Here is a 115,343-nt window from a genome sequence, read left to right as displayed (position 1 = left end):
GTCTGGTGAGTGTGGACGGCGAGTTGTTCGCGGCCAACCTGGCGGAAGCCGAGGACGAGGGCAAGTTGCCGGAATTCGCGGGGCCGCCGGGCAGCGAGAAGGATGTGACGGCGCGGTACTACGACTTCGTGAAGTGGTTTGCGCCGCTGAACATGAAACCCGAAGCCGTCACGCTGTCGAATCGCTACGCCTGGGGCGTGCGGCTCGCAGGGGGCGTGCAACTGGCGCTGGGACGGGAGCGGACCCCCGAGACCCTCGCCACACGCAGCCGACGTTTCGTACAGGCGTATCCGCAGGTAGCGGCACGCTGGGGAAATCAGATCGAGTACGCCGATCTGCGGTACCCGAACGGTTTTGCCGTACGTGCCGCGGGCATGCGTTTCTTGAGCGAAGAACAGGCCAAGAAGCTTGCCGCGACACCCGTGCAAAAGCGGGATTCGCAGAAGCCGGCAGCGAAACCTGCCGCGCCGGTAAAGCGAAGCCAGTGAGACTTCAGGACTTACACACGCTATGAGCAAAGATTACAAGGATCTGTTGGTCGCCCTCGATATCGGCACGTCGAAAGTCGTGGCGGTGGTGGCCGAACTGCGCCCTGAAGGCCGCTATGAAGTCATCGGCCTCGGCCAGAGTGAATCGCGCGGCCTGAAAAAGGGCGTGGTGGTGAACATTGAGGCCACCGTGCAGTCCATTCAGCGTGCGCTCGAAGAAGCGGAGCTGATGGCCGACTGCAAGATCACCAACGTGTTCACCGGCATCGCCGGCAGTCACATCCGCAGCTTCAATTCGAGCGGCATGGTGGCGATCAAGGACAAGGAAGTGACGCAGGCCGACGTGGCGCGCGTCATCGAAACGGCCAAGGCGATCAACATCCCGACCGATCAGCAGGTGCTGCATATCCTCACGCAGGAATTCATCATCGACGGTCAGGAAGATGTGCGCGAGCCGATCGGCATGAGCGGCATCCGTCTCGAAGTGAAGGTGCATATCGTGACCGGCGCGGTGTCGGCGGCACAGAACATCGTGAAGTGCGTGCGCCGTTGCGGCCTCGAGGTGAACGACCTGATTCTGCAACCGCTGGCGTCGAGCATCTCGGTGCTCACGGAAGACGAGAAGGAACTCGGCGTGGTGCTGATCGACATCGGCGGCGGCACGACCGACATCGCGATCTTCAGCGAAGGCGCGATCCGTCACACGGCCGTGATTCCGATTGCAGGCGATCAGATCACGAGCGATATCGCGATGGCCGTTCGCACGCCGACGCCGGATGCGGAAGACATCAAGATTCAGCACGGCATCGCCAAGCAATCGCTGGCCGATCCGGACGAAATGATCGAAGTGCCGGGGCTGGGCGAGCGCGGTCCGCGCACGCTCTCGCGTCAGGCGCTGGCCGCGGTGATCGAGCCGCGTGTCGAAGAGCTGTTCTCGCTGGTGCAGCAGGTCGTGCGCGAGTCGGGTTACGAAGAACTGCTGTCCTCGGGCATCGTGCTCACCGGCGGCGCGGCAATGATGCCGGGCATGGTCGAGCTGGGCGAGGACATCTTCCTCAAGCCGGTGCGCATCGGCGTGCCGGAATACGCAGGCGGTCTCGCTGACGTGGTGCGCAGCCCGCGCTACGCCACTGCGATGGGCCTGCTGCTCGAAGGTCGTTCCCAACGCATGCGCGGGCGCAAGGTCGCCGTGCAGTCGGGGCAGGCGAATCAGGTCTGGACGCGGATGCGCGACTGGTTCTTCAGCAATTTTTAAGTTGTCTTTTTAAAGAGTTTTTGAGGGGTGTGGATTCGGTGTTGAAAACACGTGCGGCTTACCCGAGCGGCACGTGACCCGCAGTACCGGATCTGCTTTTAATTCACTGGAGGCGCTATGAACTTCGAAATGTTGGAAACGGAAACCAACGGCACCATCATCAAGGTGGTGGGTGTTGGTGGCGCTGGCGGCAATGCCGTCCAGCACATGATCAACCGTGGTGTGCAAGGCGTGGAATTCATCGCCATGAACACCGACGCTCAGGCACTGGGCCGCTCGCAGGCCAGCGTGAACATTCAGCTCGGCAAGACCGGTCTGGGTGCAGGCGCGAAGCCGGAAATGGGCCGCTCCGCTGCTGAAGAAGCGCGCGAGCGCGTGGCCGACGCCCTGCGCGGTGCGCACATGGTGTTCATCACCGCGGGTATGGGGGGCGGTACGGGCACGGGTGCCGCGCCGGTGGTGGCGCAGATCGCCAAGGAAATGGGCATTCTGACCGTCGGCGTGGTGTCCAAGCCGTTCGAGTTCGAAGGCGGCAAACGTATGCGCGTGGCCGAGACGGGCGCGCAGGAACTGGAAGACAACGTCGACTCGCTGATCGTCGTGCTCAATGACAAGCTGTTCGAAGTCATGGGCGACGATGCCGAGATGGACAAGTGCTTCCAGTGCGCCGACGATGTGCTGCACAACGCCGTGGCCGGCATCGCCGAAATCATCAACGTCGACGGTCTGGTGAACGTCGACTTTGAAGACGTGAAGACGGTGATGGGCGAGCAAGGCAAGGCGATGATGGGTACGGCGACGGTTGCCGGTGTCGATCGTGCGCGTCTGGCTGCCGAGCAAGCCGTGGCAAGCCCGCTGCTCGAAGGCGTGGATCTGTCGGGTGCGCGTGGCGTCCTGGTCAACATCACGGCATCGCGTTCGCTGCGTTTGTCGGAAACGCGTGAAGTGATGAACACCATCAAGAGCTACGCCGCCGAAGACGCGACCGTGATTTTCGGTACCGTCTACGACGACAAGATGGGCGATGCCCTGCGCGTGACCGTCGTGGCAACCGGCCTGGGCCGTGCTGTTGCGAAGAAGGCCGCTGCGCCGATGACGCTGCTCAAGACCGGTACCGACAACATGCCGATCGCGACCGGCCACGTGCCGAACGTCGGTCAGGCTGCCGGTACGGACTACGGCGCGCTCGATACGCCGGCCGTGTGGCGCAGCACGCGCGAGACCGCAGCTTCGCACGTCGCTGCGTTGCAGGAAAAGGGTGTCGACACGTACGACATCCCGGCCTTCCTGCGCAAGCAAGCCGACTGACAAGGTTGCGCGCGGGCCAGGTGCCAGTGCCTGGCGCCGCCGCACCTTGGGAATCGCGAGACCTACGCAGGTCGTCGTGAGGATTCGCCGTCGCTCCAACTACCATGCCCTGTGGCGTGGGGAAGGCGCGCCTGGGTACGGGTCCGAAGGACGATACGGCAAGGTTGTGATGTGCGCAGATGCCTTGTGGTTGCGACGACCAGAGTCGCAAAAGGTATCGACGCGTCACAGATGACGAACGTTACGGGTAAGCGTTCGTGATCCCTGACCCGGTCTCGCGGATCTGTCCCCCCGACCGCTGCGGCTTGCCTCCGTCGCAGTGGCCGGGGTGCCCCGAAAAATTGATGGGCGCGCAGGTCTATGGCCTGACGTCTAAGATGGAAAAAGCCGTTTTTCGCCAATACGTCATTTCGTGTCGCGATATAGGCAAGGGACATCCGATGGGGCAACATCCGGAATGTTTGGTAACGAAGCGTTGTGTTTGTGGCACAGCGATGAAGGCGCCGATCTGATATAATTCGATCTATGATCCATAGCGTCTGATAGTTTTAATAAATAGCATGCTTAAGCAGCGCACTCTCAAATCCATCGCCAAGACAGTCGGCATCGGCTTGCACTCCGGTCGCAAGGTCGAGCTGTCGCTGCGTCCGGCGCCGCCCGATACGGGCATTGTCTTCTGCCGTACCGATCTGAATCCTCCTGTAGAGATTCCGGCGTCGGCGATGGCGATTGGCGACACGCGTCTTGCGTCGGTGTTGCAGAAGGATGGTGCGCGGGTGTCCACCGTGGAACACCTGATGTCGGCATGCGCAGGGCTGGGCATCGACAACCTTTATGTCGACGTCACCGCCGAAGAGATTCCGATCATGGACGGCAGCGCTGCGACGTTCGTCTTCCTGATCCAGTCGGCGGGCATCGAAGAGCAGGCCGCTGCGAAGAAATTCATCCGCGTGACGAAGCCGGTCGAGATTCGCGAAGGCGACAAGCTTGCCCGTCTCGATCCCTATGACGGCTTCAAACTCAAGTTCACCATCGACTTCCGTCACCCGGCCGTGGATCGCACGGGCCAAGCGCTCGAAGTCGATTTCGCCGATACGTCCTACGCGAAGGAAATCGCGCGCGCGCGCACGTTCGGTTTCGCGCATGAAGTCGAAATGTTGCGTGAGCTGGGTCTCGCGCGCGGCGGCAGCATGGACAACGCGATCGTGCTCGACGAGTACCGCATTCTGAATAACGACGGGCTGCGCTACGACGACGAGTTCGTGAAGCACAAGATGCTCGACGCGATTGGCGACCTGTACGTGATCGGCCACCCGCTGCTGGCGTCGTACACGGCTTACAAGTCGGGCCACGGTCTGAACAACCAGTTGCTGCGCGAGCTTCTCGCACAGGAAGCGTACGAAATCGTCACCTTCGAGCGCGCAGAAGACGCCCCGCGCGGCTTCCAGTTCGAACCGCAGACACAGTTCGCGTAAGCCACGCAAACCGTCGTGCTGCACGGCGGGGATGTAACAAAAAGAAAGCGCCGACGATTCGGCGCTTTTTTATTTGACGCGCGAGCAAAATCGGCGTCGGCAATTGCGCGAGACGTTCAGGGCTTGCGCGTCCCGCCGTAAGAGTGACGTGCGACGAGCCGCGCGAGCGCGTCGCGCAGCGGGGACGGCTCCAGCGCGTCGCGCAGATCGCGCAGGCTCACGAGCCCCTGCCGCGACAGCCGGGCCTCTTTGGGGGGCTTTTGCGGCTCCGGCGTGGCGATGCTCACACGGATCTTGATCGAGCGGATGAGCCACCCGCGCGTTGCCAGTCCGTCGATCAGCGACGGCGTTTGCTGGCGCAGACGCGCCGCCAGCGCGTTATTGCTTACCAGGAAGACGAGCGCCCCCTCACGCGGCGGCGCGAGCCTCACGCTGCCGCTAAGTGCGGCGGGCAACAGCGCGTGAACGTCGCGCTCCAGACGGCCGAGTTGTTCGGCGGCGACCAGCAGCGATCCGGCACCGTCGGATGCGGATAACAGGTCGGTCAGAGGGCGGGCAACGCGGGGTGCTTTGGGTCGTTTCATATGGTGAGACAGAAGTCGCCGCATATTTTACCCCGCCATCGGGCGTCGCCTCGTCCCGCCCCCTGAAAGCCCCGGTTTGTTGACGTTGGGTGCCGTCGGGACGTGCCACGTCAGCATGCTAGAATCCATTTTTCAGTACAGGTATCGAACCGGTGTGCGGCTAACGTGCCAAATACCGGTGACCCGCAGCGCGCAGACGCTCGGGCGGATCGTTACTCATGGGGCACAACTCCGGGGTAAGGTTTTCCGTCCGACGACAGACTCCGCGATTGCGCACGACATTTGCCGCCCTAACCAGTGATCCGATGATTCCCGGTCTTCTTAAAAAAGTATTTGGCAGCCGCAACCAGCGGCTCATCAAGCAGTACCAGAAAACCGTCACGGCGATTAACGCCCTCGAGCCGCAAATCGCCCAACTGAGCGATGAGCAACTGCGCGGCAAGACTGAGGAATTCAAGCAACGTATCGCCCAGGGGGCGAGCGTGGATTCGTTGCTCGTCGAAGCCTTTGCCGTGTGCCGTGAGGCGGGCAAGCGCGTCCTCAAGATGCGTCACTTCGACGTTCAGTTGATCGGCGGCATGGTGCTGCACTACGGTAAGATCGCCGAAATGCGCACGGGTGAGGGCAAGACGCTCGTCGCCACGCTGCCCGCCTACCTGAATGCGCTCTCCGGCAAGGGCGTGCACGTTGTGACCGTCAACGACTACCTGGCACAGCGCGACGCCGAGTGGATGGCGCGTCTGTACAACTTCCTGGGTCTGTCGGTGGGTATCAACCTCTCGCAGATGCCGCACGACCAGAAGCAGGGCGCCTACGCGGCCGATATCACGTACGGCACGAACAACGAGTTCGGCTTCGACTACCTGCGCGACAACATGGTCTACGAGACCGAGCAGCGAGTGCAGCGCACGCTCAACTACGCGATCGTCGACGAAGTGGACTCGATCCTGATCGACGAAGCGCGTACGCCGCTGATCATCTCCGGCCAGGCTGAAGACCACACGGAACTGTACGTGAAGATGGATCGCCTGCCGGCGATGCTCGAACGTCAGATCGGCGAAGAGAAGTCCGACGGCACGGGCGTCGAAGTGCCGGGCGACTACACGCTCGACGAGAAGGGCCGTCAGGTGTTCCTGACCGAGCGTGGCCACGAGAAGGCAGAGCAACTGCTTGCCGAGTGGGGCATGATCGCCGAGGGCGACAGCCTGTACGCGCCGCAAAACATCACGCTCATGCACCACGTGTACGCCGCACTGCGCGCGCACACGCTGTTCCACAAGGATCAGCACTACGTGGTGCAGAACGACGAAATCGTCATCGTCGACGAATTCACGGGCCGTCTGATGGCTGGCCGTCGCTGGTCCGAAGGCCTGCATCAGGCCGTGGAAGCGAAGGAACGCGTCAAGATCCAGCACGAGAACCAGACGCTCGCCTCGATCACGTTCCAGAACTACTTCCGCATGTACGCCAAGCTCTCGGGCATGACGGGTACGGCGGATACCGAAGCATTCGAATTCAACGAAATCTACCGGCTTGAGACGGTGGTGATCCCGACGAACCGTCAGCCGAAGCGGATCGACCGTCAGGATCAGATCTACAAGACGTCGAAGGAAAAGTACGACGCCGTCATCAAGGACATTCGCGATTGCGTCGAACGTGGCCAGCCTGTACTGGTGGGCACGACGTCGATCGAAACGTCCGAATACCTCTCGCAACTGCTCACGCGCGAAAAGCTGCCGCATCAGGTGCTCAACGCGAAGCAGCACCAGCGTGAAGCCGAGATCGTGGCGCAGGCGGGCCGTCCGGGCGTGATCACCATCGCGACCAACATGGCCGGTCGCGGTACCGACATCGTGTTGGGCGGTAACGTCGAGAAGCAGTCCGGTTTCATCGAAGCGGACGAAAGCCTGTCGGACGCCGACAAGGCAGCCCGTATCCAGCAGTTGCAAGACGAATGGCAAGGGCTGCACGAGCAAGTGAAGACCGCAGGCGGTCTGCACATCATCGGCACCGAGCGTCACGAATCGCGCCGTATCGACAACCAGTTGCGCGGCCGTTCGGGCCGTCAGGGCGATCCGGGTTCGTCGCGCTTCTATCTGTCGCTGGAAGATCCGCTGCTGCGCATTTTCGCGGGCGACCGCGTGCGCGCGATCATGGATCGTCTGAAGATGCCGGAAGGCGAGGCCATCGAAGCGGGCATCGTCACGCGTTCGATCGAGTCGGCACAGCGCAAGGTCGAAGCCCGTAACTTCGACGTGCGTAAGCAGCTTCTGGAGTATGACGACGTTGCGAACGATCAGCGTAAGGTGATCTATCAGCAGCGCAACGAACTGCTCGAAGCGCAGGATGTGTCTGAAACGATCGCGGGCATGCGTCAGAGCGTGTTCGAGGATCTGGTGCGCAACTACGTGCCGGGCGGCACCGTGGAAGAGCAGTGGGACCTGAAGGGGCTGGAGACGACGTTGCGCGAAGAGTGGCAGCTCGATCTGCCGCTGCAATCGCGTATCGAAGGCGCGCAGGAGATCGACGACGAAGACATCCTCAAGGAAGTCATGGAGGCGGCCGAAGCGTCGTATGCCGCGAAGGTCGACCTCGTGGGCCGCGAGTCGTTCTCGGGCTTCGAGCGTTCGGTCATGCTGCAAAGCGTGGATTCGAACTGGCGCGAGCATCTGGCGGCGCTGGATCATCTGCGTCAGGGTATCCATCTGCGCGGTTACGCGCAGAAGAATCCGAAGCAGGAATACAAGCGCGAAGCGTTCGAACTGTTCGCGCAATTGCTCGAGACCATCAAGCTGGAAGTCACGCGCGTCATCATGAACGTGCGCATCCAGTCGCAGGAAGAGCTTGAGCAAGCCACGGAGTCGCTCGACGACAATGCAGGCGGTCTGGTGAACATCGAGTTCAAGCATGACGAACTCGAAACCGTGGGCGGCGAAGGTGAAGTGGACGAAGACGCCGGTCGCCCGGTGGTCGCGGCGCTCGCTCAGGCCGCCGGTGCTGCGGGCGTTGCCGGTGCGGCCGCTGGCGGCGACATGCTGCCGAAGGTCGGTCGCAACGACCTGTGCCCGTGCGGCAGCGGCAAGAAATTCAAGCACTGCCACGGCAAACTGTCTTAAGATGTGAACGATCGACGCGGCGCCGACACTTTATCGGCGCCGCGTCGTTTGTAGCGCCGGTTTTCGAAGGTTCGCAAGGCTTCGAAACTGGCCGCACCGATCAACCGCCGCCCCGGCGGGCTGTCGTGCCGACATCGCCAGGGCGGGTGCTTGAACCCTTACCTCTCGCGGGCGAACCCCCATGGCCGTCAATTTCCCCTCGATCGAAGCCTCCCATCTGCACGCCGTTCCGGGCGTCGAACTGGGCTGGGCCGAAGCCAATATCCGCAAACCGAACCGCAAGGACGTGCTGGTCATGCGACTGGCCGCCGGCAGCACGGTATCGGGCGTTTTCACGACCAATCGCTTCTGCGCCGCGCCGGTGACGGTGTGCAAGGAACATCTGGCCGCCCATGCGGGCATCCGCGCGCTCGTCGTCAATACGGGTAACGCCAATGCGGGCACCGGCGAGCCGGGCATGCTGGCCACGCGTGCGACCTGCGACGCGCTTGCCAAGCTGCTGTCGGTGTCGAGTAACCAGATCCTGCCGTTCTCGACGGGCGTGATTCTCGAGCCGCTGCCGGTCGACCGTCTGGTCGCCGGTCTGCCGCAGGCCATCGCCAATCTGGCGCCGGCGCACTGGTTCGAAGCCGCGCAATCGATCATGACGACCGACACGCTGCCGAAGGCCGCCTCGCGTCAGATCGTGATCGACGGCCAGACGATCGTAATGACGGGCGTGAGCAAGGGCGCGGGCATGATCAAGCCGAACATGGCGACCATGCTCGGTTTCGTGGGTACGAACGCCCGCGTGGCACAACCGGTGCTCGACGCGCTGGTGAAGTACGTGGCCGACCGCTCGTTCAACGCCATTACCATCGACGGCGATACGTCCACCAACGATTCGTTCATCGTGGCCGCCACGGGCCAGACCGAACTGCCGGAAATCGCCAGCGCGGACACCCCGGCGTTCGCCGCCTTGCGCGACGCACTGCTGTCGATCTCGCAAGAGCTGGCGCAACTGATCGTGCGCGATGGCGAAGGCGCGACCAAGTTCATCACCGTGACGGTGGAAGGCGGCCGCGACGTGGCCGAGTGCCGCCAGATCGCGTATGCCATCGGCCATTCGCCGCTGGTGAAGACCGCATTCTTCGCATCCGATCCGAATCTGGGCCGTATTCTGGCTGCCATCGGCTATGCGGGCGTGAACGACCTCGACGTCAGCAAGATCGACCTGTATCTCGACGATGTGCTGGTCGCACGCGCCGGTGGCCGTAACGCCGACTATCGTGAAGAAGACGGTCAGCGCGTGATGAAGCAAAGCGAAATTACGGTACGCATAGTGCTGGGTCGCGGCGACGCGGCCGCTACGCTGTGGACGTGCGATCTCTCGCACGACTACGTCAGCATCAACGCGGATTACCGCTCCTGAGACCCGACGCGACGGCCCTGAAGATTTAGGCCTCCCACAGGAGGCGAGGGCCGTCGGCGCATGGCACCGATGCCTGACCGGCGTCGGCCATGCGCCGGTGGAAGTGAATGAGCGAAATGAGCGAAGCGCGCAAGTCCATCGGAAACAACGTTTGGACTGCCGGACGGGTGGCAAAAGCACCGCGGCGCACAGCGAAGGGAAACGACAACACCTCGAAGCATCGACATGAGCGCCCATGAGCGGCGCGGGGATATCGAAGCATGGACAAACTGGAACAGTTCCTGACGCGCGCGGAAGGCGTGCTGGCTCGTCTGGAGGCAATGCTGCCCCCGGCGACCCCAGAGATCGACTGGAGCGTCGCAACGGCGTTTCGCTGGCGCAAGAAGCAGGGCCGCGGGTTTCTGCAGCCCGTCGCGCACGTCTCCTCCATTACGCTAAGCGACCTGCAGAACATAGAACGCCAGAAGGCGCTGATCGAGCAGAACACGCGTCAGTTTGTGCGTGGCGAGCCGGCCAACAACGTGCTGCTGACCGGTGCACGCGGCACGGGCAAGTCGTCGCTGATCAAGGCCTGTCTGAATCAGTACGCGTCGGAAGGGCTGCGTCTGATCGAAGTCGACAAGGACGATCTGACCGATCTGGGTGACATCGTCGACCTGATCTCGCAACGTCCGGAACGCTTTGTCGTGTTCTGCGACGACCTGTCGTTCGAAGATGGCGAATCGGGCTACAAGGCGCTCAAAGTGGCGCTGGACGGCTCCGTGGCCGCACAGTCGGACAACGTGCTGATTTACGCGACGTCCAACCGCCGTCACCTGTTGCCCGAGTACATGAAGGACAACGAGAGTTATCGTCACACCGACGACGGCGAGATTCATCCGGGCGAAGTGATCGAAGAGAAGATCTCGCTGTCCGAGCGCTTCGGTCTGTGGGTGAGCTTCTACCCGTTCAAGCAGGACGACTACCTGACGATCGTCGGCCACTGGCTGCAACACTTCGGCGTGCCGGCGGACCAGACGGAAAGCGCGCGTCAGGAAGCGCTGATCTGGGCATTGGAGCGCGGTTCTCGCTCGGGCCGTGTGGCGTTCCAGTTTGCACGCGATTGGGCGGGCAAGCAGCGTGGCGCGGCACAGGCATCGTAACGATTGGGTGGATGGCGTCGTCCGGGGATGACCCGGACCGCCTTTTTGCCCGATCCCGAAATTCAGTAATGCGTAGCGATATGACAGATTCGAAACGAACGGCGCCCGACGGGCGTCCGATCACGGAAGTGGCTGTTGGCGTCATGGTGCGCCCGGATGGCGCGGTGCTGCTTGGGCAGCGTCCCGAGGGCAAGCCATACGCCGGTTACTGGGAGTTCCCGGGCGGCAAGCTCGAAGCGGGCGAGTCGGTCGCGGCGGCGCTCGCGCGCGAGCTGCACGAAGAACTTGGGGTCACGGTCGAGCGTTGCGCGCCGTGGCGTGTCCTCGAACACGACTACCCGCATGCGTATGTGCGTCTGCACTTCTGCAAGGTGACGGCATGGCAGGGCGAGCCGCATGGCAAGGAAGGACAGGCCCTCGCGTGGGAGCATCCGCCGGTGAGCGTGGCGCCGCTGCTACCCGCTGCGTTGCCGCCGCTGACGTGGCTCGCCGAGGAACTGGCGCAGCGCTCCTGACGCTCGCATGACGCCTCCTGGGCGGCGAGGCGAATGTAGTCAGATCCATTGAGCCCGCAAAAACAAAAAAGCCGTTTCGATCGATGTCGAAGCGGCTTTTTTATGGCGCTCGGTGTGTGGCCGTCGGCACTTAGCGTTGCGTCGGGTCGAGCGGCGATTCCTGCGAAGGATCTTCCGGCGATTGGGACGGGATGGTGTACTTCTCCGCCGCCCATGCACCCATATCGATCTGCTTGCAGCGTTCCGAGCAGAACGGACGGAATTTGGCTTGCGGACCCCAGACGACTTTCTTGCCGCAGGTCGGGCAGTTCACGACGCTCGTCATCGGCTTACAAATTGCAGAGGGTGAGCAGGAACGGCACGTCGCTGTCGACCGGACGCGGCTTCAGATCGCCGTCCTGCGTCGTGAAGCGCACCCACAGCATGTACTTGTTGGCGCTGGCTTCCGGAATGACGCGAAGGTCGGCGGCGACACGCACCTGCATCAGTTGATAGACGCGGCCGGTGAGCATCTGCTGATAGCTGCCCTGCTGCGCCATCGCCTTGCTGGCATGGCCGGACTCGCGCGCCAGCCCCAGCACGATGCTGATCGCGTCGCGAATCGGGAACAGCGGGCCGATCCACTTATCGATGTCGTGACGGCGTTGCTCGGCATCGTTGTGACGCCAGGCGTAATACGACGGCAGATCGAAGCGGCAGGTGCCGCCCGGAATGACCGAACGGCTGCGAATGCTGGCAAGCCACTCGTTGTCGTTCAGGTGCTGACCGGGTTTACCGGGAATCTGGTTGAGGTTCGCGATGGCCAGCTCGACTTCGCCGATGAATTGTTCGAGCGCGTCGGAGGCGATATCGGGATTGCCGCGATAGGTCTGCAGCGTCTGACGTTGCCGGTCGAGTTCCTTGACCAGCTCGTTTTTCAGATCGGTGCGACCGGCGATGTCGGCAATCTCGAACATCGTGATCAGGGCCGCATGATGATCGAGCGGCTGATCCTGTCCGACGAAAAAGGCAAAGCGCCCGAACAGCTCTTCTAGCCGAAGCAGCGTGCGAATGCGTTCGTTGAGCGGATATTCGTACAGGATCAAGCGCGTTGGCCCAAAAGTTGGCGCTTTTCAGCGTAATGGCGACATTCTAATGCGGGAATCTGTCGGGTTGCAACGCGAGTGGGCGCTCAATTGGGCACCGAACGCAAGACACCTGCGCGAAATGCCTCCCGACATACCTCCCGACATCGGTATTCCGACGTGCTGCGACCAGAAATCACTCGCCGCCGGTCTGCCTGGCGAACTGAAGATAGGCCGCGTGCAAACGGTCGACTTGCGCGGCGAGCGGTGCCTGCTGCGTGTCGTTGTCGATGATGTCGTCCGCCACCGCGAGCCGCTGCGCCCGTGACGCCTGACGTGCCATGATGGCCTGCACCTGCTCGCGCGTGAATCGATTGCGCGACATGACGCGAGCAATCTGCGTCTCCTCGGTGCAGTCGACAACGAGGATGCGCTGCACCCGCTCACGCCATGTGCCGGACTCCACTAACAACGGTACGACGAAAATCAGATAAGGCCCTTCGGCTTCGGCCGCCACACGCTCGCACTCCGTGCGTATCAGCGGATGGGTGATTGCCTCCAAACGCGCTTTTGCGGCGTTGTCCGAGAACACCGCTTCACGCATGCGCGCCCGGTCGAGTGAGCCATCCGGTGCGACGAAGGCATCGCCGAAGTCCCGGCGGATCGCGGGCATCGCCGCGCCGCCCGGGGCAGTGATGCTGTGCGCGATGGCGTCGGTATCGATGATGGCGATGCCATGCGCGGCAAACAGATTGGCGACGGTCGTTTTGCCGCTGCCGATGCCGCCGGTCAGGCCGATGGCGTAAGTCATGGAGTTCCTCCGATCCAAAGCATGAGGCTGTCGCCACCGAAGAGCGTGACAATACCTGCGGCGGCAAGAAACGCGCCGAAAGGAAACATCTGATCGCCGCGCAAGCGTCCCATCAGCCACGCGCTGCCCGCAATGACAACGGCGAGCACGCAGGCGACGAGCAGAATTTGCGGTAACGCCGTCCAGCCGAACCATGCGCCGAGCGCCGCGAAAAGTTTGAAGTCGCCGAATCCCATCCCTTCGCGACGCCGTATCCACCAGTACGCCCAATACATTGCCCAGAGACTCATGTAGCCCGCCGCCGCGCCGATGACGGCCGACGGCAGGCTGGCAAACCAATGACCGAGGTTACAGAGCAACCCAGCCCAAAGCAGCGGGAGCGTGAGGATGTCAGGCAGTAGTTGCGTGTCGTGGTCGATGTAGGCAAGGGCGATCAGCGTCCAGACAAGTCCGAGCGCACCAACGCTCTGCCATGTCGGCCCGAAACGCCAGGAGATGGCCACACTCAGCACGCCGCTGAGCAGCGCGAGCCGCCACCGACGCGACGGTGCGGGGTCTGAGAGTGCGATGGGCAGGTTGACCGCGCCGACGCCCGACATCTCGCTGGTCGAGGCGAGCGCCAGCGGCGAGACCTGAGGTGATGAGGCGGGCAGCGCGTGGGTGTCCGAGCTTTCGGCAGCCTGCAATTCTTCGAGCCACGCGCGCTCGATGGCGGCAGGCACCCGTCGCACGACGACATCGAGGAGCAGTCCGCCGATCACGCCGAAAGCCGCAAACAACGCGAGGCGCCAGTGGGGAGAGAGTTGCGCGAGCCAGTCGACGAGAAGCAGCTCGGCGTAGCCATTCATGGCGTTCATGCGACACCGTATCCGAGTTGGAACATCGGCAGGTACATGGCGAGGACCATGCCGCCGATCAGCAGGCCGAGCAACGTAATCATCATGGGTTCGAGCGTTGCGCAGGTACTGACCAGCGCATGCGACGCTTCCTCGTCGAGCAGGCCGGCGGCCTGATTGAGCATGCGCCCGAGTGTACCCGATTCCTCTCCGATGACGACCAGTTGCGCCACGGCCAGCGGCCAGTGCTCATCGCCTTCCAAAGCCGTCGCCAGACGCTCGCCCCGCGCCACTTTGCGATGCACGTCGTGTGCCGATCGCTGCATCACGAGATTGCCGCACGCGCTGGCGGCGGCGTCCATGGCGTCGGGCAGCGCGACACCGGCGTCGAGGAGCGTTCCGAGGGTTCTGGCCCATCGTGCTGCGCTCATCATCCGAAGCATCTTGCCCACGCGGGGCAGATGCAGCAGTAGCCAGTCGCGATGACGTCTCAGAGGCTGACTTCGCCGTAGACCCGCAGCGACGACCAGTCCGGCCGCACCCATGCTCGCCAGCACCCAGTGACCGTTGTCGAGCGACGCGCGCGAGACGTCGATGAGCCAGCGAGTCAACGGCGGCAACGGCACGCCACCGCCGGCAGCACTCGCGAATAGCCGCTCGAACTCCGGGATCACCCATTGCAGGAGCGCGATGACGACTGCGACGGCCACCGCCAATACGGTCAGCGGATAGGAGAGTGCGCGTTGCAGTTTGTCGCGAACGCTTTGCACGTGATCGTACTGTGCGCTCAGTCGTGCCAGCGTCGGGCCGAGTTGGCCGCTCAGCTCTCCCGCCGCGATCAACTGACAATCGACGCTACTGAAGCGACGGCTGGCATGCGCCATCGCCTGCGCGAGCGGATGCCCGAGGGCGACATCCTCGGCGACCGTGGCGGCCAGCCGCTTCAGGCCGCGCGCGTGTGCGCCTTTGGCAAGCACGTCGAGGGCGGCGCTCAGCGGCACGCCCGCGCCGAGCAACGTCGCAAGACGCCGCACGAGGTCGGTCGCATCTGCCGGGCGTGTGCGTGCGGCAGATGTGTGGCGGTGCTGCGGACGCAGTTGCGTGACGGTGATCTGCGGATGCCGATGTCGCAACGCCAGTCGGGCGGCTGCCTCGCCTTGAGCAATCACGTCTCCCTGAAGACGCTGTCCGCCGACGTCGCGACCTTGCCATCGCCATCGCTGTAAATGCGTCGACGTCGTCATGCGGCACCTACGACCGACGTGATCCGTGGTCGCCATTGTCGGGTCGGTCGCGCATGCCCTGCGTCGACGTCTGCACCGGCGCGTTGAACATCCTCTGCCCGGTTCATCGACGGTATTTTCACTGTGTCGTATGTTTGCATCTCAGCGGCATCAAGCGGGCAGCGTCGCATCGACATCCTCCTGATCGACAGCGCCTGTATCGACGTGCCACAACCCGGCTTCTCGCAGCGTCATGACGCCTTCGCTGTGCGCCTGCGCCGCCAGATCGTGCGGGCTGCGGGCCTGCGCAATGTTGATGGCCTGTGTGGGGCTGATCGGCATCACCTGAAACGCGCCGATGCGTCCGGCAAAACCGGAGCCGTGACAGCGCATGCAGGTGTGCGCGCGGTCCGTTGCAGTCGTCGTGCCGCAAGGCTCGCATCCGGCGGGACATCGTCGCCTGAGCAGGCGCTGTGCGCTGACCAGCAGCAGCGTCGACGACAGATTGAACGGGGCGACGCCGAGATCGAAGAGCCGCGCGAGCGTGCTTGGCGCGTCGTTGGCGTGAACGGTGGCAAATACAAGGTGGCCGGTCTGCGCTGCCTGTATGGCGATCTCGGCGGTCTGCGCATCGCGGATTTCGCCCACGACGAGAACGTCTGGATCCTGACGGAGAAACGCGCGCAACGCAGTGGCAAAGTCGAGACCGGCGCGTTCGTTGAGATTGACCTGCGTGACACCGGCCAGGCGAATTTCCACCGGATCTTCGATAGTGACGATGTTGCGTGACGTGTCGTTCAGGCGTCGCAGGCAACTATAGAGCGAGACGGTCTTGCCGCTGCCGGTCGGGCCCGTCAGCAAGATCAGCCCGTGCGGGCGGGCAATCGCTTGCGTGAGGGCGAGGTATTGCTTCGGCGAATACCCGAGACCTTCGAGCGAGAGCGGGACTTTCGCGCCATCGAGCAGGCGTACCACCAGTTTCTCGCCGTGCAGGCTGGGGAGCGCACTCACGCGACACTCGACCGGTTCGCCAGCTTCGCGCCACACCATGCGTCCGTCCTGAGGCAAGCGCTTTTGTGCGATGTCGAGATTGGCGAGCACCTTCAGACGCGAGACCAACATGTCACGCGCTGTCAGCGGAACGTCGCCATGGTCCTGCAAGCGACCGTCGATACGCAGACGGACCCGAAAGCGCTGCGCCATCGGCTCGAAATGGATATCGGAAGCGCCCGCACGAATCGCTTCGCTCAGTATTCGCTCAAGGCGTTGCAGCGGGGTGATGGGCCCGGGCGACGTGTGCGGTATTCCGGTGCTCGGAACAGACGCCCGGGTCGCGGTGGACGGCAGAGCGCCGTCGGAGACGATGGTTTGACGCGGCATGACAGGGTTCGGCGAGAGCTGGGTGAAGCTTCAGTCTCGTCAAATCCCTGCGCAGGCTCAATCGGAATAACCTGAAAATTGACCGTACGTGACGGGCAGTGACCGAATGCGACGTGATCGCTTCGTGTCGTTCACGCAAGTTCAGTCGTGATGCGTGGCCCGCGACGTCGGTTTGAACAGGCGTACCGTTTTGATCGCCTGGTTGTCGATTTGCACGATTTCCATACGCACGCCGTCAATCTCCAGGCTGACCGAGGCTTCGGGAATCTCACGCAGCACTTCGAGAATCAGGCCGTTGAGTGTCTTCGGACCGTCGGTCGGCAGATGCAGTCCCAGTCGCCGATTCAGATCGCGAAGGCCCACGCCGCCGCCGACCAGGCAATCGTCGTCCGTCGTCCAGCCCGAGCGGCTGCCGCCCGCGCCCGGCACGCTCGTCGTGAACTCGCCGATGAGTTCTTCGATGATGTCCTCGGTCGTGACCAGCCCTTCGACTTCGCCGTATTCGTTGACCACGAGCCCCACGCGTCGATGGTTTTCCTGGAAGTACTGCAACTGTCGCAGGGCAGGGGTATCGCTTGGGATGAAATAGGGTTCGACGAGCAACGCGCGCAGGGTATCGACGGTGATGTCGTCCGGGTGACGCAACGCGGAGAGCGTACGACGCACCGGCAGAATGCCGACGATGCGATCGATATCTCCGTCATAGACGGGCAGCTTGTTGTGATAACAGGTTTCGAGTTGCGAGAGGATCGTGTCGAGCGGCGCCGAGATATCGAGCGCTTCGATGCGCGCGCGCGGCACCATCACGTCGTCGACGGCGATGTTCTCGAGATCGAGCAGATTGAGCAGCACACTGCGCGGCTTGGTCGGCATGTAGTTGCCGGCTTCGAGCACGATGGTGCGCAGCTCTTCCGTGGTCAGTCGGGTCTCGCTCGCCGCAGTGCGCGTGTCGATGCGCAGCACGCGCAGCATGCCGCGTACGAACGTGTTGAGGACCCACACCAACGGCGTTGCCGCGGCCACGATCGGTTTGAGCGGCGTGCTGACGGAAAGGGCGATGCGGTCGGGGTATGTCGCGCCGACGATCTTCGGTCCGATCTCGGCGAAGATGATGATGAGCAGTGCGATCATCGCCGTCGCGATCGACAGCGTGATGGCGTCGTTGCCGAAGTAGCGCACCGCGATGGACGTGGTGAGCACCGGCACGACCGTGTTGATGACGTTATTGCCGACGAGAATGGTCGAGAGCAGATCTTCCGTGCGAGATAGCAATCCCTGTGTCGAGCGCGCGCCGTGTACGTTCATGCGTACCAGGTGCTTCAGTCGATGGCGGTTCAGGGCCATCATGCTCGTCTCGGAAATGGAAAAGAATCCCGAGCAGATGATCAGGAAGGCGACGGCGCAGATCTGCGCCCATAAGGGCAAGGCGTCCAAGCGTTTGGGGGCGGCTAAGCGCGGGCGGTGGCAATGAGTCGCCACTATATCAGAGGGGATTGGCGCGTTTGCTGCGCACCCGACGGAGGGCGTCTCATCGGCGGCATATGACGGACTGCCGACTTTTCGATGTGGCGAGCGAGCTAAACGTATCCGACAGTAGAAATAAAAAAACCGACGGACAAGTCCGTCGGTTTTTTTGCTTTGCTGAGAGCAAAGTAAATCCTGGTCGGGGTGAGAGGATTCGAACCTCCGGCCTCTACGTCCCGAACGTAGCGCTCTACCAGGCTAAGCTACACCCCGCTTCGATACTGCTACTTCGCTAAGTGCGTCGCGCTATCGAGTAAGAACATAATTCTAGCAGGCTATTTTTATAATGGGAAGAGGGGAGCGTAGAAATAATTCGTGCGGCAGCATCGGCCTCTTCCTGCGCGCGTGCGAGCGTGTAATCGAGCGCACCCGTGCGCCTGATTGCGGCGAGGATCGGTTCGAACTTGTCGGTGCCGCCGTTCTCGATGGCTTCGCGTACGAGCGCGCGCTCTTCTTCCGTGCCGTGTTGCAGAACGTGAATCAGCGGCAGCGTCGGTTTGCCTTCGCGCAGATCGTCGCCGGCATTCTTGCCCATCGCATCGGTGTCGCCGGCGTAGTCGAGCCAGTCGTCCATCAATTGGAAGGCAGTGCCCAGACGGCCGCCGTATTCGCAGACTGCGGCTTCGGTCTGCGCATCGGCGTTGGCGAGTACGGCCGCCAGTTGCGTCGCCGCTTCGAACAGCGTGGCTGTCTTGTACTTGATGACCTGGAGATAGCGCGCTTCGTCTACATCGGGGTCGTGCATGTTCAGTAACTGAAGCACTTCCCCTTCGGCGATGACGTTGGTCGCACGCGCGAGGATCTGCATCACGCGCATGTTGTCCACGCTCACCATCATCTCGAACGAGCGCGAATACAGGAAGTCGCCGACCAGCACCGACGCCGCATTGCCGAACAGCGCATTAGCTGTCTGCTTGCCACGGCGCAGGTCGGATTCGTCGACGACGTCGTCGTGCAGCAGCGTCGAGGTATGGATGAATTCGATGACGGCAGCCAACTCGTAGCGAGCGGGCGATGTTACACCCAGCGCGCCGGAGACCAGCAGCAGCAATGCCGGGCGCAGCCGCTTGCCGCCCGAATTGATGATGTATTCCGAGATCTGATTGATCAGGACCACCTCGGAGGCCAGCCGATGGCGGATAAGCGTATCGACGGCTTTCATGTCGTCGGTGATGGCGGCCAGTACGTTCTGGGCAGAAGTCGAAGCAGTCAAGACAAGGCTCGGGTGAGGAAAAATTCGCCCCAAATTATATAGTGGGCGCGGCAACTTTCGGGCACCAGGGCCGCGGAATGACTGGAGTTACGGAAGTCTTTGACGCAAAAGGAGAAAGTCTGTATAATCCCCCGTTTTCGTGCGCGCATTCATTGCGCCGCGTCCGAAAATACTTCGGAAGGCGGGCTGCAGCGGAGGCTTTCGACCGGTAAGTGGAGTCCTTTCGGGACCCTCGGTCTGCACGGAAATTCTCTTGTTTATGAGTGAGGTTCAACAATGTACGCGGTCATAAAAACCGGCGGTAAGCAATATAAGGTTGCTGCTGGCGAAAAGCTCAAAGTAGAACAGATACCGGCTGACATTGGCGCTGAAATCACCATTGACCAGGTTCTCGCCGTTGGCGAGGGCGAATCGATTAAGTTCGGTGCGCCGTTGGTCACTGGGGCTTCCGTCAAGGCTACCGTTGTCGCCCAGGGTCGTCACCCCAAGGTGAAGATTTTCAAGATGCGCCGTCGCAAGCACTACCAAAAGCGTCAAGGCCATCGCCAAAACTACACCGAGCTGCGCATCGACAGCATCAACGGCTAATCGATCGAGCTAGGTAAGGAGTTAAGTCATGGCACACAAAAAAGCAGGCGGATCGTCCCGTAACGGCCGCGATTCCGAGTCGAAGCGCCTCGGCGTGAAGGTGTACGGCGGTCAGGCAATCCTGGCTGGCGGCATCATCGTTCGCCAACGCGGTACTCGTATGCATGCCGGCGAAAACGTCGGTATCGGTAAGGACCACACGCTGTTTGCACTGGCCGACGGCCACGTGCAATTCGCCGTCAAGGGCGCAGCGAAGAAGCAAGTGGTTAGCGTGGTAGCGGCAGCGTAAGCTAAGCCTTTTGCCACCAAAAGGCTCCGCTTCCATGCGGAGCCTTTTTTGTTTCTCCCGCCCGCGCGCACTGTGATGCAGCGTTCGGCGTGGATCATCGAACAGTATTCTGGATCGTCTGCGGACGGTCGTTAAGCGGGACGGACCCACATGAAATTCATTGACGCAGCGCGAATCGAGGTGATCGCCGGAGACGGCGGCAACGGCTCGGCATCGATGCGCCGTGAGAAATTCGTGCCGTTCGGCGGACCTGACGGCGGCGACGGCGGTCGTGGCGGCAGCGTGCTCGCCGTGGCGGATCGCAACATCAACACCCTGATCGACTACCGTTATTCGAAGAAGCATCTCGCGAAGGACGGCGAGCGCGGTCGCGGATCGGACTGCTATGGCAAGGGCGGCGACGATATTACGCTGCGTATGCCGGTGGGCACCATCATCACTGACATGGACACGGGCGAGACCATCGCCGATCTGACCGAGCACGGTCAGGAAGTGGTCCTCGCGCAGGGCGGTGCGGGCGGTCTGGGTAACATCCATTTCAAATCGAGCACGAACCGCGCCCCGCGTCAGACGACGCCCGGCAAGCCCGGTGAGCGCCGCATGCTCCAGCTTGAACTGAAAGTGCTCGCGGACGTCGGCCTGCTCGGCATGCCCAATGCGGGCAAGTCGACGTTTATCTCGTCGGTGTCGAACGCGCGTCCGAAGGTCGCGGACTATCCGTTCACGACGTTGCACCCTAATCTGGGTGTCGTGCGCACGGCTCCGGGTCGTAGCTTCGTGATCGCCGATATTCCGGGGCTGATCGAAGGCGCTGCCGAAGGTGCAGGGCTTGGCCACCAGTTCCTGCGTCACTTGCAGCGAACGGGCCTGTTGCTGCACATCGTGGATATCGCACCGTTCGACGAAGGTGTCGATCCGGTGGCGGACGCGAAAGCCATCGTCCTCGAATTGCAGAAGTACGACGAAGCGTTGTTCCAGAAGCCGCGTTGGCTGGTGCTCAACAAGGTCGACATGCTGCCTGAGGCGGAGCGTGAAGCACGCGTCGCCGACTTCAAGGCGCGCTACGGCTGGAACGGCCCGACCTTCGAGATCTCCGCGCTGACGGGCGAAGGTTGCGAGAAGCTGTGTCTCGCGGTGCAGGAGTACCTGTACCAGCAGCGTGGCGCGGTCGAAGAAGCGATCGAAGACGCTGCTGCCGATCCGCGCTTTCGTACCAGTGGCACCGGTAGCGCCGCACCGGCCGCCGACGCCGCACCACAAATCCCAACGGACGACACGCCAAAGGCGTAAACTCCACATCACCCAAACGCTGGCGCTGACGTTGTAAGGTTTCGAACGTCATCAGGTCCCGAACCTTGCGCCAACGCCAGCGATCCGGCTGCTGTGGCCCAATGAGAGACGATCCGCACGCGCGGCATCGTCCCGGGGCACGGTGGCTCGTCTTCCCAATACATCCGCAGGAGAATCCAGGTCCATGCGTTCGGTCATCGCCGATGCCAAGCGGCTCGTGGTGAAAGTGGGCTCCAGTCTCGTGACCAACGACGGTCGCGGGCTGGATGATGTCGCCATTGCGCGTTGGGCGCAGCAGATCGCCGCGTTGCGGCACGGGGGCGACGGGCGTCCGCCAAAGCAGGTCGTGCTCGTGAGTTCGGGCGCGATTGCGGAAGGGATGCAGCGTCTGGGCTGGGCCAAGCGCCCGAAAGCCATCGACGAATTGCAGGCGGCCGCCGCCGTCGGACAGATGGGCCTCGCGCAAGTCTACGAGACGCGTTTCGCCGAGCATGGCGTGCGTACGGCGCAGATTCTTCTCACGCACGCCGATCTGGCCGACCGTGAACGCTATCTGAATGCGCGCACGACGCTGCTCACGCTGCTGCGTCTGGGCGTGGTGCCGATCATCAACGAGAACGACACGGTCGTGACCGACGAAATCAAGTTCGGCGACAACGACACACTCGGCGCGCTGGTCACGAACCTGATCGACGGCGATGCGCTCGTCATCCTGACCGACCAGTCGGGCCTCTACACAGCCGATCCCCGCAAGGACCCCGACGCCGAGTTCGTGCACGAAGCGGAAGCAGGGGACGAACGTCTGGAGGCGATGGCGGGCGGTGCGGGCACGAACATCGGTCGCGGCGGCATGCTCACGAAGATTCTGGCGGCCAAACGCGCAGCGACGAGCGGGGCACATACCGTGATCGCATCGGGTCGCGAAGCGGACGTACTGGTGCGTCTGGCGGGTGGTGAAGCCATCGGCACGCAACTGGTGGCGCGCACGGCAGTCCTGACGGCCCGCAAGCAATGGATGGCCGATCACCTTCAGGTGCGTGGTCGTGTGGTGATCGATGCGGGCGCGTGCAAGAAGCTGGTGGAAGAGGGCAAGAGCCTGCTGCCGATCGGCGTGATCGACGTGGAAGGGACGTTTGCGCGTGGCGAAGTCATCTCATGCGTCGACGAGGCGGGCCATGAGGTCGCGCGTGGCCTGTCCAACTACAGTGCTTCGGAGACGCGCCTCATTCGTCGTCACCCCAGCAGCGACATCGAGCAGGTGCTGGGCTTTGCGAACGAACCCGAACTGATTCACCGCGACAACCTGATCCTGCGCTGATCCGCATCCGCGCAGAGCGACAGGCACAAAAAACGCCGGCACGTGATACGTGACCGGCGTTTTTTTGCGTCGTGACGCCGTCGATGTGACGGCGTCGGTACGGCACAGACTTAGCGATAGGCGGCGGGCGTCGTCGGATAGCGCAGGTTCTGGACGATATCCTTCGCAGAGCCGTACGGCGTCTTGTCCTGACAGAGGAAGTCGCGGTACAGAATGCCTTGATATGCGGTCGAACCGTACGGCTTGATCGGACGCCATTCGCTGTTACGCGCCGCTGCCCACGTGCCATCCGGACGGCCAGTCGCGTACAAACGCGATTCGAACGTCGAGCAATGGATGCCCTCGTACGACACGTTGCGCGCGCCGCTCTTGCTGCGGATCACGGCGATGTAACGCACCACGCCGTCTTCCCGGGTGACTTCGATGGACTTCGCGTCGACGGCGTAGTCGAGCGTGGCGTTCGGCAGGGTCGAGAAGCTGATCAGATCGGCGTCTTGCGGCGCGGCGGTCGGCATCTTGTATTCCGCCTCCTTCCACTTGCCCTTGGCGGCTTCCTGCTGCGCCATGTATTCGTCAAAGTCCTGAACGGGCTGGGACACGCTGCTGCAGGCGGCGATCAGCGCCAGAGCGGCCAGAGAGACAAGCGTGGCCAGGCGCGGGGCGCGGCGGGCAATCGAAGGACGCATGGGAATGTGGTCGAGAGATCAAAAAAAGCCGACGCGGGCAACAGTGCCCGCGGTCGGTGTTGAGACAGGACGTCGGCCGCCCGGTTCAGTGCTCCCGGCGGTGCTGAAGGTCGGCATTGTCGGCGTTGGCGGCGTTGGCGGCAGGATCGGCGGTGTTGCTGCCGTCACCGCACTCGCCGCCGCCGCCGTAGCTGTCCTCCTGCTCGTGCGACGCATCCGTCGCCCCCGGCGGCATCTCGCCGACCCGGGCCCCGGCGCGCGGAAACCGACGCCGGTCCTGCTGGGCGCGCGCAGCCGAGCGTCGCAGATAACGCGAGAGTTCGTTCAGGGCGAGCTGATACACATCGCGCTTGAATTCGATCACAGCGTCGAGCGGCACCCAGTATTCGTTCCAACGCCAGGCGTCGAACTCGGGATGATCGGTTGCGCGCAAGCAGATATCGCAGTCGCGCCCGACCATGCGCAGCAGGAACCAGATCTGCTTCTGGCCCCGGTAATGTCCGCGCACTTCGCGTTTGATGAACTTGTCCGGCACCTCGTAACGCAGCCAGTCGCGTGTGCGACCGATGACTTTGACGTGTTCTGGCTTTAGCCCGGTTTCCTCGTGCAATTCTCGGAACATGGCCTGTTCAGGCGTTTCGCCGTACTTGATGCCGCCTTGCGGGAACTGCCAGGAGTGCTCGCCCAGCCGCTTGCCCCAGAACACTTCATTGCGTGCGTTTAAGAGGATGATGCCGACGTTCGGGCGAAAGCCTTCACGGTCCAGCATACAACCACCCCTGAATCCTTTAAAATTGCTTCGATTATAAACAGATAATCACCGGCGCGGCGGCCGGCGGCGGCTCGGGTAACCGGGGCGGCGCGTACGGCCGGCGGGTGTCTCAGGGGATGCGACGATGGCGCACGGCGTCAATCCGTCGTCGATCCGCATCCCCCCGGCCCTGCTTTCCTGCATCAGACCGAACCGTCGCGTGCGCCGTTGACCCTATTTTTCCCGGAAATCTGCATGAAAGCCTCTCGTTTCTTCATCGGCACCCTCAAGGAAGCTCCCGCCGACGCCGAAATCGTCAGCCACAAGCTGATGATGCGCGCCGGCATGATTCGTCGCGTTGCCGGCGGCATCTACGATTACCTTCCGATCGGCCTGCGCTCGATCCGCAAGGTCGAAGCCATCGTCCGTGAAGAAATGAACCGCGCCGGTGCGCTGGAACTGCTCATGCCAGCCGTGCAACCGGCCGAACTCTGGCAGGAGTCGGGGCGCTGGGAGAAGTACGGCCCGGAACTGCTCCGTCTGAAAGATCGTCACGACCGCGATTTCGTCGTCGGCCCGACCCATGAGGAAGTGGTGACGGACATCGCTCGCCGCGAGATCAAGAGCTATCGTCAACTCCCGGTGAACTTCTATCAGGTGCAGGCGAAGTTCCGCGACGAAATTCGTCCGCGTTTCGGCGTGATGCGTGGTCGCGAATTCATCATGAAGGACGCCTATTCCTTCGATAAGGACCGCGCGGGCCTGCAAGTGTCGTATCAGAAGATGTTCGACGCCTACGTGCGCATCTTCACGCGCCTGGGTCTGGAGTTCCGCGCCGTGGTGGCCGATAACGGCTCCATCGGTGGCTCGGGCTCGCACGAATTCCACGTGATCGCCGAGACCGGTGAAGACGCCATCGCTTACTGCCCGACGTCGGACTATGCAGCCAACGTCGAGATGGCCGAAGCGCTGCCGCCGCAAGGCGAGCGCCCGGCCGCTGCCGAAGCCATGACCAAGACCGCGACGCCGGGCAAGGCCAAGTGCGAAGCCGTGGCCGAGCTGCTCTCGATCCCGCTGACGCGCACCGTCAAGTCGATCGTGCTGGCCACCGACAGCGAAGACACCGGCACGCAGGTGTGGCTGCTGTTGCTGCGTGGCGACCATGAGCTCAACGAGATCAAGGCGAGCAAGGTGCCGGGTCTGGGCGAACTGCGCTTCGCGAGCGAAGCCGAGATCGTCGAATGGTTCGGCACGCCCCCGGGCTATCTGGGTCCCATCGGCACGAAGAAGCCGGTCAAGCTCGTGGTCGATCGCAGCGTGGCGCACATGAGCGACTTCGTGGTGGGTGCGAACGAGAAGGACTTCCACATTACCGGTGTGAACTGGGGCCGCGATCTGCCGGAACCGGAAATCGTCGCCGATCTGCGCAACATCGTGGCGGGCGACGCCTCGCCGGACGGCAAGGGCGAGATCGCACTGTGCCGTGGCATCGAAGTCGGTCACGTGTTCCAGTTGGGGACGAAGTATTCGGACGCGATGAATGCCACGTTCCTCGATGAGAACGGCAAGCCGGCGCCGATGGAAATGGGCTGCTACGGCATTGGCATCACGCGTATTCTCGGTGCGGCCATCGAGCAGAATTTCGACGACCGCGGCATCATCTGGCCGGAATCGATTGCGCCGTTCGAAGTGGTGCTGTGCCCGATGGGTTACGACCGCAGCGATGCCGTGCGGGCGGCCGCCGACAAGCTGTACGAAGACCTGGTGGCTGCGGGCATCGACGTGATTCTGGACGATCGTGGCGAGCGTCCGGGCGTGATGTTCGCGGACTGGGAACTGATCGGCGTGCCGCATCGCGTGGTGATCGGCGACCGTGGCCTGAAGGAAGGCAAGATCGAGTATCAGGGCCGTCGCGACACGCAGGCTCAGTTGCTCGACGCTGCCTCGGTGGCGGAAGTCGTCATCGGCCGCGTACGCCCCGCCAAGGCGGTCTGATCGAGTGACGTCCGACGCGTTGCCGGTGGTCGCCGGTGGCGCGCTGCACGATGCTCAGGTCTCACACGCTTCGTATCGGCACAAACGCATTACCTGACGGCAGTCGCCCCGGCGGCTGCCGTTGTCATATCTGAAGGCGTCGTCTGTAAGGAATACACGTTCGCGTCGGCCACCGTGCTGTTGCTGCTGATTACCGATCCGTTCGGCAACATCCCCATTTTCGTGAATGCACTGAAGAACGTGCCAGCGAGCCGACGGCCGCGCGTGATCGTTCGCGAGGTGCTGATCGCGTTCGCGATCCTGCTGCTGTTCATGCTGGTGGGCGAGCGGTTCCTGCGCATGATGAGTCTCACCGACTTGTCGTTGCAGCTCGCTGGCGGCATCGTGCTGTTCCTGATCGCGCTGCGGATGATCTTTCCGCGTCCGGACCACGGCTCGCTGCCGGATGCCGGTGAGCCGCTGATCGTTCCGCTGGCGATTCCGGCGCTGGCCGGGCCGTCGGCGCTCGCGACCGTCATGCTGCTGGTCTCCCAACAACCGGGCCGCATGCTCGAATGGATTACCGCGCTCAGCGTCACGATGGCCGTGTGCGCGGTGGTGCTGTTGCTCGCCGACCGTATCGAACGCTGGTTGGGCTCGCGGGTTGTGGCGGCGTTCGAGCGGCTGATGGGGCTGATTCTGGTGGCGATCTCGGTCGAGATGATCCTGAAGGGCGTGAAAGTTTTCGTCCACCAGTTCTGATACCGATTCAAGCGACGGGCGCTGCCGAAAGACGCAAAAGAAAAGGGACCTTGTGCGAACAGGTCCCTTTCCTATTTGTCGCGGGACGAACCCGGCGACGGTGTGGCGTGCTTATCAGCGCGGCGTCGTCAGCGCGCGAATCGCGGGCAGGTTGCGCCAGTATCCCTTGGCGTCCATGCCACAACCGAAGACGTAGCGATCCGGCACGGTGAAGCCGCAGAAATCCGGATGCGACGGCTTTTCCTTCGTCAGGATCTTCTCGCACAGCACGGCGCTGTAGAACTTCGACGCGCCCATCTCGAGAATGCGGTCGCGAATCGCGGCCATCGTCGCACCTTCGTCGAGAATGTCGTCGAGCACGAGCACCACGCGGTCGCGCACCGAGTCGCGCGGCGCGACGCGCCACTGCATGGCACCGCCCGTAGTGGTGTTGTTGTAGCGCGAGAGGTGGATGTAGTCGAACTCGAGCGGGAAGTCGAGACGCGGCAACAGCATGCCGGTGAAGACGGCCGCACCTCCCATGACCGACAGCACCATCGGGAAGTCGTCGCCGACGGCGGCCTTGATGGCCTTGGCCATGGTGTCGACGGACCGGTTGACCTCGTCTGCGGAGACGATTTCTTCGGAATTACGGAATACTTCGAGCGCTTCTTCGCGGTTCATATGGGGCGACCCTGTGGAACGGTGTTGCGGGGGTTTCGCTATGTGCGGCCCGGAGTATATACGGAAAGCCCGTAGTTCAGACCGGACCGCGACCGGATGAGTCTCAATCAGCGCATGCCGGGCATCATGCCCTTCATGCTGCGCATCATCTTCATCATGCCACCGCCTTTGAGTTTCTTCATCATCGTGCGCATCTGATCGTACTGATTCAGCATGCGGTTGACTTCCTGCACCTGAACGCCCGCACCGGCGGCGATACGGCGCTTGCGGCTCGCCTTGATCAGTTCCGGCTTGGCGCGCTCGGCGGGCGTCATCGAGTTGATGATGCCCTCCATGCGGCGCACCTGCTTCTCGGCCTGATCCATGTTGGTCTGGCTGGCGGCGGCCTGGAACTGGGCCGGCAGCTTGTCCATGAGCGACGACAGGCCGCCCATCTTCTTCATCTGGCCGATCTGCGCCTTGAAGTCGTTCAGATCGAAGTCGCCGCCCTTCTTGACCTTGTCGGCGAGCTTTTGCGCGGCCTGAACGTCGACGCCGCGCTGCGCTTCCTCGACGAGGGCAAGGATGTCGCCCATGCCGAGAATCCGGTTCGCCATGCGATCCGGGTAAAAGACTTCGAGGCCGTCGAGCTTTTCACCGACACCGACGAACTTGATCGGCTTGCCCGTGACGTGACGCACCGACAGCGCGGCACCGCCGCGCGAGTCGCCGTCGAGCTTGGTGAGCACCACGCCGGTGAGCGGCAGCGCGTCGTTGAAGGCGCGGGCGGTGTTCACGGCGTCCTGCCCCAGCATGGCGTCGACGACGAACAGCGTTTCGATCGGTTTCAGCTCAGCGTGCAGGGCACTAATTTCCTGCATCATCGCTTCGTCAATACCAAGACGGCCGGCCGTATCGACGAGCAGCACTTCATGGTGATGACGTCGCGCCCAGTCGACTGCCGCGCGGGCGATATCGATCGGCTTCTGGTCGGGTTGCGACGGGAAGAAGTCGGCGTCGACCTGCTTCGTGACCGTCTCCAGCTGGGCGATAGCGGCAGGGCGGTAGACGTCGGTGGACACCGTGAGGACTTTCTTCTTCTGGGCGCGCAGCAGCTTGGCGAGCTTGCCGACGGTCGTCGTCTTACCCGCACCCTGCAAACCGGCCATCAGGATGATGGCGGGCGGGGTCGTGGCGAGATTGAGTTCGGCGGCACGGCCTTCGTAGTCGCCGCCCATGAGCGCGGTCAGTTCGCGCTGCACCACGCCAACGAGGGCCTGGCCGGGCGACAGACTGGAAATGACTTCCTCACCCAGGGCCTTTTCCTTCACCTTGGCGATGAAATCGCGCACCACCGGCAGGGCGACGTCGGCCTCGAGCAGGGCGAGGCGCACTTCGCGCAGCATTTCCTGCGTGTTGGCCTCGGTCAGTCGGGCTTCGCCGCGCAGGGTTTTGACGACTTTGGCAAGGCGCGTAGTGAGATTGTCGAGCATGAAACGTATCCTGTAAGACCTTCAGCGGCCTCGGTTGCCCGCCCCCCCCGGGCCGTAGACGGCGGTGGCAAGCACGGCAGCGCGCCCCTCATGGGCTGGTGTAAACTTCAAACATGACTATTTTACTGTATGCGCTGACCGCCATCCTCTACGCCGGGTTGGCGGTTTGTTCGTGGCAAGGATACCGGCGCGACGCCGCGCTCGCACTCGCGGGCGGACAAGTCGCGCCTGCGCCTGTCACGGGCACGCCCTCGCGCTGGCCGATGCAGCTTTCGCTGTTCGCCGTGCTCGTGCTGCACGGGGTGTTGCTGCATCAGACGATCTTCCGCACTGAGAGCATGCACTTCGGTTTCGCGTACATGCTCTCGGCCATGTTGTGGCTCTCGGTCGGCATCTATTGGATCGAGAGTTTCTTTTTCCCGCTCGAGAGCCTGCGACTGATGGTCACACCCGTGGCGGCCGTCGCTTGTCTGTTGCCGATGATCTTCCCGGACGTGCGCATTTTGGGCTTTGCCGCCAATCCGGTGTTCAAGGCGCACTTCATCATCGCCAACATGGCCTACGGGCTGTTCGCGCTCGCGGCGCTGCACGCGTTGCTGATGATCTATGCCGAGCGGCAACTGCATCCGTCGCGCAGCAACGAGGCGACGGGCTGGCTCTCGCGCTGGCTCGAGACGCTGCCGCCGCTCCTCACGATGGAGAAGCTGCTGTTTCGTCTGATCGGCGCGGGGTTCGTGCTGCTCACGCTGACGCTGATCTCCGGCGTGATGTTCTCCGAGGCGCTCTTCGGGCGCGCGGTGCGCGTCGATCACAAGACGGTGTTCGCGGTGGTGTCGTGGCTGATGTTCGGCGCGGTGCTGCTGGGGCGGCATTTTTACGGGTGGCGCGGCAAGGTCGCGCTGCGTTGGGTTCTGGCGTCGTTCGTGACGCTGTTGCTGGCGTATGTCGGTTCTCGCTTCGTGCTTGAGGTGGTGCTGCATCGCATGACGGAGACTTGAAGCGCGATGCGCAATATCCTGCTGTTACTGTTGCTCCTTATCGCCGGGACGTGGTGGATGCGCCACAACGAGCGTAAGCGCAATTCCGAAGGCCCTCAACGAAATGAGCGCATGCGCACGCCGCAGGGCAACGGTGGCCGGACCACGGCCCAGCAAACGTTGCCGCCCGCCGAACGTATGGTGCGTTGCAGCGAGTGCGATACCTATCTTCCCGAGAGCGAATCGTTGTCGGGCGCCGGTGGCAAACACTTTTGCAGCACGGCGCATCGCGACGCCTATCTCGCGCGCGAACACCGCGTCTGAGGTCCGCTGCGCGGCCCGTCCGCGCAGCGATCGCGCATCCCTGCACATCTCGGCTCATCCCGCCCGTTGCCCTGTTTTCCTGCGAACGCCGTGCATCGCCGCTCATGGCGTGCGTCGGCTTGCGCATGCCTGTCGCATGCACTAAAACACAGTAACCGACCCCATTCGTCGAATCGCGTCGAAACGATAGGACAGGCGGGCGGGGCGACGACAGGAGGGCGCAATATGCTAATGCGCAGACGGATGTATTTCCTTCTTCCCGATCTGGCCAGTGCCCAGCGCACGATGAGCGATCTGTTGCTCGCCCGGATCGAGGAGCGCCACATCCACTTTATGGCACGTGACGAAATGGACCTGGAGGGACTGCACGAGGCTAACCTGCTACAGACTTCCGATATCGTGCACGGCGCCGAAGCCGGGCTCGTGATCGGCGGCTTCTGTGGTCTGGCAGTCGGTGCAGTCGCGGCGTTTTTCCCCATCGTGGGCACACATCCGCAATGGGAATTGATGATTGTGACGGCCCCGCTCGGCGCGTTGTTCGGCGCATGGGTGTCGAGCATGATCGGCGTCTCGGTGCCCAACTCGCGACTCAAGGCGTTTCGTGAACCGCTGGAGCGCGGCATGATCCTGCTGATGGTGGATGTGCGCGAGCGCCGCGTCGAGGAGATTCGCGAGATGCTCAAGGAGCATCATCCCGAAGCCCATATGGAGGGCATCGAAGCCGCGATTCCCGCGTTCCCCTGAAATCGATCGGACGAAGATCAGGGACAGTGACGATATTGAGAGTGCCAACGCGTTTTACCGGCCGGCAACGGCCATTAGCGTCGCACCTGTGAGCGGCGCGGGATGGTGTCCGTGGTATATGACACAAGCGCGGTGCCATCCCCGGGCGTGGATACGCCCACGGAAGCCTCTCGGCCAAGTCAGGCGAGGGGCTTCTTCTTTGGGAATTTCCTTTTTATTTTTCGACTTGTTTCGGACGAAGTCCCGCATGACACTGGGACTTCACTTGCCTCCCGGCGGACTTTCGGACCGGGCCGGTCACCGGCGACGTCACGCCAAGTGGGCTACAATGCCACCCCTCGCTCTACGGGAGTTCGTTGTGCCCGTCATGCTCCAGTCATCTGCGTCCCCTGACGTTTCGCTCCGGTCGTTTGCCCTGCTGACTCCGCTGCTCTGTGCGCGCTCATCTCCGTCGACGAGTCGATTCGGACGGTGCCGCGGTGTCGACGCCGCGGCGGGTTCGCGAGGTGACGCATGAACGCACCGGACAAACTGCCGACGCTCACGCTCGACGCCGAAGGATGGGTGCGAGAGGCGCAGCGTCTGCCGTCGCCGAACTTCGACGTGCGTCCGCAAGGCATGCCCATCGGCTTGCTCGTGGTCCACAACATCTCGCTGCCGCCGGGGCAATTCGGTGGCGACGAGATTCCGGCGTTCTTCCAGAATCGGCTCGACCACGACGCGCATCCGTTCTTCGACGAGATTCGCGGCGTGCACGTGTCGTCGCATTTTCTGGTGCGTCGTGATGGTGCGTTGCAACAGTTCGTCTCCTGCGATGCGCGGGCGTGGCATGCGGGGGCGTCGTCGTTCGAGGGGCGCACGCGCTGCAACGATTTCTCGATCGGCGTCGAATTGGAAGGGACGGACGACGTACCGTTCACGGCGGCGCAGTACGCGACATTGGCGGCGCTCACGCGCGTTTTGCGTGAGCATTATCCGATTCAAGCCGTGGCCGGACATGCCGATATAGCACCTGGCCGGAAGACGGACCCGGGGCCGCATTTCGAGTGGCAACGGTTGCGTCGGATGGCTGCACTGGAACCGCAGGCGCTGCCTTTCCAGGCGGCAGATTAACCCTCACTGGGGGGCAGGTTTTGCTTGACACGAAGACCGGACGGGCCTTCCCGGGAATGAAATTTTTGAGTTTGCGGAGTGCGTCATCTCCACTATACTTAGTGCCAATCCGGCCTCCAACCACTACATATAGTGGTCAGTGACCGGGAAGCAAGATCCATCAATACCGTGCTTGTCCTGCGGCGTTTTGTGGGGCGGCACAGCAGCAAAGCCGTGCAGCGGACACCTCGAACCCTTGGCCGTCCGTCGGTCGTGCGGTGTTCAGCACTTCGCTCCATCGGCGCCCCCAGGGCGCATTTTTGCCGACTTCAGTACTCAGTATTGCTGGTGGAAGTGCGCTAACAGCACCATCTCATTGGAACGGGAGTTTTTACATGCAGACTAACGAAAACCTCACCCGCCCGAACCCGACGCCCGCCGCGAACGCCGGCAGTGGCGCGGGTGCGTCGGCGCCCCAGACGACGGGCGCATTCGAGCCGGCGACCAACGCCGACTTCAAAGTGATCCGACGCAACGGCACGGTGGTGGGTTTCGAGCCGTCGAAGATCGCTATCGCCGTGACCAAGGCGTTCCTGGCAGTGAACGGCGGTCAGGGTGCGGCTTCGGCGCGCGTACGCGAGCTCGTGGAACAGTTGACGGAAAACGTCGTGCGCGCATTGGTGCGCAGCCGCCCGAACGGCGGTACTTTCCACATCGAAGACATTCAGGATCAGGTCGAACTCGCGCTGATGCGCGAAGGCGAGCACAACGTCGCCCGCGCCTATGTGCTGTACCGCGAGAAGCGTGCGCAAGAGCGCGCTCACGCCGGTGAGGCCACGCAAGAGGCGGCAACGCCCGACACCCCGGTGCTGCATGTCACCGACAACGGTGTGTCGCGCCCGCTCGACATGGCGGCACTGCGCGGCGTGGTGAGCGCAGCCTGCGAGAATCTCGGCAGTGAAGTCACCGCCGAGCCGATTCTGGCCGAGACCATCAAGAACCTGTACGACGGCGTGCCGCTGTCGCAGGTCTACGATTCGGCGATCCTCGCCTCGCGTACCCTCATCGAGAAGGAACCGGCGTACAGCCAGGTCACCGCACGTATCCTGATGCACACGATCCGCCGCGAAATCCTCGGCGAAGAAGTGCCGCAGGGCGAGATGGCTGCGCGTTACATCGAATACTTCCCGCGTTTCATCAAGCAAGGCGTTGAGGCCGAACTGCTCGACGAGCAACTGCTCTCGTTCGATCTGGCCAAGCTGGCCGCTGCGCTCGATGCGTCGCGCGACCTGCAATTCAACTACCTCGGCCTGCAAACGCTGTACGACCGCTACTTCCTGCATATCGACAGCCATCGCATCGAAATGCCGCAGGCGTTCTACATGCGCGTGGCCATGGGTCTGGCGCTGAACGAAGTCGAGCGCGAAGCGCGTGCGATCGAGTTCTATCAGATCCTGTCGAGCTTCGACTTCATGAGCTCCACGCCGACGCTGTTCAACTCGGGCACGCGTCGCTCGCAGCTCTCGTCGTGCTACCTGACGACCGTCTCGGACGATCTGGAAGGTATCTACGAAGCGCTCAAGGAAAACGCACTGCTGTCGAAGTTCGCCGGTGGTCTGGGCAACGACTGGACGCAGGTTCGCGCACTCGGCTCGCACATCAAGGGCACGAACGGCAAGAGCCAGGGTGTGGTGCCGTTCCTTAAGGTGGTCAACGACACGGCGGTGGCCGTGAACCAGGGCGGCAAGCGCAAGGGCGCCGTTTGCGCCTACCTGGAAACGTGGCACCTGGACATCGAAGAATTCCTGGAACTGCGCAAGAACACGGGTGACGATCGTCGCCGTACGCACGACATGAACACGGCGAACTGGATTCCCGATCTGTTCATGAAGCGCGTGATGGAAGGCGCGGAGTGGACGCTGTTCTCGCCGTCGACCTGCCCGGATCTGCACGACAAGTACGGCCGCGCGTTCGAACAGGCTTATACGGCTTACGAAGAGAAAGCCGCGCGCGGCGAGATCAAGCTGTTCAAGAAGGTGCCGGCGCAAGCGCTGTGGCGCAAGATGCTGGGCATGCTGTTCGAAACCGGCCATCCGTGGATTACGTTCAAGGATCCGTGCAACATCCGCTCGCCGCAGCAACACGTGGGCGTGGTGCACTCGTCGAACCTGTGCACGGAAATCACGCTCAACACGAGCGAGACGGAAATCGCCGTGTGTAACCTCGGCTCGGTGAACCTCGTGGCTCACCTGAAGCAGACGGCCAACGGTTACGAGCTGGATCACGAGAAGCTGCAACGCACCATTCGCGTGGCGATGCGCATGCTCGACAACGTCATCGACATCAACTACTACGCGGTGGCGAAGGCGCGCAATTCGAACCTGCATCACCGTCCGGTGGGCATGGGCATCATGGGCTTCCAGGACTGCCTGCACCTGCTGCGCACGCCGTACGCGTCGAACGCCGCCGTGGAGTTCGCCGACCGTTCGATGGAAGCGGTTTGCTACTACGCCTACTGGGCGTCGACCGAACTGGCCAAGGAACGCGGTCAGTACTCGTCGTACAAGGGCTCGCTGTGGGATCGTGGCATTCTGCCGCAGGACTCGCTCAAGCTGCTGGCCGAAGAGCGTGGCGGTTACGTCGACGTCGACCTGTCGAGTACGCTCGAGTGGGACAGCCTGCGCAAGCACATTGCCGCGCACGGCATGCGCAACTCGAACTGCGTGGCCATCGCTCCGACGGCCACCATCTCGAACATCATCGGTGTGTCGGCCTGCATCGAACCGACGTTCCAGAACCTGTACGTGAAGTCGAACCTGTCCGGCGAATTCACGGTGGTCAACGAGTACCTGGTGCGTGACCTGAAGGCCCGCGGTCTGTGGGACGAAGTGATGGTCGCCGACCTGAAGTACTTCGACGGTTCGCTTGCCCGTATCGATCGCGTGCCGGCCGACCTGCGCGAGATCTATGCCACGGCGTTCGAAGTCGAGCCGAAGTGGCTGGTCGAGGCGGCATCGCGTCGTCAGAAGTGGATCGATCAGGCGCAGTCGCTCAACATCTATATGGCTGGCGCGTCGGGCAAGAAGCTCGACGAGACGTACAAGCTGGCCTGGACGCGCGCGCTCAAGACCACGTACTACCTCCGTACGATGGCTGCAACGCACGTCGAGAAGTCGACGGTCAGCCACGGTGCACTGAACGCGGTGCCGAGCTCTGGGGGTGTGTCGGGTGGCTTCTCGGCCGAACCGACCTCGCCGTTGGCGCAGCCGATGCCGGAAGCCGAAGGCGCCGTCTGCACGATGCGTCCGGGCGACCCGGGCTTCGAAGAGTGCGAGGCTTGCCAGTAAGTTGTTTGTGATGCGGTGCCGCATGTGAGATGCGGCCCGCGCCTTCGGGAAAACCCCGTCGATCCGAAAGGGCGACGGGGTTTTTCTTTGACGGCGACCAACGCCTGTTTTCGAATCAGGCCAGATCGATGCGCATCGCCAGATCGAGCGTCTGGCCGTGAGCGAGTACCACGTGATCGGTGTCGAACTCGCCCACGCGATGCGTCGACGGCTCCAGGCAGAGATAGGGACGCCCGGCGGGCGAGTGCAGCACGAGCCAGGTCGCATCGTCGGTGCGCACGGTGGCGCTGCGCAGCCCGCCCGCGTAGTCGATGCGGGCCTCGAAGCGGCCCGACTCGGTGGGGACTTCGGCGAACCAGGTCGAACGTCCGCCCGTGTCGAGGCCGCCGCCGACCGACACCACTTCCATCGGCCCGACGTGCACGCGTTGCTCGCTCGGCCAGCGGATATCTTCAGATGGCGAGCGCCAGAGCGCCTCGGACTCGAACGTCACGCGCGCGCCTGCGGGCCAGCGGAAGTACGGGTGCAGGCCGAGCCCCGCGGGCATCTCCTGCGCCGAGAGGTTGGTGAGCGAGAGCTGCATGTCGACGCCTTGGTCGTCGAGCGTCACCGAAAGGTACGCCTGATAGTGCCAGGGCCATGCCGGTTGCACGGGGCTGTCGAGTTGCAGCACGCAGCAGTGCGTGCTTTCGTCGACGACCTCCCACGCACGTCGCAGTCCCCAGCCGTGCAGCGAACTCGACGTGGCGGGCGTCTCGTGAACGGCGATGGTGCTGCCGCGCCAGTGCAGCGTGTCGTCGCGCAACATATTGGTATACGGCAGCATCGGGAACGCACCGGCCTTGGGCCATTCGTCGGAGGAAAATGGCTCATTGCCGAGCGGTACGAGATAGTCGAACAGGTCGCCGCGGGTGTCGCGACGCGCCAGACGCGACAGGCGCGCGCCGCAACCCGGCTGCACTTCGGCGATGAGCGCACCCCTGGCGAGGCGGATCGGTTTGCCGGGGGTGAGCGTGAGCGGTGTCGGACCCGGTGGGTTGGCGGTAGCGCCGGCGGCGGGCGGGGTGGCCGGGACCTGTGCGCCGTCGGCGCGTGAGGATGTCATCGTCAGTATCTCCTTCGTTGGCGCCGGGGAGGTGGAGGCAGTGGCGTGCGCCGCAATCTTGTGTTCCGGTCCGCGACGCTTTGGCGCTTGCCGCACAGGATACGCCAATGCGGCCGCGCGTCGTTTTGATGCACTGCAAACGCTGTCGTGCGGCGTCGTTTCGTGGCAAGATGCCGGTCCCGCAAGGCCGTGCGTCACGTGACGACGGTATGCTCGCAAACACTAGGTATTGTGGTGTCGGCATATCTCGACACAATATATGGTGTCGCCGGACTGGAATGCGTGACGGTATTGTGCTAAATTGGAGTCATTCGATCGACGTCGGGAGATCATGATGTTGCAAGACAAAGATTGCAGCCTCGGGACCGGAGTCATCGTCGACGTTGTCATTCAAATTAGCGCGAAAGCGAATCTGCTTTACCCCCAACACCAAGCATTGCCACTCGCGGATTTTTCGTCGTCGTCCTCTGATTGACGGCAGCAATATCGCAATTTTTTCGTCGGCCTTCGTGCGCGAACGGCTGATCTGTCACTTCGGCGAGACGCGTGCCAAACGTGTTTCGCATCAACCTGAACGGACCGAGACCCTATGCTGAACTGGGAAGAAGAGACCTCTACCGCCAAACCGGCACCTGCCGCAGCACCGGCTGCGCCTGCACCCAACATTCTGGGCACGCAAGACGACAACACGCCGCACACGATCGCCTCGCAGTCGACGCGCCGCGTGAGCGCCTCGGACAAGCGCGTGATCAACGGCACGACGGACGTGAATCAACTGGTGCCGTTCAAGTACAAGTGGGCCTGGGAAAAGTACCTGGCCGGTTGCGCGAATCACTGGATGCCGCAGGAAATCAACATGTCGCGCGACATCGCCTTGTGGAAGGACCCGAACGGTCTGACCGAAGACGAGCGCCGCATCATCAAGCGCAACCTCGGCTTCTTCGTGACGGCGGACTCGCTCGCCGCGAACAACATCGTGCTGGGCACCTATCGCCACATCACCGCGCCGGAGTGCCGTCAGTTCCTGCTGCGTCAGGCGTTTGAAGAGGCGATCCACACGCACGCCTATCAGTACATCGTCGAAAGCCTGGGTCTGGACGAAGCCGAGATCTTCAACGCGTATCACGAAGTGGCGTCGATTCGCGACAAGGACGAATTCCTGCTGCCGTTCATTGAAGTGGTGGCCGATCCGTCGTTCAAGACGGGTACGCAGGAAGCCGACCAGAAGCTGCTGCGTTCGCTGATCGTGTTCGCCTGCATCATGGAAGGCCTGTTCTTCTACGTGGGCTTCACGCAGATTCTGGCGCTGGGCCGTCAGAACAAGATGACCGGTGCTGCAGAGCAGTATCAGTACATCCTGCGCGACGAGTCGATGCACTGCAACTTCGGCATCGACCTGATCAACCAGGTGAAGCTGGAAAACCCGAATCTGTGGACGCCGGAATTCCGCGAAGAGATTCGCGAGCTGTTCAAGAAGGCGGTCGAGCTTGAGTATCGCTACGCAGAAGACACGATGCCGCGCGGCGTGCTCGGTCTGAACGCGGGCATGTTCAAGAGCTACCTGCGCTTCATCGCAAATCGTCGTTGCGCACAGATCGGTCTCGAAGCGCTCTACCCGAACGAAGAGAATCCGTTCCCGTGGATGAGCGAAATGATCGACCTGAAGAAGGAGCGCAACTTCTTCGAAACGCGAGTGATCGAGTACCAGACCGGTGGCGCACTGAGCTGGGACTAAGCATTGAGTGAAAAATGGATGCATCGCGCAACGCGAGCATCCATGCGGGTTTCGAGAGGGTGGTGTGTGCGTGCACAGCGCGCATGACTGACGCAGGAGAAGACGAAGAAGAGGCGTCGGTCACCCACATCATCCTCACTCGCACGTTGAAGTTCTCGCTTCGAAGTTGGCTTCAGAGATCGCAATGAAGCGCATGTTGAAGACACAGCAGAGCACGTCGAAGACATCGAACACACGCATCGCACGCATCGACATGCGAGTGTGATGTGCATCAAATACAACAGATTGACTTCTTCGTTACGAATGATGTGCGCTTTTTTACGCACAAAGTATTAACATCGCATCACAAAAGAATTATTATTCGCTCAAATAAATTGCAGTCTCGATGAACACACGAAAGCACTCACTGCTTTCCTCCCGCGACAGAGAGCTGGTAGTTACGGAGCGTAAAAACCTTGGTGCATAGCAAGCTGTATCGCTTATCCGCTATCGCAATCTCCTCCATCCCGATGACGGGACAGGCAAGCTACCCCCCGAAGAATCTGGCGATCCCCCTTTCTCAAGACAATCGAATTGCTGGCGGCAATGTCGCCGGCAATTTTTTTGCGCGCGTGACCACATACGGTCAGCGTCATGTGCGCAGCGCCGAATTCATTAGCGTAAGCGGTCGTAGTCCGATGCGTACGCCGATGAATAGCCCGCTCGCCGGCGGTTCCCGCACGGTGGTCGGGTTTCCTTCTCAGGTAGTTTCGTTTGAGTGATCTCTCACGTTAAGGAGTAATGTGATGGCTACGATTAAGAAGGCTGTTGCCAAGAAGCCGGCGGCTAAGAAAGCTGCTGCCAAGAAGCCCGTTGCAAAGAAGGCCGCTGCTGCCAAGAAGCCGGTAGCAAAGAAGGCTGTCGCCGCCAAGAAGCCGGTAGCGAAGAAGGCTGTTGCCGCTAAGAAGCCGGCAGCAAAGAAGGTTGCCGCCAAGAAGCCGGTCGCCAAGAAGGCAGCGGTGAAGAAGGTTGCTGCCAAGAAGCCGGTCGCCAAGAAGGCAGCGGTGAAGAAGGTTGCCGCCAAGAAGCCGGTGGCCAAGAAAGCAGCAGTGAAGAAGGTTGCCGCCAAGAAGCCGGCCGCCAAGAAAGCAGCAGTGAAGAAGGTTGCTGCCAAGAAGCCGGCCGCGAAGAAGGCAGTGGCTGCCAAGAAGCCGGCTGCGAAGAAGGCTGCTGCCAAGAAGCCTGCTGCAAAGAAGGCTGCCGCTAAGCCTGCTGCGAAGAAGGCCGCTGCGAAGCCTGCCGCCAAGAAGCCTGCTGCGAAGAAGCCGGCCGTCAAGAAGGTTGCCGCTAAGCCTGCTGCTGCTGCTGCTCCGGCCGCAGCACCCGCCGCTGCACCGAAGACGGCGCTGAACCCGGCAGCGGCATGGCCGTTCCCGACCGGCAGCCGTCCGTAATCCGAGTGCCGATGCAGGAACCAAGGCACTTAGGTGTCTTTTGACCGGGTAGGCCTACCCGGTCCGAAACCCGCTGTGATGAGCGGTCGTCACAGCGGGTTTTTTCATGGCGAAATAAAAATGGGCAACCCGAAGTCGCCCATGTTTTCGGTGCGAGGTGTCGCCTTAGTGCGTTACACGCGTCACGCCGCCGCTCGAGAGCAGGCGCACGCGCTGACCCGGCTGAAATGCCTCGTCGGCATCCTGAGTAATCGCGCGCAACTCACCGTTGTCCAGGCGTACGGTGATCTCGAGTCCGGCCTTCTTGCTCATGCGGCTTTCGATGGCCTGACCTGCCACAGCACCCAGCAGACCGCCGACGATGCCCGTCGCAATCGAACCGCGACCCCCACCGATGGCGCTGCCGCCAATGGCGCCGAGCGCGCCGCCACCGGCGATGCCCAGGATGCCCGGGTCGCCGTTGCTGCTATCGATCGTGACCGGACGCACCGATTCGACCGTGCCCATACGCACGACCTGCTCGCGTTGCGCCTGACGGCTGTTGTAGACGCTTGCCGAATTGCTCGGGCCGAACGCCGTGCAGGCGGACAGTGTGAGCGACGCCGCAGCGGCGAGGATGATTAGCGGTGTGGTGAGTCGTGCCATCGTTATGCCTTTCGTCAAATCATTCGAAGCGGTGGCCGAACGCTTCTTCATATTGCGCTTCGATCTCCGAGCGCGTCGGTGCATACGTCTGCGGACCCTGCTCGGCAATCTTGAGCGAACCCATCAGGCTGGCCAGGCGGCCGGTGGTCGGCCAGTCGAGGCCCTTTTCGATGCCATACAGCAAACCGCCACGGAACGCGTCGCCGCATCCGGTCGGGTCGACGACACGCTTGGCGGGCACGGCAGGAATGTCGTGTTGCTTGCCGCCGGCGAAGATCTGGGCCCCGTGCTCTCCGCGCGTGACGACAAGTGCCTCGACACGCGACTGGAGATCTTGCATCGACCATCCGGTCTTCGTGCAGAGGAGCTTGGCTTCGTAGTCGTTGACCGCGAGATACGTGGCAAGTTCAACCATGCGACGCAGTGCCTCTGACGACAGAATCGGCAGGCCCTGACCCGGATCGAACATGAACGGCACGCCCGCAGCGGCGAAACCTTCGGCGTGCGCGAGCATGGCGTCGGAGGCATCCGGCGCGACGATGCCGAGCGTGGCGCCCTTCACGTCGGCCACACGGTTACGCGAGGAGAACATCATCGCACCCGGGTGGAAAGCGGTGATCTGGTTGTTGTCCAGATCGGTGGTGATCATCGCGTTGGCCGTCATGCTGTCCGTGACCGTGCGCACGAACTCGGTCGACATACCGAGCGACTGGAAACGCTCAAGGTATGCGGCGCCATCTTCACCGACGGTCGCCATGACGACCGGCGAGCCACCCAGCAGATGCAGGCTGTAGCCGATGTTGCCTGCGCAGCCGCCAAAGTTGCGGCGCATCGTCGGCACGAGGAAGCTGACGTTCAGGATGTGCGCCTGATCAGGCAGGATGTGCTCGCCGAAGCGGCCTTCGAACGTCATGATGTTGTCGTAGGCCAGCGAGCCGCAGATCACGGTAGTCACGGGAAAGTCCTTGCGAAAAATAAGCGGGGGAGCGTCAGCAGAAGACGGCAGACGGTGATGACCCGTCGCACTGTCCTGGTCCGCTGGACAAAAACGGGCCGCCGCATCGACGGCACCGGCAGGGGTATGACAAGACGGCGTGGGCCGCAAATGCGGCTCGACTCGCCTGTGAAAGACGGTTCATGTGGCGAGATTTACACCAGCCAACACCGAACCCTCGATTGAGGCGAGTCGATTTTCAGCGATCGGATCAGGACAGTGCGGCGAGCGCAGCGTCGTAATTCGGTTCGTTCTTGATTTCCGGCACCAGCTCCGCGTGCACGACATGGTTGTCGGCGTCGAGCACGACCACGGCGCGCGCCGACACACCGGCGAGCGGGCCGGTCGTGATGGCAACACCGTAGTCCTTGAGGAACTCGCGACCGCGCATGGTCGAGAGCGTGACGACGTTGTTCAGACCTTCGGTGGCGCAGAAGCGGCTCATCGCGAACGGCAGGTCAGCCGAGATCACGAGCACGACGGTGTTGTCGAGCTTGCCGGCGGCTTCGTTGAACTTGCGGGTCGACGTGGCGCAGGTCGGCGTGTCGAGGCTCGGCACGATGTTGAGGACTTTGCGCTTGCCCGCGAAGTCGTCGAGCGTGACGTCTGCCAGTTTGGCGTTGACCAGCTTCAGCGCCGGCGCGGTCTGACCCTTCTGCGGGAACTGGCCGTCGACTTCGATGGGGTTGCCCCCGAGCGTGACTTGGGACATCTATATCTCCTAGGTTGAGTGCAACAGCGCTATCAGGGATAGAACGCGAGCACCCGGTAATTACTGGCTAGCGCTGCCTGCGCCGACAATCGTAACCGAATCGTGCGTTCGTTGCGTGGTGCCAGCCCGGCATCGCGCAGGGTTGCCCCGGTAACGTACTCGTTCGCTGAAAAAACGCGACGCACGACCGGCTTTCCGTCGATGTCCGAGAGCGTCAGTTCGAGCGACGGCCAGGCCAGTGCATGGTCGGCTTCGTTGCGTACGAAGACGGTGAGCGTCATCGGTACGCCGTCGGTCGGGGTGTCGGAGGCGGTGGCGGAAGCGTCGCTTGCGGTGACCGGACTCGCCGTGGCTGCCGACGCCACGTCGCCGTCGTTGCCATTGTCACTAGTGTCGCCGACGGCGTCGGTCACCAGCGTCACGCTCGAAATCTGGATCTTGTCCGGCTGGCGCGGCAGTCCGACCGTCAGTTGCAGCGGACGACCGATCGCGGCGAACACGCCGTGCAATGCCGGTATCCGGTCGACGAGCGCCGCGCGTTCGATCCATGCCCATTGGCAGAGGGGTGCGAGGACGGCCAGCGTCATGAGCACGCGCCAGATCACACGTGCTGCGCCGGGACGCTTGTTCGCGTCGGTGGAAAGGGGCGGCGTTTGCGCGCGCAAGGAAGGCGAGGCCGTTGGCGCGGTGAGCACCGTGGGGTCGTCGTCGTCCATATAGCGGCCCGGGCCGTGCTGCATTTGCGCACGGCTTTCGTCGGGCGAGCCGAGCAGGGCAGCAATGGCCGTGGGCGTCAGCATCTCGGGTACCGGCTTTTCGCTGATAGCTGCGAAAGATGAGGACGATGAGGACGATGACGATGCCCCTTCATGTGCCGTTGGGACTGTCGATGCCGCGCCTGGCGTCGCAACCGTACGCTCGACGGCACCGCTTTGGCCGGGCGTCGCGCCGGCTGATGCAGAGGTGGGCGGGGCGTCGTCGGCGGGCGGATCGCAGAGATAAGCGCGTCCGTCGAACACCTCACGGCAATGGCCGCAGCGCACGAGGCCGTCGCGCAGCTTGAGCTGATCCGCGACGACGCGAAAAACGGTGTGGCAGTGCGGGCAGCGGGTCGCGAGAACGCGCGAGGACTGGGTCATGAGGCTCGTTGGACTCGTTGGACTCGTCGCATCGTGCGCATCGCGTGCGGCAGCGCGGCGGGCGGGCGGTTAACCGACGGACCCAGTGGCAGCCTGCCCATGCAGGCAGACCCAGCCGTCGTGAGCGCGCCATACCGACATCTTCATATAAGGCGCGTAGGCCGCGATCACCTCGTCGGCCTGTCGTTCCAGCACGCCCGACAGTGCGAGCCGTCCGCCCGGGGCCACGCGCGACGTCAACATCGATGCGAGCAGCTTGAGCGGATTCGACAGAATATTGGCGACCACGATATTGAACTGACCGTCACGCAGGTCATCGGGCAAGCCGTATTCGACCGGCGCGTGATTGCGTTCGCTATTGTAGCGGGCGGATTCGACGGCTTGCGGATCGATGTCGATACCGATGACCGGCTCGGCACCGCATTTGCGCGCGAGAATCGCCAGGATGCCCGAGCCGCAGCCGTAGTCGAGCAACGACTGACCCGTTTGCACGTGCTGTTCGAGCCACTCCATGCAAAGGCGCGTCGTCGGATGGCTGCCGGTGCCGAAGGCCAGACCCGGGTCGAGTTCGAGGATGAGGGCGTCGGTGTCGGGTGCGTCGTGCCACGACGGCACGACCCAGATCCGCTGGCCGATCTGCATCGGCTCGAACTGCGATTGCGTCAGACGCACCCAGTCTTGTTCCTCCACGTCACGTAATGTGAAGGCGGGCGACTCGGCGAGTCCCAGTTCATTGACCGCCGCCGCGAGCAGCACGGCGGCGTCCTGATCTTCCCCCACCAGCGCAACCACGCGCGAGCGTTGCCACGCAGTGTCCGGCGGGGTCAGACCCGGCTCGCCGAACATCGGTTGCTCGTCGGGCGTGTCGGCATCCGCGTCTTCCACGGAGACCGACAGCACGCCCAGATCGAGCAGGGCGTCCGACAGGGCCTCGGCCTGTGCGCGGGCAACTTCTACGACGAGTTCGCGATACATAGCGAGTGATTCCTGCGAATTAACGACTTAATTGCCGCCGACGGCAGACTTCTGCGCCAGCTTGTGTTCCAGATAGTGAATGCTCGTGCCGCCTTCGACGAACTTGGCGTCGAGCATCAGTTCCCGGTGCAAGGGGATGTTCGTCTGGATACCTTCGACCACGATTTCCGACAGGGCGACACGCATGCGACGGATCGCCTGCTCGCGCGTTGCGCCGTAAGCGATCAGCTTGCCGATCATCGAGTCGTAGTTAGGCGGCACGAAGTAGCCGTTATAAGCATGCGTGTCGACGCGGATGCCGGGCCCGCCCGGCATATGCCAGGCGGTGATGCGGCCCGGCGACGGCGTGAACTTGAACGGATCTTCGGCGTTGATGCGGCATTCGATGGCGTGGCCTCGGAACTCGATATCGCGCTGACGGTAGGCGAGCTTTTCGCCAGCCGCGATGCGAATCTGTTCCTGCACGATGTCGACGCCCGTGATCATTTCCGTGACCGGGTGTTCAACCTGCACACGCGTATTCATTTCGATGAAGTAGAACTCGCCGTTCTCGTACAGGAACTCGAACGTGCCGGCACCGACGTAGCCCATCTTCTTGCACGCGTCGGCGCAACGATCGCCGATACGCTCGATCAGACGACGCGGAATCAGCGGTGCCGTGGCTTCTTCGATCACCTTCTGGTGACGACGCTGCATGGAGCAGTCGCGCTCACCCAGCCAGATGGCTTGTTTGTGCTTGTCGGCGAGCACCTGGATTTCGATATGGCGCGGGTTCTCGAGGAACTTCTCCATATAGACTTCCGGGTTGCCGAAGGCGCGACCGGCTTCTTCGCGCGTCATGTTGACCGCGTTCACGAGCGCCGCTTCCGTGTGCACCACGCGCATGCCGCGACCACCGCCGCCACCTGCTGCCTTGATGATCACCGGATAGCCGACCTGACGTGCAATGCGCACGATTTCCTTCGGATCGTCGGGCAACGCGCCTTCCGAACCCGGCACGCACGGCACGCCGGTCTTGATCATCGTCTGCTTGGCCGACACCTTATCGCCCATCAGGCGAATGGTTTCGGGGCGCGGGCCGATGAACGTGAAACCCGATTGCTCGACGCGCTCGGCGAAGTCGGCATTTTCGGAGAGGAAGCCGTAACCCGGGTGAATCGCCTGGGCGTCCGTCACTTCTGCCGCGCTGATCAGCGCGGGCATGTTCAGGTAGCTCAGCGGCGAGGGGGCCGGGCCGATACAGACCGCTTCGTCGGCGAGCTTGACGTACTTCGCTTCCTTATCGGCTTCGGAATAGACCACGACGGTCTTGATGCCCATCTCGCGGCACGCGCGCTGAACGCGCAAAGCGATTTCGCCGCGGTTGGCGATGAGAATTTTTTCAAACATTATGTGCAGTCCTGCCCGTAAGGGGAGAGGAGCGGGGCCGGACGCTTCATATCGCCACGCGGCCGAAGGCTGCGGGCGGAGCGTCCGACAACCGGCATTAGCCGATCACGAACAGCGGTTGACCGTATTCCACGGCCTGACCGTTCTCGACGAGGATTTCCTTGATCACGCCGGCCTTGTCCGACTCGATCTCGTTGAGCAGCTTCATCGCTTCGATGATGCACAGCGTCTGGCCTTCCTTGACCGAGTCGCCGACTTGCGCGAACGGATCGGCACCCGGCGACGGGGCGCGGTAGAACGTACCGACCATCGGCGACGTCACGATGTGACCTTGCGGCAGTGCCGGTGCGGCCGGCGCGGCGGCGGGCGATGCGGCGGGAGCTTGCGCAGCGACTTGCGGCATGGCGGCCGGCATGGCCATCTGCATCGGGGCGGCGATCACTTGCGGCGGCGCCTTGACGATGCGGACCTTGCCTTCGCCTTCGGTGACTTCGAGTTCGGAAATACCCGATTCGGCCACGAGGTCGATCAACGTCTTGAGTTTGCGCAAATCCATGAAGGAAGCTCCTTGATTCTGTATCGACGCGGGCGCAACGTCCCGCGAGAGGAAATGGGGTGTGAGAGGACTACCCGCCGGCGAGTCGCCGCAGGGCAAAATCGAGTGCGTAGGTATACCCGCGCCAGCCCAGGCCGCAGATCACACCTTGCGCAATATCGGAAAAGTACGAGTGATGCCGGAAGGCTTCGCGCGCATGAACGTTCGAAAGGTGAACTTCGACGAACGGGATGCCTACCCCGGCCAACGCGTCGCGAATTGCCGCGCTCGTGTGGGTATAGGCCGCCGGGTTGATGACGATGAAGTCGATCGACTCACCGCGCGCCGCCTGAATCCGGTCAACCAGTGCGCCTTCGTGATTGCTTTGGAATGTCGCCACCTCGACACCTGCCGTCTGGGCCTGCGCCACAAGGGCGGAGTCGATGTCGGCCAGCGTCGTGCGACCGTACACTTCCGGCTCGCGAGTACCGAGCAGGTTCAGGTTGGGGCCGTGGAGCACGAGAATGCGGTGAGGCATCGGCGAATCAAATTTCACGAAATTGGGCGCAATTAAACGCCAGTTGGTAGATTTTGTCTAGTGGGGCGAAATAGGGACTGCCCCGCCGGGGTCTGCCGGTCACGTCCGGCGGGGCTTCCCGGGATCCCCCTTCCACCGTGTTAGGGTCAGATGAGCGGTTTGAGCGCGGCGCGGACCTCGTCCGACGTGATGCGGCCCAGCTTCTCATAATGCAGGCGGCCCTGAGGGTCGACGACGACAGTAAAGGGCAATGCGCCCGCCTTGTTGCCGAGCGCGCGGGCCAGGTCCGTGCCGGCATAACCTGCCACGAGCAGCGGGTAGTCCACTTTCACCTTTTGCTCGAACGCGATCATGTTCTGCGCCGTATCGATGCCAATGCCGACAAATTGCACGTTTTTCGTTGCGAACTCGGTGGAGAGCGCTTGCAAATCGGGCATTTCCTCGACGCAGGGCCCGCACCACGGCGCCCAGAAGTTCACCACCAGCGTCTTCCCTTTCCATTGCGAGATGGCCTGATCGCTGCCTTTCAGGTCGGGGAGGCGGGTGGCGAGCAGTTGGGCGACGGCGGCGTCCGAGGCGCTCGGTGTCGGCGGGTTGCGGTGGCCGAGCCAGAATCCGCCCGCCAGCCCGATGAGGGCCAGAATCACCAGAAGAACGATGCGTTTTGCCATGATGGGTAGAAGGCTGTGTGCCGGATAAGACAGTAAACGAAAGACGAGCCGTAATTGCGAAGAATTAGTGGCGATTGCGTCGCGATTGCGCTGTTATTGTCCCGTGATTTTGCTGCGAGTGTGCGTCAGCCCGCAAGGACGGCTCAGTGACTCGGGGCATGGCTGGCGGCATCGCTCTGCGCGATCAGCGCTCGCAACCCGTCGGCGTCGACTCGGACCGGCCGGCCATTGCCGTCGGACGCCTTAAGTGCGCCGCGCATGTCGTCCATCGAATAGAGCGACAGATGGACGCCCGCCGGTTCGCCCTGCTGGCCACGCTCGCGCCAGAGAAAACTCAACGTCTCGACGGTTCCCCGGCCATTGAAATGGCGGCTCTCGGAGACTTCGTAGTCGATGCCACGGTTGAGTAAGTCGATGGCCACTTCCTTGGGGTTGTCGCAAAAAGCCTGCAAGTAGATATCAGATAGCGATGTAGCCGTACCGTTATAGACGGCGCCGGTGATGAACGGGCGATAACGCGCCAGCTCTGTCATCACCGTCAAGGCGACCTCACGCAGATGCGCCAGCTCCGCGGGCTGTGTGTCGGAGAGGAACGTTTGCACGTATTCGCGGACTTCCGCTTCGATCTGGTCGTTATCGGGTAGTAATTCACCCGCAATTCGCGATTCCCCCGTTACCTGCTTGGCCGCCTTGCGCTTCGCCAGGGCGTAGTCCGCCCCCTCTTCGGCGATGAGGCGAGCGGCCGCCAGGGCGATTTCTTCGCGCAGGCGTTGGGCGTCGGTCCAGGATTTGCGTGTCATGCGAACGATGATACCCGAAAGGCATTGCGGTTCACGTGACAGGTACAATGGAGCCCCTGGCTTCTCTGCACTCCCATTTCCCGCACGGGTTCGGCCCGTCCTCACCACGCTCCCCATCCATGCATATTCATATTCTTGGCATCTGCGGCACGTTCATGGGCGGACTGGCAGTCCTCGCGCGTCAGGCCGGACACACCGTCACGGGTTGCGACGCTAATGTCTATCCGCCGATGAGCACTCAGCTCGAGGCGCAGGGCATTCGCCTGATCGAAGGGTTCGACGCCGATCAGGTCTCGCTGGAACCTGACCTGTTCGTGATCGGCAACGTCGTGTCGCGCGGCAATCCGCTGATGGAAGAGATTCTGAACCGGAATCTGCCGTACACGTCCGGCCCGCAATGGCTCGGCGAGCACGTGCTGTCGAAGAAGTGGGTGCTGGCGGTGGCCGGTACGCACGGCAAGACGAGCACGACGTCGATGCTGACGTGGATACTCGAAGACGCCGGGTACAACCCGGGCTTCCTCGTCGGCGGCGTGCCGATGAACTTCGGTATCTCGGCGCGGCTGACCGACAGCGACTTCTTCGTCATCGAGGCGGACGAGTACGACACCGCGTTCTTCGACAAACGCTCGAAGTTCGTCCATTACCACCCGCGCACGGCCATCCTGAATAATCTGGAGTTCGATCACGCCGACATCTTTCCGGATCTGACGGCGATCGAGACGCAATTCCATCATCTTGTGCGTACCGTCCCCGGGCAGGGCCGTCTGATCGTGAACGGCCGCGAACCGGCGCTGGAGCGGGTACTGACGCGCGGCTGCTGGAGCGAAGTCGAACGCTTCGGCGTGGCGGACGGCTGGCACGTGGCCGAAGCCAACGAGACGCTGGCGGCCGGGCAAGAGGCGTTCTGGGTCCATCAGGGGCCGAAGGCTGCGGGGGAAGTGAAGTGGACGCTTCAAGGCGAACACAACCGGATGAATGCGCTAGCGGCACTGGCCGCCGCACGTCACGTGGGCGTGCCGCCGGAGCAGGGTGCCGCGTCGCTGGGTAAGTTTCAGAACGTGAAGCGCCGTATGGAGGTGCGTGGGGAAGCTGGCGGCGTGACCGTCTACGACGACTTTGCCCATCATCCGACCGCAATTCAGACGACGTTGGCCGGCCTGCGCCGCCGCGCGGGCAAGGCCCGCATTCTGGCGGTGCTCGAACCCCGCTCGAACACGATGAAGCTCGGCGTGATGAAGGCGCAACTGCCCGCGAGTCTTGCCGATGCCGATCTGGTATTCGGCTATGGTGCGCCGTCCGGCAAGGATTCGCTCGGCTGGAATCTGACTGAAGCGCTTGCGCCGTTAGGCCCGCGTGCTCAGGCATTCGGCGATATCGACGGACTGGTGCGTGCGGTGAGCGCAGCCGCGCAGCCGGGCGACCAGATCGTGGTGATGAGTAACGGCGGCTTTGGCGGCATTCATCAGAAATTGCTTGATGCGCTGGCGGCGCGCGCCTGAGCGCGCCCCAGGCGGGTGTTACGTGGCTCGCGCACACTGACTTGGTTTTATCGGGGCTCCCATGATTCTCTATTTGCACGGCTTCCGTTCGTCGCCGCGTTCGTTCAAGGCGCAGTTGATGGCTGCCCGCATGCACCGGCTCGGTCTGGGGCACGACTGGGCGTGCCCGCAGTTGCCGCCGTCGCCGCTGGCCGCCGTTGTCGATGCGCAGCGCCTGCTGACCGGCGTGAGCGCCGACGAGTTGACCATCGTGGGTAGCTCGCTGGGCGGCTACTACGCGACCTATCTCGCAGAAAAGGTGGGTTGCCGCGCCGTGCTGCTCAATCCGGCGACGCGTCCGTATGACGATCTCGGTAAATGGCTCGGCGAGCAGCCGATGTGGCACGGCGGTGGTTCCATCGTCGTCGAACCGCGCCATCTGGACGAACTCCGCATGATCGACGTGGCGCAGATCACACGTCCCGAGCGCTATTACCTGGTGGCCGCGACTGGCGACCAGACGCTGGATTATCGCGATATGGTGGCGAAATTTCCCGGTGCGAAGCTTACGCTGATTGAGGGGAGCGACCACGGGATTTCCGATTTCGCCAACTATATGGACGACGTGCTGCGCTTCGCCGGCATCGACGTTGCGCCTTCCCCCGACGCAGCAAGCCCGTTCGCGGGCAAATGACGCGTTACCCCGTTCTGTCCTAAACCGCCGTAGTTTGGCGGGCTACAATGTCGCCTATTGCGATCGATGGCTGTTTCATGAACATTTTTTTTGAGGAATCCGGCGGCTTCAAGGCTGGCACGGTGTTGTCGCAGCAGGGCGAGTCGTATCAGGTGGAGTTGCCTGGCGGGCGTCGCAGCAAGATCAAGGGACGCGACGTTCTGCTACGTTTCGAGTCGCCCACGCCCGCCGAGCTGATCGCGCAGGCACAGGCCGCTGCACAGGATATCGATATGAGTTTCCTGTGGGAGTGCGCGCCGGCTGACGAATTCGCGTTTCCCGTCCTCGCGTCCGAGTACTTCGGCGAGGGCGCGAGCGTCGCGCAGCAGGCCGGGCTGGCGTTGGCCTTGCAGGCGTCGCCGATCTATTTCCGTCGCAAAGGCCGCGGTCAGTATCAGCGCGCCGCACAGGAGCAGCTCGAGGCCGCACTGGCCGGACTGGCGCGCAAGCAACAGCAAGCAGAGTTGCAGCAGTCGTACGCCGATCAGATGATCGCGGGTTCGCTGCCGGACGCACTCAAGGGCAAGGAACTGCAACTGTTGTTCCGTCCCGACAAGAACGCGCTCGAATGGAAGGCGCTCGATGCGGCGGCTATCGCGTTGGGCAAGACGCATGCCGAGGTGATGCTGGCGTGTGGCGGTATTGCGTCGCCGCGCGCCTATCACGAGGCCGCGTTCCTCTACGAGCACTTCCCGCGCGGTACCGGCTTCCCCGATCCGGGGCCGACGCCGCTGCCGCCCGACGATCTGCCGCTCGCCGATGTGCAGGCGTTCTCGATCGACGATTCGACGACAACCGAAATCGACGACGCCCTCTCGGTGCAATTGCTGCCGGACGGTCTGCTGCGCGTGGGCATCCACATTGCGGCACCGGCGCTGGGCATCACGCGTGGCGACGCCATCGACGAGATCGCCCGCGTGCGTCTGTCGACGGTCTACGCGCCCGGCGAGAAGATCACGATGCTGCCCGATTCGGTGGTCGAGACCTATACGCTTGCCGAAGGCGGCGCGCGTCCTGCCCTGTCGCTGTATGTCGTGGTCAAAGCCGACACGTATGAGATCGTGACGACCGAGACGCGCGCAGAGCTTGTGCCGATCTCCGCCAACCTGCGTCACAACGAACTCGACGCCATCATCACGGCGCAAACGCTGGCCGATGGCAGCGGCGACTATCCGCACAAGGAAGAACTGCGTCTGCTGTGGCCGTTTGCGCAATCGCTGTACGACAAGCGTCAAGCCGCGCGTGTGGGTTACGGTCTGCGCCCGGAGGTGCAGAACAAGACCGACTTCAATTTTTATGTCGACGGCGAGCACGTTACGATCAAGCAGCGCCTGCGCGGCGCACCGCTCGATCTGATCGTCGCCGAAATGGCGATTCTCGCGAACAGCCGCTGGGGGCGCCTGCTGGCCGAATGCGGCGTGCCGGGAATCTACCGCGCGCAACGCGCTTACGGCGTGAATCGTACGCGCATGCAGACGTCGCCCGCCCCGCATGAAGGGCTGGGCGTCGAGCAGTATGCGTGGAGCACGTCGCCGCTGCGTCGCTATGTCGACCTTGTGAACCAGTGGCAACTGATCGCCTGCGTGCGTCACGGCGTGACCGCCAAACTGGCCGCGCCGTTCAAGCCGAAAGATGCCGATCTCTATGCAACGGTGTCGAGCTTCGAGGCGGCGTACGCGGCCTATGGCGAACATCAGAGCCGCATGGAGCGCTACTGGTGCATGCGCTGGCTGATTCAGGAGAACAAGTCGCAGGTCCAGGCGAGCGTGCTCAAGGGCGATACCGTTCGTCTGAACGATATTCCGCTTACGCTCATCGTGCCGGGCCTCGGACTGCACGCGCGAGGCACGCAGATCATGCTCGACGTGCTGTCGTTCGACGTCGTCACGCTCAGTATTTCGGTGCGCATCTCGCAGGTGCTCGGCGCGAGCCAGACCGAACTCGCGGATGACGACGACGAAGGTGATGGCGGGGCCGGTGACGGTGGCGAGGGCGGCGAGAGCGGCGGTGCCGACGGTGGCGAAGGCTCCGATGCTTCCGATTCGTCCGATTCGTCCGAAGGCGATGTCGGTGCGGCGGGTGCTGCCGAAGGTGCCGCCGACGATGGCGGCGCCGTGTCCGCTCGGGGCGATGACTCGGTTGCGGCGTCCGACGCCGACGCCGGGGCGCCGATGGCCGCCGCGGTCATGGCGGCAGGGGCGCACGACGCTTCGGCCAGCCCCGCGTGCTGAAACCGGCTTTGCCCTCCGGCGATCTGGCCGCGGCGCGACGTCGCGGCTGGTCGCTAATGCGCGAGCATCCGCTCGCCACCGGCCTGATTTTCTCGGCGGTGGTGCATTTGCTCGCGCTGGCCATCCATTTCGTTGCGCCCGACAGTTTCCGGTTGCACAGCGCAGATACGCCCCTCGAAGTCGTCCTCGTCAATGCGAAGTCGACCCACGCACCGGACAAGGCGACGGCGCTCGCGCAGGCCAACCTTGTCGGTGGCGGGGAGCATGACGGCGAACGCGCGACCTCGCCATTGCCATCGCAGGCCATAGAGCGCGATGGTGCCCCCGTCGCGCAGGTCCAGCGCAATGTGAGCGACCTGGAAGCGATGCAGGAGAAGCTGCTTGCGCAGCTACGCAGTCAGTACGCGACCACGCCCGAGGCGCAGCGCAATCGCGCCGACACGCCGCAGCGCGGCCATGGACTCGACGACCAGACGGTCGACCAGCAGATCGCGCGCTTGCAGGCGGAAATCGACAAACAACTACGCGCCTACCAGACACGCCCCAAGCGAGGCCAGGTGACGGCGAACACGCGCGAAGTCGCGTACGCCAGATACTTCGATGGTCTGCGGCATCGTATCGAGCGTTACGGTACGGAGCACTTTCCGCAAATCGGCAACGACCGGCTGTACGGCGAACTGATCGTCACGCTCAATGTGAATCAACGGGGCGGGTTGGGGTATCACAAGGACGGCTGGAACGTCGTCGGCGTGGAAGTCACACGCAGCTCCGGCAACCGGGATCTGGATCGACGCGCAGTCGCGATCGTGCAGGCCAGCGCGCCGTTCGGCGACTTCTCGTCCGAGATGAAGCAGCGTTACGATATCCTCGAAATCGTCACGCGCATGACATTTTCCCGTCAGGGCGTGCAGGCGCAAACGCTCTCTGCACCGGCGCAGGACAACCCGCAATAGCACACCGAAGTGGCCGCAGCGGACTGTCATCCCGTTGGGATCGTGGTCGGTGGGACTTTCCAATAATTTCTATAATTGCTGGGTTTTCCCGATCTCGAAAAACTCCGCCATGAAATGGATTGTTCTGGCGATCATTGCTGCTTGTGCTGTGTACGTGCATTTCCGCGGTAAGGTTCGCCATAAATTTTTCCGCCAACTGTCCGATCATTCGACGTTCCTGGCACCGCTGAACGTCTTCATGTACACCTTTTCGCGTGTACCCACGACGCCCTATCTGAAATCCGACGATTTCCCCGAACTGGCGCCGTTGCGTCAGAACTGGGAAGCGATTCGTGCCGAAGCAATGTCGTTGCTCGACACCCGTCGTATCACAGCGTCCGACACCTACAACGATGTCGGCTTCAATTCGTTCTTCAAAAGCGGTTGGAAGCGGTTCTACCTGAAGTGGTATGACGAATCGCATCCGTCCGCCAACGCACTATGCCCGGTGACGACCGAACTCGTGCGCAAGATTCCGACGATCAAAGCCGCGATGTTTGCCGAATTGCCGCATGGCAGCCGACTGGTGCGTCACCGCGATCCGTACGCCGGTTCGCTGCGCTATCACCTCGGGCTGGTCACGCCGAACGACGACCGTTGTTACATCGATGTCGACGGCCAGCGGTATAGCTGGCGCGATGGTGAGGGCGTGATGTTCGATGAGACGTATATTCACTACGCCGAGAACCAGAGCGGTCAGAACCGTATCATTTTGTTTTGCGACGTCGAGCGCCCGATGAAGTACCGCTGGACGCAGGCCATCAATCGTTGGTTCGGCCGTCATCTGGTGGGGGCAGCAGCGTCGCCGAACGACGCGGGCGACCGTACCGGTGGCCTGAACAAGGTGTTCAAGTATATTTACTCGATTCGCGTCGTCGGCAAACGGCTGAAGGCGTGGAACCGTACCGTGTACTATGCGGTGAAATGGGCGTTGTTCGGAGGCATTCTGCTATGGATTCTCTGGTGAGTGCTCAACGCCATATTGGCCGACGACCTGCTGCATGAATATCAGCGGCGCCTGAGCGAAAGCCAGGCGCCGCGTCTTTGAAAACGATGACAAACCAAACGCCTGCCGGGGATTTGCCCGCCGATCGCTACGCGGTGATCGGTCATCCTGTCGAACATAGCCAGTCGCCCTTCATTCACGCCGAGTTCGCGCGGGAGACGGGGCAGCGACTCGTCTATGAGCGTCTGCTCGCGCCGCTCGACGCGTTTGCCGCGACGGTGCGCACGTTCATCGAACAGGGGGCGCGTGGGGCCAACGTGACCGTGCCGTTCAAGCTCGAAGCCCATGCATTGGCGGATCGGCTCACCGAGCGCGCGCAAGCGGCGGGGGCTGTCAACACGCTGGTATTCGATGCGCAAGGCATCACCGGCGACAACACGGATGGCGTCGGACTGGTGCGCGACATCGAAGGCCCGCTCGGCGTCACGCTCGCCGGACGCCGCGTGTTGCTGCTGGGCGCAGGTGGCGCGTCGCGTGGCGCGATGCTGCCGCTGATCGAGGCAAAACCGGCGTCGCTCTTCGTCGCGAATCGCACAGCGGCGCGCGCCGATGAACTCGTCGCCCGGTTTGCCGATGCGGCCGCACATCACGATGTGGCGTTGGGCGGTGGCGGTTGGGCGGCCGTTCCCGCCGGATTCGACGTCGTCATCAACGCCACGGCTGGCAGCCTCCAGGGCGAAGTCCCGCCATTGCCTGCGGGTGCCTATGCCACGGGGTCGCTCGCCTACGACATGATGTACGGGGCGCAGCCAACGGTCTTCATGACGCACGCGTTGGCCTCCGGCGCGGCGACGGCGTCGGACGGACTGGGCATGCTCGTCGAGCAGGCGGCCGAAGCGTTTGCCGTGTGGCGTGGTATGCGGCCGACGACCGACGTGGTGCGCGCAGCGTTGGGTGCCCGGCTCAACGCCCAAAGCTGACCGTGCCGATGGCTGCCCAGCGACGCACATCACGGACTCCCCGCGCGAACGGCACCCGTCGCAAACGCGTCTGGGGACCGTGGCAATGGGCGGGCTACTTCATCACGCTGCTGATCGTGGGCGTGCTGGCGACGCAGCTTTACTACTTCCTGCAAATCGGTTGGTGGGTGCGCTTCAATCCGCAGTCGACGGCGTTCATGCGCGCCGCCGAAGCGCGGCTTCATGAGACGGATCCGAAAGCGACACTGCGACACGAATGGGTGTCGTACGACCAGATTTCGCGCAATCTGAAGCGCGCGATCATCGCCAGCGAAGACGCTAACTTCGTCAATCACGACGGCTACGAAATCGACGCAATGCTCGGCGCGTGGGAGAAGAATCAGAAGAAGGGACGCATCGTCGCGGGCGGATCGACCATCTCGCAGCAACTGGCGAAGAATCTGTTTCTATCGAGCGAGAAGAGCTACCTGCGCAAGGCGGAGGAATTCACCATCACCTGGATGCTTGAATTCTGGATGGACAAGCAGCGCATCTTCGAGATCTATCTGAACTCGGTGGAGTGGGGCGAGGGCGTGTTCGGGGCGGAGGCGGCGGCGCGCTACTACTACGGAATTCCGGCATCGAAGCTCTCACCGTGGCAGGCTGCGCGGCTCGCGGTCATGCTACCGCGTCCGCGCTACTTCGATACGCATCGCAATTCCCCCTATCTCGCGCAACGCGCCGGGGTAATTGCGCGTCGGATGGGGGCGGCCGAGTTGCCGCAATAGCGGTTCTCAGCGATGGCCAGCGCTCGCCAGCGGTTGCCGCCTCGTCGTGGTCGGCCGGATGCGATCAATGTCGCGGCTGTGCCGCGTCCGGGATGGTTTGCGTGGGCACTTGCATGACCGTGCGCGTCGGATAAGGCAGCGAGCAGCCGACGCCCTCGACTGTCTCCTTCACGCTACGTTGCAGGTCCCAATACAGCCCCCAGTAGTTGCCCAGCAACGACCAGACGCGCACGTTCACGATCACGGCGCTGTCGCTGACCTGCTTGACCATGATTTCGGGTGCGGGCGTGTCGAGCACACGCTGATCGTCCGACACGTGCTGGCGCAACGCGCTCATCGCGGCGTCGAGGTCGTCGTCCAGCGCAATGCCGACCGTAATTTCCATCCGACGGGTCGCATTGCGGCTGTAGTTCGTGATCGGCTGTCCCCAGATCTGGTTGTTCGGCACGCAGACGTAAATACCGTCGGCATTCGTGAGTGTCGTCGTGAATAGGCCGATCTCTTCGACGGTGCCCGCCACGGTGGACCCGGCCGTCACATAGTCGCCATTGCGAAACGGACGCAGCACCAGCAGCATCGTGCCTGCGGCAATGTTCTGCAACGTGCCCTGCAGTGCCAGACCGATGGCCAGACCCGCAGCGCCGAGAACGGCAATGATGCTCGCCGTCTGCACGCCGAACTGCGCCAGCACCGCAATGATCGTAATGATGCGCACGGACCATAGCACCACCGACGCGATCAGCGGTTTGAGCGTGGCGTCGAAGTGCGGCGAGCGGCTGAGCGTTTTGTGGACGAAGCGGGACAATCGCTTCGCGACCCAAAAGCCGACCAGCAGAATCAGCACTGCCTGCAGGAACGACAAGCCGTAGTGCACGGCGTTGGCCGCCAGAAAACCTGTCACAGCGTCGAAAGACGTGAGCGGGGTAGTCACTTCCGCCATTTTTGATTTCTCCCTGTCCGGTGACGTTTCCGCGAAAACAGCCGGAAACGTCGATGAAAGCGCCGATGAAAGCGTCGAGTTGGACGCCGACGAAAGCGTGCCGACAAATGCGTCGATATCAAAGTTGACGCAAAGTGCGTAGATTGGTTCGCCGAGCTTGCCAGCCAACGCCGTCGAATCGTGTGAAATCGCGGACTTTAGGAGTATTCCTACGAACGATTCGGGTGCCGACTGACAGGGTGCGGCGAGCGTGCCGTGACGACCGGTGTGCCGCCATTGGCGTGACTGTGGCGCGGCTGCTACACTGGCGTCGCCTTGTAGCAGGGAGAACCTCGTTTGATCAATGCCTTCGTCATCCATCATGGCCGCCTGCAGCAGGTGACTTGTGACCATCCCAGCGATCTGGCCAGCGTTTCGCCGGTCTGGGTCGATCTCCACAGCGAGTCCGACGAGGAACGCCGCTGGGTCGAAGAGGCCTACAAGGTCAAGCTGCCCTCACGTGACGAAGTAACGGATATCGAAGCTTCGGCGCGATATTACGAAGACGATGACGGCGTGTTGCATATCCGCACCGACTTTCTGCTCGACGACGAAGAGCAGTCGCGCAACGTCCCTGTTGCGTTCGTGGTGGTCAAGGATCTGCTGATTTCCGTGCACGACGAAGATCTGCCGGTATTTCGACTGGTGCGTATGCGCGCGCGCATTCGTCCCGGTTCCGTGCGCGACGCCATGGACGTGCTGCTCGACCTCTACTCGACCGACGCCGAATATTCGGCCGATTCGCTCGAAGGGGTGTACGCCGCACTCGAAGAGGTCAGCAAGCGGGTGCTGGGCAAGAACCTCACCGACGCGGATGCCGCCAAGGCGCTCGAAAGCGTCGCCGCGCAGGAAGACTTGAACGGGCGCATTCGCCGTAACGTCATGGATACACGACGGGCGGTGTCGTTTCTCATGCGTGCCCGTATGCTGAAGGACGAGCAATATCAGGAAGGTAAGCAGATCATGCGCGATATCGAGTCGCTCGATAATCACACCGCCTACCTGTTCGACAAAATCAACTTCCTGATGGACGCCACCATCGGCTTCATCAACATCAACCAGAACAAGATCATCAAGATCTTTTCGGTGGCCGCCGTTGCTTTCCTCCCGCCGACGCTGATCGCCAGTATTTACGGCATGAACTTCCAGATGATGCCGGAGCTGCGATGGGAGGTCGGATACCCGTTCGCCCTGGGGCTGATGATCGTTTCGGCCATCGCCCCGTTCCTGTATTTCCGGTATCGCGGCTGGCTGGATTGATGCTTGCATGAAGTCCTGCGAAGGCCGGTGCAACGCTGGCCTTCGGAAAGTCCTCAAGGGGCGGCCCGCCGAGCAGGTAAAATGGCGGCCTTGCAGGATCGAACCAGACTCGAATCACTCTCCGTCGGATTACTACCGCCGGAACCCCGCCGGAACCCCGTCATGACATTCACCGAAGCTCTCAACGCCGCCTGGACGCGCAACAACTCGCTGCTGTGTGTCGGCCTTGACCCCGAACCGTCGCGTTTTCCTGCGCATCTGCAAGGCAAACCGGACGCGATTTTCGAGTTCTGCCGTCAGATCGTGGACGCGACCGCGCCCTTTGCCAGCGCGTTCAAGCCGCAGATCGCTTATTTCGCTGCCCATCGCGCCGAAGACCAGCTCGAACAACTGATCGCGCACATTCATGCCGATCATCCGGGTCTGCCGGTGATTCTCGACGCCAAGCGCGGCGATATCGGCAGCACCGCCGAGCAATACGCCCGCGAAGCTTTCGAACGTTATCGCGCGGACGCCGTTACGGTGAACCCGTACATGGGTTTCGATTCGCTTGAGCCGTATCTCGCGCATGCCGATAAGGGCGTGATCGTCCTGTGCCGGACGTCGAACCCCGGCGGCAGCGATCTGCAATTCCTGGATGTCGACGGCAAGCCGCTGTATCAGACGGTGGCGCGACTGGCGGCAGGGCCGTGGAATACGAGCGGTCAGATTGGCCTGGTCGTTGGCGCCACGTTCCCGACGGAGATCGCCACCGTGCGTAGCCTCGTCGGCGACATGCCGCTGCTGATTCCGGGCGTTGGCGCGCAAGGCGGCGATGTCGAGGCGACGGTGACCGCCGGCCGCACCGCCAATGGCGCAGGCATGATGATCAATTCGTCGCGTGCCATCATTTACGCAGGCCGCGACGAGCACTTCGCCACCGCCGCCGCCGCTGCGGCACAGAAGACGCGCGACAGCATCAACGCCTATCGCTGAACCGTCGCAGACCCATGCGAGGTCGGTGCCCGACGCATCGATGTGAGCACCCAAAGAAACAGCGCCTCGCGAATTCGCGGGCGCTGTTTTTTATTGTCTGCGTCGGACGTACCTGCTAACCGATCGCATACGTCGGAACTTCGGAGGCGGCACAGGCGTGACTTAGGCCGCTGCGACGCCTCCGATGCGGCAAATGCAAGCGTCGCGGTGCTTCGGGTTGCGTTGGATTACGCTTCACCCTTATCGAGCAACTCGATCACGCCGCGCAGCGCGTATTGCGCCGCCTGACTGCGCACCTGCGTGCGGTCGCCCTTGAAATGCTTCGTCTCGACGATAGTGGTGACGCGATTGCTCCAGCCGAAGCAGACCATGCCGACCGGCTTGTCGGCCGTCCCGCCACCGGGGCCAGCCACGCCGGTGATGGACAGCGAGATTTGCGCTCGGCTGTTGAGCAGCGCCCCTTCGGCCATGGCACGGGCTACCGGTTCACTCACTGCGCCGTGTTTGTCGATCAATTCGGGCGGCACGCCGATCATCTCGGACTTGGCCTGATTCGAGTACGTCACGAAGCCGCGCTCGAACCAGTTGCTGCTCCCGGAGATGTCGGTGATGGCCGCAGCGACGAGGCCGCCGGTGCACGATTCGGCCGTTGCCAGCAGCAGGCGCTCATCGCGCAGACGGTTGCCGACTTTCACCGACAATTGGGCCAGAAGATTTTGTTCGGAAACCACGGGGCGACGCCTTCAAAAATTCAGATCGAGCGCCAGAGCGCAATGACGAGCAACGTGCAGAATGCGGCGACCAGATCGTCCAGCATGATGCCGAGACCGCCCTTGACGGTCCGGTCGAAGTAGCTGATCGGCGGCGGTTTGACCGCATCGAAGAAGCGGAACAGCACGAACGCGACTAATTGACCGACGAAGCTCGCGGGCGTGATGAGCAGCAACACGATCCAGAACGCGACGATCTCGTCCCACACGACAGCGCTCGGGTCCTGCACGCCAAGCTTGCGTGCGGTAAAGCCGCAGATCCAGATGCCGCCGATGATGGCGGCGGCGATCAGCACCGCCCAGCCCGTCACCGTCAGATACAGGTTCAGCACCAGATATGAGGCCCAGCCGAAAAGCGTTCCCACCGTGCCTGGTGCGAACGACGACAAGCCCGTGCCGAAGCCGAGCGAAAACAGATGGACGGGGTGCGACAGCAGGAAACGCGAGTTCGGCCGGCGCGGGCCGCTGCCCGGATTGACGGCGGCCGGTTGATCAGTGCTCATTGGAAATGGTCGAAACTTTTGAAATCGGCAGCGACGCTTGCGCCCGTATTGTCATGGAGATGCAGCATCGTTCGGCGCGCGTCGGGAAGCGCTATTGTACCGATACGAGTGACACGTATCCCGAGTTCGTCGCCGATCACGTCGATTCGCCCGCGTTGTGTGACATCGGCGCAGAAACAAAGCTGGTAGTCGTCGCCTCCGGCGAGCGTGCAAAGCCGCTGAATGTCTGAGGACTGCGTGCCGAGCAAATCCGAGCGTGGCAGCGCATCGACATCGATGCTCGCGCGCATCGAGGATCGTTCGAGAATATGCCCGAGGTCGCCGATCAGGCCGTCCGAGATATCCAGCGCAGCGCGCGCCACACCGCGCAATGCCAGCCCGAGCTTCACTTGCGGTTCCGGCCAATCCATCGCCCGGCGCACGAGCGCGAGTTCACTCTCCTGCAACGACCATTCGCCGCGCAGCGCGCCGAGCGCGAGGCGCGCATCGCCAAGCGTGCCGGAGACCCAGATGTCGTCCCCCGGTTGCGCCGCATCCCGACGTAGCGCCTGTGCGCCGGGCACGCTGCCAAAGACCGTCACGCAGAGATTGCGCGGGCCGCGTGTCGTGTCGCCGCCGACGAGCGGGCAAGCGTAACGGTCCGCGAGTTCGGCGAGGCCCTCCGCAAACGGACCGAGCCACGCCGGATCGCTGTCGGGCAACGCAAGCGCCAGCGTGAACCCCAGCGGTCGTGCGCCCATCGCGGCCAGATCCGAAAGGTTCACGGCGAGCGTCTTGTGGCCGAGCGCACGGGGATCGACATCCGCAAAGAAATGGCGGCCTTCCACGAGCATGTCGGTCGAGATCGCCAGTTGTTCACCCGCCGGCGCACGCACCAGAGCGCAATCGTCGCCGATACCGAGCGTCACATGCTCGCCCTGGTGCGTTGCTCCCGCAAAGAAGCGGTCGATCAGCGAAAACTCGGACAGCGACGACGAGGTGGGATGTGAGGTCATGGGCAACGAGGCAGTGATACGACGCAAACCCCTATTCTAAGAGGGCGTGGTGGGTTTCCCAAGCGGGTAAGCGGGCTTGGGCTCCGTTTTCGGATGCCTTCTCATGCCGGTCTCGGACAACACCCTACCGGTTTTTCATCCGTTGTCCGAAAACGCGCTCAATGCTGCAATGCAGCGTTGAGTTTGCGCCGGATATTCGCCACTATCGGGTTGGAATTGCTTCACTGCGAGCGTCGCCGTTATCCGTTTTTTGCATAAATGACGTGAATAAATAGGGCTACAATTCGCACTGAAAATTTGACCCTCCTGTTCGCCAAGAGCTTCCCCTCATGCCCACGCCGATCGATCCGAAACTGCGCGAAGCTGCGCTCGAGTATCACGAATTCCCCACCCCCGGCAAAATCGCTATCGCGCCGACCAAGCAGTTGTTGAACCAGCGCGATCTGGCGCTGGCGTACTCGCCGGGCGTCGCGGCGGCGTGTGAGGAAATCGTCGTAGATCCGCTCAATGCTTCGCGCTACACGGCGCGCGGCAATCTGGTCGGCGTGATTACGAACGGCACCGCCGTGCTCGGCCTTGGCGATATCGGGCCGCTGGCGTCGAAGCCGGTGATGGAAGGCAAGGGCGTGCTGTTCAAGAAGTTCGCCAATATCGATGTGTTCGACATCGAGATCGCGGAGAAGGACCCGGAGAAGCTGGTCGACATCATCGCGGCGCTCGAACCGACGTTTGGCGCGATCAACCTCGAGGACATCAAGGCCCCCGAATGCTTCATCGTGGAACGCAAGTTGCGCGAGCGCATGAAGATTCCGGTCTTCCACGACGATCAGCACGGCACGGCCATCGTGGTGGCGGCGGCGCTTATTAACGGGTTGAAGGTCGTTAACAAGGACCTGGCATCGGTCAAGGTCGTGACGTCGGGCGCAGGTGCGGCAGCACTCGCCTGTCTGGATCTGCTCGTGGACATGGGGCTGCCCATCGAGAATATCTGGGTGACGGATCTGGCCGGGGTCGTGTACGAGGGGCGTACCGAACTGATGGACCCCGAGAAGATTCGCTTCTCGCAGAAGACGGAAGCCCGCGGTCTGGCCGACGTGATCGGCGGTGCCGACGTGTTCCTTGGGTTGTCGGCCGCCGGTGTGCTGAAGCCGGAAATGGTGAAGACGATGGCGGATAAGCCGCTGATCTTCGCGCTGGCCAACCCGAATCCGGAAATCACGCCGGAACTGGCGAAGGAAGTGCGTCCGGATTGCGTGATGGCGACGGGACGCACGGACTATCCGAACCAGGTCAACAATGTGCTGTGCTTCCCGTTCATTTTCCGTGGCGCGATCGACGTCGGTGCGACGACGATCACGCGTTCGATGGAAATCGCGGCCGTGAACGCGCTCGCCGAGTTGGCGCGTCAGGAGCAGAGCGATATCGTGGCTTCGGCGTACGGCATCAAGAACCTGTCGTTCGGCCCGGAATACCTGATTCCGAAGCCTTTCGATCCTCGTCTGTTGGTGAAGGTCGCCACCGCCGTGGCCGAAGCCGCGATGGCGGCCGGCGTGGCAACGCGCCCGTTGGCGGACATCGACGCCTATTCGCAGTCGCTTCAGCAGTTCGTGTATCACAGTGGCGGTCTGATGAAGCCGCTATTCTCGGTGGCGCGTAGCGTGCCGGCCGATAAGAAGCGCATCGCCTTCGCCGAGGGTGAAGAGGAACGTGTGCTGCGCGCCGTGCAAGTGCTCGTGGACGAGCGCGTCGCAACGCCAGTGCTCGTGGGTCGCCCGGCCGTGATCGAGCATCGCATACAGCAATATGGTCTGCGCCTCACGCCTGGCGTCGACTTCACCGTGGTCAACCCGGAACACGACGAGCGCTATCGCGATTACTGGGAAACGTATCACCGTCTGACGAATCGCAAGGGCGTCACGGCGTCCTACGCGCGCGTGGAAATGCGCCGCCGCACGACGCTGATCGCGGCCATGCTGGTGAGCAAGGGCGAAGCGGATGGCATGATCTGCGGCACGGTCTCGACGCCGGGACGTCATTTGCACTTTATCGACCGTGTCATCGGCAAGCGTGAAGGCGGCAACGTCTATGGCGCAATGAACGCGCTGGTTCTGCCGAATCGTCAGCTCTTCCTGGTCGACACCCACATCAATCAGGACCCGACGGCGGAGCAACTAGCCGAAATCACGCTGATGGCTGCGGACGAGATTCGTCGCTTCGGTATCCAGCCGAAGGTCGCGCTCCTGTCGCATTCGAACTTTGGTACGAGCGATGCGATTTGCGCCCGCAAGATGCGCGAAACGCTGGAGATCCTGCAGGAGCGTGCGCCAGAATTGGAGGTTGACGGCGAAATGCACGGTGATTGTGCATTGGACCCGGAGTTGCGCGCGCGCATCATGCCGGATTCGACCCTGACCGGCGCGGCCAACTTGCTGGTAATGCCGAATATCGACGCCGCCAACATTGCCTACAACCTGCTCAAGACCGCTGCCGGTAACAACGTGGCGATCGGGCCGATTCTGCTGGGTGCGGCAAAGCCGGTGCACATTCTGACCGAATCGGCGACGGTGCGTCGCATTATCAATATGGTGGCGCTGGTCGTGGCCGACGCAGCCGCGCAACAACAGGGACGGTGAACCGACGAAGCTCGATCGACTGGTTCGAGCGGGCCGAACCGGCAGCGCAGACCGAGGCGACTGATTTAACGTCAGCACCCGGTGGTTCGCAGCGGTTTGGTCCCCGTTAGCGGATATAAGAAAGAAACGCCGCGCCCCTTCAGGCGCGGCGTTTTGTTATGAGGGCGATGCATTTTTTGGCATCGTATATCTCGATGTGTGTGCTTACTGTCGTGAAAATCCTTGTGTTTTCGTGAATTTGTTGAGTAGTTTGGTTGCAAAATGTAAGCCGACATTGATTCTGATGACCAATAGCGATAATCTTACGGCTTCACCCACCAGAACGGGCCGGTAGCGCAACGCCGCGCCGGGCGACAGCTAGCTATGACAATGGCACGTTGGCTTCATCGGAGCATCGTGGCACTGGCTGCGGCGGGAAGTGTCTTTCTGGGGGCTAACGCTGTGGCGCGCGAAACCGCGCCATACGTCACGGATCAAACAGCAACGGTCTCCGTTGCCGAGTTGCCTCGCGAAGCGCAGCGCACGCTGACGCTGATTGCCCAGGGCGGGCCGTTTCCCTATGCCAAAGATGGCATCACGTTCGGGAACTACGAAAAGCGCCTGCCCAAAATGCCGCGTGGCTATTACCATGAATATACGGTGCCGACTCCCGGTGCCCGCAATAGAGGTGCCAGGCGCATCATCTGTGGCGGTAACCAACGTGCGGTCGAGCCGTGTTACTACACCCAAGACCACTACAACAGCTTTAGACGAATAAGGGAATGACAGCAGTATGAGTGAGCCGGTTTTCGCACAAGAACGCGGGAAAGATCTTATGGCAGATCCATTCGGTGCGGGCGAGGGCAACTTGTTCAAGCAGGTGCTGGGCCTGCATGCTGTCGCGCGGGCTGGCCATCGCCGTAGCCTATCGGAAGAGGGAGATATGAGTCTTTTCCAGGCCGTGAGGCCGAACATCGTGCAGTCGATCCGTGCATTCCGCGTGCCGGAACTGGCGGCGGAAGCCGAGCGGCTCGGACAGCACTTCCTCTATGCCAATTGCTCGCATGCACAAAGCAAGGCGGAAGTGCTCGGGACGATCGCCACATCGTTCCTCTTCCCGAAGCATTTCGGAAAGAATTACGACGCGTTGCATGATTGTCTGACCGATCTGGTCGCCCACTGCGGGCCGCAACCCGGGTTTGTCGTCGTGCTGGAAGGCTTGCCGGTCGTCACCAAATTCGACAAGGATGGCCGCGAGACCCTGCTTGAAGTGTTTCGCGATACCGCCGAGTTCTGGAGCGAGCGTCGCGTGAGCTTCCGCGTTTTCTACTCGTTTGCCTAAGACTCACGTATCGTCTGACGGAAAACGTCCCCAAAACGCCCGTGAAAGGTCCGCGAACATCGCTTTGTCGCGGATAACGGCAGGTTCCCCGCGGTTTCTGTAGGCGAAGCGCAAGAAAAAGGTCCGCACTGCGGACCTTTTTCGTTTCCGGCCGTTCGTTGCAAGTCAGCCGGTGTGGTTGCGGCCGAGGAACTGTTGAGCCAGTGAAGCCAGATCCAGCGAGCCTTGCGGCAGCGAGCCGTTCGGCGTCAACTGATTGACGACCTTGGGCAGCAGATCCGACAACTCCTGTGCCGCTTCGCTTTCCGAGACGCCCGCCGAGCTTGCCAATTGCTGTAACTGACCGCCGGGGCCGAGCGCTTGCGCGACCTGGTCGGCCCTGACCGCCTGATTGGCACCCGTGCCGACCCAGGAGTTAACGGCTTCGCCCAAGCCTCCCTGGTTCAGCACTTGCGCCAGACCGCCCAACCCGCCGAGTTGTCCTAGCAGACCGCCATCCGGTGCCCCCGGTGCACCTGCCGCAGGCGACTGTGCGCCGCCGAGTAGTCTGCCAAGTAAATCGCCCAGACCGCCCGCACCACCGGCACCGCCTGCCGCGCCGCCACCGAGCATGCCGCCAAGGGCGCCACCGAGGCCGCCGAGCAAACCTCCGCCTTCACCACCCTGACCCTGAGCGCCACCCGAGCGGCTGGCAATCATCGCCAGCAAGCCCATCAGCAACATAGTCTTCGTGCTGAAACCGCCGCCACCGGCCTGATTGCCGGACCCACTACCGAGAATGTTGTCGAGGATACCCATGACGATTACTCCTTAAGGCTTGTGAGGCCGTTTTCTCGAATCATCGATGCTTACCATCCGCCCCAGCGAGCGGCCAATGCAGCGAGGACTGCCATGCCCGCCGTTTCGGTCCGAAGAATGCGCTCGCCAAGACGGATGGCCGAAAATCCGGCCTGCCGCGCGAGCGCTTCCTCCTGAGGTGCCAGCCCACCTTCGGGGCCGAAGAGCAGAACGCCAGGCGCGGACGGCACGTCCAGCGGTAGCGAATCGAATCCGCTGTCTGCTCGAGGTGACAATAGCACACGCCATCCCTCACTCTTTATGACATCCCTGTCACCGAGCCATGCCGTAATCGGACGGATCGGCAGCACCTTCGGCACTCGATTTCGTCCGCACTGTTCGCACGCGGCTTGCACTAGCGCTTGCCAGTGCGCGACGCGTTTGGCGGCGCGCTCCCCTTCTAGGCGAATGACCGAACGTTCCGTCGCGAGCGGTTGAATTTCCGTCACGCCGAGCTCGATGGCTTTCTCGATGAGCCAGTCCATTTTGTCGCCGCCTGCGATGCCTTGCGCCAACGTAATGCGATAGGGGGGCTCGGCTTCGCGACGGTCGTGCTCACCCAGCTGCGCCGTCGCGTGACGCTTTTCCAGCGTCGTCAGTACTGCGGGATATTCGCCGCCCGTGCCATTGAATAGCGTGAGCGTATCGCCTGTCTTCAGGCGCAGGACCTGGGCGTGGCGAACGACCGAGTCCGGAAGGTCGAGGAGGGCGCCGGCATGCAGCGGCGCATCGATGAAAAAGCGAGGCATTCGGGCGAGCGGGCGTGGGTGAGGAGGAGGGTGAGGATGGCGGCCGATGGTGGCGTCGGTGACAGAAGCATACCCCAATGTGTCCCGACGCCTGACGTTGGCGTGCGCGCAGATGGCTTCAACTGCGAGGTGCAACGGGCCGGGCGAAGCCCCACCGGTAACCGTCCGGGTCTTCCAGTTGGCAGAAGCGATCGCCCCAGAACTGATCGCTCGGTGGCATCAGTCCCTTGGCGCCGGCAGCGGTCGCACGTGCGTAAAGCGCGTCGACATCCTCAGTGTAGACATAGAAGCTCTGCGGCGCCTCAACGCCCGAGGTGCGCGGCGTGCGCGCGGTCGTCGCGAACGCGCCTTCGGGGGCGAACATCAGGATCAACTGTCCCTGATAGAACATTTCGACGTGCATCACCGCGCCGTCGTCGTCCACCATGTCATGCACGGAAAAGCCGAAGGCCTGCTCGTAGAACGTGGCGGACGCGCGCGCATCGCGAACGGTCAGATACGGCGTGAGCCACGGTACGTGAGAGGGGCGGGGATCGGACATGGGTCTGCTCCGTTGGGGGCGTCGGCGAGCGAAATCGATGGGAGGCCGGCGGTCCTGGCAAGTTCCCAATATACAAGGAACGCGTATCCGCTTCATCCGCTGCGCACAATGGCGCAGCCGATCATGTCCGACCAGCGTCGAACGACTGACGGCGTCGGGCATTACGAGCCGATGGGACCGAGGATGGCGCTCAATTCCGGCGGGATATCGAAGAGCGCGGCGTGACGGGTCGGCGAATAGTGGCGCACCCCTTGGAGCGCCACTGACGACGAATTCTCCGTCAGTGCGGCGACATCGCTCGCGTTGAGTGAATGACTGGCAATCGCGAGGGCCCATTGCGTGCCGTAAAGCGGGACGTAGGCGGTCATCGGTAAGACGCATGCGAACACCGAACGCAGCGCGTCGAGCATGCGACGCACTTGCGCGCCTTCGTACCACGGCGCACCCAGTTGCAGGGCGATGCCGCCGCGTGGGCCAAGCAAGTCGCGGACTTTCGCGAAGAATGCTGCATCGTGCAGCGAAGCCGCATTGCCGTCGGCTTCCGTCAGATCGAAGAGGATGGCGTCGAAGTGCTCGCCGCATGCCAATGCCGCGTCGACAAGATCCCGTGCGTCGCCGATGGCGAGCGTGGTGCGGGGATCGTCGAATGCGCCATCGGCCAGCGCTGGCATGTACTGAAGAATGGCGGCGGGCACCTGCGCGTCGAGTTCGGCAACGACCACTTCCAGCACACTGGCATGCCGCAGCGCTTCGCGCGCGGAGCCGCCGTCCCCGCCGCCGAGGATCAGCACGCGTCGCGCGTTGCCGTGCGCGAGCAGCAGCGGATGCACCATGCACTCATGACAGATGTGGGCGTCGGCCAGCGACGCCATGAATCGGCCGTCGAGCCGGTAGGCGCGCCCGAGTTCGCCGAACGCTGGCAAATCCACGATCTCGATGTGCTGATGAGGTGACGTCGTGGCGTAAACCGGCATCGCGGCGAACGTGTAGCCTGCCCACGGCCCGAGCGGCGCGCCGTAAGACGTTGTCAGTTTGGCGGGCGAGGCCGCCGGGGTGCCGGATTGGCTGGCGGAGGTGTCGTGTTTTTCGGGCATTGGCAAGACAACTTCCTCTAATTTGTGGCGATCGCATCACTTCTTCGCATGATTCCACGTTCCCGCCGGTTGAGGAAGTTCGCCGTGATCGACCCGGGCAGGGGGCGATTCTGGTAAAATCTTGGTCTTTTCCCGCATTTGAATTTCGCGCGGCAGCTCGCGGCAACGGGGCACGCCCGCTCTTCCGGCTGGTCACCATGACGAACTCCTCTCCTGCTACGGCTGCGCTGATGGCCTCTGCTATTCGCGTCCTTTCCATGGATGCGGTCCAACAGGCCAACTCCGGTCACCCTGGCGCGCCCATGGGCATGGCCGATATCGCGGTCGCTCTGTGGGGCCGCCACCTCAAGCACAACCCCACCAATCCGCATTGGGCCGACCGCGATCGCTTCGTGTTGTCGAACGGTCACGGCTCGATGCTGATCTACTCGTTGTTGCATCTGACGGGTTACGACCTGCCGATCGAAGAGCTCAAGCACTTCCGCCAACTGCACAGCAAGACGCCGGGGCACCCGGAAGTGGGCATTACGCCGGGCGTCGAGACGACCACGGGCCCGCTGGGTCAGGGCATCACCAATGCTGTCGGTTTCGCACTCGCCGAAGCGCTGCTCGCCAAGGAATTCAACCGTCCGGGCAACGACATCGTCGATCACTATACGTACGCGTTCCTCGGCGACGGCTGCCTGATGGAAGGCATCTCGCACGAAGCCTGTTCGCTCGCGGGCACGCTGCGTCTTAACAAGCTCATCGCGCTGTACGACGACAACGGCATCTCGATCGATGGCGACGTTGAATACTGGTTTGCCGACGATACGCCGAAGCGTTTCGAAGCCTATGGCTGGAACGTGATTCGCGGTATCGACGGTCATGACGCCGATGCGGTCGACGCTGCTATCGCTCAGGCCAAGAAGTCCGACCGTCCGACGCTGATCTGCTGCAAGACGCTGATCGGCAAGGGCGCACCGAACAAGGAAGGCGGTCACGACGTGCACGGCGCGCCGCTGGGTGCCGATGAAATCGCCGCGACGCGCGCAGCGCTCGGCTGGAATCTGCCGCCGTTCGAAGTGCCGGCCGACGTCTATGCCGCGTGGGACGCGAAGGCTGCCGGTCAGCAGGCCGAAGCCGCGTGGAACGAACGTTTCGCCGCCTATCGTGGCCAGTTCCCCGCAGAAGCTGCCGAGTTCGAGCGCCGCATGAAGGGCGAGTTGCCCGGTGACTTCAAGGCGGTCGCCGCCGCCCTCATCGCCAAGACGAACGAGAAGGCCGAGACGGTGGCAACGCGTAAGGCGTCGCAACTCGCCATCGAAGGGCTCGCCGCCGTGCTGCCGGAATTCCTGGGCGGCTCGGCCGACCTGACCGGCTCGAACCTCACGAACTGGAAGGCCAGCAAGGCGGTGCGCGCCAATGCAGACGGCGTGCAGTTCGGCAATCACATCAACTACGGTGTGCGCGAGTTCGGCATGAGCGCCATCATGAACGGCATTGCGCTGCACGGGGGGTACATCCCGTTCGGCGGCACGTTCCTGACGTTCTCCGACTACAGCCGCAATGCGCTGCGCATGGCCGCGCTCATGAAGCTGCGTTCGATCTTCGTGTTCACGCACGATTCGATCGGTCTGGGCGAAGACGGCCCGACGCACCAGTCGATCGAGCATGTCTCGAGCCTGCGACTGATTCCGCAAATGGATCTGTGGCGTCCGTGCGATACGACGGAAACGGCGGCTGCGTGGGTGGCTGCGGTGGAGCGTCACGACGGTCCGTCAAGCCTGGTGCTGAGCCGTCAGAACTTGCCGTTCGTGTCGCGCAGCGATGCGCAGATCGCCGATATTCGTCGTGGCGGCTACGTGCTGCGCGACGTGGCCAATCCGCAGATCGTCCTGATCGCGACCGGCTCGGAAATGGACCTGGCACTCAAGGGCGCCGAAGCGTTGGCAGCCGAAGGGATTGCTGCACGTGTCGTGTCCATGCCGTCGACCAATGTGTTCGATCGTCAGGACAAGGCCTACCGCGAGAGCGTGCTGCCGCGCGGCGTGCCGCGTGTGGCCGTGGAAGCCGGTGTGACGGCGTTCTGGCATAAGTACGTCGGCCTGGAAGGCGGCGTGGTCGGCATCGATACCTTTGGCGAGTCGGCTCCGGCCGGCGTGCTGTTCAAACACTTCGGCTTCACCGTCGACCACGTGGTGGCGACGGCAAAGTCCGTGCTTGGCTGATTTCGTTAGACCTTACGGAGATACCCCCATGACCATTCGCGTCGCTATTAACGGCTACGGCCGTATCGGCCGCAACGTACTGCGTGCCCACTACGAAGGTGGCAAGAAGCACGACATCGAAATCGTTGCCATCAACGATCTCGGCAATGCACAGACGAACGCTCACCTGACGCAATACGACACCGCGCACGGCAAGTTCCCGGGCACGGTGTCGGTCGACGGCGACTTCATGGTCGTCAACGGCGACAAGATTCGCGTACTGGCCAACCGCAACCCGGCCGAACTGCCGTGGGGCGAGCTGAACGTGGACGTCGTGCTCGAGTGCACCGGCTTCTTCACCACGAAGGAAAAGGCCAGCGCTCACCTGAAAGGCGGCGCGAAGAAGGTCATCATCTCGGCCCCGGGTGGCAAGGATGTGGACGCGACGGTCGTGTTCGGCGTGAACGAAGGCGTGCTCAAGTCGACCGACACGGTCATCTCGAACGCTTCGTGCACCACGAACTGCCTGGCACCGCTGGTCAAGCCGCTGCACGACAAGATCGGTCTGGAAACGGGCCTGATGACGACCGTTCACGCCTACACGAACGACCAGGTGCTGACGGACGTCTATCACGAAGATCTGCGTCGCGCCCGTTCGGCCACGATGAGCATGATCCCGACGAAGACGGGTGCAGCTTCCGCCGTCGGTCTGGTGCTGCCGGAACTCAACGGCAAGCTCGACGGCTACGCCATTCGCGTCCCGACGATCAACGTGTCGATCGTTGATCTGTCGTTCATCGCCAAGCGCGACACGACGGTGGACGAAGTCAACGCAATCCTGAAGGAAGCTGCCGAAGGTTCGTTGAAGGCAGTCGCTACGTACAACACGGCGCCGCTGGTGTCGGTCGACTTCAACCACAACCCGGCGTCGTCGAACTTCGACGGCACGCTGACGAAGGTGTCCGGTCGTCTGGTGAAGGTCAGCTCGTGGTACGACAACGAGTGGGGCTTCTCGAACCGCATGCTCGACACGACCGTCGCGCTGATGGCTGCGAAGTAATCGCCGCTCACGGAAGTCAAAAAAGCCGCTGTCGAAAGACAGCGGCTTTTTACATTAATGCGGGCGATGCGTCGGAATCGCGCGATCGCGTTTCGCCGATCAGGTGCTCTGTACGCGCGATTTGCGAGCCAGCCCGATCAGCACACCGACGATTGCGCCGAGTACAAGGCCGGCACCGCCGAAGTACAACTTGCGCGGAAACGCAGCGTTCTGCCCGATCTGCACCTCGCTCACGACGCGCGTGTTGTACGACTGATCCGGCGCGAGCAATTGCGAGACACGGTAGCGGCTATCGTTAAGCGTGGCACGCTCCGTGCGGCTGTTCTGCAAAGCGCCCAGCGCGATCACCGAATCTGTATTCTTCGAATGCGCGAGCGCAGCGCTCAGTTCTTCCTGGGCCTTGGTGTTTGACTCGATGGCGGCATCGATGACACTCAACTGCTGCTTCGGCAGGGCTCGGGCACGCTCCAGAATCGCAGCGTGTTCCGTTTCGATACGGTGCGTCGCGACCGTGAGAACTTGCTCTGCCTGCTCAGGTGAAGTCCCGCGCGCCGATATCTCCATGTACGCCGTGCCCTGAATCGGGCGCGCCTTCAACGCGTTCCATGCCACCGTCTTACGCAGTTCCTCGACATTGCCCTGCAATTGCGGCATGACCTCGGATGTCACTTTGTCGCGGAACGTGCTCAATTGCACCCGGCCCACAGTTTGCTGAATCGACTCGATAAGGGGGCCGTCCGGACCCGCGACCGGCGAGCCGGCGGCGCGACCGATTTGCAGTGTGACCTTACCTTCCCATTGCTTGTGAAAGGCGAAAGTGCTGCCAATACCGATTGCAGCACCGACCACGGCAACGCCGGCAATGACTGCCAGATTGTCGCGAATGAAACCAAGAACATCTGCGAACGTAATCTCGTCTACGTCGTTCCGTACCATGTCGTTGGGGATTTCTTCGTTAGTCATAGGGGCCAGGCTTAAATGCGGTCCCGCGAAGACGCGATCTGCGTCTCAACGTATCTTACGGGGAGGTTTATTGTAGACGATGCGCGCCGATGCAGGAATTAAACCCGGCGGCCGAAAGATGGGGAAATCCCTGAATGCCTTCGTCCGAAGGCATTCTGACAGCTATTTTTTTAATTTTTTTGACGGTGGGGGCACGGATCCTTTGTGCAACTACCGTACATGGCGAGCGAGTGCTCCTGAAGTGCGAAGCCGCGCTCTTTGGCGATCAACTTCTGACGGCGTTCGATCTCGGCATCGAAGAATTCTTCGACGCGTCCGCAATCCATGCACACGAGGTGATCGTGGTGATGGCCTTCGTTGAGTTCGAAAACGGCCTTGCCGGATTCAAAGTTGCTGCGCGACAATAGCCCGGCTTGCTCGAACTGGGTCAGGACACGGTAAACCGTGGCCAGGCCGATATCGAGATTTTCGCCGAGCAGATGACGATATACGTCTTCAGCGGTCAAATGGCGCACCTCACTGTTCTGGAAGATCTCCAGAATCTTGAGGCGCGGAAGCGTGGCTTTCAGTCCGATATTTTTCAAATCGGCGGGATTCGGCATCGCTCTACGTCCCTAGAGTACAATACAGCCCCAATAATAATGCCTTTTTGCCTTGCCCGGGCGCAAACCGGGGCAATCGGGACGGTTGTGCCGTCAACGGGGGCGATGTGGCGGCGCGCCCGGCGTGCCGGATTCAAGTTCGATCTTTTTGAAAGCGAGTCAGATTTGCGTCGTTATCTCTCCCTTCCGTTTTCCGTCTGCGCAGCTGCGGCATTCCTTGCCCTGGCGGGCTGCTCGACGTATGACAGCGTGACCGACAAGGTCATCGGCGTGGTCACGCCATATCGAATCAACATCGTTCAGGGCAACTTCGTCTCGAAGGAAGCCTACGAGCAGCTCAAGGCAGGTATGACGCGCGATCAGGTGCGCCAGCTGCTCGGCACGCCGCTGCTCACCGACATCTTTCATGCGAATCGCTGGGATTACGTTTTCTACTTCAAGCGCGGCAACGCGTCGGTCGTTCAGGAACGTCACCTGAAGGTGTACTTCGAAGGCGACACGCTGGCACGTTGGGAAGGCGGCGAAAATCTGCCGACCGAGTATCAACTGGTGCAGGAAATCGACGGCCAGAAGGGCAAGACCGTGAAGACGGAAGCGCCGGCGCCGTCGACGGCGAGCGCAGCGGCCGCCGAAGCCGCCGCACCGTCGCCGGACGCCGCTGCAGTGGCACCGACCGCCGCACCGGCCCCGACCGACGTCGCGACCGTGTCGACGGACGCTGCCGCCGCCAACGTGGCTGCCGCTGCCAAGCCGGCACCGCAAACCTCGCAGCCTGCCGCCGGCACCGGTGCATCGGCCAAGCCCACGGGCACCGGCCTCGTGCCCTCGCCGCGCGTGACCTCGGGCGGTGGCCTGTTCTCGGCACCGCAGTAAGCGACGGAAAGTCAGTAGAAAGACGACGAAAGACTCACCATGATGAAGATTGCGATTGCAGGGGCCTCCGGCCGTATGGGCCGGATGCTGATCGAAACCGTGCTCGCGGCAGACGACGCCGAGCTGGTCGGCGCACTCGACCGTGAAGGCAGCCCGGCGCTCGGCATCGATGCCGGCGCGTTCCTCGGCCGCGACACCGGCGTGAAGATCACTGCCGATCTCGACGCCGCGCTGGCCGATGCCGAATACCTCATCGACTTTACGCGCCCGGAAGGCACGCTGACGCATCTGGCGGCCGCACAAAAGCACGGCGTGAAGATGATCGTCGGCACGACCGGTTTCTCGGAAGAGGACAAGGCGCGCCTGGCTAAGGGCGCGGAACAGGTCGCCGTCGTGTTCGCGCCGAACATGAGTGTGGGCGTGAATGCTACGTTCAAGCTGCTCGAAATCGCTGCGAAGATTCTGAATACCGGCTACGACATCGAAATCATCGAGGCCCATCACCGTCACAAGGTCGATGCCCCGTCGGGTACGGCGCTGCGCATGGGCGAAGTGGTGGCCGAAGCGCTGGGCCGCGATCTGAAGGAATGTGCGATTTATGGCCGTGAAGGAGTGACCGGCGAACGCGATCCGTCGACGATCGGTTTCGCGACGGTGCGCGGCGGCGATATCGTCGGCGATCACACGGTGCTGTTCGCCGGGATCGGCGAGCGTATCGAAATCACGCACAAGTCGTCGAGCCGCCTGTCGTATGCGCAGGGATCGCTGCGTGCGGCGCGTTTCCTCGCACAGTACAAGACCGGCCTGTTCGACATGCAAGACGTGCTGGGCCTACGCTGATCATAGGTTCCACCGGGCGGTCAGCGGTGCTGGCCTGAGCGCTCCAAGGGCGTCAGGTCGGATAGACTCAGGCGCCGCAGGCCGGTCCCGGATGCCGCCATCGCGGCGCGCTCCACCGACGGTCGTACGACAGACGCGCCGAATCGGAAGCGAAAGTGACGCAAAGGTCACATCCCCTCGCCAACGTCACGCCGAATCCACTTCCGGCGGCGTTATAATCATCGTTTTCCCCGGATCTGCCCCATATTTCCTGCGTACCGCGCATCCCCGATGACGCGTGCCAGCCGGGCCGACACCGAGCCGAATCCTATCCGCCGACCCATCATGCAAGAAAAATACGTTCCCGCCGACGTCGAAGCCTCCGCCCAGTCTCACTGGCAAGCGATCGATGCCTACAAGACCACCGAGCGCGCGGACAAACAGAAATTCTATTGCGTCTCGATGCTGCCGTATCCGTCGGGCAAGCTGCATATGGGGCATGTGCGCAACTACACCATCAACGACGTGATGTACCGTCAGATGCGCATGCGCGGCTATAACGTGCTGATGCCGATGGGTTGGGATGCGTTCGGCATGCCGGCGGAAAACGCGGCCATGGCCAACGGCGTGCCGCCGGCCAAGTGGACGTACGACAACATCGACTACATGAAGAAGCAGATGCAGGCGATGGGTCTCGCGATCGACTGGTCGCGCGAAGTCGCCACCTGCAAGCCAGAGTATTACCGCTGGAACCAGTGGTTGTTCCTCAAGATGCTGGAGAAGGGCGTCGTCTATCTGAAGACGGGCACCGTGAACTGGGATCCGATCGATCAGACCGTGCTCGCCAACGAGCAGGTGATCGACGGCCGTGGCTGGCGTTCGGGCGCGCTCGTCGAGAAGCGCGAAATTCCGATGTATTACATGCGCATCACCGAGTACGCGGACGAACTGCTCGGCGACCTGGACGACCTCGGCTGGCCCGAGCGCGTGAAGGTGATGCAACAGAACTGGATCGGCAAGAGCTTCGGCGTGAACTTCGGTTTCCCGTACGAACTCGACGGCGAGCAAAAGCTGCTGCGCGTGTTCACCACGCGCGCGGACACGATCATGGGCGTGACCTTCGCCGCCATCGCGGCCGAGCACCCGCTGGCAACGCGTCTGGCCGCCGATCGCCCCGACTTGCAAGCATTCATCGCCGAGTGCAAGCAGGGTGGCGTGGCCGAGGCCGACATCGCCACGATGGAAAAGAAGGGCATGGCGACGGGCTTCTTCGTCACGCATCCGCTCACCGGGGACAAGGTCGAAGTCTGGATCGGCAACTACGTGCTGATGGGTTACGGCGAAGGCGCTGTGATGGGAGTGCCGGCGCATGACGAGCGCGACTTCGCATTCGCCCGCAAGTACGACTTGCCGATCAAGCAGGTCGTCGCCGTGCAAGGCGACACGTATTCGACCGACGCCTGGCAAGCCTGGTACGGCGAGAAGGAAGGCACGCTGATCAATAGCGGCAAGTACGACGGTCTGAGCTTCGCGGCTGCCGTCGACGCCATCGCAGTCGACCTCAAGGCGAAGGGCGTCGGCGACAAGCAAGTGACGTTCCGCCTGCGCGACTGGGGCATCTCGCGTCAGCGCTACTGGGGCACGCCGATCCCGATCATCCACTGCGACACCTGCGGTGCTGTACCGGTCCCGGAAAAGGACCTGCCGGTGGTGCTGCCGGAAGACCTCGTGCCGGACGGCACCGGCAACCCGCTCGCCAAATCCGAAGCGTTCCTCAAGTGCGATTGCCCGAAGTGCGGCAAGCCGGCGCGTCGTGAGACGGACACGATGGACACGTTCGTGGATTCGTCGTGGTACTTCTCGCGCTACGCCTGCCCGGACGCCGAGACCATGGTCGACGAGCGCACCAATTACTGGATGCCGATGGATCAGTACATCGGCGGTATCGAGCACGCGATTCTGCACTTGCTCTACTCGCGCTTCTGGACCAAGGTCATGCGCGATCTGGGCCTCGTGAGCTTCAAGGAACCGGCGCAGAATCTGCTCACGCAGGGCATGGTGCTCAACGAGACTTTCTACCGCGAAGACACGTCGGGCAAGAAGACGTGGTTTAACCCGCTCGACGTTCAGGTGCAGTTCGACGACAAGGGTCGTCCGGCGGGGGCCACGTCGAAGGCCGATGGCGCAGACGTCACGCTCGGCGGCATCGAGAAGATGTCGAAGTCGAAGAACAACGGTGTGGATCCGCAGTCGCTCATCGACCAGTACGGGGCCGATACGGCGCGTCTGTTCGTGATGTTCGCGGCTCCGCCGGAGCAGCAACTCGAATGGTCGGGCGCGGGTGTGGAAGGCGCGAGCCGCTTTCTGCGTCGTCTGTGGGGCTTCGGTCAGTCGCAAGCCGCGTTGCTGCGTCAGACGGATGCTGCCATCGAGACGGCCAACCCGGCCGCTCAGGCGCTGCGTCTCGAGATTCACAGCGTGCTCAAGCAGGCCAACTACGATTACCAGCGCGTGCAGTACAACACGGTGGTGTCGGCGGCGATGAAGATGCTCAACGCGATTGAGAGCGACAAGGGCGCAGCGGGTGCCGGCGCGGTGCGCGAGTGCTACGGCATTCTGCTGCGCGTGCTTTATCCGGTGGTGCCGCACGCCACGCACGGTCTGTGGGTCGAACTGGGCTATGCCGCGCAATCGGGCGACCTGCTCGACGCGTCGTGGCCGGAAGTCGACGAGGCCGCACTGGTGCAAGACGAAATCGAACTCGTGCTGCAAGTGGCGGGCAAGGTACGTGGCGCGGTGCGCGTCGCGAAGGACGCTTCGCGCGAAGCCATCGAACAGGCCGCGCTCGCGCATGAGATGACCGCCAGGTTCGGCGAAGGCAAGCCGGTGAAGAAGGTGATCGTCGTGCCGGGTCGTCTGGTGAACGTGGTGGTCTGAGCGCGATCAGAGAATGCGGGGGTGGCGGTTGCCGCCCCCAGTCGGTTGATGACGTTTGGTGAGAAGAGGGCACATCACGTGCAAATGACATCCGGGCAACGAGGCGTCGGTGTGACGCGCAGGGTTTTCGGCTGGATCGCGTTGTTGGGTTGCGCACTGACGTTGTCGGCGTGCGGCTTCCAGCTGCGTGGCGCGAGCGAGTACGCATTCCATCGTCTGTACATTTCGGGCGGCGGGTCGATGGGCGTCGATATTTCACGCTATATCCGCTACGGCAGCAAGGGCACGGTCGTTGTGACCAATCCTGCGGATGCAGACGCTCGACTGGAAATCGTGAACGTCACGAACTCGCGTATGGCGGTCAGTCTGGATGCGAACGGTCAGGCGCGTGAGTACGAAATGCGCAGCGCCTACACGTTCCAACTGGTGACGCCTGACGGGCGCCCGATCATTCCGCTCAACACGATTCGCCTGGTGCGCAATCTGCCGTACAGCGATAACGAGACGACCGCACGCGACAGCGAGGCGGCGCTGCTCAATCGCGACATGCAAAAAGACGCCGTCGATCAGATCATCCGCCGCATGGAAGCGGTGAAGTCCATGCCGGACGTGAAGCCGGAAGAGTAAGTCCCGGACCGCCGGATCGCTCAGGCCCATTCAGGAAAGCCACAACGCCGCCATGCAATTGCGCCCCGACGCGCTCGACGCGCACCTCGCCAAAACACTCTCGCCGATCTACACGATCCACGGCGACGAGAGCCTGCTCGTGCAGGAGGCGGTGGACCGCGTGCGTGCGGCGGCGCGTGCCGGGGGCTATACCGAGCGCGACGTACTCAGCGTCGAGCGTAGCTTCGATTGGGGCGCGCTCGCCAACGCAGGACAGTCGATGTCGCTGTTCGGTGACAAAAAGCTCATCGAAATGCGCATCCCCGGCGGTAAGCCGGGCAAGGACGGGGGGGCGGCGCTCAAGGCGCACGCCGACGCGGCCAACAGCGATGTGCTGACCATCATTACGCTGCCCCGGCTCGACGCCACGGCAAGCAAGTCCGATTGGTTCACGTCGCTCGACCGGGCCGGTGTGACGGTCAAGGTCGATCCGGTCGATCGTGCACGTTTGCCTGACTGGATTGCGCAGCGTCTTTCTGCACAGGGGCAAAAGGTCGAAGCCGGTGAGCCGGGACGACGTGTCCTGCAATTCATCGCCGATCGCGTCGAAGGCAATCTGCTCGCGGCGCATCAGGAAATTCAGAAGCTCGGTTTGCTGTACCCGGCAGGCGCGCTCGCGTTCGAACAGGTGCAGGATGCCGTGCTCAACGTGGCACGCTACGACGTCTTCAAGCTCAGCGAAGCGGTGCTCTCGGGCGACGTTGCGCGGCTGGTGCGCATGCTCGACGGGCTGCGCGGAGAAGGCGAGGCTGCGCCGCTCGTGCTGTGGGCGCTCACCGAAGAGGTGCGCACGCTCGCCAAGATCACGCGTGGCATGGCGTCGGGAAAACCGCTGGCCATGCTGCTGCGCGAATACCGCGTCTGGGGCCCACGCGAACGGCTGATGGAGCAGGCCGTGGGGCGCGTCACCGCACCGATGCTCGCGCAAGCGCTGCAACTGGCCGCGCGTCTGGATCGTCAGGTCAAGGGCCTGCGCGCTGACGGTCTGCCGAGCGATCCGTGGGACGGCATGTTGCAACTCGGCCTGCTGCTCGCTGGCGAGCGACCGCCGATGGCGCGCGCCACTCGCGCCGCGCGCCCAGCACACGCCTGAAATCGCTCAACGCGTGCGGTCACGGCGGCCATGCCGCTCACCGCGCCCGGCACCCCGACATCTCGATATCCCGAATTCTCAGAACCAAGATATGGACATCAAAGCCTACATGCAATCGCTGGGCCAGCGCGCCCGCGAAGCATCGCGCGCCATGGCGCGTGCCGACACTGCCGCCAAGAACCGCGCCTTGCTTGCCATCGCCGACGCCATCGAGCGCGACGGTGCGACATTGCAGGACGTGAACCGTCGCGACCTCGAGCGCGCGCGCGCCAATGGTCAGGACGCCGCCTTCATCGACCGTCTCACGCTGTCGGACAAGGCGCTGCGTACGATGATCGAGGGCCTGCGCCAGATTGCCGGGCTGTCCGACCCCATCGGCGAAATCAGCAACGTGCGCGTGCAACCGAGCGGCATTCAGGTCGGTCAGATGCGCGTGCCGCTGGGCGTAATCGGCATCATTTACGAGTCGCGACCGAACGTCACCATCGACGCCGCAGCGCTGTGCCTCAAGTCGGGCAACGCCACCATTCTGCGCGGCGGCTCGGAAGCTATCGAAAGCAACACGGCGCTGGCGGCGCTCATTGCGCAGGCGCTCGCTTCCACGGGCCTGCCCGGCGACGCCGTCCAGGTCGTGAGCACGCCGGACCGCGCTGCCGTGGGCGAACTCATCACCATGACCGAGTATGTCGACGTGATTGTGCCGCGTGGCGGCAAGAGCCTGATCGCGCGCCTGATGCAGGACGCGCGCGTACCGATGATCAAGCACCTCGACGGCATCTGCCACGTCTATGTCGACGGCCGCGCCGATCCGGTCAAGGCACTCGCGATCTGCGAGAACGCCAAGACGCATCGCTACGGCACGTGCAACACGATGGAGACGTTGCTCGTCGATCAGCTGGCCATCGATCAATTGCCTGCCATCGCCCGCATGTTCCAGGGCAAGCAGGTCGAGCTGCGCGGTTGCGAACGTACGCTCGCCGCACTGAGCGCAGCCGGTGTGAGCGGCGCGATTGCGGCGACGGAGGAAGACTGGTCGACGGAGTATCTCGCGCCGGTCCTGGCGATCAAGATCGTCGACGGCATGGCGTCTGCCATCGCCCACATCAACCGTTACGGCTCGCACCACACCGACGCCATTGTGACGGAGAACTACACCGACGCCATGCAGTTCCTGCGCGAGGTCGATTCGGCGAGCGTGATGATCAACGCCAGCACGCGTTTTGCCGACGGTTTCGAATTCGGGCTGGGGGCGGAGATCGGCATCTCGAACGACAAGCTGCACGCGCGCGGTCCCGTCGGTCTCGAAGGGCTGACGAGTCTGAAGTACGTCGTGTTCGGGCACGGCGAAGTGCGTCAATGATGGCGACGAAGGCATAGACGCATGAAACTGCAAGCACTCGGCCCGGCCGATTTTCTGAAGATGCCGTGGAAGAACGGTCAGGGCGTGACGACGGAACTGGCGGTAGCACGTCGCGCCGGCGAAGACGGCTTCGACTGGCGTATCAGCACCGCAACGGTCGCCGTACCGGGACCGTTCTCGGTGTTCGCGGGCATCGACCGTTCGCTCGCCATTGTTCGTGGCGGCACGCTGACGCTCAATGTGGAAGGACGTCCGGACGTCACGTTGACGACACGCACGGCACCCTATGCTTTCGGCGGAGAACTCGCGGTGAGCAGCACGCCAGCGCTTGAGACGGACGGCGTGCCCATCGACGACTTCAACGTCATGACGCGACGCGACGGCTGGCAGCACGCGTTGACCCAACATCGTCTCGAAGGCGACGCGCTGACGTGGGCGGTGCCGACCGCAGCCGATGCGCTCGGGTTCCTCTACTGCGCCCAAGGTCGGGTGCGTGTGACGTTCCACGACGGCCGGACGGCGACCGTCAGCGCAGGCCACGCCCTTCGTATCGACGAGGCGGACGCCATCGAAGGATTCGACGGGGTTCACGTCTGCGAACTGCACGCTGACACACCGTTGACCGATATTTTCCTGACGACGCTGACCCGTCGCTGACCGTCGCTGACCGTCAACCGCCTGTGCGTCGAAACGTCTAGCGCACAGGCCACTTCGGCTTCCCGCTCCCCGTACGCCCCCCCATCTCGACCGCCCTCAGGTCAAACCCGATATTTTTCCGCGCGTTAAAACGGCATACTTCGCTGTAATTCATATATAAACCGAAGTTCCACCCATGAAACGAAAAGACGCTCATCCTGCGCGAGGCAGGGCGCGATGGACCCGCTAAGCGACGTGCTGAGCGACGTGCGTGCGGACGCGGTCGTCACTGGCCGCTTCACGTTCGGCGCGCCGTGGTCGTTGCGCAAACCGGCGCTCGACGGTGCGCCGTTTCGCATCGCGATGGGGGCATCGTTTTATCTGATCGTGGCGGGCATGGCGCCGGTGCGTGTAGAGCCGGGCGACTGTGTGCTGTTGCCGCACGGGCACGAGCACGTCATGTGTTCATCGCCAGACGAACCGCCGGTGGTCTTCGAGGCGATGATGTCGGCGCAGGGCATCGAGCCGCGTCTGGACACGCCGCTGGCATTCCGTGCGGGCGGGGACGGCCCCGTCAGCGATCTCTACACCGGCGTGGTGATGTTCCGCGACCGGGTGCGCAACCCGCTGCTGGCGTCGCTGCCGCCCCTGATCCACATTCGCGCAGGCGATGCGGCCGTGCCCGCGTTGCTCACGAACACCATCGCGGGGTTTATCGAAGCGTCGATGCAGCGCGGTGCGGGGTGGCGCGTGGTCGTCGCGCGGCTGGCCGACGTCTTGTTCGTGCAGATCCTGCGCGCGTATCTCGAAGCCTGTGGCAGCGCCAGCACCCACTGGCTGCGCGGCATGACCGATCCGCAACTGGGACGCGCCATCGCATGCATGCACGAAGCGCCGCAGCGCCCCTGGACGGTCGAGCGACTCGCCGCCATCGCGGGCATGTCGCGCTCGAAGTTCTGTCTGCGCTTTCGCGATCTCGTCGGCGAATCGCCGATGAACTACCTCACCGCCCACCGCATGTACCTGGCGGCGGAGCGTCTGTCGGGCGCAAGCGCGCGGATCTCCGATGTTGCGGAAGCTGTCGGCTACGCCTCGGAAAAGGCCTTCACACGCGCCTTTCGCCGTTGCTACGGCCTGCCGCCGCGCGAGTACCTTCGCAGCTGCGAACCGGGTCATTAATTCACAGTCGTTCCTTCCGCTCTTTGATGTCCCCCGTCGCGGACGCTGTCTGCGTGCGGTCTGCATGACGTCCACATGCGGCTGATCGCCGCCCGTGACCGACCGCTGCCCAAGGGTTTTCCCGTCTCTGGACGAACGGCATCCTTTTCGGGCCGGGCGGCCGTTGTCCGGCAATTTCCTCGTTGTGAGAATTCATCCGCCATCTGCCGGTGCTGCGCGCCTTATCGCCGCACACGGCAGTCACAACGGGAGAGTCAATGGAATTCCAACTCAACGGGCGGCCCTTCGTCTTCGACGGCGAGGACGACACGCCTTTGCTGTGGGTCATCCGCGATGCTGCGGGGCTGACCGGAACGAAGTACGGATGCGGCATCGGGGCGTGCGGCGCGTGCACCGTGCATATCGAAGGCGTGGCCACGCGCACGTGCGTGCTGCCGGTCTCGGCCGTCGCAGGCAAGCGCATCACGACCGTCGAAGCGTTGTCGCCCGCGCGCTCGCATCCGATTCAGCAGGCGTGGATCGCCAAAGACGTGCCGCAGTGTGGCTATTGTCAGTCCGGCATGGTGATGGCGGCCGCAGCGCTGCTCGACAAGCATCCGCATCCGACCGACGCGCAGATCGACGAGGCGATGACCAACCTCTGCCGTTGCGCGACCTATCACCGTATCCGGGAGGCGATTCATGACGCAGCAAAACGCTGAGCGCAAGGCGTCCACCATGAACGACACGTCCCGCACTGCACTCGCTTCCTCGTCGCGCCGCCAGTGGCTCAAGGGCGTGTCGCTCGCCGCAGGTAGCCTGCTGATCCCGATTTCAGCGTCGTGGTTGACGAGCCCCGAGGCGCGCGCAGCCGACGCGGCTGACGGTCATCTCGTCGAGATCAACGACTGGATTCGCATCGATGCCGACGGCACGACTGTGCTCGGCCTCTCGCAGTGCGAAGTCGGGCAGGGCGTATACACCGGTTTGCCGCAGGTGTTGGCGGACGAACTGGATGCAGACTGGCGACGCGTGCGTGTCGAGTTCGTGACCGCGCGCGACGCTTACCGCACCGCCGCCGCGAACGAAGCGTTGCAGCAGTTCGTCGGTGCTTCGATGTCGGCGACGCTGTTCTACGAGCGACTGCGGATTGCCGGAGCGCAGGCGCGCGAGGCGCTTGTGGTCGTGGCGGCCCGCCGGTTCGGCGTTCGCACGACCAACTGTGTGACGCGTGACGGACGCGTGATGCATCCGCAGTCGGGCCGCTCGCTCGGCTATGGCGAACTGGTGGCGGAAGCCGCGAAGCTGCCCCTCAATCCGCATCCGCGCCTGAAGAACGAGGCCGCGCATTCGCTGATCGGCCGCGCGGTCCCTCGTCTCGATACGCCGTCGAAGGTCGACGGCTCGGCCGTCTTCGGCATCGACGTGAAGGTGCCGGACATGCTCATCGGCGCCATTCTCATGGCCCCGACGTCGGGCGGCACGCCGCTGTCGGTGCGCAATCGCGATGAGATCAAGGCGCGCAAAGGCGTGCACGACGTGGTGCTGGCGAAGGACGCTGTCATCGTCGTGGCCGACGATTACTGGCGTGCGAAGAAAGCCTGCGATGCGCTCGACGTCGAATGGAAAGCCGGTCCCGCCGCCGACAGCACGACGATCATGGCGCAGCGTCGTGAAGCACTGATCAAAGCGAAGGGGGGTGTCGCCACGAACATCGGCGACGCGCCCGCACTGATCGTCGCGGGCGGCAAGGTGGTGACGGGCGAATATCACACGCCCTACATCGTGCACGCGACGATGGAGCCGGTGAATGCCACCGTGCACGTGCGCCGCGACAAAGGCGAAATCGAAGTGTGGGGCCCGATTCAGGGGCAGGACAAAGTGCGCTGGGCGCTGGGCGGCATCTTCAAGCTGCCGCCTGAAAAGGTCACGGTGCATACGACGTTCCTCGGCGGCAGCTTTGGCCGCAAGTACGTCCCCGACTTCGTGATTCATGCGGCTGTCGCGTCGGCGGCCGTGGGTCGCCCCGTCAAAGTGATCCGCTCGCGTGAGGACGATATCCGTCACGGCTTCTACCGGCCCTGCGCATCGGGACGCTTCCAGGCCGTGCTCGGTGACGACGGTCTGCCCAAAGCCATGCACCTGCGTGTGGCGGGGCAGTCCATGTACAACGTCATCAAGAAGGATCACTACGAGAAGGCCGGTTACGACGAGACCATGCTCGACGGCCTCTACGACCTGGTCTACGCCGTACCGAATCTGCGCGTCGAGGGCATCGACGTGCCGCAACCGAACATTCCCGTGAGCTTCATGCGCTCGGTCGGTTCGACGTCGAGTGTGTTCTTTCTCGAGAGCTTCATCGACGAGATGGCGGACGCCGCGGGCATCGAGTCGATTGAGTATCGCAAGCGTTTGCTGAAGCACGATCCGCTCGCCACGCGTGTCGTCGAAGAGACGGAGAAGGCAGCCGGATGGCGGACGAAGGCGAAAGCGGGCGTACATCGTGGCTTCGGCTACTGCACCTACACGGGACGCGGCGCAGCGTTCTCCACGTACGTCGCCGTCGCGGTGGAACTGCGTGTCGTGGGCGATCGCTTCAAGATCGAACGTGTGGTGTGCGGCGTCGGCTGCGGTCGCGCGATCAATCCGAGCCTTATCCGCGCGAACATCGAAGGCGGCATCGGCTTCGCGTTGACGAACACGTTCAAGAGTCAGATCACGTTTGCGAACGGCGGCGTCGAACAGAGCAACTTCGGCGACTACCCGCTGCTGTATCTCGTGGAGATGCCCAAAGTCGAAACGGTGATTCTGCCGAGCGATCGTCCGCCGCAGGGCTGTGGCGAAGTGTCGCTGCCGCCGATGGCACCGGCGGTCGCACAGGCGATTCGTCGCGCGACGGGCGTGCGGCCGCGTTCGATGCCGTTGCCGCAAACGGTGACCGAAGCGCGCGCGCTACGTCAGGCGGCCGCGATTGACGATATCGGCAAGGGGCGAGGGTAATGGACGGGATCGATGCCGAGGTGCTGGACGCCATCGCGCGCTGGCAGTCGCAGGGCGACGACGTGTTGCTCGCGACCGTCGCCCGCACGTGGGGCTCCGCACCGCGGCCGGTCGGCGCGATGATGGCGCTCACCGCGCGCGGACGCGTCGCCGGATCGGTCTCGGGCGGCTGCATCGAGGACGATCTGCTCGCGAAGGTCGCACGAGGCTTTCGTCCGGGATTGCGTCCCCATGTGCAGACGTACGGCCTCAGTGCCGACGAAGCGCACCGGTTCGGTCTGCCGTGCGGTGGCACGCTGGAACTCGTCATCGAATGCGTCACGCCGCGTAGCGCACTCGACGCGATGCGCTCGGCCATCGCGGCCGGACGTCTCGGAGTTCGCGAACTCGATCTGCGCACCGGACAGGCGCGCGTGCGCGGCGTCGGTCAACCGGCGGCGTTCGCCTATACGCCGACGCGGCTGTCGGTCCCGTTCGGGCCGCGCTGGCGAATCATCGTGATCGGCGACGGACAACTCACGCAGCATCTCGTGCACATGGCGTTGCCGCTGGGCTACCAGATCGTGATCTGCGACCCGCGCGACATTCACGATCATCGCGACGCCGCGCACGAGACGTCTCCTCACGTCACGCGCACGAAGGAGATGCCGGACGATCTCATCGTGCGCCTGCGTCCCGATGGAAATACGGCGATCGTGGCCCTCACGCACGATCCCAAACTCGACGACATGGCGCTGCTCGAAGCGCTGAAGTCCGAGGCGTTCTATGTCGGTGCGATCGGCTCGCATCGCAATCAGGCCTCGCGCCGCGAGCGGCTGGCGATGTTCGATCTGAGCACCGCGCAAATCGAACGATTGCATGGGCCTGTCGGCTTGCCGCTCGGCTCGCGCACGCCGCCCGAGATTGCGCTGGCGATTCTGGCGCAGATGACGGCGTTACGTAATGGTCTCCGGGCGGGTGTCGACGTGTCGTCATCGTCGTCCGGACTTGCGGCATCGAGGCGGAGAACACCGACCATGCACGCCGCCTGACATCGCAATCCTCCCCGATATGGCATTGACCCGAAGCGCGCTTGCCCGGCATGGCGGCATGGCGGTGTAAGGGCGTGCCGTACCCGCAGTAGATGGCCGAAGTGTAGTTCGTAGTCCAATATAAATAAGGGAATGTCATGAAACGCAAGGTTTGGATGGCAATGGCACTGACGCTCGCAGCAGGCGGCGTCAAGGCGGACGGGTTGCAGATCTACGGGATTCTCGACAACAGCGTCGAATATCTCAGCAACGCCGGTGTCGGCGCGAACGGCAGCAAGCAATCGGTCGTGCGCGCGAGCAATGGATCACAGGTGCAGAACCGCTTCGGCTTCAAGGGGTCGGAAGACCTCGGCGGTGGCCTCAAGGCCATCATGCAACTGGAGTCCGGTTTCAACCTGAACAACGGCGTGTTACAGCAGGGCGGGCGGATGTTCGGTCGTCAGGCCTACGTGGGGTTGCAGAACGAATGGGGCGCGCTGACCGTTGGCCGTCAGAAGAATCTGATTTACGACGCGTTCCTCGAACTCGACCCGCTCGGCTATTACAGCTATGCGTTGCCCGCACTCGACGCGCAGTTCGCGGGCAAGGCGGACAACTCGATCAAGTACGCAGGCAACTTCAACGGTTTCAAGGTCGCGGGGTTGTTTTCGACGGGCTATGACGCCACCATCGCCAACGGCGGGCAGGTGGCGGGCGAGTGGCGCGTGGGCAAGGAATACAGCGTGTCGGTGGGTTACGCCAACGGGCCGCTGAATGCCTCGCTCGTGTACGACCAGCAGCAGGGCACGGCCATCGCGACGCAGGGAAAGACGACCCAGCGCGTGGCCGCTGGTGCGAGTTACGCAATCGGCAACTTCAAGCCCTACGTCGGTTATCAGTGGTATCTGAGCAATGTGCCGGGGGTGGCTGCACGTAACGAGTTGTACTTCGCCGGGTTGCAGTACCGTCCGGTGACGGAGGTGATTCTTTCGGGTGCGATCTTCTACAACAACATTACGTCGACGAATCAGCATCCGTATCTGCTGGCGGCGAATGCCGCTTATCTGCTGTCCAAACGCACGCAGCTATTTGCCGAAGTCGGCTTCTCGCGTAACCAGAACGGCTCGAATCTGGGCGTGGCCGGTTACGGCATGAGCATCGTGCCGGGCAGCAATCAGCTCGGCGTGGCGGTGGGGCTGTCGCATTACTTCTGATCCGGCGACTGCGGTGCAAAAAAATAGGACACCCGGGGGTGTCCTATTTTTCATCGATCTCATCGATGGATGCCCGGTGAGGGCATCGCGAGCGGTGCTTAGTGACGGAAGTGGCGCGTGCCCGTCATCAGCATGGCAACGTTGCGTTCGTCGGCCGCGGCGATGACTTCGTCGTCGCGCATCGAGCCGCCCGGGTGGATCACGCAGGTCGCGCCTGCATCGACCACCACGTCGAGGCCGTCACGGAACGGGAAGAAGGCGTCCGACGCCACGGCCGAACCGTTCAGCGACAGACCGGCGTTTTGCGCCTTGATGCTGGCGATGCGGGCCGAGTCCACACGGCTCATCTGACCGGCACCCACGCCCAACGTCATGCCGCCGGCGCAGAACACGATGGCGTTCGACTTGACGTACTTCGCCACGCGCCATGCGAACAGCAGGTCTTCCATTTCCTTCGGCGTCGGGTGACGCTTCGTGACCACGCGCAGTTCATGCGGTGCCACGTTCTTCGCGTCGGTCGACTGGACGAGCAGACCACCGCCCACGCGCTTGAAGTCGTACTGGTTCACGCCGTTTCCATCATTCGCCATCGGGACTTCCAGCAGACGCACGTTCTGCTTGGCGGCAAACACTTGCTTGGCAGCGTCGGTGAACGACGGCGCGAGCAGCACTTCCACGAATTGCTTGGCGACGGCTTGCGCAGCCGCTTCGTCGACCTCGCGGTTGAAGGCGATGATGCCGCCGAAGGCCGACGTCGGATCCGTCTGGAATGCCTTGGCATAGGCTTCGGCGGGCGACGCGGCCACGGCCACGCCGCACGGGTTCGCGTGCTTGATGATGACGCAAGCCGGGGCTTCGAACGTCTTCACGCATTCCCACGCAGCGTCGGCGTCGGCGATGTTGTTGTACGACAGTTCCTTGCCCTGCAACTGACGATAGTTCGCCAGCGCGCCTTGCGGCGTGACGATGTCGCGGTAGAACGCGGCGCTCTGGTGCGGGTTCTCGCCGTAGCGCATGTCCTGCACCTTGGTGTACGCGAGGTTCAGCGTCGCCGGGTAGGCCGAGCGCTCGTCGTGACGCAGCGACTCGCCGAGGCTCGTCAGATAGTTCGTGATCGCGCCGTCGTACTGGGCGGTGTGAGCGAACACCTTGGTCGCCAGACGGAAGTTCGTGGTGTAACCGACGGTGTTGCCGTTCGCCTTCATTTCGTCGAGCACCACGGCGTAGTCGGCCGGGTCGACGATGACCGTGACGTCGCGATGGTTCTTCGCGGCCGAGCGCAGCATGGTCGGGCCGCCGATATCGATGTTCTCGATGGCGTCTTCGAGCGAGCAGTCGTCCTTGGCAACGGTCTGAACGAACGGGTACAGATTCACGACGAGCAGGTCGATCGTCGGAATGCCGTGCGTGTCGAGAGCCGCCATGTGCTCGGGCAGATCGCGACGCGCCAGAATGCCGCCGTGAACCTTCGGATGCAGCGTCTTCACGCGCCCGTCGAGCATTTCCGGGAACCCGGTGTAGTCGGCCACTTCGGTCACTTTCAGACCGGCGCCAGCCAGCAATTTGGCGGTGCCGCCGGTGGAGAGAATCGACACGCCTTGGGCGGCGAGCGACTTGGCGAAGTCGACGATGCCGGTCTTGTCGGAGACGGAAATGAGAGCTTGCTTGATCATGACGGACGGTAGTGAAGCGGCAAAAACGAGCGGTTAAACAGGTAGCGCGGATGGGCCGGGGCGGCCAGGGCAGCGGATGGCGCTGCCGCAGCCGCAGCCCTTACAGCAGGCCGTGCTGCTGCAACTTCTTGCGCAGCGTGTTGCGGTTGATTCCCAGATATTCCGCGGCGAGCGACTGGTTGCCGTCGGCCTTGCCGAGCACGAACTCGAGCAGGGGTTTTTCGACGACGGAAACGACCATATCGTAGACATCATGTGGCCGTGCGCCGTCCAGATCCCGGAAATACATATCCAGACTGTCGCGCACAGATTGTTCTATGTTTGCTTTGCTCATGCGGCTAATAGCTCCCTCGGAGATTCTTGTTCATAGCAGAGGCGGTCCGAGTGCACCTTCTGCTCTTCGAAAAACGCGTTGACCGCAGCCAACTGTTCCTGCGTGGTGTCGAGCGTATTCATACGCTGGCGGAACGTGGCTGCCCCCGGCAGGCCACGCGAATACCACGCGATGTGCTTCCGCGCGGTCCGTACACCGGTGTACTCCCCGTAGAACTCGTAATGGTCCACGAGGTGTTCGTTCATGATCTGCTGGATCTCGTCGACGCGCGGCGGCAAGGCGATCTCGCCCGTCGTGAGAAAGAGTTCGATGTCGCGAAAGAGCCACGGGCGCCCCTGCGCCGCGCGGCCGATCATGATGGCATCTGCGCCCGTGACTTCGAGCACGTGCTTCGCCTTCTGCGCCGACGCGATGTCGCCGTTGGCCACCACCGGGATGCGGGCGGCGGCCTTCACGGCGGCAATGGTCTCGTACTCGGCATCGCCGTGGTACAGGTCGGCGCGCGTGCGGCCGTGCACGGTCAGCATGCTGATGCCGCAATCCTCGGCGATACGCGCCACCGTGAGCGCGTTCTTGTGTTCGCGGTCCCAGCCCGTGCGAATCTTCAGCGTGACGGGTACGACGTCGCCGACGGCACCCACGACCGCGGATACGATGCGGGCGACCAGCGGCTCGTTCTGCAACAGCGCCGATCCGGCGGCAACGTTACAGACTTTCTTGGCCGGGCAGCCCATGTTGATGTCGATGATCTGCGCACCGCGCTCGACGTTGTAGCGTGCGGCTTCGGCCATCATCTCGGGGTCGGCTCCGGCGATCTGCACCGAAATCGGGGCCACTTCACCCGCGTGATTCGCGCGACGCATCGTCTTCTCGCTCTTCCACAACTGCGCGTTGGACGCCACCATTTCCGACACGGCATAGCCCGCCCCCAGCCGTTTGCACAACTGGCGGAACGGCCGATCCGTCACACCCGCCATGGGGGCGACGAACAGGTTATTGCGGAGTTCGTGGGGGCCGATACGCACGATGAAGGGGAAAAGCCGGAAAAAAGATCGCTATTTTACTGCGAAAACCGGCCCTCGTCGCCTAAAAAATGTGCAAAGTGCCGGACGGGCCTGCCGGGGCCGTATCGGAAAGACTTCGCGCGACGCCGGGAGAAGGGCTTGAGAACGCCGGAAACGCCGGAAACGCCGGAAACGCCGGAAACGCCGGAAACTCCGAAAACGCCGGATTAGCCGCGCTGGCCGAACATCATCTGCCGAGCGAAAGCGGTTTTGAGCGGAGGAACGAGGTCGAGGCTGGCCAGCGCCATGCCGCGCGCGAGGGCGACCGGTGCGGCATCGATGCCAAAGAGGCGAGGCAGCAGATCGGTGATGCGGATCGTAAGCCCGCGGTCCGCGCGTCGGCGGCGGGCGAAGGCGGCCAGTGCGGCCGGACCTGCTACGCCTTGATGCGCCGCACCGGCGCGGACATGGCGAACGAGGCTGTCGGCAAGGTCGAAGGCGTCACGCAAACCGAGGTTCAGGCCCTGACCGGCGACGGGGTGAAGCGTCTGGGCCGCATTGCCGATGGCCGCGACGCGGCCGTCGACCACCTGACCCAGGGCGTTCAGACCGAGCGGGAAGCCCGCGCGTCCGGTAATCGAGGTAAAGCGGCCCATGCGGTCGCCGAATGCCTTGTGCAGCTCGGTGAGGAACTGGGCGTCGTCCAATGCGCGGCGGCGACTGGCCTCGGCGTTCGAGCAGCACCACACCAGCGCGTAGCCGTTTTCCTGCGGGAGGAGCGCTATCGGACCGTCGGACGTGAAACGCTCCCAGGCCCAGCCGACGCGCGGACGCTCGCACGTCACGAAGCCCACCAGGGCCGTCTGACCGTAGTCGCGGGTGCGCGGCCGCGCTATCTGCCCTTCGAATAATCCGCCTTCGGCGTTGACGGCGAGGGTGGCATGCAGCGTGTACGCGTGATCGTCGCCCGCGCCTTCTAGCGTGAGCGTGACCTGCTGGGTGTCCTGACGTAGCGCGATGGCGCGATACGGGCGGAAGTGGTGCAGTCCCGGCGCGTCGCTGTCGAGCACGCTGAGCGCGCACGCCTGCGACGCATGCTCGACGCGCGTCGGTAGCTGTGCCGTCGCGGTATCGAGCGCACGCATGAGCGCACCGTAACGCACCACGTAGCCGAGGGCAGGCACGCCGTGATCGAGATAGTCGATCTCGGTGCTGCCGAAGCGTTGCGCCTGCGAGACGTGAATGTGCCGGATCGGCGTGCTCGGCAGCGCGCTCCGCGCATTCGCATCGCGCGGCCAAGCGCCCGCGCGCGCGAGAATTTCGCGGCTGCCGTGTGACAGCGCGAGCGTGCGCGGGTCGTCGTAGCTGGCTTGCGCGCCGCGTGCGTCCACCAGCGCCACGCGCAAATGCGGTGCGCGCTGCGCGAGCAACAGGGCGAGCGCCGTGCCGACCGGACCGGCGCCCACGATGGCGACGTCGAAACGCGCGGCAGGCCGTTCGGTCGCTGCGCGCTTCTCGGAAACGTCGGAAATCCCGGAGGTGCCGGAAATGCCGGAAGCCTGTGCGTTCGTCATCAGCCGTAAGTCCGTGACGCGTCAGCCGCGCATCAGCGCTTCGATTTCGTCGGCATCGACCGGCACGTCGCGCGTGAGCAGCGTGCAGCCGTCGGCGGTCACGACCGCGTCGTCTTCGATACGAATGCCGATGTTCCAGTAACGCTCGTCGATGTCCGGTCCCGGGCGCACGTAGATGCCCGGCTCGATGGTCGTCACCATGTTGGCGGCCAGCGTGCGCCACGGACGCTCGCCGTTCGGCCCGTCTTCCCGGTACTCGCCGCAGTCGTGCACGTCCATGCCGATCCAGTGGCCGGTGCGGTGCATATAGAAGCGGCTGTAGGCCTTGTTGGCGATGACGTCGTCCAGACTGCCTGCGGTGTCGCGCTTGAGCAGGCCCGTGTCGAGCATGCCTTGCGCAAGCACGCGAACAGCGGCTTCGTGCGGGGCATCGAAGCGTGCGCCAGCGCGTGTGGCGTCGATGGCGGCTTGCTGCGAGGCCAGCACGATGTCGTAAAGCTCGCGCTGAGCCGATGTGAACTTGCCGTTGGCAGGGAACGTGCGGGTAATGTCGGAGGCGTAGCCGTCGAGTTCGCAGGCGGCGTCGATCAGCACGAGATCGCCGTCGCGTAGCTCGGCATCGCCCGCGCGATAGTGCAGCACGGTGGCGTTCGCGCCGGTCGCGACGATCGAGCCGTACGCCGGGAATTGCGAACCGTTGCGGCGGAATTCATACAGCAGCTCGGCTTCGAGATGGTATTCGCGCAGGCCGACTCGCGACGCCTTCATGGCGCGCACGTGTGCGTCGGCAGAAATCTTGCCGGCGCGGGCCATGATGTCGAGTTCGGTGCTGTCCTTGATCAGACGCATCTCGTCGAGAATCCCGCGAATGTCGCGCGCGGCCGACGGTGCCGACACGCCGGTGCGACTCTGCGCACGCACGGCGTTCAGCCAGTGACGCACCTGACGGTCCTGCTGCGCCGATGCCCCCAGCGCGTAGAACAGGGCGGCGGCGTCGGCCAGCAATTGCGGCAGGCGCGTGTCGATTTCGTCGATGGGGTAGGCGGCGTCGAAGCCGAAGGTCTCGCGCGCGGCCTCCGGGCCGAAGCGATAGCCGTCCCAGATCTCCCGCTCTTCGTTCTTCGCGCGGCAGAAGAGAATCGAATGCCCCGTGCGGCTGTCGAGGACGACGACCGCTTCCGGCTCCATGAAACCCGACAGGTAATAGAAGTAGCTGTCGTGGCGATACGGATAGTCGCTGTCGCGGTTGCGCGGCACTTCCGGCGCCGTGGGCAGGATGGCGACGCCGCCACCGGCCTTGCGCATCTGTTCGATGACTCGCTCGCGGCGGGCACGGTACGGGGAATCAGACATCGCGGGCTCCATTTCGGGATATGGGTTCGGGTTCAGACGTATTCACTTGCGTTCACGCGATTCTACTGCCGGGCGAGCGGGCGTGCCCGGCGCGCACTTCGGCGTCCAGTGCATCGAGCTGCGCCGGGGTGCCGACGTTTTCCCAAACGCCGTCGAAGCGCTCGCCGCTCGCGTTTCCTGCGGCAATCGTGCGCTGGTACAGCGGCGTGAGCGCCATGCGCGTGCCCGGGGCGATGCCGTCGAACAGACGCAGGTCGTACAGTGCGATGTTGCCGAACGTGAGCGCTTCGGCCGACGCGGGCGCGGCGTCGCGCAGGAACAGACGGCCTGCCGTGTCGAGCGCGAAGTCGCCCGTTGGATGAAAGGCCGGGTTGGGCACCATCACCAGATGCATGCCCGGCGCGGGTTGCGCGGCGAGACGCTCGGCCTGCGCGCGAAGCGTGGCGTAATCGAAGTCGGTAAAGATGTCGCCCGAGACCGCCAGAAACACGTTCCCGGCCCCTTCGAGCAGCGCACGCGCGTGGGCGATGCCGCCGGCCGTCTCCAGCGCTTCGGCTTCGGCCGAGTACGCCAGATGCACGCCGAAGGCGCTGCCGTCGCCAAGGGTCGCTTCGATCTGCGCGCCCAGCCAGGCATGATTGATCACGATCTGCGTGACACCGGCGCGGGCCAGCGCTTCGATCTGCCACACGATGATCGGCTTGCCGCCGACGGTGAGCAGCGGCTTGGGCGTCGCGTCGGTGAGCGGACGCATGCGCTCGCCGCGTCCGGCCGCGAAAATCATCGCTTTCATGGGCGATGCCTCAGAACGTGTAGCCGACGTCGACCTGCTGGCCGGTCAGCTCGTCGAGCAGCTTCGCCAGCGGACGCAGCGGCGCATAGCGGTCGGCGACCTTGCGCGCGTAGTCGAGAAAGCGTGGCGTGTCGGCGAGGTAGCGGGGCTTGCCGTCGCGATAGTTGATGCGCGCGAAGATGCCGAGCACCTTGAGGTGACGTTGCAGTCCCATCCATTCGGCCTGACGGTAGAACTCGCCGAAGTCGGCGTCGACCGGCAGACCGGCCTTGCGCGCCCGTTCCCAGTAATAGGCGAGCCAGTCGAGTTGACGTTCTTCGTCCCAGCTAAGGAACGCATCGCGCATGAGCGAGATGACGTCGTAGGTCAGCGGGCCGTAGACGGCATCCTGAAAATCGAGAATGCCCGGGCCGGTGGTGCCCGGCAGGCCCGGCATCAGATTGCGGGGCATGTAGTCGCGATGCACGAAGACTTTCGGCTGTGCGAGCGCGCTGTCGATGAGCAACTGATTGATGCGATCGAGCGTAGCGCGCTGCGACTCGCTCAGTTCGACCTTCAGATGCTTGCCGATATACCAGTCGGGGAACAGATCGAGTTCGCGCTTGAGCAAGGCGGTGTCGTAGGCGGGCAGCACGTCGGTGCGCGAGTTTTTTTGCCAGACGATCAGCGCGTCGAGCGCGTCGCGCATCAACGGGCGGGCGTTGTCTTCGGTGAGGACGTCGAGATACGTTTCGCGCCCCAAATCGGTGAGCAGCAGGAAACCCTGCGCGAGATCCTCGGCCAGCACCTTCGGCGCTTGCAGGCCGGCCTCCTCCAGCAACTGCGCCACGTGCACGAAAGGACGGCAATCCTCTTGCGGGGGCGGCGCGTCCATCACGATCAGGCTCGGATGCGCGGGGGCGTGGCTGCCAATGCGGAAGTAGCGTCGGAAGCTCGCGTCGGCCGATGCCGGCGCCCAGTTCGCCATGTCGAGCGAAAACTCGGAGGACAGACCGGAGAGCCAGTGATGAAGGGCTTGCAGGCGGGGATCGGAGGTGTTCAAGAGTTCGCTGGAAGCGTTGGAAACACGCGCGGAGGTGCTGGGTTGTGCGGTCATGGTGGGGGCCGTAAACGTCTTGCCATATAATACCCGATCATGTTTTCCCGACGCCCTGTTTCTCGACCTCGATCGACCATCCCGAATGTCCCGGTGAAGCCGGCTGGACAAGCGGGATTGGCTGCCCGCAAGCGGCGCCACGATTGTCTCGCTGTTTGCGTACATGCCGGATAAACAAGTTCATACGAATGAAGTCTCGTCGGTGCGGCGCATGATGCGCACGCGACGCAAGCCACTGGCGCTGCTGCTCTCCCTGCCGGGAGTGTGGTGTTCGCTCGCCGGTGCTCAGGAAGCCCCCCCGCCCGATATCGCCAAGAGCGACGGTCTCGTATTGCGCACGGTGCGAGCGCTCGTCGACAACCCGCTCGCGGGTGGTGACGATGTGCCGATGTATGTGCGCGGCATGGCCCTCACTGGCCGAACCAACGTAGATGCCACGGTCGACGGCGATGCCGAAGCGCGCAAGTACCGCTCGTTCGTGAAAGGCGATCGCCTGACTTACGATCAGGACACGGACGAAGTGGTGGCGCACGGCAACGCGCGTCTGTCGCAGGGCGGTAATCTGTTTGTCGGCCCCGAAGCGCATATGTATACGGGCGCGGGTGACGGCTATATGCTCACGCCGACCTACCGCCTCATGTCCGGCGGCGGCGGCAAGTCGGAGCGCGCCGACATCGAAGCCAACAATGTCGTAACGCTGCAACGCGGCACGTACTCGGGCTGCGCAACCTGTACGGAAGACGGCAAGACGCCTGCGTGGTACATCAAGGCGTCCGAATTCGAGTTCGATCAGGAACAGCAGGAAGGCACGGTGTATAACGGCATTCTGTTCTTTCAGGGCGTGCCGATTCTCGCCAGCCCGTATTTGTCGTTCCCGACGTCCAACGAGCGCCGCTCCGGCTTCCTCGCGCCGACGTTCACGCAGTCAAGCCGAACCGGCTTCGAACTGGCCACGCCGTACTACTTCAATATCGCACCAAACCGCGATCTGACGATCACCCCGCGCATCATGACCAAGCGCGGCGTGATGGGCGTAGGCGACTTCCGCTACCTGGAGCCGACATACTCCGGTCTGTTCCACATCGAATACCTGCCGAAAGACCGTGTGACGGGCGACGCCCGCTACACGTTCACATGGCAGCACAGCCAGGCGCTCGGCTATGGTGTGAACGCCTACGTTAACTTCACGAAGGTTTCGGACGATACCTACCCGGACGATTTCGGCTCCGGCACGAACTTCCAGACCGGTGTGCAGCGCGTGTATAACCGCGAAGCGGGCCTCACCTGGAGTTACGGCGACTGGTCGTTCCTCGCGCGTGTGCTGAAGTATCAGGTGCTCTCGCCCACGGCGCCGCAGTACGAGTCGGTGCCGGAACTCTCGGCGACGTATAACAAGCTGGATTTCCACGGCTTCGATTTCACGATGCCGATCCGGTACAACCGCTTTCAGATCGCGTCGTGGACGGGCCAGCCGAACGGCGAGCGTATCTACGCGCAGCCAACGCTGAGCTACCCGATTCTGACGCCGGGTTACTTCATCGTCCCGAAGGTCATCTTCAACGCCGCGGCGTATAACGTCGACTATCCGAACGGCTCGACGATGCAGTCGTCGATCACGCGCACGGTGCCGACGGTCAGTCTCGATACAGGATTGACTTTTGAGCGTCCGCTGACGCTGTTCGGCACGGCGATGAAGCAGACGTTGGAACCGCGCTTCTTCTACGTCTACACGCCGTATCGCAATCAAAGCTCGATCCCGATTTTCGACAGTGCGGTCGCCGACTTTAACCTCGCGGAAATTTTCAGCGAAAACTCGTTCATCGGCGTCGACCGCATTCAGGATGCGAACCGTGTCACCGCCGCGCTGACGTCCCGCCTGATCGATGCCGAGACCGGCGTGGAGCGCGGGCGCGTCTGGTATGCGCAGCGCTACAACATTCAGCAGTCGCGCGTGACGATGCCGGGCGGTGTGCCTGAAGACGCCGGGGTGTCGGACTTCCTGGTGGGCGGCTCGGCCCTGCTGTATTCGAACATCACATTCAGCACCGCCGTGCAGTACAGCCCGAGCACGTCGCAGTTCAACCGGTCGGACGTCGGTGTGACGTGGCGTCCGGGCGAGCGCAAGGTGTTCAACCTGTATTACCGCTACCTGCGCAACCCGCCCCCGGTCGTGGGCCAGACCGCATTGACCGTCACGCCGATCAACCAGATCGAACTTTCGGGGCAGTGGCCGATCACACCGCGATTCGGCATTGTGGGCCGTCTGAACTACAGCATTACGGACAAGACGTTCATCGATGCCCTGGCGGGTTTCGAGTATGATGCCGACTGCTGGGCCTTCCGGATTGGGCTCCAGCGCTATGCGACCAACGCCACCACGACAACTTCGCGCGTCTTCGCGCAGTTGGAGTTGAAGGGCTTGACCAAGTCGGGCAACAGCGCCACAGAAGCCTTCAAGGTCGGGGTGCCGGGTTACCAGCCGCCGCCGACGAACCAGATTCCTTCTCGATTCAGCAACTATGAATGACATGTTTGTGAAGCGTGCCTCGCTGCTGGCGGGCCTGTGTCTTGCCGCCGGGGTGGCGGCGGCGCAGCCGGCACCGGTCAGCGCCAAAGCCGCAGGTGCACCCGCGTCGTCCGCCCGTGCCGTCGATTCCATCGTCGCCGTGGTCAACGATAGCGTGATCACCCGCAAGGAGCTCGACACGCGTATCGAGGAGGCCAAGCATCAACTGACGCTCGCCAAGCGCCCGATCCCGGACGCCGATCTGTTGCAGCGTCAGGTGCTCGAACAGATGATCGTCACGCAGGTGCAGCTTCAGCGCGCCAAGGAAAGCGGCATTGTCGTGAAGGACGCCGACGTCGAACAGGCCTTGCAGCGCATCGCCGCCGACAACCGTCTGAGCGTCGATCAGTACAAGGCGCGTCTGGCCCAGGCCGGTGTGCCGTGGGACGCCTTCCGCAAGGAAGTGCGCGAGCAGATCATCATGGCGCGTCTGCGCGATCGCGAAGTGGACAGCCAGGTGCAGGTGAGCGACTCGGAAATCAACGCCTACCTCGCCGCGCAGCGTGGCGCCAATGCCGCACCGGCGGAGACGGAATACCGCCTGAGCGAGATTCTCGTGAAGCTGCCGGACGGCGCGACGCCGGACCAGATCAACGCAGCGCAGAAGAAGGCGACCGAGGCGCTGGACAAGGCGAAGGCCGGTGGCGATTTCGCGGCGTTGGCAAAGCAGTATTCGGATGCTTCCGATGCCGCCAGCGGTGGCGACATGGGCTTCCGCATTCCCGAACGTATTCCCGATCTGTATCTCAATCAGATACAGAAGCTGCAAGCGGGTACCGTTGTGCCGCAAGTGCTTCGCAGCAACAACGGTTTTCACGTCATCAAACTGGTTGAGACGCGCAAGCAGGGCGGCGATCAGGGCATGACTGTGCCGCAGATCCACGCGCGTCACATCCTGATTCGCGTGGGCGACGGTGTCTCGGAAGCGCAGGCGCGTCAGAAGCTGCTCGACATCAAGGCGCAGATCGAAGCAGGCAAGGGCGACTTTGCCGACTTCGCGCGTCAGGTGTCGGTGGACGGCTCCGCCTCGCAAGGTGGCGATCTCGGCTGGATTTCGCCGGGCGAGACGGTCCCCGCATTCGAGCGCGCGATGTCCGAACTCAAGGACGGTCAGATCAGCGATCCGGTGCGTTCGGAGTATGGCTATCACCTGATTCAGGTGCTGGGCCATCGCGAATCGCAGGTCTCGGGCGATCAGGAACGTAATCTCGCCATGCAGGAATTGCGCGGTCGCAAGGCCGAACAGCAGTACCGTGACTGGCTGCAGCAACTGCGCGACAGCGCTTACGTCGACTATCGCCTGAGCAACGCGCAGCAGTGAGCATGAGTTCCAACCGGTCCTTCCTCCTCGCCATCACCACCGGTGAACCGGCGGGGGTCGGGCCGGAGTTGACGGTGCAGGCGCTGGTGAAGTGCTTCTCCGCACCGGCACCGGTAGCGCCCTCCGCCACCGCGTTCGCGACCTCTTCCCCCGATCCGTCGTTGGCCAACTGCCGCTTTGCCGTACTCGGCGACGCGTCGTTGCTCGCCGCACGCGCGCAAGCCGTCGGGCTCGGCGACGCCTGGCAGGCACTGCTCGATAGCGGGCGCGTGCACGTGTCGCACCATCCGCTCGCTGCCGCCGTGACGCCGGGTCAGCTCGACGCCGCCAACGGGCGCTACGTGCTGGCGCTGCTCGACGACGCCATCGACGGTGCCATGGTCGGCACGTATGACGCGATCGTGACCGCGCCGTTGCAGAAGAGCACGATCAACGACTGCGGCGTGGCTTTCACCGGACACACCGAGTATCTGGCCGAGCGCACGGGCACGCCGCGTGTCGTGATGATGCTCGCCGGCGGCGGGTTGCGTGTGGCCCTCGCGACCACGCATTTGCCGCTCGCGCAGGTACCCGACGCAATTCGTCGCGACGATCTGCTGCAAACGCTCGTCATCCTCAATCAGGATCTGATGCGTCACTTCGGGGTGACACGCCCGCGTATTCTCGTGACGGGGCTCAACCCGCACGCCGGTGAATCCGGCTATCTCGGGCGCGAGGAGATCGACGTCATTACACCCGCGCTCGACGACGCGCGCGCTGCCGGTATCGATGCACGCGGTCCCTATCCCGCCGACACGCTGTTTCAGCCGCGTCATCTCGAAGGTGCCGATGCGGTGCTCGCGATGTACCACGATCAGGGCTTGCCGGTGCTCAAATACGCGAGCTTCGGCGCGGGCGTGAATATCACGCTGGGACTACCGATCGTCCGGACGTCGGTCGATCACGGCACGGCGCTCGACCTCGCGGGCACGGGGCAAGCCGAGAGCGGCAGCCTGCTCGAAGCGCTGCGCACCGCGGCGACGATGGCGGCGAACGCCGCGTTACATGCGTCGACAGCCGCACAATTGACCGCCGGCGCGGGCGTCGATCCGCACGCCACGCCGCCGCGTTCCTAAGGAATTTCACATGAGTAGCGCATCGAAGCGCACGGGCGTCCAACAGGGCCACGTGGCGCGCAAACGTTTTGGTCAGAACTTTCTCGTCGACATGGGCGTGATCGATTCGATCATCAGCGCCATTTCGCCGCGCACCGACGACCTGATGGTCGAAATCGGGCCGGGCCTTGGCGCGCTGACGACCCCGCTCACCGAGTGGCTGGCGCATCTGCACGTAGTGGAACTCGACCGCGACCTGGTCGCGCGTCTGACGCGCAAGTTCGGCGAGCGCGTGAGCGTGCACGCTGGCGACGCCCTCGACTTCGATTTCGGTGCGCTCGTCCCGGAAGATCGTCGCGACGAAGCACCGCTGCGCATTGTCGGCAATCTGCCGTACAACATCTCCAGCCCGCTGCTGTTCCATCTGATGCGTTACGCCGCGCTCGTGCGCGACCAGCACTTCATGCTGCAGGACGAAGTGGTCGAGCGCATGGTGGCCCCGGCCGGTTCAAGCAACTACAGCCGCCTGTCGGTCATGCTTCAGTACCGCTACTGGATGGACAAGGTACTGCACGTGCCGCCTGACGCTTTCAATCCGCCGCCGAAAGTCGATTCCGCTGTGGTGCGGATGATCCCGCGTGCCGTGGCCGATCTGCCGCAGGTCGATCTCGACGTGTTCGAGGCGGTGGTGGCGCAGGCGTTTTCGCAGCGACGCAAGATGCTGCGCAACACGTTGCACAGCTACCGCGATCGTGTCGATTTCGACGCGCTCGGCTTCGACCTCACGCGTCGTGCCGAAGATGTGCCGGTCGACGAATACGTCAACCTGTCGCGCGCGATCAGCGGCGTCGGTTCACAAGGCTGATTCCGGCGAAGACGAGGACGACGGCACAGCCAAAGCGCCAGCCGACCGATTCGCCGAGAATCAGCACGCCGAACGTCACCCCGAACAGCGGGCTGAGGAACGAAAAGGACGCGAGCCGGGCGGCGCTGTACCGTGTGAGCAACCAGAACCAGATCAGATAGCTCGCGAAGGCCACCCCGATGGATTGGTAGACGAGACTGATCCAGACGGTCGACGTCATCGGTCCGATGTGCACATTCCCCGTTGCGAGCGCCAGTGCACACAGCAGGACCGCCGAGACGGCCAACTGGTACAGCAATGTCTTCGACGGTGCGGCGCTCGCCAGACGCGAGGCTCGCACGACGACCGTCGTCATCCCCCAGAAGACGCCGGCCAGAATGGCCAGCAGATCGCCGGGCCACGTGCTGGCCAGATCCGCGCCGCTGCCGTCCGAGAACGCCACCGCGATACCGCAAAACGCGATGACCATGCCGAGCCATTGCATGGGTCGCAGCCGTTCGTTGGGCACCGTCCAGTGCAGTCCGATCGCGGTGAAGCAAGGGGCCGAGTACAGAAAGACGGCCATGCGCGACGCGCTCGTGTGCGTGAGGCCGACGAAGATGCAGAGGAATTCGAGCGAAAACAGCGCACCGGCGAGAATGCCGGCGGGCAGCGTGCCGTCGCCGGTGATCAGGCGCTGACGCCGCCACAGCATCCACGCACCGACAAGCACTGTCGCCACGACGGAGCGCAGTCCGGCCTGCAAGACGGCGGGCACGACCGGCACCGCCAGTTTGACGGCGACCTGCTGGCCTCCCCAGACCATACACAGCCCCAGCATGATGGCGAGCGCTGTGGCATCGATCGGACGCGGTGTGGTTTTCATGGAATTAATTCGGATGACGATGCATCGTGGGCACGACGCGCAGAAGCGGTCATTGTCACCGATCCTGATACTCAACGCATCAAATCGGTGCCGCCAACGCGGGTCATCTTTATCGACGTTCGTTCGTCTGTTCGGGTGTGATTGTCGCATCACGCGGGACAATATGTCCCCCTCTCGCCCGTTTATTGCGCTCCGTCGCACCTATACAATGCTCCGCGAGGCGGCTCTCGTTCTTCGTCGAACAACGCCGCAGTCATCGCTCAGCCATCGATTTCACCGTACTCCGCTTCAGATTTAGCACGCACGTATGTACAAGAAAGGTTCTGCCGTCGAATTGCAGTTTTCCCCGTCACGACTCAACGATGGCGCTGGCGATCCTTACTGGGTCGATCTCACGCGCGACGAAGCGCAGGCGCTGCTCGATGCACTGCAAGTGCATCTGAGCCGTCCGGCGACCGATGCCTCGGGCACCGAATCCCCGATGATCTTTACGTTGCTGGATCCGGGCGCGACGAAGACGTCCGATACGTCGGATACGCTCAATGACGACGGTGCGGCAACGTTTTCGCAGGACGAGACGACAAGCGCCCCGGACGCGGCGTCGCGCCAGTGGGTCTGTGTGATTTGCGGATGGATTTACGACGAAGCGGTGGGGTATCCGGAGGACGGCATTGCCCCGGGCACGCGCTGGGAAGATGTGCCGCACGACTGGCGTTGCCCGCTGTGCGACGTGGGTAAGGAGGACTTCGCGATGGTGGAGTGCTAACGCGTCGCATGTGCCGAAAAAACGACGGCCGCCCTCGGGCGGCCGTCGTCACATCAGGCAGCGAGCGAGTCCTGCGAATCGTGCAGGCGTTTGGCTTACAGATCGCCCTTGCTCGAATGCTTCTGGATCAGCTCGATCTTGTAGCCGTCCGGATCTTCCACGAAGGCGATGACCGTGGTGCCGCCCTTGACCGGGCCCGCTTCGCGCGAGACTTTGCCGCCTGCGGCGCGGATCGTGTCGCACGCCTTGTAGGCGTCGTCGACTTCGATCGCCAGATGGCCAAACGCGGTGCCGATCTCGTACTTTTCCACGCCCCAGTTGTACGTCAGTTCGAGGACGGTGTTTTCCGACTCGGCACCGTAGCCGACGAACGCCAGCGTGTACTTGTACTCGGGGTTCTCGCTCTGACGCAGCAGTTGCATGCCGAGCACGCGCGTGTAGAAATCGATCGAGCGCTGCAGGTCGCCGACGCGCAGCATGGTATGGAGCATTCGCATGGTGTTTTCAGTGTGGGGACAACGAGAACTCGATTGTACCCGCGACCATGAAAATGAACATCATTCATGTTGCGTTGAGAAATTTTTTCCTTGAGACGTAGCGTATTGCGACATTCGCTCAGAACTCAGGCAACCACTCGGGCGCGTGCGACTTGAGCGTATCGCGCGCGGCTTCGAATTCCGGGAAGATCGACGCCACGGCTTGCCAGAAGCGTGGACCGTGGTTCATCTCCTTCAAATGCGCCAGTTCGTGCGCCACGACGTAGTCGATCACGCCCAGCGGGAAGTGGATGAGCCGCCAGTTCAGGCGAATGCGTCCGTCGGCACTGCAACTGCCCCAGCGGGTCGTCGCCGACGACAGCCCGAGCGCGGAGTAACGCACGCCCAGGCGCTCGCCGTAGACGTCGAGGCGCGACGTGAAGAGCTTGCGCGCTTCCTGTTGCAACCAACCTTGCACTCGGTCGCGCATCTGTTCGGAGGCGGCCTGCGGCGGCAGATCGAGCCACAGCGTGTGCGTGTGGATGTCGTACTGCGCGGCGCCCGAGCGTCCGCCAAGGCGGACCGTCAGCGTGTGGCCCAGATAGGGCAGCGATGCGCCGTCGATCCACGTCACACGGGGAATCACCCGGCGCGCGGCGCGTTCGCGGAATTCGGCGATCTTGCTGAAGATCCAGCGCTTCTTCTCGACGACGGCGGCTTCCACGTCCGCAATCGTGACCCAGCGCGGGGCGGTCACGGCCAGCCCCGATTCATCGATCATGAAGCCGATGGTCCGGCGCGAGGAGCGCTTGAAACGGTAGTAGAGCGCGTGACCGTCGAGCATGATGACGCGCTCGCCCGGCGTCGGCGCGCGACGCGGCCCGGCGCCCGGGGCGAGCGACGCGGAATCGCTTGCGGTGGCGGGAGAGGCAACGGTGTGGATGGGCGTGCCGGTCGTGGCAGGCGCACTCGAAGCTAAAGGGGCGTCGGTGGCGACACCGTTGGCCTCGGCAGCGGGGCTGCCGAACAAATCGAGTTCCATCTGGGGTGCAGGGGTCTCATGCCGGGAGCGGCTATCGCGTGTGGCGGGTTGGGCTTTCGACATGAGACGGTCTCGCGTGGGGCGCAGTCAGGTCCGGGGTGTGGCGTCGGAGGTGTCAGACGCGCTCGCCCTCGGTTTCGACGTGTAGGCGGCGGGGTCGATACGTATCATCTCGCGCTCGATCCACTCGGCGACATCGGCGTTGACGGCTTCGGCCGTGCGGCCTGCCGTCTCGATGACCGGACCGATCGAGACGATTACTTCCCCGGGAAATTTCATAAACGAGTTGCGCGGCCAGACACGTCCGGCATTGTGCGCAATCGGCACGACCGGCGCACCGGTTGCGGTGGCCAGACGCGCGCCGCCCGACTTGTATTTGTTACGCGAACCGGTTTTCGTGCGCGTGCCTTCCGGGAACATGATGATCCACGACCCTTCCGACAGACGCTCGCGCCCTTGCTTCACGACCGATGCGAAGGCATCCGTGCCCTTGCGGCGATCGATGTGAATCATGCTCAGCAGGCCCAGCGCCCAGCCGAAGAAAGGCACGTACAGCAACTCGCGTTTGAACACGTAGCACAGCGGGCGCGGCATCAGCGCGGGCAGCGCTACCGTCTCCCACGCCGATTGGTGCTTGGACAGAATGATCGCCGGTGTCTGCGGCAGGTTCTCCCAGCCGATCACGCGATAGCGCATGCCGCACAGCTTGTCGCCGACACGCGTCACGACCTTGCACCAGCCCACCGCGAACCAGTAGCGCTGCACGCGCGACAGGAACGGGAACGACAGGATGCACGCGATGGCGTACGGAATCGTCCAGACGATCTGGAAGATGAAGAAGAGAATCGAGCGAAGTTGCAGCATGGGGTTCGGGCCTGGGATCGATCGTCTTCGCGATGTTTGCGCGTGACCACGTCATAGTACGCGCGGCGGGGCGGCAGTTCAGCGAAGGCTGGGCGGTCGTTGTTCGGGGGCGAGCGTGAGGTTACGCGTCCTTGTCGGCAAGCAGATCGTTGACGAACGCCGCCAGACTATCGTGCACGCGCGTGCCTTCGGGCAGGTTGCCTGCGGCGAGCGTCTTCTTGCCCTTGCCGGTGAGCACCAGATGCGGCAGCGCACCCACGGCCGCAGCCGCCTGAAGATCGCGCAGCGAATCGCCCACGGCCGGAACACCGGTCAGGTCGACTTCGTAGCGTCGCGCGATTTCCTGGAACAGACCGGGCTTGGGCTTGCGGCAGTCGCAGGCATCCACCGAGGTATGCGGACAGAAGAACACGGCGTCGATGCGTCCGCCGGCGGCCGCCGCCAGCTTCGACATCTTCGCGTGCATCGCACCGAGCGTCGCCATGTCGAAAAGACCGCGCCCCACGCCCGACTGGTTCGTCGCGACGACCACGCGGTACCCGGCCTGATTGAGCCGACCGATGGCCTCGAGACTGCCGGGCAGCGGTACCCACTCGTCCGTCGACTTGATGAATTGATCCGAGTCGGCGTTGATCACGCCGTCCCGGTCGAGAATCACGAGTTTTCGGGCGGCGGGGCCGGGGGTGCGATCTTTGCGCGAATCCATGAGTGGCTCAGTTGACTCGTTGGAACATCAGGCGGCGAGCTTCGAGAGATCGGCCACGCGGTTCATCTGGAAGTGCAGGTTCTTGAGCAACGCGAGACGGTTGTGGCGCAACGCATCCTCCTCGGCCATCACCATCACGTCGTTGAAGAAGGCGTCGACCGCATCGCGCAGCTCGGCCAGCGCGGAAAGCGCCTGCGCGTACTCGCGTGCTTCGAAGTGCCGCTCGACCACCGGCGTCACCTTTTCGAGCGCGGCGTTAAGCGCTTTCTCGGCCGATTCCAGCAGCAGGTCCGGCGAAATCGTGCCGTCGGCCGGCGGGGCCGTCTTCTTCAGGATGTTGCCGATACGCTTGTTCGCGGCGGCGAGCGCTTCGGCTTGCGGCAGCGCCGAGAAGGCGCGCACGGCATCCAGACGCTCGATCAGATCGCCGAGATACTTCGGGTGATCGGCCAGCACCGCTTCGATTTCGTTGGCGGCATATCCCTGCTCTCGCAGGTAGCCGCGCAGTCGGTCGAGCACGAACTGGTAGACGTCGTTCAGGTAAGCGGAATCGGCCACGCCCGTGGTGAACTGCTTGTACGTGACGTTCAGCAGTTCCGGCAGAATCACCGGCAAACGCTTCTCGATGAGCATGCGCACGATGCCCAGCGCGTGACGGCGCAGCGCGAACGGGTCTTTCTCTCCCGTCGGTTGCAGGCCGATGCCCCAGATGCCGACCAGCGTTTCGAGCTTGTCGGCCAGTGCCACCACTGTGCCGGTGGTGCTGGCGGGCAGGGCGTCGCCGGCGAAACGCGGCTGATAGTGTTCCGAGCAGGCCAGCGCGACGTCGGCAGCTTCGCCATCATGACGTGCGTAGTACGTGCCCATCGTGCCTTGCAATTCGGGGAACTCGCCGACCATGTCGGTCAGCAGGTCGGCTTTGGCCAGCAGTGCGCCGCGCTCGGCGAGTTTCACGCCATCCTGATCCGTACCGATCATGTGCGCGATCGCACCGGCGAGCTTTACCAGACGCTGTGTGCGCTCGAACTGCGAGCCCAGCTTGTTGTGATACACGACGTTCGCGAGCAGCGGCACGCGATCGGCCAGCGGCTTCTTCTTGTCCTGCTCGAAGAAGAACTTCGCATCGGCCAGACGCGGACGCACCACGCGCTCGTTACCCGTCACGATCTGCCCGGGGTTGCCCGTCTCGATGTTGGAGACGATCAGGAAGCGGTTCGTCAGACGGCCGCCGTCGGCCAGCGGCTTGTCGGTGAGCGCGAAGTACTTCTGGTTCGTCTGCATCGTGAGAATCAGACATTCCTGCGGCACCGCCAGGAATTCCTTCTCGAAATGGCAGGCGTAGATCGCGGGCCATTCGACGAGTGCGGTCACTTCGTCGAGCAGCGCGTCCGGCATCACCACGTGGTCGTTACCGGCGGCGGCGAGCAATTGCGTGCGGATGGCGTCGCGACGCCCAGTGAAGCTCGCCACGACCTTGCCTTCGGCCTCGAGCGTGGCGGCGTAGGCGTCGGCATTGGCGACGGTGACCTCACCCTTCGACAGGAAGCGGTGTCCCTGCGTCTTATTGCCCGACGCGAGACCGATGGCCGTTGCGGGCACAAGCGTGTCGCCGTGCAGTGCAATCAGGCCGTGCACCGGACGCACGAACTGCACCGTCTCGCCGTCCGGACGCTGATAGCTCATGACCTTCGGAATCGGCAGCTTGCCGAGCGTTTCGTCGAGCGAAGCTTGCAGCGCGTCGGCCAATTGGGCACCGGCAGCGGTGTAGGTGTGGAAGAAGGCTTCGGCCTTGCCATCCATTGCGCGCTCCAGGCTCGCGACCGGCAGGTCGGCGAAGCCCATCGCTGCAAGTTTCTTCGCGAGCGGCGGGGTGGGATTGCCGTTGGCGTCGAGTGCGACGGACACCGGCAGCACCTTGGCGCGGATGGTGGCATCCGGGGCGCGTTCGAGCACGTTCGTGATCGAGACGGCCAGACGGCGCGGCGTGGCGAACGGCGTGACGACGCTGGCGTGCGTGGTGAGCCCGCGCGTGCGCAGGCCGTTGGCGATGCCGTCGGCAAACGCGTCGCCCAGACGCGCCAGCGCCTTCGGCGGCAATTCTTCGGTCAGCAGTTCGACCAGCAGGGTGCGTTGTGCGGTGCTCATCATGCGGCTTGCGTTTGAATTTTAGCGGCGGGGGCGTTCAGCATCGGGAAGCCGAGCTTTTCGCGCGAAGCGTAGTAGGCCTGTGCGATCAGGCGCGACAGCGCGCGGATACGGCCAATATACGCCGCGCGCTCGGTCACCGAGATGGCGCCGCGCGCGTCGAGCAGGTTGAAGGTGTGTGCCGCCTTGAGAATCATCTCGTAGGCGGGCAGCGCCAGTTCGGCCTCGATCAGACGCTTGGCTTCGCTCTCATAATTGTCGAAGAAGCTGAACAGCATCGGCTGGTTCGAATGCTCGAAGTTGTACGTCGACTGTTCCACTTCGTTCTGATGGAACACATCGCCGTAGGTCAGACGGCGCTTGACCGGGCCGTCGGCCGTTTGCTCTTCCCACTCGGTCCACACGAGGTCGTAGACGTTCTCGACCTGTTGCAGATACATCGCCAGACGCTCGATGCCGTACGTGATCTCGCCGAGCACCGGCTTGCAGTCGAGGCCGCCGACTTGCTGGAAGTAGGTGAACTGCGTGACTTCCATGCCGTTCAACCACACTTCCCAGCCCAGACCCCAGGCGCCGAGCGTGGGGTTTTCCCAGTCGTCTTCGACGAAGCGAACGTCGTTTTTCGTCAGATCGAGCCCGAGCGCGCGCAGCGAGCCCAGATACAGGTCGAGGATGTTTTCCGGGGCGGGCTTAAGCACCACCTGATACTGGTAGTAGTGCTGCATGCGGTTCGGGTTCTCACCGTAACGGCCATCCTTGGGACGGCGCGACGGCTGCACATAGGCAGCGCGCCACGGCTCCGGACCGATCGCGCGCAGGAACGTGGCAGTGTGCGAGGTACCGGCGCCGACCTCCATGTCGTAAGGCTGGAGCAATGCACAGCCTTGCTTGTCCCAGTAATCCTGCAACGTCAGGATGACTTGTTGAAAGGTAAGCATGATGAATTCGCGCGGACGAACAGGAAAAAATGCGGATTTTGCGCAGTCTTTCGGCCCGGCCGCGAGCGCGGCCAAAAGACTAAAACGTTGAATTTTAGCGGGAATTCGACCCGAACGGGGCGCCGATGGCCCCGGGGCGGCACGACAGGGGGATTTTCACGTCCCCCTGTGTCGTTTTGACGATGCGACGCCGACTGTTTTGCCGCTTAGCGCGAGCGGCGCGTCATGACCAGACCGAGGCCCAGCGCGACGAGTGCGAGCACCAGTGCAGGCGCATTACCGAAGCGCACGTATGGCGTGAGGCCGGTGAACGGCTGGACGCTGCCTGTGAGCGCGCCGACCGTCATGGCGGGCAGACGCCCCTGCACATGGCCGTGCGCATCGATGATCGCCGTCGCGCCCGTGTTCGTCGCACGCAGCATCGGGCGTCCCGTCTCAAGCGTGCGCATGCGGGCGATCTGCAAGTGCTGATCGAGCGCGATGGTGTCGCCAAACCACGCGAGGTTGGTCGAGTTCACGAGCACCGTGGCCGGTTCCGGCATATTGCGCAACGCCTGCGCGATTTCCTCGCCGAACAGATCCTCGTAGCAGATGTTCATCGCGATACGCTGGTCGCGCACCGGGAAGCCGCTCGGCGTGGCGCTGCCGCGCAGGAAATCGCCCAACGGGATGTGCATCATGTCGACGAACCAGCGAAAGCCCCACGGCACGAACTCGCCGAAAGGCACGAGATGGTGTTTGTCGTAGCGATAGAGCGTCTGGTCGCGCGGCGTCACGCCGAAAAGGCTGTTGGTGAGGTCGGTAGGGCCGCGATCCGTGATCGTCGCGCCGACCGCGCCCAGCACCACGTGCGAGCCGGTGCGGTCCGCAAACTCGCGGATCGGTACAGCGACGTCAGGCGCAATGCCTTGCAGCAACACCGGGAACGCTGTCTCCGGCGTCACGATGAGATCGGCCGGCGCGGCCACGATCATGTCGCGATAGAGCGCCATGGCGCGGTCGATGCCCGCGCGCTCGAACTTCATGTCCTGCGGGATATTGCCTTGCAGCAGCCGTACGGTGAGCGGCTGCCCCGAGGGCGTCGTCCAGGCGTGACGGGACAGACCGATACCCACGCCCAGCAGCACCAGTACACCGACTACGGCGGCCAGCCGTCGTGCGGCACCCGTCGTCGCAACGACGGGCAACACGGCGCGGGCGAGCCAGGCGGCGGCAAGCGCGGCGAGACCGGTGATGCCGTACACGCCGAGCAGCGGGGCGAAGCCCGCGAGCGGGCCGTCGACATGGGCGTAGCCGGGCGAGAGCCAGGGGAACCCGGTGAAGACGATGCCGCGCAGCCATTCGGCGAGCGTCCAGGCCCCGGCGAAGGCCAGCACGCGCCACGGGCCGGTGGGCGGCACGGCGCGCGTGGCGAACGCGGCCAGCGCCGGATAGATCGCCAGATAGATCGAGAACAGGACGACTGCCGCCCCGGCCATCACAGCGGGCATGCCGCCATAGGTGTGCATGCTGATGTAGAGCCACCAGATGCCGCAGACGAACGAGGTGAGGCCGAAACTGCCGCCCAGCCAGAGGGCGTTGCGTCGCGAGGCGCTGCGCTCGACGAGCGCGAACAGCCCCGCCATCGCGAGCAATTGCAGCCACCACAGGTCGCGTGGCGCGAAGGCCAGCGTTTGTGCGATACCGGCCAGACCGGCGAGCGCACGGGCACGCCAGGCCGGCCACGAGCGCCGCTCGGGCGCGTGGACGGTCATTTCCTGCATGGATCGATGAGTGAGTTACTCGGGCTGAACGACGGGTGCCGGCTCCACGCGCCGCAACAGCAGCATGTGGACCTGACGGCCGTCGGCGCGCAGCACTTCGAACACGAGATTGCCGATGCGCAGACGTTCGCCACGGCGCGGCACACGGCCGAACTGGTGCGTGATCATACCGCCGATCGTGTCGTTCTCGTCATCGTGAAACTGTGTGCCGAAGGCTTCGTTGAATTGCTCGATTTCCGTGAGCGCACGAATGCGATACGAGCCGTCGGGCGCGGCGATGATGTTGTCCTCTTCCTCGTCGAAGTCGTACTCGTCTTCGATGTCGCCGACGATCTGCTCGAGCACGTCTTCAATCGTGATGAGGCCGGCCACGCCGCCGTATTCGTCCACGACGATGGCGATGTGATTGCGATTGACGCGGAAGTCGTGCAGCAGCACGTTCAGACGCTTCGACTCCGGAATGAACACGGCCGGGCGCAGCATGTCGCGCACGTCGAAGTCGTGATTGGCGTAGTAACGCAGCAGATCCTTCGCGAGCAGAATGCCGATGATGTTGTCGCGATTGCCCTCGTAGACCGGATAGCGCGAGTGCGCCTGTTCCAGCACGAAGGGGACAAATTCTTCGGGAGTCTGTTCGATGTTGATGGCGTCCATCTGCGCGCGCGGCACCATGATGTCGCGCGCACATAGATCGGCCACCTGGAATACGCCCTCGATCATCGCCAGAGAATCGGCGTCCATCAGGTTACGGGCGTGAGCGTCTTGCAGAATTTCGAGCAACTCCGCGCGCGACTCCGGCTCCGGGGAAATCAGATCGGTGAGGCGTTCGAGCAGAGAGCGAGGTTTGTCGGTTTTCTTTGGACCGGGTCGACTGGGATAAGGGTCGTTCATGACGGCGCGTCCAAGTTGGGCGGACGCCGAGCTGTTACAGGAAGCTCAAGGATACACCAGATGTGCGGCGTTACCGCGTCAGGCGGGTGGCATTGCAACGCTTCGGGCGACACGCACAACGCCGTGCATATTTCAGGACATTCCAGCACATTGGATGCTGCATTCCGGTGCACCTACTTCGCCTCGCAGCGGCGCAGCACCGCCTCGAGCGCCGGGTCGGGCATGCCCGCTTCGCGCAGCGCCTTGACGGTACGGACAACGTAGTCGTGCGTGGTGCCGTAGCGTCCCTGCGCCCGATCGAACACCTGGCGGACGATGGCGTCGGGCAGACGGCCGGCGTAGCTTGCCGCTTCGCGTCGCATGACGAAGGCGAGGCCCGGCTTGGTGCGGCCGTCGGCCAACTGGCAATTCAGCCACATCGGACGATAGGAGCCCATCGCCATTTCCCGATACCAGAGCGTTTCGAATTCCGTGCGGACGTGCTTTGCGGCAAGACGCATCGCCACCCCGGCGCACGAGCCGCCGCGATCGAGCGCCAGCACAAGTCCCGGCTGCTCCGGCGTGCCGCGATTGACGCGCGACCACAGATACAGCCCCCGGTGATAGCCGTGCACGCGGGCGCGCAGGCATTCTTCGACGGGCATGCCGGGGTTCCAGATGAGCGAGCCGTAGGCGAAGATCCAGAGGTCTTCGCGCCCGTTCCAGCCGGTGAGCGCGGCGTCGAGCGATTCGCTCATTTCTTCCGGGCTCAGGTGGCGGGAGACGCCGAGATCCGGCGGGTACCGGTTGCATCCGGGGCCGCTCGACGTACTGGCCTGGAGAGCTTCAGGCGCTTCAGGGTCGGTCGATCGCTCGGGGATGCGTTCCATACGTTCGGTCGGTCTCGGTTCAGGTGCGGCGCGCGGCGGACGTCTTGACCGCGTTGGCCGGTTTTGCGCGCTTTGTCGGTGCAGCCGAATCGGCAGGCGCTGCGGCTTGACGGCTTTTCGGCGCCATCACGGGTTTGGCCGCTGCGACGGCCGTCGGCGCCTTCTCGGATGCGTAGGGATCGGCGTAGCCCAGCCCGGCAAGAATCTCCGTCTCCAGGCCTTCCATCTCCTGCGCTTCGTCGTCTTCCTCGTGATCGTAGCCCTGCGCGTGGAGCACGCCGTGCACGATCAGGTGCGCGTAATGCGCTTCGAGTGCAATGCCTTGCTCGTTCGCTTCGCGCTCGACCACCGGGCAGCACAGCACGATATCGCCGCTCACCGGATCGCTTTCATCCTGTGCGTAGGCGAATGTCAGCACATTCGTGGCGTAATCCGTGCCGCGATAGCCGCGATTGAGCGTCTGGCCTTCGTCGGCGTCGACGAAGCGCAGCGTCAGCTCGGCGTCGGCCAGCAGCGCGGCCTGCACCCAGCGACGCACCGCGGTGCGCGTGAGCAGCGCCTTGTGCGACGCGAACGCCGGACCCGCGACGAACTGGCTCGTCAGCATGAGCGCATGGCGCACGGCCCGCTCGCTCATGCCTTGCCTCCGGCAGCACGCGGACCACGGGACGGGCGCTCACGCCCTTGCTCCGACGCAGGCAGGTCCAGCCCGGCTTCCAGATGCTGCGCATGCTCGTCGTACGCTTCGACGATGCGCGCGACCAGCGGGTGACGCACGACGTCGACGCTGGTGAAGCGCGTCATGGCAATACCACGCACGTTCTTCAGAATCACCTGCGCTTCCATCAGACCGCTCTTCTGGCCGCGCGGCAGGTCGACCTGCGTGGTGTCGCCAGTCACAACCGCCTTGCTGCCGAAGCCGATACGCGTGAGAAACATCTTCATCTGCTCGGGCGTGGTGTTCTGCGCCTCGTCCAGAATGATGAACGCATGGTTGAGCGTGCGGCCGCGCATGTAGGCGAGCGGCGCGATCTCGATCATCTGCTTCTCGAAGTACTTCTGCGTCTTGTCGAAGCCAAGCAGATCGTAGAGGGCGTCGTACAGCGGACGCAGATACGGATCGACCTTCTGCGCGAGATCGCCCGGCAGGAAGCCCAGACGCTCGCCCGCTTCCACCGCCGGACGCGTGAGCACGATGCGCTTGACGGCGTCGCGCTCGAGCGCGTCGACGGCGCACGCCACCGCCAGATACGTCTTGCCGGTACCGGCCGGGCCGATGCCGAACGTCACGTCGTGCGAGAGGATCTGCTTCAGATAGTCGCGCTGCGCGGGCGTGCGGCCGTGCAGGTCGCTGCGACGCGTGTGCAGCACCGGCGAGCCGTCTTCCGTCTCGCCCGCGGCAAACGGATTGTCGTCGCGGTGACGCACGGTCGGCGCGAGGCCCTGACGCGTCTCCACGAGACCCAACTGGATATCGTCGACGGACAGCGCTTCGGTGGCGCGGTTGTAGAAACTCTCGAGGGCTTGCGTGGCGACGGCGGCGCTTTTGCCGCGAATCGAGAAGCGATGGCCTCGGCGGCTGATCGAGACGTCGAGCGCCTGCTCGATCTGACGCAGGTTCTCGTCGAGCGGGCCGCAGAGATTGGCCAGACGGCGATTGTCGTCGCGCGGGGCGGTAAATTCTT

General features: G+C 63.2%; 105 protein-coding genes, 1 tRNA gene and 1 pseudogene (2 of these 107 running past the window's edge). 53 read left to right on the top strand and 54 right to left on the bottom strand.

Annotation, left to right across the window (positions count from 1 at the left end):
* The 4 genes from MB84_RS21795 to lpxC all read left to right on the top strand — a co-directional run.
* A protein-coding gene (locus tag MB84_RS21795; protein ID WP_046289869.1) for a cell division protein FtsQ/DivIB crosses the window boundary here: on the top strand, positions 1-488 show its 3' portion. 346 nt of this gene lie to the left of the window's left edge; 488 of the gene's 834 nt are visible here — the last part of the coding sequence; its start codon lies beyond the left edge, outside the window; the stop codon is at positions 486-488.
* Between the two features lie 22 nt (positions 489-510).
* A complete protein-coding gene (ftsA, locus tag MB84_RS21790; protein ID WP_010806905.1) occupies positions 511-1,743 on the top strand; it encodes a cell division protein FtsA in 1,233 nt (410 codons plus the stop codon).
* Between the two features lie 117 nt (positions 1,744-1,860).
* Positions 1,861-3,051 (top strand): cell division protein FtsZ, encoded by a 1,191-nt coding sequence (gene ftsZ / locus MB84_RS21785; protein WP_023594064.1) that lies wholly within the window; start codon positions 1,861-1,863, stop codon positions 3,049-3,051.
* 560 nt (positions 3,052-3,611) lie between these two features.
* The gene (gene lpxC / locus MB84_RS21780; RefSeq protein ID WP_046289868.1) at positions 3,612-4,526 is read left to right on the top strand and encodes a UDP-3-O-acyl-N-acetylglucosamine deacetylase; all 915 of its coding nucleotides are present in this window, start codon (positions 3,612-3,614) and stop codon (positions 4,524-4,526) included.
* A gap of 116 nt (positions 4,527-4,642) precedes the next feature.
* Here the strand turns inward: lpxC and MB84_RS21775 are convergent, their stop codons facing one another.
* Positions 4,643-5,110: a DciA family protein gene (locus MB84_RS21775; RefSeq protein WP_046289867.1), complete on the bottom strand. Its 468-nt coding sequence runs from the start codon at positions 5,108-5,110 to the stop codon at positions 4,643-4,645.
* A gap of 305 nt (positions 5,111-5,415) precedes the next feature.
* On the opposite strand from MB84_RS21775, the gene secA reads away from it, so the two are divergent.
* The 4 genes from secA to MB84_RS21750 all read left to right on the top strand — a co-directional run bounded on the left by secA (position 5,416) and on the right by MB84_RS21750 (position 11,294).
* On the top strand, positions 5,416-8,226 hold the full coding sequence (secA, locus tag MB84_RS21770) for a preprotein translocase subunit SecA (protein ID WP_046289866.1): 2,811 nt from the start codon (positions 5,416-5,418) through the stop codon (positions 8,224-8,226).
* Between the two features lie 181 nt (positions 8,227-8,407).
* Positions 8,408-9,637: a bifunctional glutamate N-acetyltransferase/amino-acid acetyltransferase ArgJ gene (gene argJ / locus MB84_RS21765; protein ID WP_046289865.1), complete on the top strand. Its 1,230-nt coding sequence runs from the start codon at positions 8,408-8,410 to the stop codon at positions 9,635-9,637.
* A 260-nt stretch (positions 9,638-9,897) separates the two neighbouring features.
* The gene (locus tag MB84_RS21755) at positions 9,898-10,779 is read left to right on the top strand and encodes an ATP-binding protein (RefSeq protein ID WP_046289863.1); all 882 of its coding nucleotides are present in this window, start codon (positions 9,898-9,900) and stop codon (positions 10,777-10,779) included.
* 80 nt (positions 10,780-10,859) lie between these two features.
* Positions 10,860-11,294 (top strand): NUDIX domain-containing protein, encoded by a 435-nt coding sequence (locus tag MB84_RS21750; protein ID WP_046293131.1) that lies wholly within the window; start codon positions 10,860-10,862, stop codon positions 11,292-11,294.
* A 130-nt stretch (positions 11,295-11,424) separates the two neighbouring features.
* On the opposite strand, the gene yacG is transcribed toward MB84_RS21750, so the two are convergent.
* The 9 genes from yacG to MB84_RS21705 all read right to left on the bottom strand — a co-directional run bounded on the left by yacG (position 11,425) and on the right by MB84_RS21705 (position 19,294).
* On the bottom strand, positions 11,425-11,619 hold the full coding sequence (yacG, locus tag MB84_RS21745; protein ID WP_046289862.1) for a DNA gyrase inhibitor YacG: 195 nt from the start codon (positions 11,617-11,619) through the stop codon (positions 11,425-11,427).
* A gap of 4 nt (positions 11,620-11,623) precedes the next feature.
* Positions 11,624-12,379 carry a cell division protein ZapD gene (gene zapD, locus MB84_RS21740; RefSeq protein WP_039393327.1) on the bottom strand — a complete coding sequence of 252 codons (756 nt, stop codon included), beginning with the start codon at positions 12,377-12,379 and terminating at the stop codon, positions 11,624-11,626.
* A 175-nt stretch (positions 12,380-12,554) separates the two neighbouring features.
* A complete protein-coding gene (coaE, locus tag MB84_RS21735; RefSeq protein ID WP_046289861.1) occupies positions 12,555-13,169 on the bottom strand; it encodes a dephospho-CoA kinase in 615 nt (204 codons plus the stop codon).
* On the bottom strand, positions 13,166-14,026 hold the full coding sequence (locus MB84_RS21730) for a prepilin peptidase (protein ID WP_046289860.1): 861 nt from the start codon (positions 14,024-14,026) through the stop codon (positions 13,166-13,168). The genes coaE and MB84_RS21730 overlap by 4 nt, the downstream gene beginning before the upstream one ends.
* Positions 14,023-15,249: a type II secretion system F family protein gene (locus tag MB84_RS21725; protein ID WP_046289859.1), complete on the bottom strand. Its 1,227-nt coding sequence runs from the start codon at positions 15,247-15,249 to the stop codon at positions 14,023-14,025. Before MB84_RS21725 ends, MB84_RS21730 begins: the two co-directional genes overlap by 4 nt.
* A 150-nt stretch (positions 15,250-15,399) precedes the next feature.
* Positions 15,400-16,608, bottom strand: coding sequence for a GspE/PulE family protein (locus tag MB84_RS21720; protein ID WP_084009922.1), 1,209 nt, complete (start codon positions 16,606-16,608; stop codon positions 15,400-15,402).
* Positions 16,609-16,749: 141 nt separating this feature from the next.
* Positions 16,750-18,042 (bottom strand): HlyC/CorC family transporter, encoded by a 1,293-nt coding sequence (locus MB84_RS21715; protein WP_084009921.1) that lies wholly within the window; start codon positions 18,040-18,042, stop codon positions 16,750-16,752.
* A gap of 226 nt (positions 18,043-18,268) precedes the next feature.
* A tRNA-Pro gene (locus MB84_RS21710) sits at positions 18,269-18,345 on the bottom strand.
* A gap of 19 nt (positions 18,346-18,364) precedes the next feature.
* The gene (locus MB84_RS21705; RefSeq protein ID WP_224796703.1) at positions 18,365-19,294 is read right to left on the bottom strand and encodes a polyprenyl synthetase family protein; all 930 of its coding nucleotides are present in this window, start codon (positions 19,292-19,294) and stop codon (positions 18,365-18,367) included.
* Between the two features lie 327 nt (positions 19,295-19,621).
* On the opposite strand from MB84_RS21705, the gene rplU reads away from it, so the two are divergent.
* The 4 genes from rplU (at position 19,622) to proB (ending at position 22,830) form a co-directional block, all read left to right on the top strand.
* Complete coding sequence (gene rplU, locus MB84_RS21700) at positions 19,622-19,933, top strand: 50S ribosomal protein L21 (protein WP_039393314.1); 312 nt, start codon at positions 19,622-19,624, stop codon at positions 19,931-19,933.
* A gap of 28 nt (positions 19,934-19,961) precedes the next feature.
* Positions 19,962-20,222, top strand: coding sequence for a 50S ribosomal protein L27 (rpmA, locus tag MB84_RS21695; RefSeq protein WP_039393311.1), 261 nt, complete (start codon positions 19,962-19,964; stop codon positions 20,220-20,222).
* 150 nt (positions 20,223-20,372) lie between these two features.
* Positions 20,373-21,512: an Obg family GTPase CgtA gene (gene cgtA / locus MB84_RS21690; RefSeq protein ID WP_046289856.1), complete on the top strand. Its 1,140-nt coding sequence runs from the start codon at positions 20,373-20,375 to the stop codon at positions 21,510-21,512.
* A 184-nt stretch (positions 21,513-21,696) separates the two neighbouring features.
* A complete protein-coding gene (proB, locus tag MB84_RS21685; protein ID WP_046289855.1) occupies positions 21,697-22,830 on the top strand; it encodes a glutamate 5-kinase in 1,134 nt (377 codons plus the stop codon).
* A gap of 110 nt (positions 22,831-22,940) precedes the next feature.
* On the opposite strand, the gene MB84_RS21680 is transcribed toward proB, so the two are convergent.
* Both MB84_RS21680 and MB84_RS21675 read right to left on the bottom strand, forming a co-directional pair.
* Entirely contained in the window at positions 22,941-23,516 is a 576-nt protein-coding gene (locus tag MB84_RS21680; RefSeq protein WP_046289854.1) for a CNP1-like family protein, read from the bottom strand.
* Between the two features lie 85 nt (positions 23,517-23,601).
* A complete protein-coding gene (locus MB84_RS21675; RefSeq protein ID WP_046289853.1) occupies positions 23,602-24,285 on the bottom strand; it encodes an RNA pyrophosphohydrolase in 684 nt (227 codons plus the stop codon).
* 237 nt (positions 24,286-24,522) lie between these two features.
* Between MB84_RS21675 and MB84_RS21670 the strand changes: the two genes are divergently transcribed.
* On the top strand, positions 24,523-26,262 hold the full coding sequence (locus MB84_RS21670; RefSeq protein ID WP_046289852.1) for a proline--tRNA ligase: 1,740 nt from the start codon (positions 24,523-24,525) through the stop codon (positions 26,260-26,262).
* 126 nt (positions 26,263-26,388) lie between these two features.
* Positions 26,389-27,003, top strand: coding sequence for a MarC family protein (locus MB84_RS21665; protein WP_046289851.1), 615 nt, complete (start codon positions 26,389-26,391; stop codon positions 27,001-27,003).
* Between the two features lie 114 nt (positions 27,004-27,117).
* On the opposite strand, the gene MB84_RS21660 is transcribed toward MB84_RS21665, so the two are convergent.
* Complete coding sequence (locus MB84_RS21660; protein ID WP_046289850.1) at positions 27,118-27,666, bottom strand: hypoxanthine-guanine phosphoribosyltransferase; 549 nt, start codon at positions 27,664-27,666, stop codon at positions 27,118-27,120.
* 107 nt (positions 27,667-27,773) lie between these two features.
* On the bottom strand, positions 27,774-29,138 hold the full coding sequence (ffh, locus tag MB84_RS21655) for a signal recognition particle protein (protein ID WP_046289849.1): 1,365 nt from the start codon (positions 29,136-29,138) through the stop codon (positions 27,774-27,776).
* Positions 29,139-29,251: 113 nt separating this feature from the next.
* Between ffh and MB84_RS21650 the strand changes: the two genes are divergently transcribed.
* The 5 genes from MB84_RS21650 (at position 29,252) to MB84_RS21630 (ending at position 35,622) form a co-directional block, all read left to right on the top strand.
* Positions 29,252-30,136 (top strand): cytochrome C assembly family protein, encoded by an 885-nt coding sequence (locus MB84_RS21650; protein WP_046289848.1) that lies wholly within the window; start codon positions 29,252-29,254, stop codon positions 30,134-30,136.
* Positions 30,137-30,142: 6 nt separating this feature from the next.
* Entirely contained in the window at positions 30,143-30,439 is a 297-nt protein-coding gene (locus MB84_RS21645; RefSeq protein WP_052652672.1) for a PP0621 family protein, read from the top strand.
* Between the two features lie 231 nt (positions 30,440-30,670).
* Complete coding sequence (locus MB84_RS21640; RefSeq protein ID WP_046289847.1) at positions 30,671-31,183, top strand: DUF1269 domain-containing protein; 513 nt, start codon at positions 30,671-30,673, stop codon at positions 31,181-31,183.
* A gap of 513 nt (positions 31,184-31,696) precedes the next feature.
* On the top strand, positions 31,697-32,296 hold the full coding sequence (gene ampD / locus MB84_RS21635) for a 1,6-anhydro-N-acetylmuramyl-L-alanine amidase AmpD (RefSeq protein WP_046289846.1): 600 nt from the start codon (positions 31,697-31,699) through the stop codon (positions 32,294-32,296).
* 374 nt (positions 32,297-32,670) lie between these two features.
* Entirely contained in the window at positions 32,671-35,622 is a 2,952-nt protein-coding gene (locus MB84_RS21630) for a ribonucleoside-diphosphate reductase subunit alpha (RefSeq protein WP_046289845.1), read from the top strand.
* Positions 35,623-35,737: 115 nt separating this feature from the next.
* On the opposite strand, the gene MB84_RS21625 is transcribed toward MB84_RS21630, so the two are convergent.
* A complete protein-coding gene (locus MB84_RS21625) occupies positions 35,738-36,727 on the bottom strand; it encodes an aldose epimerase family protein (protein WP_046289844.1) in 990 nt (329 codons plus the stop codon).
* A 589-nt stretch (positions 36,728-37,316) separates the two neighbouring features.
* On the opposite strand from MB84_RS21625, the gene MB84_RS21620 reads away from it, so the two are divergent.
* The 3 genes from MB84_RS21620 to MB84_RS21615 all read left to right on the top strand — a co-directional run bounded on the left by MB84_RS21620 (position 37,317) and on the right by MB84_RS21615 (position 39,895).
* On the top strand, positions 37,317-38,462 hold the full coding sequence (locus MB84_RS21620; RefSeq protein WP_046289843.1) for a ribonucleotide-diphosphate reductase subunit beta: 1,146 nt from the start codon (positions 37,317-37,319) through the stop codon (positions 38,460-38,462).
* 455 nt (positions 38,463-38,917) lie between these two features.
* A complete protein-coding gene (locus MB84_RS30055) occupies positions 38,918-39,223 on the top strand; it encodes a hypothetical protein (RefSeq protein WP_157122812.1) in 306 nt (101 codons plus the stop codon).
* 24 nt (positions 39,224-39,247) lie between these two features.
* Positions 39,248-39,895: a histone H1-like DNA-binding protein gene (locus MB84_RS21615; RefSeq protein WP_046289842.1), complete on the top strand. Its 648-nt coding sequence runs from the start codon at positions 39,248-39,250 to the stop codon at positions 39,893-39,895.
* Positions 39,896-40,060: 165 nt separating this feature from the next.
* Here MB84_RS21615 and MB84_RS21610 read toward each other — a convergent pair whose 3' ends face one another.
* The 10 genes from MB84_RS21610 to MB84_RS21565 all read right to left on the bottom strand — a co-directional run bounded on the left by MB84_RS21610 (position 40,061) and on the right by MB84_RS21565 (position 48,293).
* Complete coding sequence (locus tag MB84_RS21610) at positions 40,061-40,540, bottom strand: outer membrane lipoprotein (protein WP_039401436.1); 480 nt, start codon at positions 40,538-40,540, stop codon at positions 40,061-40,063.
* Between the two features lie 19 nt (positions 40,541-40,559).
* The gene (locus tag MB84_RS21605; protein ID WP_046289841.1) at positions 40,560-41,495 is read right to left on the bottom strand and encodes a carbohydrate kinase family protein; all 936 of its coding nucleotides are present in this window, start codon (positions 41,493-41,495) and stop codon (positions 40,560-40,562) included.
* 250 nt (positions 41,496-41,745) lie between these two features.
* Entirely contained in the window at positions 41,746-42,246 is a 501-nt protein-coding gene (gene tpx, locus MB84_RS21600; protein WP_046289840.1) for a thiol peroxidase, read from the bottom strand.
* Between the two features lie 32 nt (positions 42,247-42,278).
* Positions 42,279-43,385, bottom strand: a complete 1,107-nt coding sequence (locus MB84_RS21595) for a DUF3426 domain-containing protein (protein ID WP_046289839.1) — start codon at positions 43,383-43,385, stop codon at positions 42,279-42,281.
* A 69-nt stretch (positions 43,386-43,454) separates the two neighbouring features.
* The gene (gene prmA / locus MB84_RS21590) at positions 43,455-44,360 is read right to left on the bottom strand and encodes a 50S ribosomal protein L11 methyltransferase (RefSeq protein ID WP_046289838.1); all 906 of its coding nucleotides are present in this window, start codon (positions 44,358-44,360) and stop codon (positions 43,455-43,457) included.
* 27 nt (positions 44,361-44,387) lie between these two features.
* On the bottom strand, positions 44,388-45,749 hold the full coding sequence (gene accC / locus MB84_RS21585) for an acetyl-CoA carboxylase biotin carboxylase subunit (protein WP_039393259.1): 1,362 nt from the start codon (positions 45,747-45,749) through the stop codon (positions 44,388-44,390).
* A 97-nt stretch (positions 45,750-45,846) separates the two neighbouring features.
* On the bottom strand, positions 45,847-46,305 hold the full coding sequence (gene accB / locus MB84_RS21580) for an acetyl-CoA carboxylase biotin carboxyl carrier protein (protein WP_046289837.1): 459 nt from the start codon (positions 46,303-46,305) through the stop codon (positions 45,847-45,849).
* A gap of 70 nt (positions 46,306-46,375) precedes the next feature.
* Positions 46,376-46,822 carry a type II 3-dehydroquinate dehydratase gene (gene aroQ / locus MB84_RS21575; protein WP_046289836.1) on the bottom strand — a complete coding sequence of 149 codons (447 nt, stop codon included), beginning with the start codon at positions 46,820-46,822 and terminating at the stop codon, positions 46,376-46,378.
* Positions 46,823-46,968: 146 nt separating this feature from the next.
* On the bottom strand, positions 46,969-47,493 hold the full coding sequence (locus tag MB84_RS21570) for a TlpA family protein disulfide reductase (RefSeq protein ID WP_046289835.1): 525 nt from the start codon (positions 47,491-47,493) through the stop codon (positions 46,969-46,971).
* Between the two features lie 143 nt (positions 47,494-47,636).
* Positions 47,637-48,293 (bottom strand): hypothetical protein, encoded by a 657-nt coding sequence (locus MB84_RS21565; RefSeq protein ID WP_046289834.1) that lies wholly within the window; start codon positions 48,291-48,293, stop codon positions 47,637-47,639.
* Between the two features lie 119 nt (positions 48,294-48,412).
* Between MB84_RS21565 and mpl the strand changes: the two genes are divergently transcribed.
* From mpl to mtgA, 7 genes are all read left to right on the top strand, one after another.
* Positions 48,413-49,795 carry a UDP-N-acetylmuramate:L-alanyl-gamma-D-glutamyl-meso-diaminopimelate ligase gene (gene mpl / locus MB84_RS21560; RefSeq protein WP_046289833.1) on the top strand — a complete coding sequence of 461 codons (1,383 nt, stop codon included), beginning with the start codon at positions 48,413-48,415 and terminating at the stop codon, positions 49,793-49,795.
* A gap of 61 nt (positions 49,796-49,856) precedes the next feature.
* Positions 49,857-50,468: a YqiA/YcfP family alpha/beta fold hydrolase gene (locus tag MB84_RS21555; protein WP_046289832.1), complete on the top strand. Its 612-nt coding sequence runs from the start codon at positions 49,857-49,859 to the stop codon at positions 50,466-50,468.
* Positions 50,469-50,545: 77 nt separating this feature from the next.
* Positions 50,546-52,738 (top strand): ribonuclease catalytic domain-containing protein, encoded by a 2,193-nt coding sequence (locus MB84_RS21550; protein WP_084010079.1) that lies wholly within the window; start codon positions 50,546-50,548, stop codon positions 52,736-52,738.
* Positions 52,732-53,691 carry an energy transducer TonB gene (locus MB84_RS21545; RefSeq protein ID WP_052652668.1) on the top strand — a complete coding sequence of 320 codons (960 nt, stop codon included), beginning with the start codon at positions 52,732-52,734 and terminating at the stop codon, positions 53,689-53,691. Before MB84_RS21550 ends, MB84_RS21545 begins: the two co-directional genes overlap by 7 nt.
* Positions 53,692-53,800: 109 nt before the next feature.
* A complete protein-coding gene (lpxO, locus tag MB84_RS21540) occupies positions 53,801-54,697 on the top strand; it encodes a lipid A hydroxylase LpxO (protein WP_046289831.1) in 897 nt (298 codons plus the stop codon).
* An 86-nt stretch (positions 54,698-54,783) separates the two neighbouring features.
* Positions 54,784-55,656 (top strand): shikimate dehydrogenase, encoded by an 873-nt coding sequence (aroE, locus tag MB84_RS21535; RefSeq protein ID WP_046289830.1) that lies wholly within the window; start codon positions 54,784-54,786, stop codon positions 55,654-55,656.
* Between the two features lie 8 nt (positions 55,657-55,664).
* Positions 55,665-56,423 (top strand): monofunctional biosynthetic peptidoglycan transglycosylase, encoded by a 759-nt coding sequence (gene mtgA / locus MB84_RS21530; protein WP_046293126.1) that lies wholly within the window; start codon positions 55,665-55,667, stop codon positions 56,421-56,423.
* A 64-nt stretch (positions 56,424-56,487) separates the two neighbouring features.
* Here the strand turns inward: mtgA and MB84_RS21525 are convergent, their stop codons facing one another.
* On the bottom strand, positions 56,488-57,363 hold the full coding sequence (locus tag MB84_RS21525; RefSeq protein ID WP_046293125.1) for a mechanosensitive ion channel family protein: 876 nt from the start codon (positions 57,361-57,363) through the stop codon (positions 56,488-56,490).
* Positions 57,364-57,699: 336 nt separating this feature from the next.
* Here MB84_RS21525 and corA point away from each other — a divergent pair, with 336 nt between their 5' ends.
* Both corA and pyrF read left to right on the top strand, forming a co-directional pair.
* Entirely contained in the window at positions 57,700-58,662 is a 963-nt protein-coding gene (gene corA, locus MB84_RS21520; protein WP_046289829.1) for a magnesium/cobalt transporter CorA, read from the top strand.
* Between the two features lie 162 nt (positions 58,663-58,824).
* Entirely contained in the window at positions 58,825-59,637 is an 813-nt protein-coding gene (pyrF, locus tag MB84_RS21515; RefSeq protein WP_046289828.1) for an orotidine-5'-phosphate decarboxylase, read from the top strand.
* A 227-nt stretch (positions 59,638-59,864) separates the two neighbouring features.
* Here the strand turns inward: pyrF and MB84_RS21510 are convergent, their stop codons facing one another.
* From MB84_RS21510 to thiL, 3 genes are read right to left on the bottom strand one after another with little or no spacing between them, the layout of a single operon-like run.
* Entirely contained in the window at positions 59,865-60,368 is a 504-nt protein-coding gene (locus tag MB84_RS21510; RefSeq protein WP_039393234.1) for a CinA family protein, read from the bottom strand.
* Positions 60,369-60,388: 20 nt separating this feature from the next.
* A complete protein-coding gene (locus MB84_RS21505) occupies positions 60,389-60,910 on the bottom strand; it encodes a phosphatidylglycerophosphatase A family protein (RefSeq protein ID WP_046289827.1) in 522 nt (173 codons plus the stop codon).
* Positions 60,907-61,905 (bottom strand): thiamine-phosphate kinase, encoded by a 999-nt coding sequence (thiL, locus tag MB84_RS21500; RefSeq protein WP_046293124.1) that lies wholly within the window; start codon positions 61,903-61,905, stop codon positions 60,907-60,909. The genes MB84_RS21505 and thiL overlap by 4 nt, the downstream gene beginning before the upstream one ends.
* A 329-nt stretch (positions 61,906-62,234) precedes the next feature.
* Here thiL and MB84_RS21495 point away from each other — a divergent pair, with 329 nt between their 5' ends.
* From MB84_RS21495 to MB84_RS21485, 3 genes are all read left to right on the top strand, one after another.
* Positions 62,235-64,538 (top strand): NADP-dependent malic enzyme, encoded by a 2,304-nt coding sequence (locus MB84_RS21495; RefSeq protein WP_046289826.1) that lies wholly within the window; start codon positions 62,235-62,237, stop codon positions 64,536-64,538.
* Positions 64,539-64,907: 369 nt separating this feature from the next.
* A complete protein-coding gene (locus tag MB84_RS21490; protein WP_046293123.1) occupies positions 64,908-65,303 on the top strand; it encodes a guanyl-specific ribonuclease in 396 nt (131 codons plus the stop codon).
* Positions 65,304-65,310: 7 nt separating this feature from the next.
* The gene (locus MB84_RS21485; RefSeq protein WP_046289825.1) at positions 65,311-65,859 is read left to right on the top strand and encodes a barstar family protein; all 549 of its coding nucleotides are present in this window, start codon (positions 65,311-65,313) and stop codon (positions 65,857-65,859) included.
* Positions 65,860-66,024: 165 nt separating this feature from the next.
* Here MB84_RS21485 and MB84_RS21480 read toward each other — a convergent pair whose 3' ends face one another.
* The 4 genes from MB84_RS21480 to MB84_RS21465 all read right to left on the bottom strand — a co-directional run bounded on the left by MB84_RS21480 (position 66,025) and on the right by MB84_RS21465 (position 69,080).
* Entirely contained in the window at positions 66,025-66,657 is a 633-nt protein-coding gene (locus MB84_RS21480; RefSeq protein WP_046289824.1) for a YidB family protein, read from the bottom strand.
* Positions 66,658-66,707: 50 nt separating this feature from the next.
* Complete coding sequence (locus MB84_RS21475; RefSeq protein ID WP_046289823.1) at positions 66,708-67,445, bottom strand: 16S rRNA (uracil(1498)-N(3))-methyltransferase; 738 nt, start codon at positions 67,443-67,445, stop codon at positions 66,708-66,710.
* 118 nt (positions 67,446-67,563) lie between these two features.
* A complete protein-coding gene (locus tag MB84_RS21470; protein ID WP_046289822.1) occupies positions 67,564-67,986 on the bottom strand; it encodes a VOC family protein in 423 nt (140 codons plus the stop codon).
* Between the two features lie 161 nt (positions 67,987-68,147).
* On the bottom strand, positions 68,148-69,080 hold the full coding sequence (locus MB84_RS21465; RefSeq protein WP_052652666.1) for a spermine/spermidine synthase domain-containing protein: 933 nt from the start codon (positions 69,078-69,080) through the stop codon (positions 68,148-68,150).
* Between the two features lie 197 nt (positions 69,081-69,277).
* Here MB84_RS21465 and tkt point away from each other — a divergent pair, with 197 nt between their 5' ends.
* Both tkt and gap read left to right on the top strand, forming a co-directional pair.
* Positions 69,278-71,290, top strand: a complete 2,013-nt coding sequence (gene tkt, locus MB84_RS21460) for a transketolase (protein WP_046289821.1) — start codon at positions 69,278-69,280, stop codon at positions 71,288-71,290.
* A gap of 28 nt (positions 71,291-71,318) precedes the next feature.
* The gene (gap, locus tag MB84_RS21455; RefSeq protein WP_046289820.1) at positions 71,319-72,329 is read left to right on the top strand and encodes a type I glyceraldehyde-3-phosphate dehydrogenase; all 1,011 of its coding nucleotides are present in this window, start codon (positions 71,319-71,321) and stop codon (positions 72,327-72,329) included.
* A 99-nt stretch (positions 72,330-72,428) separates the two neighbouring features.
* Here gap and MB84_RS21450 read toward each other — a convergent pair whose 3' ends face one another.
* Both MB84_RS21450 and fur read right to left on the bottom strand, forming a co-directional pair.
* Complete coding sequence (locus MB84_RS21450; RefSeq protein ID WP_046289819.1) at positions 72,429-73,292, bottom strand: GumC domain-containing protein; 864 nt, start codon at positions 73,290-73,292, stop codon at positions 72,429-72,431.
* A 170-nt stretch (positions 73,293-73,462) separates the two neighbouring features.
* Positions 73,463-73,894: a ferric iron uptake transcriptional regulator gene (gene fur, locus MB84_RS21445; RefSeq protein ID WP_039393197.1), complete on the bottom strand. Its 432-nt coding sequence runs from the start codon at positions 73,892-73,894 to the stop codon at positions 73,463-73,465.
* A 165-nt stretch (positions 73,895-74,059) separates the two neighbouring features.
* Between fur and MB84_RS21440 the strand changes: the two genes are divergently transcribed.
* The 12 genes from MB84_RS21440 (at position 74,060) to MB84_RS21385 (ending at position 88,660) form a co-directional block, all read left to right on the top strand.
* A complete protein-coding gene (locus MB84_RS21440; RefSeq protein ID WP_046293121.1) occupies positions 74,060-74,767 on the top strand; it encodes an outer membrane protein assembly factor BamE in 708 nt (235 codons plus the stop codon).
* A 42-nt stretch (positions 74,768-74,809) separates the two neighbouring features.
* Entirely contained in the window at positions 74,810-75,607 is a 798-nt protein-coding gene (dapB, locus tag MB84_RS21435) for a 4-hydroxy-tetrahydrodipicolinate reductase (protein ID WP_046293120.1), read from the top strand.
* A gap of 324 nt (positions 75,608-75,931) precedes the next feature.
* On the top strand, positions 75,932-78,523 hold the full coding sequence (gene leuS, locus MB84_RS21430) for a leucine--tRNA ligase (RefSeq protein WP_046293119.1): 2,592 nt from the start codon (positions 75,932-75,934) through the stop codon (positions 78,521-78,523).
* Positions 78,524-78,634: 111 nt separating this feature from the next.
* Positions 78,635-79,150, top strand: coding sequence for an LPS-assembly lipoprotein LptE (locus MB84_RS21425; protein WP_169835034.1), 516 nt, complete (start codon positions 78,635-78,637; stop codon positions 79,148-79,150).
* A gap of 52 nt (positions 79,151-79,202) precedes the next feature.
* Complete coding sequence (holA, locus tag MB84_RS21420) at positions 79,203-80,282, top strand: DNA polymerase III subunit delta (RefSeq protein ID WP_046289817.1); 1,080 nt, start codon at positions 79,203-79,205, stop codon at positions 80,280-80,282.
* 91 nt (positions 80,283-80,373) lie between these two features.
* Positions 80,374-81,642 carry a glutamate-5-semialdehyde dehydrogenase gene (locus tag MB84_RS21415; protein ID WP_046289816.1) on the top strand — a complete coding sequence of 423 codons (1,269 nt, stop codon included), beginning with the start codon at positions 80,374-80,376 and terminating at the stop codon, positions 81,640-81,642.
* Positions 81,643-81,663: 21 nt separating this feature from the next.
* Positions 81,664-82,299: a HutD/Ves family protein gene (locus tag MB84_RS21410; protein WP_052652662.1), complete on the top strand. Its 636-nt coding sequence runs from the start codon at positions 81,664-81,666 to the stop codon at positions 82,297-82,299.
* Positions 82,300-82,515: 216 nt separating this feature from the next.
* Positions 82,516-83,457, top strand: a complete 942-nt coding sequence (locus tag MB84_RS21405) for an AraC family transcriptional regulator (protein ID WP_046289815.1) — start codon at positions 82,516-82,518, stop codon at positions 83,455-83,457.
* Positions 83,458-83,714: 257 nt separating this feature from the next.
* Positions 83,715-84,158, top strand: coding sequence for a (2Fe-2S)-binding protein (locus tag MB84_RS21400; RefSeq protein WP_046289814.1), 444 nt, complete (start codon positions 83,715-83,717; stop codon positions 84,156-84,158).
* Positions 84,159-84,174: 16 nt separating this feature from the next.
* Positions 84,175-86,436 (top strand): xanthine dehydrogenase family protein molybdopterin-binding subunit, encoded by a 2,262-nt coding sequence (locus tag MB84_RS21395; protein ID WP_084010078.1) that lies wholly within the window; start codon positions 84,175-84,177, stop codon positions 86,434-86,436.
* Positions 86,436-87,467: an XdhC family protein gene (locus tag MB84_RS21390; RefSeq protein ID WP_046289813.1), complete on the top strand. Its 1,032-nt coding sequence runs from the start codon at positions 86,436-86,438 to the stop codon at positions 87,465-87,467. The genes MB84_RS21395 and MB84_RS21390 overlap by 1 nt, the downstream gene beginning before the upstream one ends.
* A 137-nt stretch (positions 87,468-87,604) precedes the next feature.
* A complete protein-coding gene (locus MB84_RS21385) occupies positions 87,605-88,660 on the top strand; it encodes a porin (protein ID WP_046289812.1) in 1,056 nt (351 codons plus the stop codon).
* 98 nt (positions 88,661-88,758) lie between these two features.
* On the opposite strand, the gene purH is transcribed toward MB84_RS21385, so the two are convergent.
* The 7 genes from purH to MB84_RS21350 all read right to left on the bottom strand — a co-directional run bounded on the left by purH (position 88,759) and on the right by MB84_RS21350 (position 96,487).
* Positions 88,759-90,333, bottom strand: coding sequence for a bifunctional phosphoribosylaminoimidazolecarboxamide formyltransferase/IMP cyclohydrolase (purH, locus tag MB84_RS21380; RefSeq protein ID WP_046289811.1), 1,575 nt, complete (start codon positions 90,331-90,333; stop codon positions 88,759-88,761).
* Positions 90,334-90,433: 100 nt separating this feature from the next.
* Positions 90,434-90,667, bottom strand: a complete 234-nt coding sequence (locus MB84_RS21375; RefSeq protein ID WP_039393174.1) for a Fis family transcriptional regulator — start codon at positions 90,665-90,667, stop codon at positions 90,434-90,436.
* On the bottom strand, positions 90,664-91,644 hold the full coding sequence (gene dusB / locus MB84_RS21370) for a tRNA dihydrouridine synthase DusB (RefSeq protein WP_046289810.1): 981 nt from the start codon (positions 91,642-91,644) through the stop codon (positions 90,664-90,666). The genes MB84_RS21375 and dusB overlap by 4 nt, the downstream gene beginning before the upstream one ends.
* 254 nt (positions 91,645-91,898) lie before the next feature.
* Positions 91,899-93,245, bottom strand: a complete 1,347-nt coding sequence (locus MB84_RS21365) for a UbiH/UbiF/VisC/COQ6 family ubiquinone biosynthesis hydroxylase (RefSeq protein WP_084009918.1) — start codon at positions 93,243-93,245, stop codon at positions 91,899-91,901.
* 21 nt (positions 93,246-93,266) lie between these two features.
* Entirely contained in the window at positions 93,267-94,598 is a 1,332-nt protein-coding gene (locus tag MB84_RS21360) for an aminopeptidase P N-terminal domain-containing protein (RefSeq protein ID WP_046289809.1), read from the bottom strand.
* Between the two features lie 52 nt (positions 94,599-94,650).
* Positions 94,651-95,391 carry an N-acetylmuramate alpha-1-phosphate uridylyltransferase MurU gene (murU, locus tag MB84_RS21355; protein WP_046289808.1) on the bottom strand — a complete coding sequence of 247 codons (741 nt, stop codon included), beginning with the start codon at positions 95,389-95,391 and terminating at the stop codon, positions 94,651-94,653.
* A 10-nt stretch (positions 95,392-95,401) separates the two neighbouring features.
* On the bottom strand, positions 95,402-96,487 hold the full coding sequence (locus MB84_RS21350; RefSeq protein ID WP_084009917.1) for an aminoglycoside phosphotransferase family protein: 1,086 nt from the start codon (positions 96,485-96,487) through the stop codon (positions 95,402-95,404).
* Positions 96,488-96,698: 211 nt separating this feature from the next.
* Here MB84_RS21350 and MB84_RS21345 point away from each other — a divergent pair, with 211 nt between their 5' ends.
* From MB84_RS21345 to rsmA, 4 genes are read left to right on the top strand one after another with little or no spacing between them, the layout of a single operon-like run.
* Positions 96,699-99,014: an LPS-assembly protein LptD gene (locus MB84_RS21345; RefSeq protein ID WP_169835033.1), complete on the top strand. Its 2,316-nt coding sequence runs from the start codon at positions 96,699-96,701 to the stop codon at positions 99,012-99,014.
* Positions 99,007-100,374 carry a peptidylprolyl isomerase gene (locus MB84_RS21340; protein WP_052652656.1) on the top strand — a complete coding sequence of 456 codons (1,368 nt, stop codon included), beginning with the start codon at positions 99,007-99,009 and terminating at the stop codon, positions 100,372-100,374. The genes MB84_RS21345 and MB84_RS21340 overlap by 8 nt, the downstream gene beginning before the upstream one ends.
* Positions 100,375-100,376: 2 nt before the next feature.
* Positions 100,377-101,489 (top strand): 4-hydroxythreonine-4-phosphate dehydrogenase PdxA, encoded by a 1,113-nt coding sequence (pdxA, locus tag MB84_RS21335; RefSeq protein ID WP_046289805.1) that lies wholly within the window; start codon positions 100,377-100,379, stop codon positions 101,487-101,489.
* 10 nt (positions 101,490-101,499) lie between these two features.
* Positions 101,500-102,333: a 16S rRNA (adenine(1518)-N(6)/adenine(1519)-N(6))-dimethyltransferase RsmA gene (rsmA, locus tag MB84_RS21330; RefSeq protein WP_046289804.1), complete on the top strand. Its 834-nt coding sequence runs from the start codon at positions 101,500-101,502 to the stop codon at positions 102,331-102,333.
* Here the strand turns inward: rsmA and MB84_RS21325 are convergent.
* Positions 102,308-103,198, bottom strand: a complete 891-nt coding sequence (locus MB84_RS21325) for a DMT family transporter (RefSeq protein WP_046289803.1) — start codon at positions 103,196-103,198, stop codon at positions 102,308-102,310. The two genes, rsmA and MB84_RS21325, sit on opposite strands and share 26 nt — an antisense overlap.
* Positions 103,199-103,505: 307 nt before the next feature.
* Between MB84_RS21325 and MB84_RS29135 the strand changes: the two genes are divergently transcribed.
* On the top strand, positions 103,506-103,964 hold the full coding sequence (locus MB84_RS29135) for a rubredoxin (RefSeq protein ID WP_084009916.1): 459 nt from the start codon (positions 103,506-103,508) through the stop codon (positions 103,962-103,964).
* Between the two features lie 95 nt (positions 103,965-104,059).
* On the opposite strand, the gene gloA is transcribed toward MB84_RS29135, so the two are convergent.
* The 11 genes and pseudogenes from gloA to MB84_RS21265 all read right to left on the bottom strand — a co-directional run.
* On the bottom strand, positions 104,060-104,461 hold the full coding sequence (gene gloA, locus MB84_RS21315) for a lactoylglutathione lyase (RefSeq protein ID WP_046289802.1): 402 nt from the start codon (positions 104,459-104,461) through the stop codon (positions 104,060-104,062).
* A gap of 118 nt (positions 104,462-104,579) precedes the next feature.
* On the bottom strand, positions 104,580-105,545 hold the full coding sequence (locus MB84_RS21310; RefSeq protein ID WP_425415875.1) for a M48 family metallopeptidase: 966 nt from the start codon (positions 105,543-105,545) through the stop codon (positions 104,580-104,582).
* A gap of 24 nt (positions 105,546-105,569) precedes the next feature.
* Positions 105,570-106,346 carry a lysophospholipid acyltransferase family protein gene (locus MB84_RS21305; RefSeq protein ID WP_046289800.1) on the bottom strand — a complete coding sequence of 259 codons (777 nt, stop codon included), beginning with the start codon at positions 106,344-106,346 and terminating at the stop codon, positions 105,570-105,572.
* Between the two features lie 121 nt (positions 106,347-106,467).
* Complete coding sequence (gene gmhB, locus MB84_RS21300) at positions 106,468-107,052, bottom strand: D-glycero-beta-D-manno-heptose 1,7-bisphosphate 7-phosphatase (protein WP_046289799.1); 585 nt, start codon at positions 107,050-107,052, stop codon at positions 106,468-106,470.
* 27 nt (positions 107,053-107,079) lie between these two features.
* Positions 107,080-109,200: a glycine--tRNA ligase subunit beta gene (gene glyS, locus MB84_RS21295; protein ID WP_046289798.1), complete on the bottom strand. Its 2,121-nt coding sequence runs from the start codon at positions 109,198-109,200 to the stop codon at positions 107,080-107,082.
* Entirely contained in the window at positions 109,197-110,135 is a 939-nt protein-coding gene (gene glyQ, locus MB84_RS21290) for a glycine--tRNA ligase subunit alpha (RefSeq protein WP_046293113.1), read from the bottom strand. Before glyQ ends, glyS begins: the two co-directional genes overlap by 4 nt.
* A gap of 206 nt (positions 110,136-110,341) precedes the next feature.
* Positions 110,342-111,889: an apolipoprotein N-acyltransferase gene (lnt, locus tag MB84_RS21285; RefSeq protein ID WP_046293112.1), complete on the bottom strand. Its 1,548-nt coding sequence runs from the start codon at positions 111,887-111,889 to the stop codon at positions 110,342-110,344.
* Between the two features lie 24 nt (positions 111,890-111,913).
* Positions 111,914-112,789 carry a CorC family transporter gene (locus MB84_RS21280; protein WP_046289797.1) on the bottom strand — a complete coding sequence of 292 codons (876 nt, stop codon included), beginning with the start codon at positions 112,787-112,789 and terminating at the stop codon, positions 111,914-111,916.
* Positions 112,790-112,962: 173 nt separating this feature from the next.
* Complete coding sequence (locus MB84_RS21275; RefSeq protein ID WP_046289796.1) at positions 112,963-113,658, bottom strand: gamma-glutamylcyclotransferase; 696 nt, start codon at positions 113,656-113,658, stop codon at positions 112,963-112,965.
* Between the two features lie 172 nt (positions 113,659-113,830).
* A pseudogene (gene ybeY, locus MB84_RS21270) lies at positions 113,831-114,295 on the bottom strand (rRNA maturation RNase YbeY); the annotation flags it as partial.
* Positions 114,292-115,343, bottom strand: the 3' portion of a protein-coding gene (locus MB84_RS21265) for a PhoH family protein (RefSeq protein ID WP_046293110.1). 16 nt of this gene lie beyond the right edge of the window; the window shows 1,052 of its 1,068 coding nt (coding positions 17-1,068); its start codon lies beyond the right edge, outside the window; its stop codon occupies positions 114,292-114,294. The pseudogene ybeY and the gene MB84_RS21265, both read right to left, overlap by 4 nt.

Origin of the sequence: Pandoraea oxalativorans (genome assembly GCF_000972785.3) — a bacterium.
In the GTDB taxonomy this organism is placed as follows: domain Bacteria; phylum Pseudomonadota; class Gammaproteobacteria; order Burkholderiales; family Burkholderiaceae; genus Pandoraea; species Pandoraea oxalativorans.
Note: the sequence above shows the minus strand (reverse complement) of the source record. Positions and strands in the feature narration are given on the sequence as shown.

Coding starts and splice junctions, on each gene's coding strand:
- MB84_RS21390 (WP_046289813.1), top strand. CDS start 86,436: ATGGACGGGATCGATGCCGAGGTGCTGGACGCCATCGCGCGCTGGCAG.
- MB84_RS21775 (WP_046289867.1), bottom strand. CDS start 5,110: ATGAAACGACCCAAAGCACCCCGCGTTGCCCGCCCTCTGACCGACCTG.
- MB84_RS21410 (WP_052652662.1), top strand. CDS start 81,664: ATGAAACTGCAAGCACTCGGCCCGGCCGATTTTCTGAAGATGCCGTGG.
- MB84_RS21555 (WP_046289832.1), top strand. CDS start 49,857: ATGATTCTCTATTTGCACGGCTTCCGTTCGTCGCCGCGTTCGTTCAAG.
- glyQ (WP_046293113.1), bottom strand. CDS start 110,135: ATGCTTACCTTTCAACAAGTCATCCTGACGTTGCAGGATTACTGGGAC.
- MB84_RS29135 (WP_084009916.1), top strand. CDS start 103,506: ATGTACAAGAAAGGTTCTGCCGTCGAATTGCAGTTTTCCCCGTCACGA.
- MB84_RS21485 (WP_046289825.1), top strand. CDS start 65,311: ATGAGTGAGCCGGTTTTCGCACAAGAACGCGGGAAAGATCTTATGGCA.
- MB84_RS21705 (WP_224796703.1), bottom strand. CDS start 19,294: ATGAAAGCCGTCGATACGCTTATCCGCCATCGGCTGGCCTCCGAGGTG.
- MB84_RS21670 (WP_046289852.1), top strand. CDS start 24,523: ATGAAAGCCTCTCGTTTCTTCATCGGCACCCTCAAGGAAGCTCCCGCC.
- mtgA (WP_046293126.1), top strand. CDS start 55,665: ATGGCTGCCCAGCGACGCACATCACGGACTCCCCGCGCGAACGGCACC.
- MB84_RS21505 (WP_046289827.1), bottom strand. CDS start 60,910: ATGAGCACTGATCAACCGGCCGCCGTCAATCCGGGCAGCGGCCCGCGC.
- MB84_RS21365 (WP_084009918.1), bottom strand. CDS start 93,245: ATGACGAACGCACAGGCTTCCGGCATTTCCGGCACCTCCGGGATTTCC.
- accC (WP_039393259.1), bottom strand. CDS start 45,749: ATGTTTGAAAAAATTCTCATCGCCAACCGCGGCGAAATCGCTTTGCGC.
- MB84_RS21610 (WP_039401436.1), bottom strand. CDS start 40,540: ATGGCACGACTCACCACACCGCTAATCATCCTCGCCGCTGCGGCGTCG.
- MB84_RS21400 (WP_046289814.1), top strand. CDS start 83,715: ATGGAATTCCAACTCAACGGGCGGCCCTTCGTCTTCGACGGCGAGGAC.
- lnt (WP_046293112.1), bottom strand. CDS start 111,889: ATGACCGTCCACGCGCCCGAGCGGCGCTCGTGGCCGGCCTGGCGTGCC.
- MB84_RS21725 (WP_046289859.1), bottom strand. CDS start 15,249: ATGACGACGTCGACGCATTTACAGCGATGGCGATGGCAAGGTCGCGAC.
- MB84_RS21640 (WP_046289847.1), top strand. CDS start 30,671: ATGCGCAGACGGATGTATTTCCTTCTTCCCGATCTGGCCAGTGCCCAG.
- MB84_RS21280 (WP_046289797.1), bottom strand. CDS start 112,789: ATGAACGACCCTTATCCCAGTCGACCCGGTCCAAAGAAAACCGACAAA.
- leuS (WP_046293119.1), top strand. CDS start 75,932: ATGCAAGAAAAATACGTTCCCGCCGACGTCGAAGCCTCCGCCCAGTCT.
- MB84_RS21645 (WP_052652672.1), top strand. CDS start 30,143: ATGCGCAATATCCTGCTGTTACTGTTGCTCCTTATCGCCGGGACGTGG.
- thiL (WP_046293124.1), bottom strand. CDS start 61,905: ATGACCTCACATCCCACCTCGTCGTCGCTGTCCGAGTTTTCGCTGATC.
- aroQ (WP_046289836.1), bottom strand. CDS start 46,822: ATGCCTCACCGCATTCTCGTGCTCCACGGCCCCAACCTGAACCTGCTC.
- fur (WP_039393197.1), bottom strand. CDS start 73,894: ATGCCGAATCCCGCCGATTTGAAAAATATCGGACTGAAAGCCACGCTT.
- ffh (WP_046289849.1), bottom strand. CDS start 29,138: ATGCTCGACAATCTCACTACGCGCCTTGCCAAAGTCGTCAAAACCCTG.
- ftsA (WP_010806905.1), top strand. CDS start 511: ATGAGCAAAGATTACAAGGATCTGTTGGTCGCCCTCGATATCGGCACG.
- MB84_RS21340 (WP_052652656.1), top strand. CDS start 99,007: ATGAATGACATGTTTGTGAAGCGTGCCTCGCTGCTGGCGGGCCTGTGT.
- MB84_RS21755 (WP_046289863.1), top strand. CDS start 9,898: ATGGACAAACTGGAACAGTTCCTGACGCGCGCGGAAGGCGTGCTGGCT.
- gmhB (WP_046289799.1), bottom strand. CDS start 107,052: ATGGATTCGCGCAAAGATCGCACCCCCGGCCCCGCCGCCCGAAAACTC.
- yacG (WP_046289862.1), bottom strand. CDS start 11,619: ATGACGAGCGTCGTGAACTGCCCGACCTGCGGCAAGAAAGTCGTCTGG.
- gloA (WP_046289802.1), bottom strand. CDS start 104,461: ATGCGAATGCTCCATACCATGCTGCGCGTCGGCGACCTGCAGCGCTCG.
- MB84_RS21675 (WP_046289853.1), bottom strand. CDS start 24,285: ATGCTGGACCGTGAAGGCTTTCGCCCGAACGTCGGCATCATCCTCTTA.
- MB84_RS21465 (WP_052652666.1), bottom strand. CDS start 69,080: ATGCCCGAAAAACACGACACCTCCGCCAGCCAATCCGGCACCCCGGCG.
- pdxA (WP_046289805.1), top strand. CDS start 100,377: ATGAGTTCCAACCGGTCCTTCCTCCTCGCCATCACCACCGGTGAACCG.
- lpxO (WP_046289831.1), top strand. CDS start 53,801: ATGAAATGGATTGTTCTGGCGATCATTGCTGCTTGTGCTGTGTACGTG.
- pyrF (WP_046289828.1), top strand. CDS start 58,825: ATGACATTCACCGAAGCTCTCAACGCCGCCTGGACGCGCAACAACTCG.
- ampD (WP_046289846.1), top strand. CDS start 31,697: ATGAACGCACCGGACAAACTGCCGACGCTCACGCTCGACGCCGAAGGA.
- MB84_RS21385 (WP_046289812.1), top strand. CDS start 87,605: ATGAAACGCAAGGTTTGGATGGCAATGGCACTGACGCTCGCAGCAGGC.
- prmA (WP_046289838.1), bottom strand. CDS start 44,360: ATGTATCGCGAACTCGTCGTAGAAGTTGCCCGCGCACAGGCCGAGGCC.
- dusB (WP_046289810.1), bottom strand. CDS start 91,644: ATGGCGGGTGTGACGGATCGGCCGTTCCGCCAGTTGTGCAAACGGCTG.
- MB84_RS21305 (WP_046289800.1), bottom strand. CDS start 106,346: ATGCTGCAACTTCGCTCGATTCTCTTCTTCATCTTCCAGATCGTCTGG.
- tkt (WP_046289821.1), top strand. CDS start 69,278: ATGACGAACTCCTCTCCTGCTACGGCTGCGCTGATGGCCTCTGCTATT.
- MB84_RS21630 (WP_046289845.1), top strand. CDS start 32,671: ATGCAGACTAACGAAAACCTCACCCGCCCGAACCCGACGCCCGCCGCG.
- MB84_RS21620 (WP_046289843.1), top strand. CDS start 37,317: ATGCTGAACTGGGAAGAAGAGACCTCTACCGCCAAACCGGCACCTGCC.
- MB84_RS21475 (WP_046289823.1), bottom strand. CDS start 67,445: ATGCCTCGCTTTTTCATCGATGCGCCGCTGCATGCCGGCGCCCTCCTC.
- MB84_RS21350 (WP_084009917.1), bottom strand. CDS start 96,487: ATGACCGCACAACCCAGCACCTCCGCGCGTGTTTCCAACGCTTCCAGC.
- MB84_RS21395 (WP_084010078.1), top strand. CDS start 84,175: ATGAACGACACGTCCCGCACTGCACTCGCTTCCTCGTCGCGCCGCCAG.
- lpxC (WP_046289868.1), top strand. CDS start 3,612: ATGCTTAAGCAGCGCACTCTCAAATCCATCGCCAAGACAGTCGGCATC.
- MB84_RS21405 (WP_046289815.1), top strand. CDS start 82,516: ATGGACCCGCTAAGCGACGTGCTGAGCGACGTGCGTGCGGACGCGGTC.
- MB84_RS21495 (WP_046289826.1), top strand. CDS start 62,235: ATGCCCACGCCGATCGATCCGAAACTGCGCGAAGCTGCGCTCGAGTAT.
- MB84_RS21450 (WP_046289819.1), bottom strand. CDS start 73,292: ATGACTAACGAAGAAATCCCCAACGACATGGTACGGAACGACGTAGAC.
- purH (WP_046289811.1), bottom strand. CDS start 90,333: ATGATCAAGCAAGCTCTCATTTCCGTCTCCGACAAGACCGGCATCGTC.
- accB (WP_046289837.1), bottom strand. CDS start 46,305: ATGGATTTGCGCAAACTCAAGACGTTGATCGACCTCGTGGCCGAATCG.
- dapB (WP_046293120.1), top strand. CDS start 74,810: ATGAAGATTGCGATTGCAGGGGCCTCCGGCCGTATGGGCCGGATGCTG.
- MB84_RS21550 (WP_084010079.1), top strand. CDS start 50,546: ATGAACATTTTTTTTGAGGAATCCGGCGGCTTCAAGGCTGGCACGGTG.
- MB84_RS21595 (WP_046289839.1), bottom strand. CDS start 43,385: ATGACCCAGTCCTCGCGCGTTCTCGCGACCCGCTGCCCGCACTGCCAC.
- aroE (WP_046289830.1), top strand. CDS start 54,784: ATGACAAACCAAACGCCTGCCGGGGATTTGCCCGCCGATCGCTACGCG.
- ftsZ (WP_023594064.1), top strand. CDS start 1,861: ATGAACTTCGAAATGTTGGAAACGGAAACCAACGGCACCATCATCAAG.
- tpx (WP_046289840.1), bottom strand. CDS start 42,246: ATGTCCCAAGTCACGCTCGGGGGCAACCCCATCGAAGTCGACGGCCAG.
- MB84_RS21615 (WP_046289842.1), top strand. CDS start 39,248: ATGGCTACGATTAAGAAGGCTGTTGCCAAGAAGCCGGCGGCTAAGAAA.
- MB84_RS21660 (WP_046289850.1), bottom strand. CDS start 27,666: ATGAACCGCGAAGAAGCGCTCGAAGTATTCCGTAATTCCGAAGAAATC.
- glyS (WP_046289798.1), bottom strand. CDS start 109,200: ATGATGAGCACCGCACAACGCACCCTGCTGGTCGAACTGCTGACCGAA.
- rplU (WP_039393314.1), top strand. CDS start 19,622: ATGTACGCGGTCATAAAAACCGGCGGTAAGCAATATAAGGTTGCTGCT.
- MB84_RS21345 (WP_169835033.1), top strand. CDS start 96,699: ATGATGCGCACGCGACGCAAGCCACTGGCGCTGCTGCTCTCCCTGCCG.
- MB84_RS21570 (WP_046289835.1), bottom strand. CDS start 47,493: ATGGCAAAACGCATCGTTCTTCTGGTGATTCTGGCCCTCATCGGGCTG.
- mpl (WP_046289833.1), top strand. CDS start 48,413: ATGCATATTCATATTCTTGGCATCTGCGGCACGTTCATGGGCGGACTG.
- MB84_RS21375 (WP_039393174.1), bottom strand. CDS start 90,667: ATGAGCAAAGCAAACATAGAACAATCTGTGCGCGACAGTCTGGATATG.
- gap (WP_046289820.1), top strand. CDS start 71,319: ATGACCATTCGCGTCGCTATTAACGGCTACGGCCGTATCGGCCGCAAC.
- MB84_RS21650 (WP_046289848.1), top strand. CDS start 29,252: ATGACTATTTTACTGTATGCGCTGACCGCCATCCTCTACGCCGGGTTG.
- MB84_RS21470 (WP_046289822.1), bottom strand. CDS start 67,986: ATGTCCGATCCCCGCCCCTCTCACGTACCGTGGCTCACGCCGTATCTG.
- MB84_RS21720 (WP_084009922.1), bottom strand. CDS start 16,608: ATGCCGCGTCAAACCATCGTCTCCGACGGCGCTCTGCCGTCCACCGCG.
- cgtA (WP_046289856.1), top strand. CDS start 20,373: ATGAAATTCATTGACGCAGCGCGAATCGAGGTGATCGCCGGAGACGGC.
- MB84_RS21730 (WP_046289860.1), bottom strand. CDS start 14,026: ATGAACGCCATGAATGGCTACGCCGAGCTGCTTCTCGTCGACTGGCTC.
- MB84_RS21325 (WP_046289803.1), bottom strand. CDS start 103,198: ATGAAAACCACACCGCGTCCGATCGATGCCACAGCGCTCGCCATCATG.
- coaE (WP_046289861.1), bottom strand. CDS start 13,169: ATGACTTACGCCATCGGCCTGACCGGCGGCATCGGCAGCGGCAAAACG.
- MB84_RS21625 (WP_046289844.1), bottom strand. CDS start 36,727: ATGACATCCTCACGCGCCGACGGCGCACAGGTCCCGGCCACCCCGCCC.
- MB84_RS21750 (WP_046293131.1), top strand. CDS start 10,860: ATGACAGATTCGAAACGAACGGCGCCCGACGGGCGTCCGATCACGGAA.
- MB84_RS21490 (WP_046293123.1), top strand. CDS start 64,908: ATGGCACGTTGGCTTCATCGGAGCATCGTGGCACTGGCTGCGGCGGGA.
- MB84_RS21360 (WP_046289809.1), bottom strand. CDS start 94,598: ATGTCTGATTCCCCGTACCGTGCCCGCCGCGAGCGAGTCATCGAACAG.
- MB84_RS21565 (WP_046289834.1), bottom strand. CDS start 48,293: ATGACACGCAAATCCTGGACCGACGCCCAACGCCTGCGCGAAGAAATC.
- rsmA (WP_046289804.1), top strand. CDS start 101,500: ATGAGTAGCGCATCGAAGCGCACGGGCGTCCAACAGGGCCACGTGGCG.
- proB (WP_046289855.1), top strand. CDS start 21,697: ATGCGTTCGGTCATCGCCGATGCCAAGCGGCTCGTGGTGAAAGTGGGC.
- murU (WP_046289808.1), bottom strand. CDS start 95,391: ATGAAAGCGATGATTTTCGCGGCCGGACGCGGCGAGCGCATGCGTCCG.
- MB84_RS21415 (WP_046289816.1), top strand. CDS start 80,374: ATGGACATCAAAGCCTACATGCAATCGCTGGGCCAGCGCGCCCGCGAA.
- MB84_RS21275 (WP_046289796.1), bottom strand. CDS start 113,658: ATGGAACGCATCCCCGAGCGATCGACCGACCCTGAAGCGCCTGAAGCT.
- MB84_RS21680 (WP_046289854.1), bottom strand. CDS start 23,516: ATGCGTCCTTCGATTGCCCGCCGCGCCCCGCGCCTGGCCACGCTTGTC.
- MB84_RS21480 (WP_046289824.1), bottom strand. CDS start 66,657: ATGGGTATCCTCGACAACATTCTCGGTAGTGGGTCCGGCAATCAGGCC.
- MB84_RS21310 (WP_425415875.1), bottom strand. CDS start 105,545: ATGTCGAAAGCCCAACCCGCCACACGCGATAGCCGCTCCCGGCATGAG.
- secA (WP_046289866.1), top strand. CDS start 5,416: ATGATTCCCGGTCTTCTTAAAAAAGTATTTGGCAGCCGCAACCAGCGG.
- argJ (WP_046289865.1), top strand. CDS start 8,408: ATGGCCGTCAATTTCCCCTCGATCGAAGCCTCCCATCTGCACGCCGTT.
- rpmA (WP_039393311.1), top strand. CDS start 19,962: ATGGCACACAAAAAAGCAGGCGGATCGTCCCGTAACGGCCGCGATTCC.
- holA (WP_046289817.1), top strand. CDS start 79,203: ATGCAATTGCGCCCCGACGCGCTCGACGCGCACCTCGCCAAAACACTC.
- MB84_RS21525 (WP_046293125.1), bottom strand. CDS start 57,363: ATGGCGGAAGTGACTACCCCGCTCACGTCTTTCGACGCTGTGACAGGT.